This is a genomic window from Microbacterium sp. DWRC1-3 (assembly GCF_049896645.1).
GTDB classification, from domain to species: Bacteria; Actinomycetota; Actinomycetes; order Actinomycetales; family Microbacteriaceae; genus Microbacterium; species Microbacterium maritypicum.
The window spans coordinates 2313584-2427363 of the sequence record NZ_JAFCUS010000001.1; the positions used below are offsets into that span (position 1 = coordinate 2313584).

The 113780-nt window shown below is 67.2% G+C and carries 108 protein-coding genes and 3 tRNA genes (1 of these 111 cut by a window edge); 53 read left to right on the forward strand and 58 right to left on the reverse strand.

Annotation, left to right across the window (positions count from 1 at the left end):
- The 4 genes in view from ACP699_RS11240 to ACP699_RS11255 are tightly spaced (at most 11 nt apart) and all read right to left on the reverse strand, a layout consistent with a single transcriptional unit that may run on beyond the window.
- Positions 1–726: the 5' portion of an ABC transporter ATP-binding protein gene (locus ACP699_RS11240; RefSeq protein WP_127483276.1), read on the reverse strand. Its footprint begins 108 nt before the window's first position; only the first 726 of its 834 coding nucleotides appear in the window; the start codon lies at positions 724–726; its stop codon lies beyond the left edge, outside the window.
- Positions 723–1631: an ABC transporter permease gene (locus ACP699_RS11245; protein WP_055875340.1), complete on the reverse strand. Its 909-nt coding sequence runs from the start codon at positions 1629–1631 to the stop codon at positions 723–725. The genes ACP699_RS11240 and ACP699_RS11245 overlap by 4 nt, the downstream gene beginning before the upstream one ends.
- Positions 1628–2689 carry an ABC transporter permease gene (locus ACP699_RS11250; protein WP_055871404.1) on the reverse strand — a complete coding sequence of 354 codons (1062 nt, stop codon included), beginning with the start codon at positions 2687–2689 and terminating at the stop codon, positions 1628–1630. The genes ACP699_RS11245 and ACP699_RS11250 overlap by 4 nt, the downstream gene beginning before the upstream one ends.
- A gap of 11 nt (positions 2690–2700) precedes the next feature.
- Entirely contained in the window at positions 2701–4284 is a 1584-nt protein-coding gene (locus ACP699_RS11255) for an ABC transporter substrate-binding protein (protein ID WP_055875343.1), read from the reverse strand.
- A gap of 150 nt (positions 4285–4434) precedes the next feature.
- Here ACP699_RS11255 and ACP699_RS11260 point away from each other — a divergent pair, with 150 nt between their 5' ends.
- On the forward strand, positions 4435–5025 hold the full coding sequence (locus tag ACP699_RS11260) for an Lrp/AsnC family transcriptional regulator (protein WP_229778786.1): 591 nt from the start codon (positions 4435–4437) through the stop codon (positions 5023–5025).
- A 10-nt stretch (positions 5026–5035) separates the two neighbouring features.
- Here the strand turns inward: ACP699_RS11260 and ACP699_RS11265 are convergent, their stop codons facing one another.
- The 4 genes from ACP699_RS11265 to ACP699_RS11280 form a co-directional block, all read right to left on the reverse strand.
- Positions 5036–5392: a hypothetical protein gene (locus ACP699_RS11265; protein WP_229778785.1), complete on the reverse strand. Its 357-nt coding sequence runs from the start codon at positions 5390–5392 to the stop codon at positions 5036–5038.
- 23 nt (positions 5393–5415) lie between these two features.
- Positions 5416–6006: a GNAT family N-acetyltransferase gene (locus tag ACP699_RS11270; protein WP_127483278.1), complete on the reverse strand. Its 591-nt coding sequence runs from the start codon at positions 6004–6006 to the stop codon at positions 5416–5418.
- Positions 6003–7016, reverse strand: coding sequence for a hypothetical protein (locus tag ACP699_RS11275; RefSeq protein ID WP_426171168.1), 1014 nt, complete (start codon positions 7014–7016; stop codon positions 6003–6005). The genes ACP699_RS11270 and ACP699_RS11275 overlap by 4 nt, the downstream gene beginning before the upstream one ends.
- Positions 7017–7098: 82 nt before the next feature.
- A complete protein-coding gene (locus ACP699_RS11280) occupies positions 7099–7782 on the reverse strand; it encodes a Pr6Pr family membrane protein (protein WP_426171170.1) in 684 nt (227 codons plus the stop codon).
- 80 nt (positions 7783–7862) lie between these two features.
- Here ACP699_RS11280 and ACP699_RS11285 point away from each other — a divergent pair, with 80 nt between their 5' ends.
- Both ACP699_RS11285 and ACP699_RS11290 read left to right on the forward strand, forming a co-directional pair.
- Entirely contained in the window at positions 7863–8831 is a 969-nt protein-coding gene (locus ACP699_RS11285; protein ID WP_127483281.1) for a hypothetical protein, read from the forward strand.
- Between the two features lie 11 nt (positions 8832–8842).
- Positions 8843–9928 carry a hypothetical protein gene (locus ACP699_RS11290; protein WP_426171172.1) on the forward strand — a complete coding sequence of 362 codons (1086 nt, stop codon included), beginning with the start codon at positions 8843–8845 and terminating at the stop codon, positions 9926–9928.
- A gap of 245 nt (positions 9929–10173) precedes the next feature.
- On the opposite strand, the gene ACP699_RS11295 is transcribed toward ACP699_RS11290, so the two are convergent.
- A complete protein-coding gene (locus ACP699_RS11295; RefSeq protein WP_055871429.1) occupies positions 10174–10920 on the reverse strand; it encodes a 3-hydroxybutyrate dehydrogenase in 747 nt (248 codons plus the stop codon).
- A gap of 19 nt (positions 10921–10939) precedes the next feature.
- Positions 10940–12301: an MFS transporter gene (locus tag ACP699_RS11300; protein ID WP_031205827.1), complete on the reverse strand. Its 1362-nt coding sequence runs from the start codon at positions 12299–12301 to the stop codon at positions 10940–10942.
- A gap of 106 nt (positions 12302–12407) precedes the next feature.
- On the opposite strand from ACP699_RS11300, the gene ACP699_RS11305 reads away from it, so the two are divergent.
- Entirely contained in the window at positions 12408–13319 is a 912-nt protein-coding gene (locus ACP699_RS11305; protein WP_426171175.1) for a LysR family transcriptional regulator, read from the forward strand.
- A gap of 39 nt (positions 13320–13358) precedes the next feature.
- Here the strand turns inward: ACP699_RS11305 and ACP699_RS11310 are convergent, their stop codons facing one another.
- Positions 13359–13862 carry a GNAT family N-acetyltransferase gene (locus ACP699_RS11310; RefSeq protein ID WP_288968908.1) on the reverse strand — a complete coding sequence of 168 codons (504 nt, stop codon included), beginning with the start codon at positions 13860–13862 and terminating at the stop codon, positions 13359–13361.
- Positions 13855–14139 carry a DUF1778 domain-containing protein gene (locus ACP699_RS11315; RefSeq protein WP_017829871.1) on the reverse strand — a complete coding sequence of 95 codons (285 nt, stop codon included), beginning with the start codon at positions 14137–14139 and terminating at the stop codon, positions 13855–13857. The genes ACP699_RS11310 and ACP699_RS11315 overlap by 8 nt, the downstream gene beginning before the upstream one ends.
- A gap of 119 nt (positions 14140–14258) precedes the next feature.
- Between ACP699_RS11315 and ACP699_RS11320 the strand changes: the two genes are divergently transcribed.
- The 6 genes from ACP699_RS11320 to ACP699_RS11345 are packed head-to-tail and all read left to right on the forward strand — an operon-like array spanning position 14259 to position 19897.
- The gene (locus ACP699_RS11320; protein WP_288968910.1) at positions 14259–14954 is read left to right on the forward strand and encodes a DUF1684 domain-containing protein; all 696 of its coding nucleotides are present in this window, start codon (positions 14259–14261) and stop codon (positions 14952–14954) included.
- Between the two features lie 28 nt (positions 14955–14982).
- The gene (locus tag ACP699_RS11325) at positions 14983–16479 is read left to right on the forward strand and encodes an ABC transporter substrate-binding protein (protein WP_426171178.1); all 1497 of its coding nucleotides are present in this window, start codon (positions 14983–14985) and stop codon (positions 16477–16479) included.
- 52 nt (positions 16480–16531) lie between these two features.
- Positions 16532–17494, forward strand: a complete 963-nt coding sequence (locus ACP699_RS11330) for an ABC transporter permease (RefSeq protein ID WP_055871443.1) — start codon at positions 16532–16534, stop codon at positions 17492–17494.
- Positions 17491–18351: an ABC transporter permease gene (locus tag ACP699_RS11335; protein WP_055875377.1), complete on the forward strand. Its 861-nt coding sequence runs from the start codon at positions 17491–17493 to the stop codon at positions 18349–18351. Before ACP699_RS11330 ends, ACP699_RS11335 begins: the two co-directional genes overlap by 4 nt.
- Entirely contained in the window at positions 18348–19145 is a 798-nt protein-coding gene (locus tag ACP699_RS11340; RefSeq protein ID WP_127483286.1) for an ABC transporter ATP-binding protein, read from the forward strand. Before ACP699_RS11335 ends, ACP699_RS11340 begins: the two co-directional genes overlap by 4 nt.
- The gene (locus ACP699_RS11345) at positions 19142–19897 is read left to right on the forward strand and encodes an ABC transporter ATP-binding protein (RefSeq protein ID WP_426171182.1); all 756 of its coding nucleotides are present in this window, start codon (positions 19142–19144) and stop codon (positions 19895–19897) included. Before ACP699_RS11340 ends, ACP699_RS11345 begins: the two co-directional genes overlap by 4 nt.
- Positions 19898–19909: 12 nt before the next feature.
- Here the strand turns inward: ACP699_RS11345 and ACP699_RS11350 are convergent, their stop codons facing one another.
- The 4 genes from ACP699_RS11350 to ACP699_RS11365 all read right to left on the reverse strand — a co-directional run bounded on the left by ACP699_RS11350 (position 19910) and on the right by ACP699_RS11365 (position 24008).
- A complete protein-coding gene (locus tag ACP699_RS11350) occupies positions 19910–20308 on the reverse strand; it encodes a DUF779 domain-containing protein (RefSeq protein WP_426171184.1) in 399 nt (132 codons plus the stop codon).
- A gap of 66 nt (positions 20309–20374) precedes the next feature.
- Positions 20375–21925, reverse strand: a complete 1551-nt coding sequence (gene exaC, locus ACP699_RS11355) for an acetaldehyde dehydrogenase ExaC (protein ID WP_426171186.1) — start codon at positions 21923–21925, stop codon at positions 20375–20377.
- A 110-nt stretch (positions 21926–22035) separates the two neighbouring features.
- Positions 22036–23364 carry a GAF domain-containing protein gene (locus tag ACP699_RS11360; protein ID WP_055871460.1) on the reverse strand — a complete coding sequence of 443 codons (1329 nt, stop codon included), beginning with the start codon at positions 23362–23364 and terminating at the stop codon, positions 22036–22038.
- A 77-nt stretch (positions 23365–23441) separates the two neighbouring features.
- Entirely contained in the window at positions 23442–24008 is a 567-nt protein-coding gene (locus ACP699_RS11365; RefSeq protein ID WP_055871463.1) for a TetR/AcrR family transcriptional regulator, read from the reverse strand.
- Positions 24009–24078: 70 nt separating this feature from the next.
- Here ACP699_RS11365 and ACP699_RS11370 point away from each other — a divergent pair, with 70 nt between their 5' ends.
- Complete coding sequence (locus ACP699_RS11370) at positions 24079–24648, forward strand: dihydrofolate reductase family protein (RefSeq protein WP_055871466.1); 570 nt, start codon at positions 24079–24081, stop codon at positions 24646–24648.
- Positions 24649–24654: 6 nt separating this feature from the next.
- On the opposite strand, the gene ACP699_RS11375 is transcribed toward ACP699_RS11370, so the two are convergent.
- On the reverse strand, positions 24655–26082 hold the full coding sequence (locus ACP699_RS11375) for a CCA tRNA nucleotidyltransferase (RefSeq protein ID WP_055871468.1): 1428 nt from the start codon (positions 26080–26082) through the stop codon (positions 24655–24657).
- Between the two features lie 151 nt (positions 26083–26233).
- Here ACP699_RS11375 and ACP699_RS11380 point away from each other — a divergent pair, with 151 nt between their 5' ends.
- The 10 genes from ACP699_RS11380 (at position 26234) to ACP699_RS11425 (ending at position 38469) form a co-directional block, all read left to right on the forward strand.
- The gene (locus ACP699_RS11380; protein WP_426171190.1) at positions 26234–28768 is read left to right on the forward strand and encodes a fibronectin type III domain-containing protein; all 2535 of its coding nucleotides are present in this window, start codon (positions 26234–26236) and stop codon (positions 28766–28768) included.
- Positions 28769–28992: 224 nt separating this feature from the next.
- Positions 28993–30018, forward strand: coding sequence for an Lrp/AsnC family transcriptional regulator (locus ACP699_RS11385; protein WP_017829887.1), 1026 nt, complete (start codon positions 28993–28995; stop codon positions 30016–30018).
- Positions 30019–30133: 115 nt separating this feature from the next.
- The gene (locus ACP699_RS11390) at positions 30134–31624 is read left to right on the forward strand and encodes an aldehyde dehydrogenase family protein (RefSeq protein ID WP_055875401.1); all 1491 of its coding nucleotides are present in this window, start codon (positions 30134–30136) and stop codon (positions 31622–31624) included.
- Entirely contained in the window at positions 31621–32379 is a 759-nt protein-coding gene (locus ACP699_RS11395) for a gamma-glutamyl-gamma-aminobutyrate hydrolase family protein (protein WP_426171193.1), read from the forward strand. The genes ACP699_RS11390 and ACP699_RS11395 overlap by 4 nt, the downstream gene beginning before the upstream one ends.
- Complete coding sequence (locus ACP699_RS11400; RefSeq protein WP_017829890.1) at positions 32376–32846, forward strand: DUF3830 family protein; 471 nt, start codon at positions 32376–32378, stop codon at positions 32844–32846. Before ACP699_RS11395 ends, ACP699_RS11400 begins: the two co-directional genes overlap by 4 nt.
- A gap of 40 nt (positions 32847–32886) precedes the next feature.
- Complete coding sequence (locus ACP699_RS11405) at positions 32887–33966, forward strand: extracellular solute-binding protein (RefSeq protein ID WP_055871482.1); 1080 nt, start codon at positions 32887–32889, stop codon at positions 33964–33966.
- Positions 33963–34790, forward strand: coding sequence for an ABC transporter permease (locus tag ACP699_RS11410; RefSeq protein WP_055871484.1), 828 nt, complete (start codon positions 33963–33965; stop codon positions 34788–34790). The genes ACP699_RS11405 and ACP699_RS11410 overlap by 4 nt, the downstream gene beginning before the upstream one ends.
- Before the next feature lie 2 nt (positions 34791–34792).
- Complete coding sequence (locus ACP699_RS11415; protein WP_235562650.1) at positions 34793–35593, forward strand: ABC transporter permease; 801 nt, start codon at positions 34793–34795, stop codon at positions 35591–35593.
- Positions 35593–36636, forward strand: a complete 1044-nt coding sequence (locus ACP699_RS11420; protein ID WP_127483294.1) for an ABC transporter ATP-binding protein — start codon at positions 35593–35595, stop codon at positions 36634–36636. The genes ACP699_RS11415 and ACP699_RS11420 overlap by 1 nt, the downstream gene beginning before the upstream one ends.
- Positions 36637–36702: 66 nt before the next feature.
- On the forward strand, positions 36703–38469 hold the full coding sequence (locus ACP699_RS11425; RefSeq protein ID WP_055875416.1) for an alkaline phosphatase family protein: 1767 nt from the start codon (positions 36703–36705) through the stop codon (positions 38467–38469).
- 2047 nt (positions 38470–40516) lie between these two features.
- Here ACP699_RS11425 and ACP699_RS11430 read toward each other — a convergent pair.
- The 4 genes from ACP699_RS11430 to ACP699_RS11445 all read right to left on the reverse strand — a co-directional run bounded on the left by ACP699_RS11430 (position 40517) and on the right by ACP699_RS11445 (position 44327).
- Positions 40517–40945: a GNAT family acetyltransferase gene (locus ACP699_RS11430; protein WP_426171198.1), complete on the reverse strand. Its 429-nt coding sequence runs from the start codon at positions 40943–40945 to the stop codon at positions 40517–40519.
- Between the two features lie 36 nt (positions 40946–40981).
- On the reverse strand, positions 40982–41632 hold the full coding sequence (locus tag ACP699_RS11435) for a dihydrofolate reductase family protein (RefSeq protein ID WP_426171200.1): 651 nt from the start codon (positions 41630–41632) through the stop codon (positions 40982–40984).
- 99 nt (positions 41633–41731) lie between these two features.
- The gene (locus ACP699_RS11440; protein WP_426171202.1) at positions 41732–42787 is read right to left on the reverse strand and encodes an LLM class flavin-dependent oxidoreductase; all 1056 of its coding nucleotides are present in this window, start codon (positions 42785–42787) and stop codon (positions 41732–41734) included.
- Between the two features lie 28 nt (positions 42788–42815).
- Positions 42816–44327 carry a DUF7059 domain-containing protein gene (locus ACP699_RS11445; protein WP_426171204.1) on the reverse strand — a complete coding sequence of 504 codons (1512 nt, stop codon included), beginning with the start codon at positions 44325–44327 and terminating at the stop codon, positions 42816–42818.
- Positions 44328–44424: 97 nt separating this feature from the next.
- Between ACP699_RS11445 and ACP699_RS11450 the strand changes: the two genes are divergently transcribed.
- The 4 genes from ACP699_RS11450 to trxA all read left to right on the forward strand — a co-directional run bounded on the left by ACP699_RS11450 (position 44425) and on the right by trxA (position 49702).
- A complete protein-coding gene (locus tag ACP699_RS11450) occupies positions 44425–46605 on the forward strand; it encodes a DUF6049 family protein (protein ID WP_426171206.1) in 2181 nt (726 codons plus the stop codon).
- Positions 46598–48214 (forward strand): murein biosynthesis integral membrane protein MurJ, encoded by a 1617-nt coding sequence (gene murJ, locus ACP699_RS11455; protein WP_055871507.1) that lies wholly within the window; start codon positions 46598–46600, stop codon positions 48212–48214. Before ACP699_RS11450 ends, murJ begins: the two co-directional genes overlap by 8 nt.
- Before the next feature lie 119 nt (positions 48215–48333).
- A complete protein-coding gene (gene trxB / locus ACP699_RS11460; RefSeq protein ID WP_426171209.1) occupies positions 48334–49314 on the forward strand; it encodes a thioredoxin-disulfide reductase in 981 nt (326 codons plus the stop codon).
- 64 nt (positions 49315–49378) lie between these two features.
- Entirely contained in the window at positions 49379–49702 is a 324-nt protein-coding gene (gene trxA / locus ACP699_RS11465; protein ID WP_017829901.1) for a thioredoxin, read from the forward strand.
- Positions 49703–49791: 89 nt separating this feature from the next.
- On the opposite strand, the gene ACP699_RS11470 is transcribed toward trxA, so the two are convergent.
- The 11 genes from ACP699_RS11470 to rpmH form a co-directional block, all read right to left on the reverse strand.
- Complete coding sequence (locus tag ACP699_RS11470; RefSeq protein WP_426171211.1) at positions 49792–50322, reverse strand: GrpB family protein; 531 nt, start codon at positions 50320–50322, stop codon at positions 49792–49794.
- Between the two features lies 1 nt (position 50323).
- Positions 50324–50659 carry a hypothetical protein gene (locus ACP699_RS11475; protein ID WP_017829903.1) on the reverse strand — a complete coding sequence of 112 codons (336 nt, stop codon included), beginning with the start codon at positions 50657–50659 and terminating at the stop codon, positions 50324–50326.
- A gap of 9 nt (positions 50660–50668) precedes the next feature.
- Positions 50669–52117 carry a sugar porter family MFS transporter gene (locus ACP699_RS11480; RefSeq protein ID WP_200942495.1) on the reverse strand — a complete coding sequence of 483 codons (1449 nt, stop codon included), beginning with the start codon at positions 52115–52117 and terminating at the stop codon, positions 50669–50671.
- 60 nt (positions 52118–52177) lie between these two features.
- Positions 52178–53149, reverse strand: a complete 972-nt coding sequence (locus tag ACP699_RS11485; protein ID WP_082524311.1) for a ParB/RepB/Spo0J family partition protein — start codon at positions 53147–53149, stop codon at positions 52178–52180.
- Positions 53149–54024, reverse strand: a complete 876-nt coding sequence (locus ACP699_RS11490; RefSeq protein WP_229778783.1) for a ParA family protein — start codon at positions 54022–54024, stop codon at positions 53149–53151. The genes ACP699_RS11485 and ACP699_RS11490 overlap by 1 nt, the downstream gene beginning before the upstream one ends.
- Before the next feature lie 2001 nt (positions 54025–56025).
- Positions 56026–56649, reverse strand: coding sequence for a 16S rRNA (guanine(527)-N(7))-methyltransferase RsmG (gene rsmG, locus ACP699_RS11495; RefSeq protein WP_151487394.1), 624 nt, complete (start codon positions 56647–56649; stop codon positions 56026–56028).
- Between the two features lie 36 nt (positions 56650–56685).
- Entirely contained in the window at positions 56686–57177 is a 492-nt protein-coding gene (locus ACP699_RS11500; protein WP_017829909.1) for a protein jag, read from the reverse strand.
- Positions 57174–58244 carry a membrane protein insertase YidC gene (gene yidC / locus ACP699_RS11505; protein ID WP_426171216.1) on the reverse strand — a complete coding sequence of 357 codons (1071 nt, stop codon included), beginning with the start codon at positions 58242–58244 and terminating at the stop codon, positions 57174–57176. The genes ACP699_RS11500 and yidC overlap by 4 nt, the downstream gene beginning before the upstream one ends.
- Before the next feature lie 3 nt (positions 58245–58247).
- Positions 58248–58598 (reverse strand): membrane protein insertion efficiency factor YidD, encoded by a 351-nt coding sequence (gene yidD, locus ACP699_RS11510; protein ID WP_302793955.1) that lies wholly within the window; start codon positions 58596–58598, stop codon positions 58248–58250.
- Positions 58595–58951, reverse strand: a complete 357-nt coding sequence (rnpA, locus tag ACP699_RS11515; protein WP_031205843.1) for a ribonuclease P protein component — start codon at positions 58949–58951, stop codon at positions 58595–58597. The genes yidD and rnpA overlap by 4 nt, the downstream gene beginning before the upstream one ends.
- Positions 58952–58957: 6 nt before the next feature.
- Positions 58958–59095, reverse strand: coding sequence for a 50S ribosomal protein L34 (gene rpmH, locus ACP699_RS11520; RefSeq protein WP_013584598.1), 138 nt, complete (start codon positions 59093–59095; stop codon positions 58958–58960).
- Between the two features lie 439 nt (positions 59096–59534).
- Here rpmH and dnaA point away from each other — a divergent pair, with 439 nt between their 5' ends.
- The 7 genes from dnaA (at position 59535) to ACP699_RS11555 (ending at position 69540) form a co-directional block, all read left to right on the forward strand.
- A complete protein-coding gene (gene dnaA, locus ACP699_RS11525; RefSeq protein ID WP_372446043.1) occupies positions 59535–60803 on the forward strand; it encodes a chromosomal replication initiator protein DnaA in 1269 nt (422 codons plus the stop codon).
- Positions 60804–61299: 496 nt separating this feature from the next.
- Positions 61300–62442 (forward strand): DNA polymerase III subunit beta, encoded by a 1143-nt coding sequence (gene dnaN, locus ACP699_RS11530; protein WP_055871541.1) that lies wholly within the window; start codon positions 61300–61302, stop codon positions 62440–62442.
- Positions 62443–62662: 220 nt separating this feature from the next.
- Positions 62663–63856, forward strand: coding sequence for a DNA replication/repair protein RecF (recF, locus tag ACP699_RS11535; RefSeq protein WP_426171221.1), 1194 nt, complete (start codon positions 62663–62665; stop codon positions 63854–63856).
- A complete protein-coding gene (locus tag ACP699_RS11540) occupies positions 63849–64352 on the forward strand; it encodes a DUF721 domain-containing protein (protein ID WP_426171223.1) in 504 nt (167 codons plus the stop codon). Before recF ends, ACP699_RS11540 begins: the two co-directional genes overlap by 8 nt.
- A 118-nt stretch (positions 64353–64470) precedes the next feature.
- Complete coding sequence (gene gyrB, locus ACP699_RS11545) at positions 64471–66540, forward strand: DNA topoisomerase (ATP-hydrolyzing) subunit B (RefSeq protein ID WP_174799515.1); 2070 nt, start codon at positions 64471–64473, stop codon at positions 66538–66540.
- Positions 66541–66583: 43 nt separating this feature from the next.
- Positions 66584–69139 carry a DNA gyrase subunit A gene (gene gyrA / locus ACP699_RS11550; protein ID WP_055875450.1) on the forward strand — a complete coding sequence of 852 codons (2556 nt, stop codon included), beginning with the start codon at positions 66584–66586 and terminating at the stop codon, positions 69137–69139.
- Entirely contained in the window at positions 69136–69540 is a 405-nt protein-coding gene (locus tag ACP699_RS11555; RefSeq protein WP_017829919.1) for a DUF3566 domain-containing protein, read from the forward strand. The genes gyrA and ACP699_RS11555 overlap by 4 nt, the downstream gene beginning before the upstream one ends.
- 72 nt (positions 69541–69612) lie before the next feature.
- Here the strand turns inward: ACP699_RS11555 and ACP699_RS11560 are convergent, their stop codons facing one another.
- Both ACP699_RS11560 and ACP699_RS11565 read right to left on the reverse strand, forming a co-directional pair.
- On the reverse strand, positions 69613–70323 hold the full coding sequence (locus ACP699_RS11560) for a VIT1/CCC1 transporter family protein (protein ID WP_055871553.1): 711 nt from the start codon (positions 70321–70323) through the stop codon (positions 69613–69615).
- 96 nt (positions 70324–70419) lie between these two features.
- Positions 70420–71724, reverse strand: a complete 1305-nt coding sequence (locus ACP699_RS11565; protein ID WP_400647912.1) for a Fic family protein — start codon at positions 71722–71724, stop codon at positions 70420–70422.
- Positions 71725–71957: 233 nt separating this feature from the next.
- On the opposite strand from ACP699_RS11565, the gene ACP699_RS11570 reads away from it, so the two are divergent.
- From ACP699_RS11570 to ACP699_RS11590, 5 genes are all read left to right on the forward strand, one after another.
- Positions 71958–73226 (forward strand): histidine kinase, encoded by a 1269-nt coding sequence (locus tag ACP699_RS11570; RefSeq protein WP_426171227.1) that lies wholly within the window; start codon positions 71958–71960, stop codon positions 73224–73226.
- Positions 73214–73903, forward strand: a complete 690-nt coding sequence (locus ACP699_RS11575; protein ID WP_055875456.1) for a LuxR C-terminal-related transcriptional regulator — start codon at positions 73214–73216, stop codon at positions 73901–73903. Before ACP699_RS11570 ends, ACP699_RS11575 begins: the two co-directional genes overlap by 13 nt.
- Positions 73900–74826, forward strand: a complete 927-nt coding sequence (locus ACP699_RS11580; RefSeq protein ID WP_127481377.1) for a hypothetical protein — start codon at positions 73900–73902, stop codon at positions 74824–74826. Before ACP699_RS11575 ends, ACP699_RS11580 begins: the two co-directional genes overlap by 4 nt.
- 85 nt (positions 74827–74911) lie before the next feature.
- Positions 74912–74985, forward strand: a tRNA-Ile gene (locus ACP699_RS11585).
- Between the two features lie 26 nt (positions 74986–75011).
- A tRNA-Ala gene (locus ACP699_RS11590) sits at positions 75012–75084 on the forward strand.
- A 53-nt stretch (positions 75085–75137) separates the two neighbouring features.
- Here ACP699_RS11590 and ACP699_RS11595 read toward each other — a convergent pair.
- From ACP699_RS11595 to ACP699_RS11605, 3 genes are read right to left on the reverse strand one after another with little or no spacing between them, the layout of a single operon-like run.
- Positions 75138–75584 carry a GNAT family N-acetyltransferase gene (locus ACP699_RS11595; RefSeq protein ID WP_055871564.1) on the reverse strand — a complete coding sequence of 149 codons (447 nt, stop codon included), beginning with the start codon at positions 75582–75584 and terminating at the stop codon, positions 75138–75140.
- 31 nt (positions 75585–75615) lie between these two features.
- Positions 75616–75990: an HNH endonuclease gene (locus tag ACP699_RS11600; RefSeq protein WP_127481378.1), complete on the reverse strand. Its 375-nt coding sequence runs from the start codon at positions 75988–75990 to the stop codon at positions 75616–75618.
- Positions 75991–76021: 31 nt separating this feature from the next.
- Positions 76022–77032: a LacI family DNA-binding transcriptional regulator gene (locus tag ACP699_RS11605; protein ID WP_055875465.1), complete on the reverse strand. Its 1011-nt coding sequence runs from the start codon at positions 77030–77032 to the stop codon at positions 76022–76024.
- A 194-nt stretch (positions 77033–77226) separates the two neighbouring features.
- Between ACP699_RS11605 and ACP699_RS11610 the strand changes: the two genes are divergently transcribed.
- Complete coding sequence (locus ACP699_RS11610; protein ID WP_426171231.1) at positions 77227–83253, forward strand: GH92 family glycosyl hydrolase; 6027 nt, start codon at positions 77227–77229, stop codon at positions 83251–83253.
- Between the two features lie 69 nt (positions 83254–83322).
- Here the strand turns inward: ACP699_RS11610 and ACP699_RS11615 are convergent, their stop codons facing one another.
- Positions 83323–84441, reverse strand: coding sequence for a M24 family metallopeptidase (locus tag ACP699_RS11615; protein ID WP_426171233.1), 1119 nt, complete (start codon positions 84439–84441; stop codon positions 83323–83325).
- A 20-nt stretch (positions 84442–84461) separates the two neighbouring features.
- Positions 84462–84908 carry a DUF1801 domain-containing protein gene (locus ACP699_RS11620; RefSeq protein WP_055871574.1) on the reverse strand — a complete coding sequence of 149 codons (447 nt, stop codon included), beginning with the start codon at positions 84906–84908 and terminating at the stop codon, positions 84462–84464.
- A gap of 120 nt (positions 84909–85028) precedes the next feature.
- Here ACP699_RS11620 and ACP699_RS11625 point away from each other — a divergent pair, with 120 nt between their 5' ends.
- Positions 85029–86624, forward strand: coding sequence for an amidohydrolase (locus tag ACP699_RS11625; protein WP_426171235.1), 1596 nt, complete (start codon positions 85029–85031; stop codon positions 86622–86624).
- A gap of 44 nt (positions 86625–86668) precedes the next feature.
- On the forward strand, positions 86669–87091 hold the full coding sequence (locus ACP699_RS11630; RefSeq protein ID WP_055871579.1) for an NUDIX hydrolase: 423 nt from the start codon (positions 86669–86671) through the stop codon (positions 87089–87091).
- A gap of 49 nt (positions 87092–87140) precedes the next feature.
- Here ACP699_RS11630 and ACP699_RS11635 read toward each other — a convergent pair whose 3' ends face one another.
- On the reverse strand, positions 87141–87596 hold the full coding sequence (locus ACP699_RS11635) for an aminoacyl-tRNA deacylase (RefSeq protein ID WP_426171238.1): 456 nt from the start codon (positions 87594–87596) through the stop codon (positions 87141–87143).
- Between the two features lie 56 nt (positions 87597–87652).
- Entirely contained in the window at positions 87653–88153 is a 501-nt protein-coding gene (locus ACP699_RS11640) for a hypothetical protein (protein WP_055871970.1), read from the reverse strand.
- 147 nt (positions 88154–88300) lie between these two features.
- Here ACP699_RS11640 and ACP699_RS11645 point away from each other — a divergent pair, with 147 nt between their 5' ends.
- Together ACP699_RS11645 and ACP699_RS11650 are read left to right on the forward strand one after the other, a co-directional pair.
- Positions 88301–88858, forward strand: coding sequence for a peptidylprolyl isomerase (locus ACP699_RS11645; protein WP_426171240.1), 558 nt, complete (start codon positions 88301–88303; stop codon positions 88856–88858).
- A gap of 21 nt (positions 88859–88879) precedes the next feature.
- A complete protein-coding gene (locus ACP699_RS11650) occupies positions 88880–89776 on the forward strand; it encodes a rhomboid family intramembrane serine protease (RefSeq protein WP_426171242.1) in 897 nt (298 codons plus the stop codon).
- 151 nt (positions 89777–89927) lie between these two features.
- Here the strand turns inward: ACP699_RS11650 and ACP699_RS11655 are convergent, their stop codons facing one another.
- The gene (locus ACP699_RS11655; RefSeq protein WP_017829940.1) at positions 89928–90167 is read right to left on the reverse strand and encodes a cell division protein CrgA; all 240 of its coding nucleotides are present in this window, start codon (positions 90165–90167) and stop codon (positions 89928–89930) included.
- 103 nt (positions 90168–90270) lie between these two features.
- On the opposite strand from ACP699_RS11655, the gene ACP699_RS11660 reads away from it, so the two are divergent.
- The 3 genes from ACP699_RS11660 to ACP699_RS11670 are packed head-to-tail and all read left to right on the forward strand — an operon-like array spanning position 90271 to position 91878.
- The gene (locus ACP699_RS11660) at positions 90271–91065 is read left to right on the forward strand and encodes a class E sortase (protein ID WP_426171244.1); all 795 of its coding nucleotides are present in this window, start codon (positions 90271–90273) and stop codon (positions 91063–91065) included.
- 28 nt (positions 91066–91093) lie between these two features.
- The gene (locus ACP699_RS11665) at positions 91094–91249 is read left to right on the forward strand and encodes a hypothetical protein (protein WP_017829942.1); all 156 of its coding nucleotides are present in this window, start codon (positions 91094–91096) and stop codon (positions 91247–91249) included.
- On the forward strand, positions 91246–91878 hold the full coding sequence (locus tag ACP699_RS11670) for an anthranilate synthase component II (RefSeq protein ID WP_426171247.1): 633 nt from the start codon (positions 91246–91248) through the stop codon (positions 91876–91878). The genes ACP699_RS11665 and ACP699_RS11670 overlap by 4 nt, the downstream gene beginning before the upstream one ends.
- A gap of 30 nt (positions 91879–91908) precedes the next feature.
- On the opposite strand, the gene pknB is transcribed toward ACP699_RS11670, so the two are convergent.
- Genes pknB through ACP699_RS11705 form a run of 7 tightly spaced genes read right to left on the reverse strand, consistent with a single transcriptional unit; the run spans position 91909 to position 100760 of the window.
- Positions 91909–93597, reverse strand: a complete 1689-nt coding sequence (gene pknB / locus ACP699_RS11675; RefSeq protein WP_426171249.1) for a Stk1 family PASTA domain-containing Ser/Thr kinase — start codon at positions 93595–93597, stop codon at positions 91909–91911.
- A 45-nt stretch (positions 93598–93642) separates the two neighbouring features.
- Positions 93643–95376 (reverse strand): protein kinase domain-containing protein, encoded by a 1734-nt coding sequence (locus tag ACP699_RS11680; protein ID WP_235563315.1) that lies wholly within the window; start codon positions 95374–95376, stop codon positions 93643–93645.
- Positions 95373–96827: a peptidoglycan D,D-transpeptidase FtsI family protein gene (locus ACP699_RS11685; protein WP_055871591.1), complete on the reverse strand. Its 1455-nt coding sequence runs from the start codon at positions 96825–96827 to the stop codon at positions 95373–95375. The genes ACP699_RS11680 and ACP699_RS11685 overlap by 4 nt, the downstream gene beginning before the upstream one ends.
- Before the next feature lies 1 nt (position 96828).
- Positions 96829–98214 (reverse strand): FtsW/RodA/SpoVE family cell cycle protein, encoded by a 1386-nt coding sequence (locus tag ACP699_RS11690; RefSeq protein ID WP_017829947.1) that lies wholly within the window; start codon positions 98212–98214, stop codon positions 96829–96831.
- The gene (locus ACP699_RS11695) at positions 98211–99512 is read right to left on the reverse strand and encodes a PP2C family protein-serine/threonine phosphatase (protein WP_017829948.1); all 1302 of its coding nucleotides are present in this window, start codon (positions 99510–99512) and stop codon (positions 98211–98213) included. Before ACP699_RS11695 ends, ACP699_RS11690 begins: the two co-directional genes overlap by 4 nt.
- A 7-nt stretch (positions 99513–99519) precedes the next feature.
- Positions 99520–100038, reverse strand: coding sequence for an FHA domain-containing protein FhaB/FipA (locus ACP699_RS11700; RefSeq protein ID WP_055875493.1), 519 nt, complete (start codon positions 100036–100038; stop codon positions 99520–99522).
- Complete coding sequence (locus ACP699_RS11705; RefSeq protein ID WP_055875496.1) at positions 100035–100760, reverse strand: FhaA domain-containing protein; 726 nt, start codon at positions 100758–100760, stop codon at positions 100035–100037. The genes ACP699_RS11700 and ACP699_RS11705 overlap by 4 nt, the downstream gene beginning before the upstream one ends.
- A gap of 144 nt (positions 100761–100904) precedes the next feature.
- Here ACP699_RS11705 and ACP699_RS11710 point away from each other — a divergent pair.
- Positions 100905–100987 (forward strand) — tRNA-Leu (locus tag ACP699_RS11710).
- Positions 100988–101078: 91 nt separating this feature from the next.
- Here the strand turns inward: ACP699_RS11710 and ACP699_RS11715 are convergent.
- The gene (locus ACP699_RS11715; RefSeq protein ID WP_157559440.1) at positions 101079–101576 is read right to left on the reverse strand and encodes a MarR family winged helix-turn-helix transcriptional regulator; all 498 of its coding nucleotides are present in this window, start codon (positions 101574–101576) and stop codon (positions 101079–101081) included.
- 79 nt (positions 101577–101655) lie between these two features.
- Here ACP699_RS11715 and ACP699_RS11720 point away from each other — a divergent pair, with 79 nt between their 5' ends.
- The 4 genes from ACP699_RS11720 (at position 101656) to ACP699_RS11735 (ending at position 105363) form a co-directional block, all read left to right on the forward strand.
- A complete protein-coding gene (locus tag ACP699_RS11720; protein ID WP_426171254.1) occupies positions 101656–103767 on the forward strand; it encodes an MMPL family transporter in 2112 nt (703 codons plus the stop codon).
- Between the two features lie 128 nt (positions 103768–103895).
- Positions 103896–104081 (forward strand): hypothetical protein, encoded by a 186-nt coding sequence (locus tag ACP699_RS11725; protein ID WP_127481389.1) that lies wholly within the window; start codon positions 103896–103898, stop codon positions 104079–104081.
- A gap of 21 nt (positions 104082–104102) precedes the next feature.
- Entirely contained in the window at positions 104103–104579 is a 477-nt protein-coding gene (locus tag ACP699_RS11730) for a MarR family winged helix-turn-helix transcriptional regulator (protein ID WP_426171256.1), read from the forward strand.
- Positions 104572–105363, forward strand: coding sequence for a DNA alkylation repair protein (locus ACP699_RS11735; RefSeq protein WP_426171258.1), 792 nt, complete (start codon positions 104572–104574; stop codon positions 105361–105363). Before ACP699_RS11730 ends, ACP699_RS11735 begins: the two co-directional genes overlap by 8 nt.
- 81 nt (positions 105364–105444) lie before the next feature.
- Here the strand turns inward: ACP699_RS11735 and ACP699_RS11740 are convergent, their stop codons facing one another.
- Positions 105445–106638, reverse strand: a complete 1194-nt coding sequence (locus ACP699_RS11740) for an MFS transporter (RefSeq protein WP_426171260.1) — start codon at positions 106636–106638, stop codon at positions 105445–105447.
- Between the two features lie 78 nt (positions 106639–106716).
- On the opposite strand from ACP699_RS11740, the gene ACP699_RS11745 reads away from it, so the two are divergent.
- Complete coding sequence (locus ACP699_RS11745; RefSeq protein WP_055875518.1) at positions 106717–107160, forward strand: winged helix-turn-helix transcriptional regulator; 444 nt, start codon at positions 106717–106719, stop codon at positions 107158–107160.
- 24 nt (positions 107161–107184) lie between these two features.
- On the opposite strand, the gene ACP699_RS11750 is transcribed toward ACP699_RS11745, so the two are convergent.
- Positions 107185–108156, reverse strand: a complete 972-nt coding sequence (locus tag ACP699_RS11750; protein WP_055875522.1) for a GNAT family N-acetyltransferase — start codon at positions 108154–108156, stop codon at positions 107185–107187.
- A 146-nt stretch (positions 108157–108302) separates the two neighbouring features.
- Between ACP699_RS11750 and ACP699_RS11755 the strand changes: the two genes are divergently transcribed.
- On the forward strand, positions 108303–108941 hold the full coding sequence (locus ACP699_RS11755) for a hypothetical protein (protein ID WP_055875525.1): 639 nt from the start codon (positions 108303–108305) through the stop codon (positions 108939–108941).
- 30 nt (positions 108942–108971) lie between these two features.
- Here ACP699_RS11755 and ACP699_RS11760 read toward each other — a convergent pair whose 3' ends face one another.
- The 4 genes from ACP699_RS11760 to ACP699_RS11775 form a co-directional block, all read right to left on the reverse strand.
- Positions 108972–109232: a hypothetical protein gene (locus tag ACP699_RS11760; protein ID WP_055875529.1), complete on the reverse strand. Its 261-nt coding sequence runs from the start codon at positions 109230–109232 to the stop codon at positions 108972–108974.
- Between the two features lie 307 nt (positions 109233–109539).
- On the reverse strand, positions 109540–110343 hold the full coding sequence (locus ACP699_RS11765; protein WP_055875535.1) for an SDR family oxidoreductase: 804 nt from the start codon (positions 110341–110343) through the stop codon (positions 109540–109542).
- Positions 110340–110843 carry a MarR family winged helix-turn-helix transcriptional regulator gene (locus ACP699_RS11770; RefSeq protein ID WP_426171264.1) on the reverse strand — a complete coding sequence of 168 codons (504 nt, stop codon included), beginning with the start codon at positions 110841–110843 and terminating at the stop codon, positions 110340–110342. Before ACP699_RS11770 ends, ACP699_RS11765 begins: the two co-directional genes overlap by 4 nt.
- Positions 110844–110897: 54 nt before the next feature.
- Positions 110898–112049, reverse strand: a complete 1152-nt coding sequence (locus ACP699_RS11775) for a calcium:proton antiporter (RefSeq protein ID WP_426171266.1) — start codon at positions 112047–112049, stop codon at positions 110898–110900.
- Between the two features lie 256 nt (positions 112050–112305).
- On the opposite strand from ACP699_RS11775, the gene ACP699_RS11780 reads away from it, so the two are divergent.
- Entirely contained in the window at positions 112306–112440 is a 135-nt protein-coding gene (locus ACP699_RS11780; RefSeq protein ID WP_017829963.1) for a hypothetical protein, read from the forward strand.
- A gap of 57 nt (positions 112441–112497) precedes the next feature.
- Here the strand turns inward: ACP699_RS11780 and ACP699_RS11785 are convergent, their stop codons facing one another.
- Together ACP699_RS11785 and ACP699_RS11790 are read right to left on the reverse strand one after the other, a co-directional pair.
- Complete coding sequence (locus ACP699_RS11785; RefSeq protein WP_426171269.1) at positions 112498–113481, reverse strand: Clp protease N-terminal domain-containing protein; 984 nt, start codon at positions 113479–113481, stop codon at positions 112498–112500.
- On the reverse strand, positions 113478–113723 hold the full coding sequence (locus tag ACP699_RS11790) for a hypothetical protein (RefSeq protein WP_055871634.1): 246 nt from the start codon (positions 113721–113723) through the stop codon (positions 113478–113480). The genes ACP699_RS11785 and ACP699_RS11790 overlap by 4 nt, the downstream gene beginning before the upstream one ends.
- Between the last annotated feature and the right edge of the window lie 57 nt (positions 113724–113780).

A 113780-nucleotide genomic window follows, 5' to 3' on the forward strand; every position in this document is an offset into this window, starting at 1 on the left:
GCGGTCGGCGAGCTCCACGATGCGGCCGTCCTTCATGACCGCCACACGGTCGGCGATCGCACTCATCACGCCGAGGTCGTGGGTCACGAGGAGCACGGCGAGGTTGCGTTCGATCGCGAGGTCGCGCAGCAGCTTCAGGATGCCCGCCTGCACCGTGACGTCGAGAGCGGTGGTGGGCTCATCCGCCAGCAGCACCTCGGGGTCGCAGGCCAGAGCGCACGCGATCGCGATGCGCTGACGCTGCCCGCCCGAGAACTGGTGCGGGTAGCGCCCCAGGGCCGCGGCCGGGTTCGGCACCTGCACGGTCTCGAGCAGCTCGACAGCCCGCGCTCGGGCGGCGGCGCCCTTGAGACCGAGGTGCACCCGCATGTGGTCGGTGAGCTGGCGTCCCACGGGCAGCTGCGGGTGCAGCGAGGCCGACGGATCCTGGAACACCATCGCGATCCGCTTGCCGCGCACCCTGTTGAGCGCGCGCCGGTTGAGTCCCAGGAGCTCTTCGCCGCCGAGCAGGATCGATCCCCCGGTACGGGCCTGACGCGGCAGCAGTCCCAGAACGGCGAGCGAGGTGAGGGTCTTGCCGGACCCGGATTCTCCGGCCAGACCGTGGATGCGACCCGCCTCGAGTTCGAGGGAGACACCCTTGACGAGCGGACGCCCGATGTCGACGGTCAGATCGCGGATGCTGAGCGTCGCGTCCTGCTGTGCGACAGCGTTCTGGGCACTCATGCGGCCACCCCCGCCGACGCCTTGTGCTCCGCAGCCTTCTCGTGCGTGATCTCGGCTGTCGGGTCGAGCACGTCGCGCATCGCATCTCCGAGGAAGTTGAACGCCAGCACCACGGTCAGGATCGCGAGACCCGGGAAGACCCCGAGCCACCAGGCGTCGAAGTTCTGCATCGCACCCGAGATCATCGACCCCCACTCGGCCGTCGGCGGTTGCGCACCGAGACCGAGGAAGGAGAGTCCGGAGAGCAGGAGGATCGCCGCGCCGATGTCGAGCGTCGCCAGCACCAGGACGGGGCCGGCGATGTTCGGGAGGATGTCGACGAACAGCGTGCGTGCCGGCGAGTGCCCGAGCAGTCGTCCCGCGATCACGTAGTTCTGGCCGCGGAGCCCCAGCACGATGCTGCGCGTGACACGGGAGTACTGCGGCCACGACACCACGATCGCCGCGATCACCGCGTTGAACAGCGACGGGCCGAGCGAGGCCGTGACAACCATCGCGAGGATCACGGTCGGGAAGGCCATGAACAGGTCGGTGATGCGCATGAGCGTCTCGTCGACCCAGCCGCCGAAGTACCCGGCGAGCGCTCCGATGAGCGTGCCGATGATCATGGCCGCGATCACGAGCATGAGCGCGAGCGGCAGGCTCACGGTGGCGCCGGTCATCAGGCGGGAGAAGATGTCGCGTCCGTTGCCGTCGGTCCCGAGGAGCGTGTCGATCCCCGGAGGCTGCAGGCGCGGCAGCACCTGCGCGTTCGGCGGGTACGGGACCCACCACTGGGCGGTGAAGGCCACGATGATCCAGGCTCCGGCGATGACGGTGCCGATGATCCCCAGCGGCGTGCGCCAGGCGCGGGGCCAGCGGAAGCGGAAGCGCCCGGCCGGGGAGGCGGCGGCGATGCGGCTCATGCGATCCTCACTCTCGGGTCGAGCACGCCGTACAGCAGGTCGACGATGAAGTTGATGAGGAGGTAGATGACGCCGACCACGAGACCGACGCCCATGATGCCCGGCAGGTCGAGGTTCGCGGCGGAGTTGTAGGCGTAGGTGCCCAGGCCCGGCCAGGCGAACACCGACTCGACGAGCACCGTGCCCGACAGCAGAGCGCCGAACGCGACACCCACCACCGTGAGGATCGGCAGCGACGCTCCCCGCAGCACGTAGTCGAGGATCACCCGCATGGCCGGGAGCCCCTTGGCTCGGGCGGCGCGCACGTAATCGCTCCCGAGGACCTCGAGCACCGAGGTGCGGATGAAACGGGTGAGCAGACCGATGGTCACGAGCGAGAGCACCATGACGGGAAGCGCGAGGTGCGCGAGGGCGTCGAAGAAGCCGACGGCGTCGCCGCCCAGGAGGTAGTCGACCGTGTAGAGCCCCGTCACGCGCGGCGGTGGCGTGATCGACGGGGAGATGCGGCCGGATCCCGGTGCGATGCGCAGCTCGAGGAAGAAGACGTAGAAGCTGACGAGTGCCAGCCAGAAGGTCGGCACGCTGAGCCCGACCAGCGTCACGACGCGGATGACCTGGTCGGTGACGAGTCCGCGACGGTAGGCGGCGAGCGTACCGAGCACGATGCTGACCGCGAGGCTGACGATGATCGCCCCGATCGCGATCTCGATGGTCGCCGGCACCGCGGTGGCGAGGTCGCTGGTGACCGGGCGTCCGGTCACCAGCGACGTGCCGAGGTCCCCGCGCAGCAGGTTCCCCATATAGATGAAGTACTGCACGAACAGTGGCTGGTCGAGACCGTGCTCCTTGATGAACGCGTCACGCGTCGCGGGGTTCTGCGACGCACCCTCACCGAGCGCGGCCGAGACCGGGTCTCCCGGCACCAGGTTGGTGAGCGCGAACGTGACGATCGTCACGCCCACCAACAGGAGCAGGGAGGTGCCGGCCCGCCGCAGCAGGTATCCGAGCAGAGGCGATCGGCGCCGCTGCGCCTGCCTCTGCACCGCCACTGTCGTCATGAGATGTCCGTTCAGCCGGCCGGCGTGATCTCGGCGATGTCCATCTCCCAGACGGAGTTGTACACCGCACCCTTCACGCTGTCCGCGGAGGAGATGTTGCGACCGGGGACGATCAGCGGCACGAACGGGCCCTCGGCCTGCATCGCCTCGGCGAATTCGGTGAAGGCTGCCGTGCGCTGGTCGGGGTCGGTCGCGGCGGCGGCACCGGCGGCGATACCGGCGATCTCCGGGTTGGCCTCGGCTGCCCAGCCGGCGCGGAGGCCGACCTTCAGACCGGGGGCGAAGGGCAGGAAGTTCGCGGAGTCGGCGTAGTCCGGGCCCCAGAACCACAGGCCGAAGCCCTCGGTGCCGTTGACGTAGGCGTCGAGCTCGGTCGCGAAGGGCGCGGGGGCGAGGTCGACCGTGATGCCGGCGTCTTCGAGCTGTGCCTGCACGCGCTCGGCGAGCGGGGTGAACTCCACGCCGCCGACCGGGTAGTCGTTCGGGAACTGCAGCTTGAGGGTCTGGCCCGTGTAGCCGGCCTCGGCGAGCGCGGCCTTCGCCTTGTCGAGGTCCTGCTCCACGCCGCCGTCGAGGGCGCCCTCGAATCCGGGCGGGATCACGCCGGTCGCCTGCACGGAACCGGCACCGGCCAGCTCCAGCAGTGCGTCGTAGTCGAGGGCGTAGCGGATCGCCTCGGCGATCTTGACGTTCGCCAGGTCACCGGCGACGGCCTCGGACTGGTTGAGCAGCAGGAAGATGGTCTGGCCGGAGGGGACGGAGTCGACCGTGATGCCGTCGCCGAGGCCGGCGACCTGGTCGCCGTTCAGGTCCATCGCGACCATCGAGTCGCCGCCCTTGAGGTTGGCGAGCTGGGTGGCGCTCTCCGAGACGTTGCGCACGACCACGCGCTTGTAGTCGGATGCCTCGTCGCCGTTGTACTCGTCGTTCTTGGTCAGCACGACCTGCGAGCTGAGGTCGAGCGTGTCGAGCACGAAGGGGCCGGAGCCCGCGGAGGCGCCGTCGAGGAACTTCTGCGCCGAGTCGGTGCCGTCGATCGCGCCGCCGTTCTCGATGACGACGTCGGAGTTGACGATGCCGAGCGCCGGGTTCGCGAGGATCGCGGGCAGCTGCAGCAGCGGGGTCTCGGACGTGAACTCGATCGTCTTGTCGTCGACCTCGGTGATGGTGAGCCCGCCGAGCAGGAAGTTGGGCTTGGCGTCTTCCATGCCCTGGATGCGCTGCAGCGAGAACACGACGTCCTTCGCCTCGATCGGCGAGCCGTCGGAGAAGACGCGGTCGCCGTCGAGCGTGAAGGTGAACTCGGTCGCCTCGTCGTTCTGCTCCCATGATGCGAGGCCGGGGACGGGGGTGGAGACGTCGGAGCCCTCGAAGTCGACGAGGGTCTCATACAGGGCCTTCGCGATCATGTTGCCGGTCGGGTCGTAGGTGTGCCCCGGGTCGGTGGTCTCGATCGAGAACGCGGTGTCGATGACGAGGGAGTCGGATCCGGACTGCCCGCCGCCGGTCGCCGAGTTCCCTCCAGAGCAACCTGCGAGCGCGAGGAGCGCTGTGGCTCCGAGCGCGATGACCGGCGTGATACGGCGTGACGACATGAGGGCCTCCAGAGGCGAGGAGTACATTCGGGTGAGTCGCCACCGATGTGGACGACCGTGGATCAGATTCGCATCATATGCGACGATGTGTCCAGCAAGAGTGGGTCACCTCGACACGCTCTGTCCAGAACCTCGGATGTGAGGAACAATATGTCCAGCAAGAATGCGGAAGATTCGAAGCATTCTGGACGAAGTGCCGCCCCATTGGACGAGACGGCGTACAGAATCCTCGAAGTCCTGCGTGATAACGGTCGTGTCTCGATCGCGGCTCTCGCCGACAAGGTGGGGATCTCACGCGCGAACGCCTACACGCGCGTCGAGTCGCTCGTGCACGACGGCATCATCACGGGCTTCAGCGCCCGCGTGGATCAGGCGAAGGCGGGGCTCTCCATCGGCGCCCTCGTCTTCGTCACCGTGATGCCGCAGGCCTGGGCGTCGTTCCGGGAGCGGGTGCTGGAGATGCCCGATGTGGAGTGGTGCGCGATCACGACGGGCGAGCACGACGCGATGCTGCTGATCCGCGCCGTCGATGTCAGCGGCGTGCACGAGTTCTCCACCGGAGTGATCGCTCAGCTTCCCGAGGTGCGCACGGTGGTCAGCGTGGTGGTGCTCGACGAGGTGATCCGCCGCCCCTACCTGCTGCCGGGGGACCTGCCGGAACGAAGCAGCGTCACCGCACCGCTCGGGATGACACGGTGGACGCCGGCCTCGCCCGGTCGCGACGCGCTGCCGCCGCGCTGAGGCGCAGGCCTCAGGCGGTGATCTCCTCGCACACGCTCAGCTGCGGGAGTCCGTGCATCTCGTAGTGCTCGACCAGGCGGATGCCGCCCTCGTCGGTCAGCTCCAGCTCGCTCTCGCCGTCGCCGGTCACGACCGTGCCGTCGGCCTTGAGCACGTGCACGAAAGACACCCAGATCGTGTCACCCGTGCGGGTGCCGACGAACTTGCCGAAGGTGACCGTGTCACCCTCGTACCCGCCCCAGATCGCGCCGTCGCGCTCGAAATACTCGAAGATGCTCGGGGATTCCGGGTCGACCGCAGAGGTCGTGGACGACACCATCCGGAATCGGCGGCCGTCGAGGGAGGGAAGGGTTGCAGTCGCAGTCACATCCTCGATTATGGGGGATCCCGTCACGAGCCGTCCGCGCCGTCGCGCCCCCGCCATTCGTCTTCGAGGAGGGCGTAGACGAGCAACGTCGTCCATTCGCCCTTGAACCATTCGCTCTCCACCAGACGGGCCTCGCGGCGGAAGCCGAGCCTTTCCACGACCCCGGCCGATGCCGTGTTGCGCTCGTCGATGCGCGCCACGATGCGGTGCAGGCCCACGCCGTCGAAGCCCAGCGCGAGGAGCGCGTCGACGGCCTCGGTCGCATAGCCACGGCCGCCGGCGCGCGGGTCGAAGATGTACCCGACCTCGCCGGATCGGTCGCTCTCGCTGCGCCAGAACAGCACCACGTCGCCGAGGAGTGCACCGGATGAACGCTCCTCGACGGCGAGGGAGACCGCGTCGCCCTCCTTCGCGAAGCGCGTGTTCGACCAGGTGGTGGCGATGCGCTGTTCGACCTCCGCGAGCTCCAGCGGCGCGTAGGGCACGTACCGCACGGCATCAGGGTCGGACTTGTAGACGTGCATCGGTGCGGCATCGGCGGGCGCGATCGGGCGCAGGAGCAGGCGCTCCGTGATGATCGGGTACTCGGGGTCGTGCCCCGACTCCCCCGTCACTCGAGGTCCAGGGAGAGCAGGCCGGGCAGATGCGCCGTACGGGCGCGCACAGCCAGGAGGAGATCGCCGTAGTCGGGCGTGATGCCGACGCGGGAGGAGGCGAGCAGGTGCGTCGTGGTCTTGCCGGCAGCGCGGTCGAAGCGGAGTCGCTTGACCGGGTACGCGGGCGGGGTCAACCAGATGCGAGCCAGCTGCGCGTAGGGCGTGTCGACACCGTCGATGCGGATGCCCTGGGAGTCGACCGACACCTGAGCGGGGATCGATCGCACCAGGCGCCGACGCTGCACGGCGCCGATCCCGAAGCCGATGGCGGCGACCGCGGCGAACGGCGCGAGCAGGATGAGTGCCGAGAGCTCGCTGTCGACGAAACCGGGCACCGCCACGAGCAGCCCGACGCCGATCGCGATGACGAGGAACACGACGGCGGCGACCGTGATCCGCGTGGCCAGGCGCCGCTCCCCCGTGGCGTCGATCGTGAACTGCGTCGGCAGCTGGGCTCCGGCGCGCGCGGCCGCGACAGGGTCGTCGAACACCGGCAGCGCGATCGGGTTCAGCGTCGCCATGAGCTCGTTGAACAGGGGTCGCGAGTACCCGGGCAGCTCGATCGTGATCTCGCGGTCGCCGGTGTGCACGATCAGGGCGCGCGTGGTGCCGCTCGGGAGTCCGTTCGTGCGGTGCTCGGTGATCTTCGAGCGGAAGGCGGTCGTGGCGCGCAGGAACGTCTCGCGGTTGCCGGCCTTGCCGACCTCGACCGCATCGGGGCGTACGACGATCCGGATGTTGCGGAACCAGAAGAAGCCGGCGAACACCGCCACGGTCAGCGCGATCGCGACGACGAGCACCAGCACGCCGCGGGTCGAGATGTTCATCGTGCGCGGCAGGAACTTCGGGAGCACGAAGAGCGTCACCGCCGACAGCACCGCGGAGAGCACGATCGCGCCGACGGCCGAGCGGAGCGGGTTCCTGCGGAAGACCCGCTCGCCGGACACGGCTTCGGCCTGATTCAGCATTCGAACTCTCCCCCATGACAGTCGGCTCGCGTGACGCGGTTCCCACCGTAGTGCCCGCCCGGGAGCACCAAGGAAAATCGGCTCAGTCGAGGGGGGATGCGTTCTCCCTCAACGACACGCCGCGGAATCGGCTGGCCGTCCAGACCAGGACGCCGGCGAGCAGCACGGCGACGAGCAGCCCGAGCACGTGGAGCATCAGCGAGCCGAGCCCGCGTTCGGGGAGCAGGAAGCCGTAGGGCACCCAGCCGTCGGTGACTCCGCGCCACAGCACCACGCCCAGCCAGAGCAGGAGGTAGGGCACGAGCATCCAGAGTCGGGACCACGGCAGCCGGGGGCGATCGCCGATGAGCAGCCAGTCGAGCGCCACGAGCAGGGGGAAGACGACGTGCAGCAGCACGCTCACCCAGGGCGGCGCCGAACCCGTGCCGGGGACGAGCACGTTGTAGATCACGCCGACCACGAGCAGGTATGCGGTCACGATGCCGCGCAGCAACGCGAACCACGAGGGAACCGATCGGCCGGTCGTCACGAGTGCACCGCTGCCGATCAGGACGAGCGCCGCGATGAGACTGGTCTGGTTCGTGAAGTACCCGAAGTAGTCGAACGGGCTCGCGTCCCCCACGGCGATGCGCAGAGCGTAGGCGTAGAGGAGGACCGCGATGACCGAGGCGCCGACCACGATGCGGCCGATTCCCCACGCGCGGCGGGCCTGCGGCGCGACGGTCTCGGTCTCGGTCTCGGTCTCGGTCTCGGTCTCGGTCTCCACGACGTCAGCCTAGGGCGGCTCTGTGCGCACCCGGTGTCCGCCGACCGCACGAACAGCGCAGTGCCCGGTAGCGTGGTCGCATGGAGTGGACGCCCGATCCCTCGGCGGGGGCATGGCTGCGTGAGCGGCTCGACGCCGGCAACGAGACCATGCATGTGGTGGTGCCCCGCGGCTTTCCCGCGTATGCGCGCATCTTCCATCCGGCCATCGTCCGCTCATCGCCGGACCGGGCGATTCCGACGGCGGACGAGTGGGTGCGGATGCCCGAGTCCGCGCAGCACGCGCTCATGGCCGGATTCGTCGACGAGCCGGTGTCGTGGGCGCAGACGGCGGCGGCGTTCGGCACCGTCCTCCACCCGCTCGCGCAGTGGAACCGGCTCGTGCGCACCCCGTCCGACGGCGACTGGCGCACGCGGATCGCCCCCGACGGTCGCGAGTTCACCGCGCCGATGGAGGGCGAGCTGGAACCTGCCCACCTGGCGAACATCGTCACCCACCTCGTCGAGCACACGCAGACGCCGGACGCCGGTTTCGCCGCGCTCTGGGAGGGGCGAGGCGATCTGCTGGGCTTTGTCGGCATCACCCCATCGCGCTCGTTCCCGACATTCTCGGACGATCCGAACCATCAGGCGATGCTCGACCGCAGCGCGCGCGATCCGTTCAACAACGTCTTCCGCAAGCCCACCTGGCAGGAGGGCATCCTCTCGAAGGAGATCTCGGAGGGGCCGAGGTTCGAGCTGCCAGGACGGGGACACGTGCTGTTCTCCGCTGCCCCGCGTGCGTTCGCCGATCCGGAGTGGGTGCTGCACGTGCCTTGGCGCGATCTCCCCGCCGAGGAGCGCGGATTCCCGCCGGCGGCACAGAGCCCGAGCCTCCTCTGGCCGGAGGATCACGCCTGGGTGCTGGTGAGCGAGGTCGACTTCGACTCCACGATCGTGGCCGGCTCGCCCGCACTGATCGAGGCGCTGTGCGCGGACGAGCACCTGGAGGCCCTCCCGCTCCCGGAGGGCGCCGATCTCACGTGGGACGCCGATGCGGTGAACAGGTGACGTCCCCGCCGATGACCTTCGACGCCCGACCCCTCACCGATCCGGTCGACGCGAGCGCGGTGCGCGCCTTCGCCGCGGAGCTCCGTTCCCGGCCGACGGGTAGCATCGGGGCATCCACGATCATCGGCATCGTGGCGGTCGCGATCGTCGCCGTGGTGATGCTGCCTGTCCTCATCAGCGTGGTCCTGAGCCTGGCATCCTTCGGCGGCTCCCCCGCGTCCGCAGCGATCCCCCTCGTGCTGATCGCGCTTCTGCTGGCCGCCGCGGGCGTGATGATCTGGCTGGGCGTGCGCAATGCCCAGACGACGCGGTTCCGCCTGCATCGGTTCGCGCAGACGAACGGCATGACCTACGAGCCCAAGGTCGTCGACCCGCCGCTGCCCGGCATGATCTTCCACCTCGGGCGCGGACGACAGTCCACCGATCTGATCCGCGGTACCAGGCCACGCTTCGTCGAATTCGGCAACTACCAGTACACGGTGCAGTCGGGAAAGAACTCCACGACCTACCGCTGGGGCTACGTGGCCGTGAAGCTCGATGCACCGCTGCCGAACATCGTCCTCGACGCCAAGGGCAACAACGGGTTCGGCTCGAACCTGCCGGCATCGTTCCAGCGAAGCCAGCGGCTGTCGCTCGAGGGCGACTTCGACCAGCACTTCACGCTCTACTGCCCCGAGGGCTACGAACGCGACGCGCTCTATCTCTTCACGCCCGACATCATGGCGCGGTTCATCGACAACGCGGCCGAGCTCGACGTGGAGATCGTCGACGACTGGCTCTTCCTCTACACGCAGCGGAAGGTGTCGACCCTCGATCCCGACACCTGGGCGTGGCTGTTCGGCACCGTCGGCGCCCTGCTGACGAAGTTCGAGCAGTGGGCGCGGTGGCGCGATGAGCGGCTCGTCGCCGAGACGGGGGCGGGGGTATCGGCCCCGACGTCGAGTCCATCGCTGCCGTTCGCGCCGCCTGCAGGCCTGCTCACCCCGCCGCCCGGAGTCGCCCCTCAAGGGCGGCGACTCAAACGCGGCGGCACATGGATACCCATCGTCATCGCGCTCATGATCGCCGGGTTCTGGATCGTGAGCAGATTCAACTGAGCCGATGCGACCGCGCGGAGTGGCGGAGGGGCCGAGTGTGGGGGTGGGTGCCGGCTGGGGACCGAACTCCCACCCCATCCCCCCTCGGGATCGAAAAGAGATCCACTCTCCCTCCGCATGACGGCTGAGCCGCCCCGCCCACGGTCAGCTGGGGACTGACACTGCTGGGCGTATGGCGAAATGGTATACCGGGCGAGGTTGCAACCCCTTGCATCCATTCGCACGAATGCGCTTCTGCCGACCGGTCAGCGCGCCGACCATCCGCCGTCGATCGTGTAGCTCGCCCCGGTCACCATCCCCGCAGTGTCGCCCGCGAGCCACAGCGCCAGGGAGGCGACCTCGCTCGGCTCGACGAGCCGCTTGATGGCCGACTCGGTCAGCATCACGTTCGCGAGGACCTCCTCCTCGGGGATGCCGTGCACCCGGGCCTGATCGGCGATCTGCTTCTCGACGAGCGGCGTGCGCACGTACCCGGGATCGATGCAGTTGCTCGTCACCCCGCGCGGCCCACCCTCCAGCGCCGTCACCTTCGACAGCCCCTCCAGACCGTGCTTCGCCGCGACGTACGCCGACTTGTAGGCCGAGGCGCGCAGGCCGTGCACGCTCGAGACGTTGATCACCCGCCCGAAGCCCCTCTCGTACATTCCCGGGAGTGCGGCGCGGATGAGCAGGAACGGCGCTTCGAGCATGAGGCGCAGGATGAACGAGAACCGCTCCGGTGCGAAGTCCTCGATCGGACTCACGTGCTGCACTCCGGCGTTGTTGACGAGGATGTCGACGTCGATGCGGGCATCGGCGAGCGCACCGAGGTCGGATAGGTCGACGCACCACGCCTGCCCGCCGATCTCCGTGGCGAGAGCCTCCGCGGCCTCACGATCGACATCGGCGACCGTGACCCGCGCGCCCGCCGAAGCGAACTCCCGGGCACACGCGGCGCCGATCCCGCTCGCACCACCCGTGACGAGCGCCGTGCGTCCTCGCAGATCGGTCATGTCGTGCTCCTTCGATGTGTCAGGCCGCGGCCGTGCGGGCGGCATCGGCGTCGTCGATCGCCTGCAGCGAGATGCCCTTCGTCTCGCGCAGCGAGACCACGGCGACGGCCGTCACGACGCAGGCGATGACGATGTAGATCGCGATCGGCAGCCAGGAGCCGAAGTCGCGCAGCCACTGGATCGCGAGGATCGGCGCGAGCGACCCGGCGAGGATGGCCGTGACCTGGGAGCCGAGCGAGACTCCCGAGTAGCGCATGCGGGTGGGGAAGAGCTCCGCCATCACCGCCGGCTGCGGGGCGTACATGAACGCGTGGAAGCAGAGCCCGATGGTGACGGCCAGCACGATCAGCACCGGGTTGAGGGTGTCGAACATCGGGAACGCGAAGAACGCCCACGTCGCGCTGAGGATGGCCCCGGTGAGGTAGACGGGCTTGCGTCCCCACCGATCCGCGAGTCGCCCCAGCTGCGGGATGATCGCGAAGTGCACGACGTGCGCGATGAGCAGAGCGAGCAGCAGCTGGCTGGTGTCGTACTCGTGCACGGTCTTCAGGTACACGATCGTGAAGCTGACCACGATGTAGTAGACGATGTTCTCGGCGAAGCGGATGCCCATGGCCTGCAGGATGCCCTTCGGGTACCGGCGCAGCACCTCGACGACGCCGTACGACGTGGCCTTCTCGGCCTCGACCTGCGCCTTGGCCTCGAGGAAGATCGGCGCCTCCTCGACGTGGCGGCGGATGTAGAACCCGACCAGCACGATCACCGCCGACAGCCAGAAGGCGATGCGCCATCCCCATTCGAGGAAGGCGGCCGAGCTCATCACCCACGAGCTCACGAGCAGCACGAGGGTGGCGAGGAGGTTGCCCACCGGAACAGCGGCCTGAGGCCAACTCGACCAGAAGGAGCGCGAGCGGTCGGGGCTCTGCTCGGCGACCAGCAGCACCGCACCGCCCCACTCCCCTCCCACGGCGAAGCCCTGGAGGAAGCGGAGCGCCACCAGCAGCGCGGGTGCCCAGTAGCCGATGCTCTGGAAGCCGGGGAGGCACCCCATCAGGAAGGTCGCCGCGCCGACGATGATGATCGTCGCCTGGAGGGTGGGCTTGCGGCCGAACCTGTCGCCGATCTGGCCGAAGACGATGCCGCCGAGGGGCCGGGCGATGAACCCGATCGCGTAGGTGACGAAGGCCGCGATGATGCCGTCGAGGGGCGAACCGGTCGCCGGGAAGAAGTAGGTGCCGAACACCAGGCTGGCCGCGGTGGCGTAGAGGAAGAACTCGTACCACTCCACGACCGTGCCGGCCATGGAGGCCGCGACGACCCGCTTGAGCTTCGAGGTCGGGACGGAGGGGGCGGTGGGGGCCGCGCTCACTGAGGATGTCATGTCTGTCTCCTTCGGATGTCGCCGGTGACACCCGCGTCCCAGTGTCAGGCACCCGCCGCTTTGCAACAACGCCCAGTGCTGCACATGGCATGTGCATAATTGCAGAATGGATGCCGCCAAGCGCCCGCGCGCCGACGACCTGCTCGTGCTCCTCGCGGTCGCGCGCACCGGGCGCTACACGAGCGCCGCCACCCATCTGGGCCTCGACCACACGACGGTCGCCCGGCGCATCGCCGCCCTCGAAGACGCGCTCGGCGGTCGCGTGCTCGCACAGTCGGCGACGGGATGGGAGCTGACCGACCTCGGCCGATCCGCTGCGGAGACGGGGGGCCGTATCGAAGCGGCGCTGTCTCAGCTCGACGGCGGCGCCGAGACACCCGATCCGGTCTCGGGAGTCGTCCGCATGTCGGCGACCGACGGCTTCAGCGCCTACATCGCAGCCCCCGCCGTCGCCGCTCTGCGCATCGCGCATCCGAGGCTCACGGTCGAGATCGTCGCGGCGACCCGACGCGCCGCCGAGCACCGCGCCGGCCTCGATCTCGAAGTGGTGGTGGGGGCTCCGCAGACGCGTCGCGCCCATGCGGTGAAGCTCGGCACATACACGCTGGGCATGTACGCGTCGCGCGACTACCTCGCCCGGGTCGGAACGCCGAACACTGCCGCCGAGTTGGAGCAGCACCAGCTGGTCTACTTCGTCGACTCGATGCTGCAGGTCGACGCCCTCGATCTCCCCCGCCGTCTCGTCCCGCGCATGCAGGACGGACTCACCTCCACCAATGTCTTCGTGCACGTGGAGGCGACCAGAGCAGGCGCCGGCATCGGGCTCCTCCCCTGCTTCGCGGGCGACCGCCATCCCGATCTCGTGCGCCTGCTGCCCACGATCTTCGCCGAGAAGCTGCCGTACTACCTGGTCGCACGGCCCGAGTCACTGCGCCTGCCGGCCGTCTCTGCTCTCGCCGCAGCCCTGCGCGCGCAGACGCGTGCGTCGAAGGCGATGCTCGACGGCGCGAGCGGCTGAGCGCCGCCATGCGTTACTCCGAGGAGCGGGGCAGCCGGATCACCGCGCGAGGGTCGCGCGTGCATCCTGCACGAGAAGGAAGAGGGTACGACGCGCCTCGGGGAAGGCGGTGAAGCCGAATCGCTCGTAGAACGGGACGATCTCGTCGTTGATCGCGTGCACCAGGATGGCACGGACGCCGATGGCGTCTGCGGCTTCGAGCGCTCGCATCGTCGCGTGCTGCAGGAGGGAGAACCCGAGACCCCGACCGGCGTACTCCCGGTCCACAGCCAGACGCCCGAGCAGCACGATGGGAACAGACACGGGCATGCCGCCCGCCAGCTGCGGCGGCCCGTCGCCGCGGTCGATGGCACTGGAAGCCAGGCAGTAGTACCCCGCGACCCTCCCCTCCCGCGTGACCGAGACCATCGTGCGCGAAGCGCCGCTCTTCTCATTCGAGCGGGCTCGTCCCCGCAACCAGGTATCGAGGCTCTCCTCCCCGCAGCGGAAGTCCGAGAGCTTGTCGCCGGACGCGAGAGGTCGCGGGGTCAGGAACTCAGTCAACGAAGACCGAATCGCGTCTCATCAGCTCTCGCAGACCCTCGACGGTGCGGGGCGGACGCTCCATGACCTCGATGAAGGCGTCGAACCGGACGGCATCGACGCGCAACCGACGCTCGCGCTCGATGACCTCCTGCGCCCTCTCCACCAGCACGGACGCCGAGAAGTCCGTCACAGTGCGACCCTCGATCGCGGCTGCCTCCTCGATCACCTCCTTCTGGTCCGCGGTGACGCGGAACTCCAGGCGGGCGCTCTTCAGCGGAGAAGTCGAAGTGCTCATCCTCGGAGTGTACGGCAGATACCCGTACGTCGAAAGGGCTGAGGTGATGCGCCGCCATGCGTTACTCCGAGTGACGTGCGCGACCCGACCGCGTTCTCCATGCAAGAGAATTGAAAGTGATGTCTGAACGCGAAGATCACACCCATTGGCAGGCCGAGCGCCGCGCCGCCGTCACGTCGGCGACCGGCAACCTCGCCCTGATCGAGACCCGCTGGACCGGCGAGCGCCCTGACCTGGACGCTGCGCAGCGCGACGCGCCGCCCACGGTGACCGTGACCCCGATCGAGCGCACGAACATCGAGACCGGTCAGGCCGAACACGGCCTGCGTGCCTGGGACGCCGAGGCGCCCGCCATCCGCGCCTTCGACCGCATCGACACCTACGAGTACGACCCTGCGTGGGTTCTCGAAGGACACTTCACCCCGGTCTCCGGCGACCGTCGCGTGTCCTTCGAGCACATCCGCGACAACGGCGGCACGCGCGATCTGGTCGTCCCCGGCGACATCCGCCTCGAGCTCGACGGCCAGGAGTACACCCTCGCCGCCTTCGACGACGGCGGCACGCTGCTGCTCGTGTTCGGCGATGAGACCAACGGATCGGAGACCTACGGATCCGGTCGCTTCCTGTTCGTGCAGCTGCGCGACGACGAGGGCTCGGTGGTCCTCGACTTCAACCGTGCGTTCGTGCCGCCGTGCGGTTTCAGCGCCCAGTACAACTGCCCGCTGCCCCCGGCATCCAACCGCTTCCCCCTGCCTATCCGAGCAGGCGAGAAGAACGTCGTGTTCCACGACGGCTTCGACATCTACGCGGCGTGACGCCGCACACCCTCACCCTGGAGCATTCATGAGAAGAACCCGCATCCTCGGCGCGCTCGGTGCCGTCGCCACGCTCGCCCTCGTGGCCGGCTGCGCGTCCGGTACGAGCGACGACGCCACCGCGAGCGAAGACGCCACGATCTTCATCGGGTCGCTGTACGAGCCGACCAACCTGAGCAACACCCAGGGCGGCGGGCAGGGCGTGACCGAGGCTCTGACCGGCAACGTCTACGAGGGCCTGTACCGGCTCACGGATGACGGCGAGGTCGAACCTCTCCTCGCCGAAGACGCCCAGGTGTCCGACGACGGCCTCACTTACACGATCACTCTGCGCGACGACGTGACCTTCCACTCGGGCGACCCGCTCACCTCCGCCGACGTGAAGTCGAGCGTCGAAGCCGTCACCGCCGAGGACTCGGTCTCGGCCCGCAAGTCGAGCTTCAAGACGATCGCCGACATCGCCACCCCCGACGACAAGACGGTCGTGTTCACGCTGTCGCAGCGGTCGATCTCGTTCCTGTACAACCTCAGCTACGTGTGGATCGTGAACGACGAGGCCGGCGACATCACCAGCACGGAAGACGGCACCGGCCCCTACACGCTCGACGAGTGGAAGAAGGGCTCGACGCTCACCCTGCAGCGCTGGGACGACTACTGGGGCGAGCCTGCCAAGAACGGCGAGGTCGTCTACACGTACTTCACCGACGCGACGGCGGAGAACAACGCCCTCCTCACGGGTGAGATCGACGTCATCACCAGCGTGCAGAACCCGGACTCGCTGACGCAGTTCGACTCCGACGACTACGTCGTGAGCGAGGGCACCTCGACCACGAAGGAGCTGCTCGCCTTCAACGACCGCGTCGCCCCCTTCGACAACACGCTCGTGCGCAAGGCGGTCTACTCCGCGATCGACACGAAGAAGCTCCTCGAGTCGATCTGGGGCGACTACGGCACGCTGATCGGGTCGATGGTGCCGCCGACCGACCCCTGGTACGAGGACCTCACCTCCGTGAACCCGTACGACGTCGAGCTCTCGAAGGACCTGCTCGCGCAGGCCGGCTACGCCGACGGCTTCACGTTCACGCTCGACACCCCGAGCTACGACCCGCACCCCGCCGTGGCGGAGTTCCTGCAGTCGCAGCTCGCCGAGGTCGGCATCACGGTCGAGATCAACACGATCAGCGCCGACGAGTGGTACACGAAGGTGTTCAAGGAGCAGGACTTCGAGGCCACTCTGCAGGAGCACGTGAACGACCGCGACGTGGTCTGGTACGGCAACCCCGACTTCTACTGGGGCTACAACGACGCCGACGTGCAGCAGTGGGTCGCCAAGGCCGAGCAGGCCGCCACGACCGACGAGCAGACGGCCCTGCTGAAGCAGGTCAACGAGAAGATCGCCGCGGATGCCGCGAGCGTATGGTTGTACCTGTACCCGCAGATCGTGGTCGCCTCCAGTGACCTCAGCGGATACCCGGTCAACGGCCTGAACTCGCAGTTCTTCGCCTACGACATCGTCAAGTCCTGACGTGCGTGGGGGATGCCGCGCGTCGGCATCCCCCATGCCATCCTGAGAAGCCATGCTCGCCTACCTCCTGCGCCGCCTCGCGTTCCTCGCGGTATCGCTCGTCGTCGCGATGGTCGCGATCTTCGTGCTGCTGCGCCTTCTCCCCGGCGACCCGGCCAACGCGCTGCTCTCCGTGAACGCCACCCCGGAGCAGATCGCCGCCGCGCGCGCCCAGGTCGGCTCCGATCAGCCCCTGCTGCAGCAGTTCACGACGTGGGCGACGCAGCTGCTCCGTCTCGATCTCGGCGAGTCGTTCCTGAGCTCCCGTCCCGTCGGACCCGACATCGCCGATCGCCTCGCCGTGACGCTCCCGCTCACCCTCATCGCCTTCACCATCGCGCTGCTCGTCTCGCTCGTGATCGGCATCACCGCCGCCGTGAAGGCCGACCGCTGGTACGGCATCGCGCTCTCGGGCTTCGCGCAGCTCGGTGTCGCCGTGCCCGTGTTCTGGGTGGGTGTGGTGCTGGTCTGGGTGTTCGCGCTCGGGTGGGGCGTGCTGCCCTCCGGCGGCTTCCCCCGAAAGGACTGGGAGGATCCGGCGGACGCACTGCGCTCGCTCGCGCTGCCGGTGATCACGATCGTGATCGTCATGAGCGCCTCCCTCAGTCGCTACGTCCGCTCGGCGACGCTCGACGTGCTGGGCAGCGACTATCTGCGCACCGCCCGCGCCGGCGGTTCCCGCATGGGTGAGGCTCTGCTGCGCCACGGCGTGCGCAACGGCGCCGTCCCCGTCGTCGCGGTCCTCGGCATCGAACTGTCGACCACCCTCCTCGGCGCAGTGGTCGTCGAGAGCGTCTTCACGCTTCCCGGTCTCGGCAGCCTCCTGCTGTCCGCCATCGAGCAGCATGACTTCCAGGTCATCCAGGGCGTCCTCGTCGTCAGCACGCTCTTCGTGCTGCTGGTCGGATTCGCCGCCGACATCGCGCAGCGGCTGATCGACCCGCGCCTGCGCACGAGTGTCTCGGGGAACCGATGAGCCGCGTCGCCGAACAGCTGGTCACCGGATCCGCCCCCGTGCGCCGACGTCCGAAGGCGACCCTGCTGATCGGAATCGTGCTCACGGGTCTCATCGTGCTGATGGCCCTGGTCTCCCTGTTCTGGCTGCCCTACCCGCTCGCCGACACCAGCGGGGGCCGTCTCGAGGGGCCGAGCGCCCTGCACCTGCTCGGCACCGATCGGCTCGGACGCGACCTGCTCTCACAGCTGATGTGGGGCGCGCGGATCGCGCTCGTGGTCGGCACCTGCGCGGTCGCGATCGCCGCCGTCCTCGGCACGATCGTCGGGCTCCTGGCGGCGTTCGCCCGGCCGTGGGTCGACGACACGCTCTCGGCAGGACTCGACGTGGTGATCGCGTTCCCCGTGTTGCTGTTGGCGATGCTGGTCGTCGCCGTGCAGGGCGCGTCGCTGTGGTCGGCTGTGCTCGCGATCGGCCTGGCGATGTCGGCCGTCGTCGCCCGCCTCACCCGCATCCTTGCGCGGCGCGTCCTGCAGGAGCAGTTCATCACCGCGGCGCGCACCAGCGGCACCGGCGTGCTCGGCGTCGTGTTCCAGCACGTGCTGCCGAACATCGCGCCCACCCTCGCCGTGAGCCTGGCGCTGCAGTTCGGCGCCGCCGTGCTGGCCGAAGCGAGCCTGTCGTACCTCGGGTTGGGAGCACCGCCGCCCAACGCGTCGTGGGGACGGATGCTGCAGGAGGCGCAGGGCACGGTCCTCACAGCCCCTGTGGGCGCCATCGCTCCCGGCGTCGCGATCATCGCGCTGGTGCTCGGTGTGAACTTCCTCGCCGACGGTCTGCGCGACCTCGCCGACCCGACCCGCAGGAGGAGCCGATGAGCATCCTCGACGTCTCCGGCCTCACGGTCCGCTCCGGCGCGGGCGCGCTCGTGCGCGATGTCTCGTTCTCCCTCGCGCCCGGTGAGCGCCTGGGCCTGATCGGCGAGTCCGGCTCGGGCAAGTCGCTGACCTCGCTCGCGGTCACGGGCCTGCTGCCCGATGCGCTCAGCGCGTCGGGCTCGGTGCTGCTCGACGGCCGCCAGGTGATCGGAGCGCGGGACGCCGACCTCCGACCGCTGCGCGGGCCCGTCGCGCAGATCGTGTTCCAGGAGCCGCTCACCGCGCTCGATCCGCTGATGCGGGTGGGGCGTCAGGTCGCTGAGCCGCTGCGACGCCACCTCGGGCTGCGCGGGGTGGAGCTGAAGAGCGCCGTCGCCACGGCCCTCGACGAGGTCTCCCTGTCCGACACCCGCATCGCGCGGGCCTACCCGCATGAGCTCTCGGGTGGTCAGCGTCAGCGCGTGGCGATCGCCATCGCCCTCGCGGCCCGCCCGCAGCTGCTCATCGCCGACGAGCCGACGACCGCGCTCGACGTGACCGTGCAGGACGGCGTGCTCGCACTGCTGGAACGCCTGGTCGACGAACGCGGCATGGCGCTGCTGTTCATCAGCCATGACCTGGCCGTGGTCTCGCGCATGGTGGATCGCATCGTCGTGCTGCGCGACGGGCTCGTCGTCGAGGCGGGGTCGGTGGCGCAGGTGCTGCAGGAGCCGGCCGAGCCGTACACGCGGATGCTGGTCGACAGCGCCCGTGCGCTCGATGCGTTCCTCGACGCCGGGGAGGTCGGACGATGACGCTGCTCGAGCTGCGCGGGGCCGGTTTCGCCTATGGATCGCGCCGCGTTCTCGACGACGTGTCGCTGCGCATCGATGAGGGCGACTCGTTGGGCCTCGTCGGTGAATCGGGGGCGGGCAAGTCCACGATCCTGCGGCTGATGCTCGGGCTCGCCGCCCCGCGCGACGGACAGGTGCTGTTCGAGGGCGCACCGCTCGCTCTGCGCGATCGCGCACAGATGCGTCGGTTCCGCGCGAGCGTGCAGCCGGTGTTCCAGGACCCGTACTCGTCTCTCGACCCTCGCCAACGCATCGACCGGATCGTCGGCGAACCGCTCCGTTCGCTGGGTCTGGCATCCGGCACCGATGCGCAGCGCCGCATCGCGGAAGCCCTCGACTCGGTCGGGCTCCCCTCCGACACCGCGCGCCGGTACCCTCACGAGTTCTCCGGTGGGCAGCGCCAGCGCATCGCGATCGCGCGCGCCGTGGTCTCGCGCCCCCGGGTGCTGCTGGCCGACGAGCCGGTCAGCGCACTCGACGTGACGACGCGCGTGCAGGTGCTCGAGCTGCTCGACCGGCTGCGCCGCGAGAACGGCCTGTCGCTCGTGATGGTGTCGCACGACCTGACCGCGATCGCCTCGGCCTGCGACCGCACGCTCGTGCTGAAAGACGGCCGCGTCGTGGAGCAGGGCGCGACATCGGCCGTGCTGCACGCCCCGCAGGACCCCTACACGCGGGCGCTCGTCGACGCTGTTCCGCGACTGCCGCGCTGAGTACCGCTCAAGTCACGCCGGCGACGCCAGCCCGAAGTACTCAAGCTCCGCGTCGTTCAGCATCCGCGAGCGGATCAGGAATCGCATCCCTGTCGGCCCCTCGACGCTGAATCCCGCACCGCGCCCCGGCACGACGTCGATGGTCAGGTGCGTGTACTTCCAGTACTCGAACTGCGACTGCGACATGAAGACCTCGACGGACTGCGCCAGGCCCACGTCGAGCGCCCCGAGCAGCACGTCACCCGGCCCCGTGATGAACATCCCGATCGGATAGCACATGGGCGATGAGCCGTCGCAGCAGCCGCCGGACTGGTGGAACATGAGCGGCCCGTGCTGTGCGGTCAGCTCGCGTATGAGTGAGGCCGCAGCCTCCGTCACGTCCACGCGCTGGTAGGTGCCGATGCTGACCATGACTGCCGCCTTCCGGGGGGGAGCCGGGCGGACGCTGAGGGAGCAGCGCCCGCCCGGGGATCGAACTCAGAAGAAGCCCATCGGGCCCTCTGCATACGAGACGAGGAGGTTCTTCGTCTGCTGGTAGTGGTCGAGCATCATCTTGTGGTTCTCGCGACCGACGCCCGACTGCTTGTACCCGCCGAACGCGGCATGCGCCGGGTACTGGTGATACGTGTTGGTCCACACGCGTCCGGCCTCGATCGCCCGGCCCGCCCGGTAGGCGGTGTCACCGCTGCGGCTCCAGACGCCGGCGCCGAGACCGTAAAGCGTGTCGTTGGCGATCGAGATCGCGTCGTCGAATCCGTCGAACGAGGTGACAGAGAGCACGGGCCCGAAGATCTCCTCCTGGAAGATGCGCATGTCGTTCGTGCCCTCGAACACGGTCGGGGCGACGTAGAAGCCCCCGCTCAGATCTCCGCCGAGGTCGACCCGCTCACCACCGGTCAGCAGGCGCGCGCCGCCTTGCTTGCCGATGTCGATGTAGCTGAGGATCTTCTCCAGCTGGTCGTTCGATGCCTGCGCGCCGATCATCGTCGCGGGGTCGAGCGGGTTGCCCTGCACGACCTTCTTCACGCGCTCGAGTCCGTCCGCGAGGAACCCGTCGTAGATCGAGCGCTGGATGAGCGCCCGCGAGGGGCAGGTGCACACCTCGCCCTGATTCAGCGCGAACATCGTGAAGCCCTCGAGCGCCTTGTTGTAGAACGGGTCGCTGGTCGAGCGGGCGACGTCTTCGAAGAACACGTTCGGGCTCTTGCCTCCGAGCTCCAGCGTGACTGGGATCAGGTTCTGCGAGGCGTACTGCATGATCAGACGACCGGTCGTGGTCTCACCCGTGAAGGCGACCTTGCGGATGCGCTTGTGCTGCGCGAGCGGGGCGCCCGCCTCGATCCCGAACCCGTTCACGATGTTGACGACACCCGCCGGCAGCAGGTCGCCGATGATGTCGAACAGGAACAGGAGGGATGCCGGGGTCTGCTCGGCCGGCTTGATCACGACGCAGTTGCCTGCGGCGAGCGCGGGCGCCAGCTTCCAGACCGCCATCAGGATCGGGAAGTTCCAGGGGATGATCTGCCCGACCACACCGAGCGGTTCGTGGAAGTGGTACGCGACCGTGTTCTCGTCGAGCTGGCTGATGCCGCCCTCCTGCGCCCGCAGCACGCCGGCGAAGTAGCGGAAGTGGTCGACGGCGAGGGGGATGTCGGCGGCCAGCGTCTCGCGCACCGGCTTGCCGTTCTCCCATGTCTCGGCGACCGCGATCTCCTCGAGGTGCTGCTCGATCCGGTCCGCGATCCTGTTGAGGATCACCGAGCGCTCGGCCGGGCTCGTCTTGCCCCAGCCCGCGAAGGCCTGCCACGCGACCTCGACGGCCCGATCGATGTCTTCGCTGGTGCCGCGGCCGACCTCGGTGAACGCCTTGCCGTTGACGGGGCTGACGTTCTCGAAGTACTGGCCCTTGACGGGTTCGACGAACTCGCCGCCGATGTAGTGGCCGTAGCGCGGCCGGTAGTTCGCGAGGGCGCCCGGCCGGCCCGGGGCCGCGTAGGCGAGGGACACGTCTTCTTCGACGATGCTCATGGGAGTCTCCTTCGACGGGGCCGCGCATCGGTGCAGCGGCTGTCCTTCGAAGGTAGGTCGCACGAGGTTGCACCCCGGTGCGCAACGTTGCGCCGAGTTGCAAGGCTCGGTCAGGCCTCGAGACGCTCGATACGGGCGACCAGTCCCGCGCGCTTCGGCGACCGGGCGGGGAGCATCTCCAGCGCCAGTCGGAGGGTTTCGGCGTCGCCCTGACCCTCGGGGATCTCGGCGTAGGAGAGCAGCACGTCGAGACTCGCCTCGGACAGCATCGCCTCACGCAGCGCTGCCCTCACCGACTCGCGGAACTCCTCGACACCGGGCGATGTCGACTCGGGCAGCACCGGACCCCGATAGGCCGTGAGCGCCACCCGGTGCGCGCCGCGATCGAGCAGGGACAGCACGTCGTGTGCGTCGGTGTCGAGGGCGACGGGAAGGCGATACGGACGCGACTCCGGCACGAGGTCGGGGGCGGTGCGCTCGAGCACCTTGCGCAGGCGCACCATCTCCGGGCGGAGCGTGTCGGGCGAGACACCGGGGCCGTAGACGAGCTCGCACAGGCGCTCGGCCGAGAGGCCCTGGCGATGCACGGCGAGCATGAGCAGGATCGCAGCGTGGCGCGCACTGAGCTCGATCATCGACTCGTCGTGCGCGGACTCGGTCTCCAGCCGCGCCCTGTCGCGGCCCAGCACATGCAGCGTCGCCCTGGCGGTCGCCGGAGTGCGTCCCTTCGTCGCGGCGGATCGGGGTCGGGATCCCTCGCTCCGCTGACGAAGCCGGGCGACCATCAGCTCCGACTCGACAGCGCGGGCCGTCGCATCGACCAGCAGTCGCGCCTGCAGCGAGACGACCTCGGGGCCACCCGTGATGTCGATCACGCCGAGCACCCGCTGCGTCTCCGGATCGCGCACGGGGGCCGCGGTGCACGACCACGGATGCACGAGCCGGTTGTAGTGCTCCGCGCCGCGGATCTGCACCGACTGCCCGAGCGCGAGGGCGGTTCCCGGCGCGCTCGTGCCGACGGCGTCCTCCGACCAGTTCGCCCCGGCCACGAAACCCATGCCGTCGGTGAGCGAGCGCAGCTGGCTGTCGCCCTCGATCCACAGCAGGCGACCGGCCTGGTCGCCGACCGCGATGATCACTCCCGTGTCCTCTGCCTCACCCGGCAGCAGCAGCGCACGGATCATGTCCATCACCGAGGCGAGCGGATGCGCGAGACGGTAGGCGTCGAGCTCGTCGCTGACCAGGTCGAGCGGCGGAGCGCCCTCAGGGCCGACCCGCCCGCGCCAGGACCTCTCCCACGACTCACGGACGAGGGGTCGCACCTCTTGCAGACGCCGATCGTCGAGGTTTCCGGCGAGCAGTTCCTCGTGCGCACGCTCGATGAGAAGTCGCGATGTCGGGGGAAGGGACTCGCGGGATACCTGCCACGGCGCAGACACAGCGGTCTCCGATCGTCGAGAGCGTGCGTTGCCTCAGTGTACGAGGAGCACTGCCCCGGAGGGAACACCTCACCGTGTCAGCGGAGAAGCCCGGCGACCAGGTCGTCGATCACCTCGTCGGTGGAGGTGTCCGGATCGATCGGCGTCGTGAGCCTGTCGAGCAGCAACCCGTCGATCGCGTAGTGGAACAGCGCGATCTCGCGGCGTCCGCCCGGGAGCCCGGCCGCGGTGTTGAACGCCACATCGCCGTCGAAGCCGGCGCGCTGCCAGGCAGCGAGTACGGCGGCGACCTCGGGACGCCGACCGCCTTCGAGTCGCAGCTCGAACAGCGCGAGCGTCACGTCGCGGTCCTCGGTCAGTCGCCGCACGATGTCGCGGATGTAGTCGGCGAACAGGGCGGGCCCGGGCTCCGCCGTCGCACGACGCTCCAGGTCTTCGGAGGTGGGGGCGAGACGCTCTCCGATCCGCTCGACCAGACCCTCGATCAGGGCGTCCCTGCTGCGGAAGTAGTTCGAGGTGGTGCCCGTCGGAACCTGCGCGGCGGTATCGACCGCGCGGTGCGTGAGACCTCGCGATCCCTCTCGTGCGAGCACCGTGAGTCCTGCATCCGCGATGAGCCGTCGCCGGGAGTCGTTCTTCACCATGCACGGAACACTAGCGCAATCACTACGCCTGTTGTACCGTAACTGCGACAGATGTAGTGATAGGAGAATCATGCGAGAGCTCGTGTATTACGCCGCCGTCACCCTCGACGGCTACATCGCCGGCCCGAACGGCGAGTTCGACGCATTCCTCATCGAGGGCGACCACATGGAGGGCATCAACGCCCGGTTCGCCGACACCCTCCCCACCGTCGCGGCCGCAGCGCTCGGCATCCCCCAGAAGCGCGCGCTCTTCGACACCGTGCTGATGGGGTGGAACACGTATCAGGTGGGCGGTGTGCCCAGCCCCTACGCGCACCTGCGCCAGATCGTCTTCAGCCGCTCGCGCACCGCAGAGGGAGAGAACCTCGAGGTCACGTCCGAAGACCCGATCGCTGTGGTGCGCCGGCTGAAACTCGAGGAAGGCGCCGCCATCTGGCTCTGCGGCGGCGGTGCTCTGGCCGCCACACTCGCCGACGAGATCGACCGCCTCGTCCTCAAGCGGCAGCCCCTGCTGTTCGGCTCGGGCATCCCCCTGTTCGGCGAGCGCCCCTATCGCCCCGAACAGTTCGACGCGGTCGAGACCGTCACCTACGACAGCGGCGTGGTGTTCACCGAGCTCGAACGCCGACGCGAGGGGTGAGCCGGGTCAGCCGCGTGCGGCCCACCACTCCCGGAGCCGCTGCTCGGCGACCTCGGTTCCGAGCACGCCCTCGTCCAGACGCAGATCCAGCAGGAACCTGTACGCCTCGCCGACCTCGCGCCCCGGGCTGATGCCGAGCACCTGCTGGATGCGGTTGCCGTCGATCTCCGGACGGATGGAGTCGAGCTCCTCCTGCTCGCGCAGTGCGGCGATGCGCGCCTCGATGTCGTCATATGCGCTGGCCAGGCGACCTGCCTTGCGCTTGTTCCGGGTGGTCACGTCGGCGCGGGTGAGGATGTGCAGACGCTCCAGCAGGTCGCCGGCATCGCGCACGTAGCGGCGCACGGCCGCATCCGTCCACGCCCCCTCGGCGTATCCGAAGAAGCGCAGGTGCAGCTCGATGAGCGTCGCGACGGCGTCGGTGGTGTCGGTGTCGAAGCGCAGCGCCTGCAGTCGCTTGCGGGCCATGCGCGAGCCGACCACGTCGTGGTGGTGGAAGGTGACCACTCCCCCGGCCTCGAGCTTGCGGGTGCGCGGCTTGCCGATGTCATGCAGCAGAGCAGCGATGCGCAGCGGCACGTCGGGGGCGGCGCCGGGGTGCCGGGAGTGCTCGAGCTGGATCGCCTGGGCGAGCACCGTGAGCGAGTGCTCGTAGACGTCCTTGTGGTGGTGGTGCTCATCGACTTCGAGGCGCAGGTCGGTGACCTCGGGGAGGAACTCGTCGATCAGTCCGGTGTCGACCAGCACGCGGATGCCGCGCACCGGGTCGTCGGTCTGCATGAGGCGCACGAGTTCGGACTGGATGCGCTCGGGGCTCACGATCTTCAGCGTCTCGCGCAACTCGGTGATCGCCTCGGCCGTGGCGTCCTCGACACGGAAGCCGAGCTGCGCGCTGAAGCGAGCCGCCCGCAGCATCCGGAGCGGATCGTCGCCGAACGAGACCCGAGGATCGGCGGGCGTGCGCAACACTCCCGCGATGAGGTCTTCGACGCCGCCGGTCGGGTCGACGAGCTTCACGGCCGGCACCTGCAGTGCCATGGAGTTGACGGTGAAGTCACGGCGCACGAGGTCGCCGTCGATCGTGTCGCCGAACTCCACGGTGGGTTTGCGGGTCACGCCGTCATAGCTGTCGGCTCGATAGGTCGTGATCTCGACCTGCTCACGCTGCACGCGTGCGCCGATCGTGCCGAACGCACGGCCGATGTCCCACTGCGCGGTCGAGATCGGCGTGACGATGGACAGGATCTCGTCGGGCGAGGCGTTCGTCGTGAAATCGAGGTCGTGCGTCGTGCGTCCCAGCAACGCGTCGCGCACCGGGCCGCCGACGACGGCCAGATCGAACCCGGCATCCTCGAACGCCGTCGCGAGGGTGCGGACGACCGGATTCTCGGCGAGCGCACCGAGACGGGCGAGGCCGTCAGCCATGTTGAGCATGGGTTCCAGCGTACCGGGGCGGGTGCGCCCGATCCCGCGACGCCCGTTCACCTCCCGGTCGCCCGAAGGCCAACCCCCGGTCATCCGTCTTCGATGGGGTGGAGGGGCATCGTGCGACCGAGCACGGAAACCCCCACCCTGAAGGACTGACATGACCTCCCCCACCCCTGCGGTGCGGTGGCGACGTCGCGGACTGACCTCCGTCGCGCTGCTCGCCCTGCTCGCCGGCGCTGTCGTCGCCCCCGCGGCCCTCGCCGCTCCCGACCCCGAGGTGCCGACGGGATCGCTGATCACCGGCGACACGGCCTGGCATTACCTCGACGACGGCTCCGACCCGTCTCCCGCTCCGGCGGCTCTGCGCGATTGGACCCTGCCCGCCTATGACGACAGTGCATGGAAGTCGGCAGCGGGCTCGTTCGGAGCCAAGGGCGGAAAGCTCGCGCCTGTGGGCTCGCAGACGCCGAAGACGCTTCTGAACCACTACCTCGACGGTGCGGCCGCCCCCACCGTTCCCACCTACTTCTTCCGCACGACGTTCGAGCTCGAAGCCGGCGTCGCCGAGCAGGTCGCGGCTCTGCAGAGCACCATCACGTACGACGACGCGATCATCGTCTGGATCAACGGCACCGAGGTCGCCCGCTACGTCGACGGACGCATCACCGACACGGTGAACGTCGAGTATGCCGGAGACGGCAACGGCAGCCCGCTCACGAGCACGTTCAGCGCGGAAGGCGGCCTGCTGCACGACGGCACGAACACCATCGCCGTGTCGCTGTTCCAGGACCGCGAGACCAGCTCGGACATCTTCTTCGACATGTCGTCGCTGACCCTCGTCGAAGCATCCGCTCCCGGCACCCCCGTCGTCGCGCCGCCGACCCGGGTGATCCTCACACCGACCGAGCAGCCCGCCGTCTCGCAGTCGTTCTCCTGGCTCGCCGGCGACGCCTCGCACACGGTCGGACAGGTCGAGATCGCTCCGTCCGCCGGCGGCGATTCCCGCACGATCGACGCCTATGACGCGGGTGTGGTGAACGGCAACCCGAACAAGCACTTCTCGGCCACCGTGACCGGACTCACCGCCGCGACCGAGTACCGCTACCGTGTCGGCCTCCCCGGCAGCTGGAGCGACTGGTTCACCTTCCGCACCGCCGATCCTGCGGCCACGGACTTCCAGTTCATCTACTACGGCGACGCGCAGATCGGCCTCGACACCACGTGGCCGAGCGTCGTGAAGCAGGCCGAGGCCAAGGCGCCTCGCTCCATCGGCTCGGTGCACGCAGGCGATCTGATCAACTCGTCGAGCAACGAGAACGAGTGGGTCAACTGGTTCAAGGGCATGAAGGACTCGGCCGTCCGCACCAACGTGATGGCCGCCCCCGGCAACCACGAGTACTCGGGCGACAAGCTGCTGACGGCATGGAAGGCCGCGTTCGAGTACCCGCACAACAACCCGTCGACGAGCTCGGTGGGCGAGCTGGCCGAGCTCGCGAAGGGCGACTCCGCGGTCGCACAGCAGTACCGCGCGTTCTTCGACCACTGGAGCTCGTTCGCCGCGGAGACCGCGTACTACACCGACTACCAGGGCGTGCGGTTCATCACGCTGAACGCGACCCGCGACACCACCTTCCTCACCCCCGCCGGCCTCCCCTCCTGCACCGGCGCGGAGTGCCCCTCCTCGCAGATCGGCGTGCTCTGGACCCGCTTCCAGGGCGCCTGGCTCGACCTGCTGCTGCAGAACAGCCCGTCGAAGTGGAATGTCGTCACGTTCCACCAGCCGGTGTTCTCGGCATCCGAGGGTCGTGACGAGCCGGTGCTGCGCGCCGAGTGGCTGCCGGTCTTCCAGCGCAACGACATCGACCTGGTGCTCATGGGCCACGACCACACGTACGCCCGCGGCTACGTGAACACCGATGCGACCGAGACCCCGGGACTCACCACCGGCCCGGTCTACGTCGTGTCGAACTCGGGTGCGAAGCACTACGACCTGGAGACGCCCGAGAAGAACGTCTGGACCAACAACGGCGCCACCCAGGTGCTGCGCGGCCAGGGCGTCACGACCTATCAGGTGATCGACGTGTCGAAGAACCAGCTGGTCTACCGCTCGTACCTCGCCGAGAAGCAGCCGGGCGCCACGACCGACCTTCCCCTCGGCGCCGTCTACGACACGTTCACCGTGACCAAGTCGGATGCCGGTGAGAAGTGGGTCACCGAAGACGGCGTCACGCCTCCGGAGCCCGAGGTCCCGGCGAAGGTCGAGCTCGGCGCGGCATCCGTGAAGGCCGGCGGCACCGTCACGGTGTCCGGAAGCGGCTTCGCGGAGGGCGCTCAGCTGCGGTTCGAGCTGCGGTCCGACCCGGTGCAGCTGGGCACGGCGACCGCCGGCACGGACGGCTCGTTCCAGCGCACGCTGACGATCCCCGCGAACACCCCGGCCGGCGCGCACACGCTCGCTGTGATCCGCGCCGACGGCACCGAGATACCCACCTCGCTCACCGTCACCGCGGCAGCCGGTGGTGGCAACACAACCCCGGGCACGAACACCGGAGGGTCGACCGGCGGCGACCTCGCCACGACCGGCGCCGACAGCGCGCCCTACGTGATCGCCGCGGTGGTCCTGCTCGCGGCGGGCCTCGGTCTGTTCGCGATGCGCCGCCGTCGCCAGCACGCGGAGGCAGACGCCGAGTAGCAGAGGCATCCGTCCACGAGGGCGCCGTCGAGGCTTCGGTCTCGACGGCGCCCTTCGCCGCGCTCCGGCCGACGCGGCGCACCGTGACGGATGCCGTCGATGACACGCCGTCGTTTCGGCACCACGGGCGGCGTGTCGGCCGCCCTCTGCGAAGTCGCGCACCGGGAGTCGGCCCCTTACTGGGATAACCTTCCACCGAGTCCGTCCCCGGTGAAGGAGAGCAAGTGCCCGCGAACGATGTGATGGCCGACGAGACCGATCGGATCGTCGCCGCGGCCCTGCAGGTGAACGGCCGTGCGTCCTGGGGGGAGATCGCCCGCGTGGTCGATCTGCCGGAGCGCACCGTCGCCCGTCGCGGCCAGCGGCTGCTCGACCGAGGCCTGGTGCGTGTCTCCACGTACGTCGATCCTTCGCGCGTTCTCCATGCCAGGGCCGTGCTCTTCCGCATCACCACCGAGCCGCACGCCCTGTGGCACGTGGCGCGCACCCTGGCGCGGCGAGCCGATGCCTCGTCGGTATCGGTGCTCGAAGGCAGCAGCGACATCGCCGGGATGCTGCTCCCCCACGACGACGCCTCGATCCGAGAGCTGCTCTTCACCGATTTCCCCGAGCTCGAGGGCATCGACTCGATCAACGTCACGACGGTGCTGAAGTTCTTCCGCTCGGGGCATGACTGGCGCGCGGGAGTGCTCACCGACGAACAGGCGCGTCTGCTCGACGAGTCGTCCGGCTCCGAGGTCGACCCGGCCGATTCGCTGAGCGAAGACGAAGAGGCACTCATCCGGTTGCTGCTGAAGGACGGGCGCATGCCGGTCGCCCAGCTGGCGCGTTCGCTCGGCCTGAACGTCACGACCACCCGGCGGCGGATGGAGTCCCTGAATCGCCGCGGCCTGATGCATCCGCGCACCGAGGTCGTACCGAGCCTGTTCGGCCTGGGACTGGAGGCGCTCGTCTGGCTCCGCGTGCCGATGGCGCGCCTCGAGAAGGTGGGTACCGCTCTGGCGGCGGCGCCCGAGGTGAAGTTCATCGCCGCGACCACCGGCACCTCGCAGCTGCTCGCCAACGTGCTCGTGAAGGACGCCGACGAGTTCTACGAATTCCTCACCGGGCCGGCCGTGGCAGGCCACGAGGGCCTGGAGGTCGTGGAGTCGCTGGTGGTCATCACACCGGTGCTGCGCGGATCTCTGATCGTGGACGAGGCCCCCGAGGCGCTGGCGAATGACATGCCCACCGGAGCCATCCGTTTGTAGTCTGATTCTGTTACTGGCATGTAACGAAATGGCGAGATCGTTCTTTGAAGCTTGACCCAGTGGCGAAATAGAGCAAGTATCCTCTCCAGGGCCATCACCCCTGGAGAGGACGAACGTGTTCACGGCTACTGGAGACGACTGGGCGGATCGCGCGGCGACCCTGCCCCTGCACACGCGCATGTTCATCGGCGGCGCGTGGGAGGAGGGCTCGGCCGAGCCCCTGACTCCGGTGGCTCCGCGAGACGGACGTGCGCTCCCGAAGATCAGCGCCGCCTCGGTGGGCGATGTCGATCGCGCCGTCCGCTCCGCCCGCGCAGCCTTCGACTCCGGCGTGTGGTCGCGAATCGCCCCTCGTGAACGCGGCCAGTTGCTGATCGCCTTCGCCCAGAGGATCCACGACAACGCCGAAGAACTCGCGCTCACCATCTCGCTCGAGATGGGCAAGCCCGTCCGCGAGGCGCTCCAGACAGAGCTCCGCGCCGTCGTGAACTGCTTCCGCTGGTACGGCGAGGCCGCAGACAAGGTCCTCGACGAGATCCCGGTCACCGCCCCGGGCAGCCTGGCCCTCGTCACGCGAGAGCCGGCAGGCGTGGTCGCGGCCGTCGTGCCGTGGAACTTCCCGCTGACCATGACCGCCTGGAAGCTCGCCCCCGCCCTCGCCGTCGGCAACAGCGTCGTGCTCAAGCCCGCCGAGCACACCACCTTCTCCGCGCTTCGTCTGGCCGAGCTCGCACACGAGGCCGGAATCCCCGCCGGCGTCCTCAACGTCACGCCGGGCACCGGACAGGTCGCCGGCCGCGCTCTGGGCGAGCACCACGACGTCGACGTCGTCACCTTCACGGGTTCGCCCGAAGTGGGCCGCAAGTTCCTGGGCTACTCGGCCGCCTCCAACGGCAAGCGCGTCTGGCCCGAGCTCGGCGGCAAGACCGCGAGTCTGGTGCTGCCGGATGCCGACCTGGAGCGCGCCGTGCGGGCCACCGCCGACGGCTGCTTCTACAACCAGGGCCAGATGTGCACGGCATCCTCCCGCCTTCTCGTCCCGCGCGCCCAGCGCGACCGCGCGCTGGAGATCGCCGCCGACGTCGCACGCACCAGCCTGCCTGCAGACCCGTTCGAGGTCTCCACGTCGATGGGCGCGATCGTCAGTGAGAGACAGCTCGCGGGCATCACCGGCTTCGTCGAGCGCGCCCAGGCCGAGGGCGGCGAACTCGCGGCCGGCAGCGCCGAGCGATTCCACGCCGTCGACGGCGGCAGCTACTTCGCGCCCGTCGTGCTCGGCGTCACGCCCCAGCACGAGGTCGCGCAGCGCGAGGTCTTCGGCCCCGTGCTCTCGGTCATCGCCTACGACGATGTCGAGGACGCACTCACGATCGCCAACGGCACGGAGTTCGGCCTCGCTGCTGCCCTGTGGAGCACCGACCTCAACGCCGTGCACACGCTCTCACGCCGCCTGCGCGCGGGTGTCGTATGGGTCAACTGCTTCGAAGAGGGCGATATGACGATCCCCTTCGGCGGGGTCAAGGGCTCGGGCTTCGGCCGGGACAAGAGCCTGCACGCGCTCGAGAAGTTCACCGATCTGAAGACCACCTGGATCGAGCTCTCATGACCCGACCGCTCATCGGCATCACCACCTGGCGCCGTTTCATCGACACCGACCTGGGCAGCGGCCGCCCGGCGCACACCCTGGGCACGGAGTATGCCGCCCCCATCGAGGCATCCGGCGGCGCGGTCGTGCTGCTGCCCCCGACGGCAGGGGTCGACGACGTGCTCGACCGTCTCGACGGGCTGGTCCTCTCCGGCGGAGAAGACGTGCACCCGTCGCGCTACGGTGCCCAGGCGCAGGAGGGGAAGAGCTACGACCCGTCCCGCGACGGGTTCGAGATCGCGCTCGCCCTCGGTGCGCGCCGCCGGGGGATCCCCGTGCTCGCGATCTGCCGCGGACTCCAGGTGAGCAACATCGCCTTCGGCGGATCCCTCGTCGTCGACATCCCGTCCACCGAGCACCACGAACCCGTCCGCGGGGCCGACCAGCAGCTCTCGGCTCGGCATCCGATCGTCCTCAGCGAGGGCAGCCGTCTCGCCGCGCTCTACGGCACCAGGCAGCGGATCGTGAACACCATCCACCACCAGTCGATCGACGTCCCCGCCCCCGGCCTCCACGCGGTCGCGTGGGCACCGGACGGCATCGTCGAAGCCGTCGAGGCCGACGACGACTGGCCCTTCTGGGCGGTGCAGTGGCATCCCGAGAAGATGATCGCCCCCGATGAGGCCGCAGAGGAGATGCCGCTGTTCGCGGCGTTCGTCTCGGCCGCCCGTGAACGAGCAGCGGAACACCCCGCTGCGGAGAAAGGAACACGATGACCAAGCAGGTCTTCCTCGAGTACGAGAACGGCGTCCGCGCCGTCGCCACCCTGTTCGAGGACCTCGCCCCTCGCACCTGCGAAGCCATGTGGGGTGCGCTGGAGAAGCCGGTCACCATGCAGGCGATGCACGCCATGTACGCCGGCCCCGAGGTCATGGTCGGCCTCCCCGAAGAGGCGCAGAACTTCGACCCCGAGAAGGTGCCGTTCGAGAACCAGCAGGTCGTGCCGGCGCCGGGTGATCTGCAGTGGTACTGGCAGCGCCCGATGCAGATGGGCGGCCTGCCGTTCGAGTGGTACGAGATCGGGGTCTTCTACGATCGTGGTGCCCGTACTCTCGGCCCGCTCGGATGGACACCCGTCAACATCTGGGGCGGCATCACCGAAGGACTCGCGGAGTTCGCCAAGGAGAGCGCGGCGATCCGCATCGACGGAGCGAAGCAGCTCACCATCGGACGCCTGGTCTAGGCGTCTACTCAGTGCTGGACCCATCCCGAAGGAGCAGTGCATGAATACCCGAAGAATCCTCACGACCGGTGCGCTCGTCGCCACCGGCGCCCTCGTCCTCGCCGGCTGTGCTGCCGGTGATGACAGCGCTTCGTCCGGCGACAAGGAGTTCGCCGGCGAGACCATCGTCGTCACCTCGTTCGGCGGCGACTGGGAGAAGGCCTTCATCGAGGCCGTCGTCGATCCCTTCGAGGAGGAGACCGGCGCCAAGGTCGAGCTGATCACGCTCTACAGCGCCGACGCCCTCGCGCAGGTCACCGCCCAGAAGGCGAGCCCGCAGATCGATGTCGTGCACTTCTCCGGAGGGCAGGAGTTCACCGCCGCCGCGGACGGTCTCATCGCGCCGATCGCGGCCGACGAGCTGTCCGAGTCCGGCGACCTGATCGACCTGGCGACCGCCGGGCTCGAGCGCGGTGAAGGTCCGGTCATCCAGCTCGCCCCGATCGGGCTGGTCTACAACACCGAGGCGGACGCTCCGGCGCCCACCTCCTGGCTCGACCTGTTCGACGAGGCCTACGCGGGCCACGTCGCGCTCACGGACTTCTCGAACACGTACGGCGTGCTCTCGATGCTCCGTGTCGCCGACGCGCTCGGTGGGGGCATCGACGACCCGTCGCAGGCGATCACCGACCTCGGTGCCCTCGCCTCCTCGGGTGACGCGATCGTCGTCCCGACCTCGCCCGATCTGCAGACCGCCTTCGCCCAGCGCGACACCTGGCTCGCACCGTACGCGATGGACTACGCCGGCACGCTGCAGGACGCGGGCCTTCCGGTAGAGTTCATCGTCCCGGAAGAAGGCGTCACCGCCTCTCTCATCACGGCGAACGTGGTCGAGGGCCGGGACAACCCCGACCTCGCGAAGCTCTTCATCGATTTCGAACTGCGCCCCGAAGCGCAGGCCGTCTTCGCGGAGAGCATGCGGTACTCGCCGGTCAACACCAAGACCGAGCTCTCCGACGAAGCTGCGGACGCCGTGCTGACCGGTGACGAGCTCGAGACGGTCGTCGTCTACGCTCCGGGCGATGTCGCGGCCTCGCGACCGGCCTGGACCGATGAGTGGAATGCGCTGATCACCAAATGAGTGTGCGAACCCGTAGGGAGCCCTGGCTCCTGCTCCTGCCGGCGATCGTGCTGCTCGCGCTCGCCTTCATCACCCCGGTGGCTGGCATGCTCCTCATGAGCGTGCAATCGTCGGCAGGCGGGTTCACCCTCGACAACTTCACCCGGTTGTTCACGAGTGAATATCACCTCCAGGCGGCGCTGCGCTCGCTCCGCCTGGGGGTGATCCAGACGGTGATCACGCTGATCATCGCGATCCCGCTGTCCTACGTCATGGCCCGCGCCGGCTCGAAGGTGCGCTCCTTCCTGCTGATCGTCGTGATCCTCCCCCTCATGACCAGCGTCGTGGTCCGCACCTTCGGCTGGGTGGTGCTGATGGGCCCGTCGGGTCTGCTGATGAAGATCCCCGGAGCCGAGCTCCTCGTCGGCGGCACACAGGGCTTCCTCGGCACCGAGACCGGTGTCGTGATCGCGATGGTGCAGGTGCTCCTGCCTTTCGCGGTGCTGAGCATCCTCGGCGTCGTGTCGGGCATCCGGCCGCAGCTCGAAGAGGCCGCACGCACGCTCGGCGCCGGATTCTGGCGCACGCTGTGGCACGTCGTCCTCCCCCTCGCGATCCCCGGCATCGTCGCCGGAGCCTCGCTCGTCTTCGTCCTGTCGGTCAGCTCGTTCATCACGCCGCGCTTCATCGGCGGGGCGCAGATCCCGGTGTTCGCCCAGACCATCTACATCGACGCGACCACCAACCTCGACTGGTCGTTCGCGGCCGCACAGGCCGTGCTGCTGTTCGCCGGGGTCATGCTCGTGCTCGCAGCCACGTCCCGACTCGGGAAGCAGAAGGTGTGACCATGGTCCGTTCCGTTCCGATCCTCGGCAGGGTCCTCGCCATCATCCTCGGCGTCGTGGTGACGCTCTACATGCTCGTGCCGCTCATGGTCGTCGCCGGCGCATCGGTGGGCGAGAACCGCTTCCTGACATTCCCGGGTCAGGGCTTCACGCTCGACTGGTATGTCGAGGCGCTCACCTCCGACACCTACCTCGAGCCGTTCCGTCTGAGCCTGCTGGTGGGCATCACGGTCGCGATCGTCGCCGCATCCATCGGCACCGCGGCCGCACTCGCGCTCACCCGGTTCAAGGTTCCCGGTGGTGCCGCCATCCAGGGGCTGCTGATGTCGCCGCTGACGATCCCCACGATCATCCTCGCCATCGGTGCGCTGTCGATCTCGTCCCTCACGATCGGGGCGCCGAACGTCGGCGTCCTGATCGCGATCCACGTGGTGATCGCGATCCCGTACGTCATGCGCACCGTCACGGGCGTGATGACCAGGGCGGACCACTTCACCGAGGAGGCCGCGCGCACCCTCGGCGCCAGCGCCTGGAACCGCTACCGCCTGGTGGTGCTCCCGATCGCCCGCCCCGGCATCGCGGCCGGAGCGTTCTTCGCCTTCAACATCTCGTTCGACGATGCGGTCATCGCCCTCTTCCTGCGCACCCCGCAGCTCGAGACGCTCCCCATCGCCATCTACGGCCAGCTGGAGTTCAGCACGTCGCCCACCGTGGCGGCGGTCTCGACTCTCATGGTCCTGCTCACCGTCGTCCTCATGATCGTCCTCGAACGCATCATCGGCCTGGGAAGGTTGTTCGTCTGATGACAACACTCACCATCACTGCTCTCACCAAGGACTTCAAGGGGACCTCGGTGCTCAAGGGCATCGACCTCTCGATGCAGTCCGGGGAGTTCGTCTCGCTGCTCGGCCCCTCGGGCTGCGGCAAGACCACGCTCCTGCGCTGCATCGCCGGCCTCGAATCGCCCAGCGGCGGCACCATCGAGATCGCGGGACAGGATGTCACCAACCTTCCGCCCGAGAAGCGCCATCTCGGCATGATGTTCCAGAGCTACGCACTCTTCCCGCACATGAGCGTGGTCGAGAACGTGCGCTTCGGTCTGCGCATGTCGGGCGAGAAGTCCAAGTCCGAGCAGAAGGAACTCGCCGTCCGCGCGCTCGAGCGGGTGCAGATGGGCCACCTGGCCGATCGGATGCCGGCACAGCTGTCGGGCGGGCAGCAGCAGCGCGTCGCGCTGGCCCGTGCGATCGCGTTCGAGCCCCGTGTGCTCCTGCTCGACGAACCGCTGTCGAACCTCGACGCCCGCCTGCGGGAGGACATGCAGGTCGAGCTGAAGGAGCTGCACCGCACGCTCGGCCTGACCACCGTGTTCGTCACCCACGACCAGGAGGAGGCGATGAGCCTCTCCGACCGCATCGTCCTGATGAACGGCGGTGTGATCGAGCAGGAGGGCGCACCGGCCGAGCTCTACGGCGCGCCGCGCACCCCGTTCGCCGCCGACTTCATCGGCGCGGCCAACCTGCTCCCGGCCACCCGCTCCGGTGCGGTCGCCACGCTCGACGGCACCGCGATCTCAGTGCCGATGACCGGCGCAGGACCCGATGGCGCAGGAGAAGTGGTGCTCCGTCAGGAAGACCTGCGCCTCTCCCCCGTCGTCGGCCCCGACGCCCCGGTGAGCGTCGAGGTCGTCACACACGTCTACCGCGGAGCGGACATCGTCTACATCGTCGAGCTCGCGGGCAAGCGGATGCGCGTCGTGCGTCCGCGGCATGAGGAGCCGATCCCCGAGGGCACGGCCGGTCTCGGCTGGCGTGAGGGTGCCGTGCTCTGGATCGCCGCCGCCTGACGGCCGGATCCGCTCCTCGTCGGAGGTCGTCCTCCGACGAGGAGCAGTCGGTCATAGGATCGCGGCATGGCCGAAGAAGTACCCTCCTCCCCCGACGCTCCCCGCGATTCCTCCCGCCGAGGCTTCTTCAAGGTGGGCGGGGCCGCCCTCGCCGGCGCCGTGATCGGTGGAGCCGGGGGCGCGGCCATCGGAGCATCGATCGCCGGCAACGCGCGTGACGGATTCGCGGCCGAACCCGATCAGTTCGCCGCCCTCACCCCGCGCAGCGAACCGGGCTTCGACCACCTCGTCGTCGTGATGGGCGAGAACCGCTCGTTCGACAACCTCCTCGGATATCTGTACTCGAAGGAGAGCCTGCCGCAGGGGGAGAAGTTCGAGGGCCTCGCCTTCGGCTCCTACAGCAACACCGCCTCCGACGGCACGGTCGTCGACGCCCATGTGTACGAGGGCGACACCGACCGCATCATGAGCCTCCCCGATCCGGATCCGGGCGAGGAGTATCCGCACGTCAACACCCAGATCTTCGGCACGGTCGACCCTCCGACGAACGCCGACCTCTTCGTCGACGAGATGACCGCGCCCTTCAACGCCCCGACGCACGGCGAGAAGGCCACGATGTCGGGGTTCCTCGAGGACTACATCATCAACTTCCGTCGGCTGCGCAAAGGCGTCGCCCCGAAGCCCGAAGAGGCCGCGCACATCATGGGCTCCTTCTCCCCCGAGATGCTGCCGGTGCTGTCGACGCTCGCTGCGGAGTTCGCGGTGTTCGACCACTGGTACGCCGGCGTCCCGTCCCAGACCTTCTGCAACCGCTCGTTCTTCCACGCCTCCACATCTCACGGGTTCGTGACCAATCAGGCGGGCGGCGGCTACCGCAAGTGGCTGGATGCGCCGGCAGCGCCCACGGTGTTCAACCGGCTCGAAGACAAGAAGGTGAGCTGGAAGATCTACATCGACAAGCTCCAACTCGTCTCGTTCACCGGGATGCTGCATGCGGCGGTGCTGGAGAAATACTGGCGCACCGAGCACTTCGGCACGATGGAGGACTTCTACGCCGAGGCGAAGGCCGGGAAGCTCCCCGCGTACGCCTTCATCGAGCCGCGGATGGTCTACGACCACAACGACTTCCATCCCCCGTTCGGATCGCCCCGAGAGAGCGAGGTCGACGGCGAGGCTGTGTTCGACAGCGCCATCTCAGATGTGCGGGCCGGCGACCGCCTCATCCACGACATCTACGAGGCGGTGCGCACGAGCTCCTCCCCGAAGGGTTCCAACGCCGTCAACACCTTGCTGCTGATCACGTTCGACGAGCACGGTGGCTGCTACGACCATGTGCCGCCCCCTGCCGTGACCAAGCCCACACCCGAGACCGGACCGGGCGAGATGGGTTTCACGTTCGACCGACTCGGATGCCGGGTGCCGGCGATCGCCGTGTCGGCCTACACGAAGCGCGGCAGCATCATCCACGACGAGATGCACCACGGCTCGGTCACCGCCACCCTGTCGCGCCTGCACGGTCTCGAGCCGCTCAACGACCGCGATCAGTCCGCGAACACGCTGCTGAACGTCGTGAACCTCGACAAGCCGCGGCATCCGTCCGACTGGCCGGTCACCACCCCGGCCTACACGCCGCCGAATCCGGAGGACTCCGCACCGCAGCCCGGGGAGAAAGACCAGCTGAAGCCGCTCACGCCGCCCGCGCGCGGCCTGCTGGGTCTGCTCCTGGCGCGATACGGCAAGCCCGGCGAACCGGAGCCGGAGACCTTCGCCGACGCCTACAAGCTCCTGCACGAGCACGGCGAAGAGCTGTTCGGCCCGCCGACGGGCAGCTGACCCGCGCTCCAAGGGTGCACCGGGCGGAAACTCATCCGCATCGCTCTACCGCAACATGTCCGACCTCATCGGCGACCGAAAACGGTCTCGACGTTTCAAATCGCGAGCCCACAGTGAATCGGCCGTGTACGTGTGCGGAACGGCACGAAGGGATCATCCCAGCGTGGGTTGCAGGCGTAGTCTCGATCGATCCATGCCCACGGATCTCTGGGGCGCAGCCGACCCGCCATACGGGCATGCAGACCGCGTCGACCAGCTCCAAGGATCCCAGCACGCGCCGACGAAACCCAGGGCGACGCGGAGCACCCGAAGCCGGGCATCGTCTGTGCGCTCTTCATTCAGCACTCGGACCGGGGAGAGTTCTCTGAGCTGAGGTTTCATTCCCTGGAACCAGGTGGCAGCGACACCGTCACCCCCGCTTCGATCGATGAGGGCGGCGACCTGGCAGACCAGTCGCAGCTGCCGAACCGTATTCGATAACGGGAACCGCTCCCTTCCGCCGGCTCGCGCACCGCACGCGTTATGTTGACGGTCTTCGCGGTGACGAGCTCGATCGCTGGACGGAGCGGCGGAAATCTCAGTCGGTCGCCAGGGCTTTGTCTGTCGGCCAGACACCCTACAGACACGGAGCTAACGGGTCGGAGACACTGAGGCTTACGGTTCTTCAATGAGAGGAGGTCATGACGAGGAAGTTCTTGACGGCATTGTCAGGCGGGGCCACAACGGTGATAGGCCAGGGTGATCATCAGGAGCATTGAAAACCAGATCTCCCGATGATCGAGCCGCAAGTGCTACGTTCCATCTATGGTGGTGTGGATCGTGTACTTGGAAAATACTCCTGGTTTCATCGGCGTGTTCGACGCCGAAGATGACGCGTACGAATTCCAGGAGAGATACGCAGCTGACAGCGGCCTCTCCGTTCTGCTTACCCCTGTTACTGTGCCCTACCGGGCCACAGGAAAAAATGCGTCTCTCTACTCACAATAGACGCCATAAGTGCGCAACGCGCTTCATTCGGCGACTATCTTGAAGCAATTTCAACTCCACGACCGTAGGGTCGGTCTTCTTATCACGGGATCGCTGATCCTCGGGATGATGGCAGCCGGTGGCCCGGCCTACGCAGCCTCTTCGGGGAGCGATGAACTCGATCTCCCGCCGCTCACAGCGACAAGTTCGGAGAATGTCCCGGACGAATATCTCGTCTACCCAGAAAGGAACGCCACTTCCGGCTGACGCCATTTTGCCGTGGGAAATATGTGGAAACGATCCTCCGCAAAAGGGCTTCCCCACGGCGGGGTTGGCGCGAAGCCAGCTATTTCTAGTTGTTGGGGAGCGGTAACAAAGACGTTCATCAGGTCAATCGTCTTCATGCCCAATGGGTGGATTTAGGTTGCTGTAACCGCGGCCTTCGAGAGTTTTGGCACCGGGAATATGGAGCAGAAGAGTGTCCTTTACAAATGCAATGGGACTGGGCAGCACACGTTCCGCGTTGTGTCGTACTTCAAAGCCTCCGGGGCGAAGGATGTCATCGCTGCGGAGGCTCCGCATAGCCCAGGTGACTACAAGCTCCAGTGTGGCTAGAGGACTACTCGACCTCAGGATGCGCTGAGCAATCGCTGCAAAGAGCCGAATGCCACCCTCACTCCCAAAGTTCCCCGCGAACCGGCGCACTGAAGCCGCGAGCATGCGGGGGGAGTGAACGGTATGCCGGGTCGCGCTCGGTGAACGCTCCGGCTGCCGCCAGCCACGGCATCGCACGATTGCTACGATCCGGTCGCCGTCGCCGGACGTAGCGTGCAGAACGCCGAGGGTCCTCACGGGTCCTCGGCGTTCTACGTTTCCCGGTGGTTAGCTCCAACCGAGTGCCCGATACTCGCCCAAGCTTCGACTCCGCGGTTTCCAGACTCACGCCGCAGGCCATCCGTGAAGATGGGTCGGGCTTCATCGGCGTCGCCGGCGACCAGGTGCATGGTGTTGTACTCGGCACCGAGGGTCGATCTCCCGCGCGACCTCAGCCAGGTATCGGTCGATCTCTTGCGCGGCGGCCTCACGACTTCAAGTCGGGGATGAGCCTCTTGCCCAGATCGACCGTGTCATCGATCTCGTAGCCGAGCCGCCGGTAGAAGTCGACCACCTGCGCGTTGCCCGCACGCACCTGCAGATTCACCTTCGGGCAGCCCAGGTCGCGCAGACGGGTCTCGACGTGGGTCACGAGCTCCCTGCCCACCCCGAGCCCACGGGAGTCGAGCTGCGTGGCGAGGTAGTTCATCCACCCGCGATGCCCGTCGTAGCCCGCCATGACCGCGCCGAGGATGCGCCCGGTCTCGTCCTCCGCCACGACGAAGAGCTCGGGCTGCACCGTCAGCTTCCGCGCGATGTCCTTCCGAGGATCGTTCCACGGTCGTGTGAGCCCTGTGTCCGCCCACAGAGCGACGACGGCGTCGGTGTCTTCAGGCTGGAACGGTCGGATGCGCACAGGTCCAGCCTCCCAGATCCGATCCTCCCGCGAGAGTCAGCCCTCGCGGGAGAACGTGATGTGCGTGACGCCGGACTCCGCGACCTCCGAGCTGACGCGATAGCCGGACTCGAACCCGCGCAGGTCGTCCCACAGACGGATCCCGCTCCCGATGAGGATGGGGGTGATGCCGACGTGCAGCTCGTCGACGAGACCGGCACGCAGATACTCCCGCACCGTGGTCGGCCCGCCTCCGACGCGCACGTCGCGTCCATCCGCAGCAGCCACCGCCGTGCGCAGCGCCTCGTCCGGCGCGGCCGAGAGGAAGTGGAAGCTCGTGCCGTTGGCGAACTCGATCGACGGCCGCGGGGTGTGGGTCAGCACGAACACCGGAGCGTGGAACGGCGGCTCCTCTCCCCACCACCCACGCCAGTTGGGGTCGTCGGGGTTCGCGTGGAGCCCGAACATTCCGGCGCCCATGATCTCGGCGCCGATGTTCTCGAAGTAGTGCGCGGCGTACTTCTCATCGACACCGGTGGTGCCGGCGCCACTGGTGTCGTGGAAGACGCGTTCGTGGAAGGTGCGGGTGGCCGTGTATGCGGCGGTCAGTCTTCCCCAGTCCTCACCGAAGGGGTTCTCCGGGGTCTGATCGGTCGTCGTGGCGAAGCCATCGAGCGAGATGTTGAGATCGACGCGAACACGGGTCATCGCTGCCTCCGGAGCTGCGCGGGGTGACGGTGCGTCCATCGACGCGCCGTCACCCAGCGTCAGGGTTCCACGGCGCCGTGTCAAGGAGGTGGGTCGTGATCAGACCGGATCGCCCAAGACCGGCCCTTCGGTGTTCGGCTTCCAGCCCAGCGCCGGGGCCACATGCTTCGCGAACGCCTCCAGCACGTGCAGGTTGTACTCCGGTCCGAGCTGGTTGGGGATCGTCAGCATCAGGGTGTCCGCGGCCATCACCGCCTCGTCCTGTCGAAGCTGCTCGATCAGCACGTCGGGCTCGGCCGCATAGGTCTTGCCGAACGTGGAGCGGAACCCGTCGATGATGCCGATCTGATCGGCGTTCTCCTCGCTCCGAAGGCCGAAGTAGGCGCGGTCCATGTCGGAGACCAGCGGGAACACACTGCGGCTGACCGAGACGCGCGGGGTACCGGTGTGCCCGGCCTCCTTGTATGCGGACCGGAAGAGGTCGATCTGCTCACGCTGCAGTTCGTGGAACGGCTGCCCCGTGGCCTCGGTGACGAGGGTCGAGCTCATCATGTTGAGGCCCTTGCGACCCGTCTCGATCGCGGTCGGGCGCGAACCCGATCCCCACCAGATGTGATCACGGAGTGTCGGCGACTGCGGCTCGATCGCGAGATAGCGCCCAGCCCCCACCATGCGCGGGTCGCCGGGGGCGATTCCCTCCCCGTCGATCGCACGCAGGAACAGGTCGAACTTCTCCCGGGCGATGACGCTTCCGCGCTCGGTGTCCTCCTCATCGACGTAGCCGAACGTCTCGTATCCGCGCAGAGCCGTCTCGGGTGAACCACGGCTCACGCCGAGCGCGATGCGACCGTCGGCGATCAGGTCGAGAGCGGCCGCCTCCTCCGCGAACTGGAACGGGTTCTCGTAGCGCATGTCGATCACGCCCGTGCCGACCTCGATGCGCTTCGTGCGCGCCGCCATGGCCGCCAGCAGCGGCATCGGCGAGGCGGCCTGACGCGCCCAGTGGTGCACGCGCACGTAGGCGCCGTTCACACCGATCTCGTCGGCGCCCTCGGCGATCTCGATGGTCTGCTTCAGCATGTCGCCCGCCGTGCGGGTCGCTGAGCCGGGCACATCCGCGTAGTGCCCGAAGAAGAGGAATCCGAAAGCCTTCATGATCCATTCCAACGCATAGATCTGGGGACTATTCCCCCGGCACCAGAATGCCGTCGAGCACCAGGGAGCGGATGCGGGGCTCGAGCTCCGCCCACAGATCCGACAGCGGCACCTCGAAGAGGTCGGCCAGCGCCGAAGCGATCTGCACGACGGTGAGTTCGCCGTCGCAGGCGCCGACGAACCCGGCGAGCGCGGGATCGACGTTCACCGTGCGGGCGAAACCACCGCCCTGTCGCAGCTCGATGACGCTGGGGTCGTCGTTACCCGGCAGCAGGTGCCGCGCCTCGGTCACGTCCGGAGCCGTCACCAGGGTCGAGGGAATACCCTCGGCGAGCACGTCGTGGGCGGCAAGGCCCGTGCCCAGAGCGGTCCCGACGTTCGAGACCTGCTGGGCGATCCTCTCCGTGCGCCGAAGCGGATGCTCCGATGCCCCGCGGCGCATCAGCACGTAGCCGAAGCCGATCGACGTCACGCCTCGGGCGGCGAAGTCGTCGAGCCAGGCGGTCAGCAGCGGTGTGAAAGCCGGGTCGCGCGGCGTCGTCCCCCCGTCACGGATCCACAGCTCGGCATAGCCGAGCGGGGTCAGCTCCTCGCGTTCGATCACCCAGAGGTCGAGCTCGCTCGGCACCCAGGCCTCGAGACGGGCGAGGCCGGTGATGCCGGACCTGGACTCCCAGTTGCCGAGCAGCTGCGCGATGCCGTTCTGCGTCAGATACGCGGGCGCGCTCCGCACGAACTGCTCGACCAGGGCATCGCCCACCAGTCCGCCGTCTCGGTACTCGTAGGCCGGGACCCCCTCCACCCGCGGCGTGATGACGAACGGCGGGTTGGAGACGATCAGGTCGAAGGCCTCTCCCGCGACGGGCTCGAACATGCTGCCGTGCCGGAACTCGATGTTGACCACCCCGTTGAGGCGGGCGTTGAGTTCCGCGAAGGCCAGGGCGCGCTGCGAGATGTCGGTCGCGATCACCGTGCCGGCGCGACGGGCGACGAGGAGCGCCTGGATACCGCAGCCGGTGCCCAGATCGAGAGCCCGATCGACCTGGATGGGAACGATCGTCTCAGCGAGCGTGCGCGACGCTCCCCCGACCCCGAGCACATGGTCGGCAGGAAGAGGGCCATCGAGCGCCACCTCGTCCAGGTCGCTGGCGATCCACCACTCCCCGACACCATCCGCATCGACGAAAGACTGCGGACGCAGCAGCGCGGTCGGGGTCACCGTTTCGGCGTCGGACGTGCCCAGTCCGAGAGCCACGAGCCCGTCCACTCCGAGGTGCGGCAACGCGGCGGCGACGGCCGCCCGCGGCTGCGGCTTCCCGAGCACGAGCAACCGCCCGAGCGTCGCCAGCACGCCGGAGTCGCCGGCGATGGCGCGCAGGATCGGCTCGTGCATGCCGCGCGCGAGAGCGTCGTCCGCTTCCTCGCCCCATAGACGACGAAGCGGCTCGGAACGGAGGTCGGCGGCGTCGAGATCGGCAGCGAGCGCGGCGCAGCGAAGGGGGTCTGGGAGCGGTGCGGGGGTGTCGGACACGGCCGTCACTCTACGCGTCTTCAGGGTTCTCTTTCCCTGCGCCTCCTAGAATCGGGAGGTCAGTACTCACGATCAGCCCGTCTCCGGGCGTTCGAGGAAGACCTCCATGACCGCGATCACCCCCGAGCACGGCCTCCGTGCGCGCCTTCGAAGGCTCGCAAGCAGGACCGCTGTTCTCGCGATCGTGCTGGGCGCCTGCGCGGTCGTCGTACCGAGCGCGGCCAGTGCAGCCGGGGCATCGGGTGCGGACGACGATGCACGGGTGGGCTTCCACATCTCTGCGGGCCTGCGCGGCCTCGTCGCCCCCGGCTCCGCGACCACGGCGATGCTCACGGTGCAGAACGACACCGAGTCGAAGCTCTCCGGCGGTCAGGTGCAGGTGGAGCTCAGCAGGACGCCGCTGACGGATGAGGCCTCTGTCGCGAGCTGGCTCGACGACGGCACGGCCCCGGGCGAGTTCGACGCCATCGGCTCCGACACGACGGCAGCCCTCGATGCCGGAGAATCGGCCATGACCACGGTCTTCGTGCCGGCCGAGACCCTCGGGGCCCTCGCTCCGGGCGTCTACCCGCTGCGGGCGGAGCTCACCGGCGCGAAGACGCAGAACACCGACGACGATGACGCAGCGGCGACCACCGCCACCAGTGTGCTGGTCGTCGCCGATTCTCAGACCGCTCAGGTCGGGGTGCTCGTCCCCATCACGGCGACGCCCGAGGGCGGTGCTCTGCTCAGTTCGGACGAGCTCGCTGCCCTCACCGGCCCCGAGGGCGCTCTCACCGCTCAGCTCGACGGTGTGGCGGGCACCACCGCGGTCCTTGCGATCGATCCCGCCATCGTCGCGGCCATCCGCGCTCTCGGTTCCGCGGCACCCGAGAGCGCCCAGGACTGGCTCCGTCGCCTCGATGCCCTGCCCAATGCGCGGTTCGCGTTGCAGTTCGGGGATGCTGATGCCGCGGCCCAGTCGCAAGCGGGTCTGCCCGAACTCCTGCAGCCGACGACGCTGGCCCCGTTCCTCGACGCGGCGAACTTCTCGCAGACCCCGGCCACGCCTGCGCCGACCGGCACCCCGACCACGACACCCGAGCCGACGCCCGGCCCGACCGGAACACCACAGCTGCCCGACGACGAGGAACTCACCGCGATCGACGGCGCGCTCGCTCAGATCCTGTGGCCGGACGACGAGCTCAGCGAGGATGACCTGGCCGCTTTCACGAGGTATTTCGGTGAGGGCACGACCACGATCGTCTCCTCCACCGCCGTCGGCGGACAGAGCGCGGCGCACGCCACTGCCGGCGGAAACGACCTGCTGGTCACGGACACCGCTCTGTCCGAGTCCCTGTCGGAGGTTGCGGCCGAGTCCGATCAGGTGGATCGCCAGCGTCTGCTCGCCGAGGCATCCGCCCTGCTCCTGCTGGCAGCGGATCGCGTGGCCGGTGCTCCGCTGCTGATCGGTCTCGACCGTGATGAGAACCGTGACGCCGATGCGCTGCGCGACGCGATCTCCTCCGCCGACTCGATCGGTTTCGAGCTGTCGGCGCTGCGTGCGACTCCGGCGACCCCCGCCTCCGTCACAGCCCAAGCCGACCCGGCACGAGCCACAGCGGTGACCGACCTCCTCGCCGACGAAGCAGCACTCACCGCCTTCTCATCGATGCTCAGTGATCCGCAGGTCCTGCTGAGCCCCGAGCGCATCCGCATCCTGCGCACGCTGGCCGTCGGGACACCGGCGAGCGCCTTCGCCAAGAACGTCGAGAAGCACCAGAAGCGCACCACGCAGACGCTGAGCGCCGTGAGCACACCGCCGTCCAGCACCATCCAGCTGCTGACCGCCAACGCCGACCTGCCCATCGCCGTGCGCAACGACCTTCCGTGGCCGGTGACGGTTCAGCTCTTCGTCTCGCCGACCGACCCTCGTCTTGATGTCACACCGATGACGGAGACGGTGGTCGAGGCCAACTCCACCAAGCGGGTCAAGGTCCCCGTGTCGGCACGCGTCGGCAGTGGCGAAGTCGACCTGCGGCTCAGCCTGTACAGCCCCACCGGCGTGCAGATCCAAGGCCAGGAGGAGATCCGGGTCGCCGTCCGTGCCGAGTGGGAGACCATCGGCCTGATCGTCTTCGGAGGGCTCGCCGTCGTCCTGATCGCGCTCGGCGTGATCCGCACCGTGCGCCGCAAGCGCCACGAAGCAGCCGAAGAGGCCGCCGTCGAAGCCGAGATCGAGACGCTCGAAGAGGGTGCCGTGCACACACGACCGGATGCCACCGCGACCGAAGACAAGAATGAGTAGCCTCGGCCGCGCGAGCGCCATCATCGGCGCGGGCACCCTCGTCTCCCGCCTGACCGGTCTGCTGCGCAGCATCGTGCTCGTCGCGGTGATCGGCTCTCTCGGGTCGCAGGCGGCTGATGCGTTCACCTACGCGAATCAGCTGCCCAACAGCGTCTTCTCCCTGATCTCCGTCGGAATCCTCACGGCGGTCATCGTCCCCCAGATCGTCAAGGCGACGGCGGATGCCGACGGCGGCAATGCCTTCATCTCGAAGCTGTTCACCCTGGGCACCGTCGTCCTGGTCGTGGTGACGGGAATCGCAACGGCGGCGGCACCGTGGCTGGTGCACCTGGTCGCCGGTAGAGCGACCGAGGCCACCCTCGCCCTCGCCACGGCACTCGCCTACTGGTGCCTGCCTCAGATCCTCCTCTACGGTCTCTACGCGATGCTGGGCGAAGCCCTCAACGCGCGGAAGATCTTCGGCCCCTTCACCTGGGCGCCTGTCGTCAACAACATCGTCTCGATCGTCGGCTTCCTCGCGCTCGGCGCGCTGTTCGGTCCCGTCTCCACGAAGGCCACCGACTGGACGCCGGAGATGATCACCCTGCTCGGCGGCACGGCCACGCTGGGCATCGCACTGCAGGCCGTCGTCCTGCTCATCTTCTGGCGTCGCACGGGCCTCGCTCTCAAGCCCGACTTCCGTTGGCGCGGTGTCGGTCTCGGCAACGTCGGCCGCCTAGCCGGCTGGACCTTCCTCATGGCTTTCGCGAGCCTGTCTGCCGGAGTTCTCCAGGGCTACATCGTCAGTGAGGTCGCCGGTCTCGGTGCCTCCGCCACCGTGACCGCGAACGCGTGGCTGATCTTCATGCTCCCGTATTCCGTCATCGTGCTCTCGATCGGAACCCCCTACTTCACCCAGATCAGCGCGCACGCGGCTGCCGGTCGCGACGACGACGTCCGCGCCGACATCGCGCAGAGCATCCGCACGCTGCTGTTCTTCATCGTCGCGGCTACCGCGGCCGTCGCCGCCGCGGCCATCCCGGCGTCTCGAGTGTTCACCGAGTCCGCCGAAGACGCCCAAGCGGCCGCAATGGTGTTGCTCGCCTACCTCGTCGGGCTCATTCCTCTCACGATCCTCTTCATCGTGCAGCGCACCTTCTACGCCTACGACGACACGAAGACCCCGTTCTGGTTCACGATCTTCCAGTGCGTCCTCATCGTGGTCACCGCCCTGGCCGCGCTCGGTCTGCGCGAAGCCGGGATCATCCCTCTCACCTCTCTCGCCGCGGCGATCGCCCTCGGCCAGTCGATCGCGAGCATCCTGCAGACGATCGTCGCCACCTGGCTGCTGCACAAGAAGATCGGCGGTCTGAGGATTCGTTCGTGGATCACGGCCATCGGTCGCTTCACGATCGCCGCAATCCCGGCAGGATCCGCCGGATGGGGAACGTTCCAGCTTCTCGGCGGCACCACGGGTTGGGCCACCTCCGGCGTCATCCCCGCCACCCTCGCGACCGCGATGGTCGGCCTCGCCGTCGTGATCGTCTACATCGCGATCCTCGCCATCATGCGTGCCCCCGAGCTCACGGCCGGCCGCGCGCTGGTCCGTCGCTTCCTCCCCGGTCGCTGATCGGCGCCCAGAGCCTTCTCCCAGTCCGGCGGCACACAGTGTGCGGGGAATGCCTCGCGGTTACCATGGGTTGAAGCACTCGAAGGTCATTCGACTGCAGTTTCAAAGACGGAGAGCACATGCGTCAGGTCATCATCATCGGCTCCGGCCCCGCCGGATTCACGGCTGCCATCTACGCCGCCAGGGCGAACCTCAAGCCGCTGCTCATCGCGAGCTCGGTCGAGGTCGGCGGCGAGCTGATGAACACCACCGAGGTGGAGAACTACCCGGGCTTCCCCGAGGGCATCCAGGGACCGGAGCTCATGGCCAAGTTCCAGGAGCAGGCGGAGAAGTTCGGCACCGAGGTCGTCTACGACGACGTCACCGAGCTGCAGCTCGACGGCCCCGTCAAGAAGGTCATCCTCGGCAGCGGTGCGGAGCACGAGACCCAGTCGCTGATCTACGCGACGGGCTCGGCCTACCGCAAGCTCAACATCGACGGTGAGGAGCGCCTCTCCGGCTACGGCGTCTCCTGGTGCGCCACGTGCGACGGCTTCTTCTTCCGCGAGAAGACGATCGCCGTCGTCGGCGGCGGCGACTCCGCGATGGAAGAGGCCACGTTCCTCACGCGCTTCGCCGACAAGGTCTACGTCATCCACCGCAAGGACACCCTGCGGGCCTCGAAGATCATGCAGGAGCGCGCCTTCGCGAACGAGAAGATCGAGTTCGTGTGGAACAGCGAGGTCGCCGAGGTCCTCGGTGTCGACTCCGTGACGGGCGTGCAGCTGCGCTCCACGGTCGACGGCACGCTCCGTGACCTCCCGCTCGACGGGCTCTTCATCGCGATCGGCAACGACCCGCGCACGCACCTCGTGCACGACAAGCTGGAGCTGACGCCCGAGGGCACCATCTGGGTCGACGGACGCTCGTCGAAGACCTCGGTTCCGGGTGTCTTCGCTGCGGGTGACGTCATCGACCCCACCTACCGTCAGGCCATCACGGCTGCCGGCAGCGGCACGGTCGCCGCGCTCGATGCGGAGCACTTCCTCGCAGACCTGGAGGACGCGTCTGTGGAGGTCCCGGCCGCCGAGGCCGCCGAGATCCTCACCGCCAGGGCATAGGCCGGGAACACTTTTCCCTCGTCGGCTGTTGTAGCAGACGAACCTCGAATCAAGGAGAACTCTGATGAGTGCAAAGGCTACGAGCCAGGCGACCTGGGAGCAGGACGTTCTGCAGGCCGAAGGTCCCGTGCTGGTGGACTTCTGGGCCGAGTGGTGCGGTCCGTGTCGCATGGTCGCGCCGGTTCTGGACGAGATCCAGGCCGACAACCCCGACAAGATCACGATCCTCAAGCTCAACGTCGACGAGAACCCCGAGCTGGCGATGAAGTACCAGATCACGTCGATCCCGGCGATGAAGGTGTTCCACGGTGGTGAGGTCAAGACGACCATCATCGGCGCCAAGCCCAAGTTCGCTCTCGAGAAGGACCTCGCCGCTTTCATCGGCTGATCCTGCGATTCGAAAGGGCCGTACCTCCCGGGGAGGTACGGCCCTTTCTTCGTCTCCGTGCCCCGTGTCGTGCGCGATGCGCCTCTCCGTCAGTCTTTGTCGTACACCGAGACGGGTAATAGTCCACGGGCAGCACGGGCTCGATCGACGAGGAGCTGGATCACTGCGGTCTTGCCCGCGTTGTATGACTCCTCGCCCATTCGCGAGGCATCGACAGCAGCGTGCTTCGCGCGTTCGTAGAGCTCGGCATCTTCCGGTTTCTGCAGCAGCCAGTCCCGAAGGATCCTCTGGTTCACCTCATCCCACCCGGACGCCTCGAAGAAGTGGGCGATTCGAGTGCGCACGCCGTCCTCCTCGAAGACCATGACCTGGTGGCTTCGCACTCCGCTCCCGAGCCGCCACCCGACGGTCTCGAGGGCAGGCAGATGCCGGTCGAGGTCCTCCTCGTCGGCGATCCGCACCGCGACATCGATGATCGGCTTGGCACTCATCCCCGGGATGCTGGTAGAGCCGATGTGCTCGACGATCCAGTTCGGGTTCCCCTGCGTCCGCAGCTCTGCCGCGACCCTCCGGAAGGTGTCCGGCCAGGCCGGATCGTACGGATCGAGGACTGCCTCCACGTCAGGAGGCGTCGGCGACGGACGGATCCCAGCGGCGGTGGCGCTGCTTCTCGTCCAAAAGGCCCCAGACGGCGGAGGTCAGCTCCGGGTACTCCAGTGCGATCTGTCGCAGCACACGATAGTGTCGGGCCGCGTTGGGACGCACGCCGTCATTCGCATTGATATTGTCTGCGCGAAGAAGGTAGACGACGAGCTCGTCGACGCTCGGGAGCTCCTCCATGAACTCCCACGGATCCTCGCCTCCGAGCAGGCGCTCCTGGATGAGGACCGCGAGTTCGTCGGCCGCTTCGGCCCGCAGCACTTCCAGGCTGGCGCGACGCTGTACGGACTCGGTCATGCTTCAAGCCTACGTCGGCTGGGGACCCCTCCGGCGCTGCACCTTCATGTTCTCTGTCATCTCCTCGAGCTCTTTCCCCTTGGTCTCCGGCACCTTGAAGAAGACGAAGAAGAACGACAGAAGCGCGAAGAACGCGTAGAAGCCGTAGGCGAAGGTGAGTCCGATCTCCGCGAAGGCCGGGAACGTCGTGGAGATGAAGAAGTTCGCGACCCACTGCGCCGCAGCGGCCACCGCGAGGGCGCCGGCTCTGATCGAGTTCGGGAAGATCTCGCCGAGCAGAACCCACACGAGCGGGCCCCAGCTCGCGCCGAAGAACACGACGAATCCGTTCGCGCAGACCAGCGCGATGGTGGCCCAGGGGTCGGGGAGTGTCGCCGTCCCCTGCGCGTCCAGCGTGCCGAACGAGAAAGCCACAGCCATGAGGCCGAGGGTCACGGTCATCCCCACCGAGCCCACCAGCAGCATGATCCGTCGACCGATCTTGTCGACCAGCAGGATCGCCACGATCGTCACGACGATGTTCGTGACAGAGGTGATGACGGAGGTGAGCAATGCGCTGGACTCGTCGAAACCCACCGACTGCCAGAGCGTGGTCGAGTAGTAGAAGATGACGTTGATGCCCACGAACTGCTGGAAGACCGACAGCAGGATGCCGATCCAGACGATCGGCTTCAGTCCCAGACGGTTGCCGCGCAGGTCGCGCAGAGACTCGGAGCGTTCGGTGTCGATGGTTCCGGTGATCTCGTCGATCTTCCCCTGGACGTCGACGGTACCGGTGACGGTTTCGAGAACCTCAGCCGCCCTTTTCAGCTCTCCCTTGCGCACCAGGTACCGCGGAGACTCCGGGAGCCGAAGAGACATGAGCCCGTAGACCAACGCGGGGATAGCCGCGACCATGAACATCCACCGCCAGGCCGTGAGACCCCACAACGGCTGATCCGCTGCACCGGCGAGACCGGCGAGCAGCGCGTCTGAGAGCAGCGCAGCGAAGATACCGGTCACGATGGCGAGCTGCTGCAGGGATCCGAGGCGACCCCGCACGGCTGCCGGCGACACCTCAGCGATGTATGCCGGCGCGATGACCGAGGCCGCGCCGACACCGAGTCCACCGATGACTCGCCAGATGATGAGGTCGACGACACTGAAGGCGAGACCAGAGCCGATAGCGGAGATGAAGAACATCGCCGCTGCGACGACCATCACGGGAATGCGTCCGTACTTGTTGGAGACCGGTCCTGCGAACCAGGCACCCACCGCGCAACCGATGAGAGCGGAGGAGACGGCAAAGCCCTTCAGGGCCGTGCCGAGATCGAACCCGGAGACGTCACCGGCAAGGGCATCCACGGCGCCGTTGATCACGGCCGTGTCGAATCCGAAGAGGAAACCACCCAACGCGGCCGCGATGCTCACCGCGATCACACGGCGCTTGATGGCTACTGGACCGGCTGTACTCGACATGACATCCCCCTCGTCGTCACGATGACGCGAGTCTAGGCTAGCGCTGCCGTGGCCGGGGCCTCACTTCGACGAGCCGTAACCGCTCTCTCCGATCTCCTCCAGGATGCGATTGAGATCCTGGATGGAAGCGAAATCGATCGTGACCTGGCCTTTCCGTGCGCCGAGAGCGATCTTCACGCGGGTGTTGAGTCGGTCACCGAGCTTGCCGGCCACCTCGTCGAGGTATGCGCGGCGCGCACCGGGGGTCGGCTTGACGGACTTGCCGGCGCTGGGCTGCGACTTGGCGGCCTCTTCGGTGGCGCGCACCGAGAGGTCCTCGTTCACGACCTTGTCCGCGAGACGCTGCATAGACTCCGGAGTCTCGAGACTGAGGATGGCTCGCGCGTGCCCCGCGGTCAGCACCCCGGCCGCGACCCGCTGCTGCACGGGTACAGGGAGCTTCAGGAGCCGGATCGTGTTGCTGATCTGCGGACGTGAGCGACCGATGCGTGTGGCCAGCTCCTCCTGCGTGATTCCGAAGTCCTCGAGGAGCTGCTGGTAGGCCGAGGCCTCTTCCAGCGGGTTCAGCTCTGAACGGTGGAGGTTCTCCAGCAGGGCGTCACGGAGGAGATCCTCGTCGGCGGTCTCGCGGACGATCGCGGGGATCACTTCGAGCCCGGCCTCACGAGCAGCACGGGTACGTCGCTCCCCCATGATGAGCTCGTACTGGCCCTCGCTGTTCTTGCGGACGACGACGGGCTGGAGCACACCGAACTCACGAACGCTGTGAACGAGCTCGGCGAGATCTTCGGGGTTGAAGTGCGTTCGCGGCTGACGGGGGTTGGCGACGATCGTGTTCGGATCGACCTGGATCAGGTGGATGCCGGGGACGACCTCGAGTTCGGCGGCGTCGGCTTCGACCTCGGGGACAGCCTCCGCATTCGCCTGTCGCAGGCTCGCGCCAGGGAAGAACACGTCGACAGGACGCTCCGACTGATCGGTCGTGGGGATGAGGGCGCCGATACCCCGGCCCAGCCCAGTGCGCTTCGCCATCATTTCTCCTTGCTCTGCGTCGCTGTGCGCGATGCGATCTCAACGGCGGCCTCACGGTAGGCGATCGCGCCAGCGGATTGACCGTCGTACGCGATCACGGTCTGCCCGAAGCTCGGGGCCTCCGATACCCGGACCGAACGCGGGATGACCGTCTCCAGCACCTGTTCCGGGAAGTGTGTGCGGACCTCTTCCGCGACCTGCTGCGCGAGGCGTGTGCGACCGTCGAACATGGTCAGCAGGATCGTGGAGAGATGAAGGACGGGATTCAGGTGCTTCTGGATCATCTGGATGCTCCCGAGCAGCTGACTCAGTCCCTCGAGTGCGTAGTACTCGCACTGGATGGGGATGAAGACCTCTGTCGCCGCCGTGAAGGCGTTGATGGTGAGCAGCCCCAGTGATGGAGGGCAGTCGATGATGACGAAGTCCATCGGGTGGTCGGCGAGATACACCTCAAGGGCACGACGTAGGCGATGCTCTCGAGCAACCTGTGCAACCAGCTCGATCTCTGCACCCGCGAGGTGGATGGTACTCGGCGCACAGAAGAGGTTCGAGTCCTCCGGGGACTCCTGGATGATGTCCGCGAGCGGGAACTCATCGATCAACACGTCGTAGACGCTGGGGACCTCGGCGCTATGCGGCACACCCAATGCTGTGGAGGCGTTGCCCTGCGGATCCAGATCGATGACCAGGACCTTCGCGCCCATTCCTGCCAGGGCGGAGGCGATGTTCACGGCGGTGGTGGTCTTCCCCACACCGCCCTTCTGATTCGACACGGTCAGCACGCGGGTTTCCCCGGTGAACTCGACGGTGGCGGCCTCGAGTGCGCGCCTACGGGCGGAGAGGTCAGCGAGTTCCCGCGCAAGCGGTGTATCCATCCCGAACGATCCGTTCGATGACGTCTTCTCGGATTGTTTCACGTGAAACATCCACTCCTTTCGGGGCCGCGTTCCACTCTAATCGCTGGGAGTGACGTTCGATGACGGAGGGGCGCACGGTGCGCGTCCTCCTGGATGCCTGGGGTAGGGAACGCCACCGGAACTCGCGTCCGGTTGACGGTCGCTTTGAGCAGGAACGTCGATGTTTCACGTGAAACGGTCGCGTCCGGGGGCTGTCTACCCCCGTAGGTACGCCGCGTCCATGCGACAAGCGGTGCGTGAGACGCCCGTTCACGTCGGACCTCCCATGACGCTGGGCCCGCGGCGTGACCCGAGCGCTTGCGCTCCTCTGGTCCTGATCCCTCCTCCCCCACATCACCCTTTGCGGACTGCACACACGGATCGCCACACACGTCTGCCGATCGGGCCGCCACACACTCGCACGGAAGTGCGCGTTTCATGCCGGCTGACAACCGAAGGGATACTGGCGCAGTGAGAACACGTAGGAACACCCATGGCACCATCGACGCCGTTTCACGTGAAACATGTGTTGGGTGGCCGTACACGCCCGAGGGGATCCCCGCGGCCACCGACATGACTCCTGGATGGTATCCACCTCGCGCCGTTCAACAAGCTCTCAAGAGATCCGAGCCGGCCCCGTCGCTCTGGCGTTGCAACCTGACGACGCGTCACCCTCTCCAAGCCGACCGCGCTGCACAAGATCCGTGATCAGGAGTCGCCTGAACGTAGGAGCAGCGCACGCAAGAGAGGCGCACCCAGGAGGCGGCTGTCGCCGCAGCCGCTGGCCTCTACCGCTCATGGGATAGGGACAGCCACCCCTCCCCCACCTTCCCGCCATGTCTGCATCACTCTCCACGCTACTTTTTGCGGCGGCCTTGCGTAGAGGGGTCATTCACACCAAGAGACGGCGATCGGATGGGTACGTTTCACGTGAAACATGCATCCCTTGATGCTCGAAAACAGTGGAGGCGAGCGGGGTAGCCCGCACACCAGGGTTCTCCAGCCGCAGAAATCTCTGAGACGCCCATGGCACCAGATCGCACCGCACACCAGGCAGACCACGTCGGGCACGTCGGGCACGTCAGGTACGTCAGGTACGTCAGGTACGTCAGGTACGTCAGGTACGTCAGGTACGTCAGGTACGTCAGGTACGTCAGGTACGTCAGGTACGTCAGGTACGTCAGGTACGTCAGGTACGTCAGGTACGTCAGAGGTACGTCAGGTACGTCAGGTACGTCAGGTACGTCAGGTACGTCAGGTACGTCAGGTACGTCAGGTACGTCAGGTACGTCAGGTACGTCAGGTACGTCAGGTACGTCAGGTACGTCAGCGTTTCACGTGAAACCGAACATGATACGCCTCCGATCTCGCAGTGACCTCCCTCCACAGAGCCCGCTAACGCGCACCAATCCGACGAACCCTGTCCGTACGATCAGCAGCGTCCGCCGCAACAGCAGCGTCTGGAGCGGCAGCAACGCATCAGCAGTGCCAGCACCAGTGCCAGCACCCGCACCGCAGACCCGCATCCCTTCTACACTCGTTCCTGACGGAATCCCACCCTGCCGATGTCATCGCCCTCACGCGCGTTTCGATCGACCGGCGATGCACCTCCACACACCCAGGTTCACGGCTGGAAGCAACATGGTGCCCATGTTTCACGTGAAACATGCCAAACGACCTCAACATCCGAATGGGGCAGTGCCGACGAACCAACCTGCCATGAAGGACGTCTAAGCGCGCCCAGAGCAGGAGAGCGCCTGATCCGGCGCCGATCGCGATGGCGATGGCGATGGCGATCAACTCTGCAGGGTGAGGTCTCATCGGCCCGGGCGAACGAAGCTAGACGAAGGATCCAGCATCCGACGAACAATCAGGTCGAAAACTCGTCATCAGCGCCGTGCGACGCCCTGACACCCATCCCCTAGACACGGAAAGCGGGGTGTTTCACGTGAAACACCCCGCCTACCTGTAATAACGAAGCTAGCGAACGCGGGCGCGAACCACCCGAGTGGTCTCGGGGAGGACACCCTCCCCCAACACTTCGACCCTCACATCTGACAGCCGGAACTTCTTGATCTGCTTCTGAGCCGCATCGATCTCGTTCGGTGCGTTCATCCCCTTGAGGAGCGCGAGCTCGCCGCCGTCTCGTACCAGCGGAGCAGTCAACGGGATCAGGGTACGCAGCGCGCTGACGGCTCGAGCAGTCACGACATCGAAGCCATCCCCGGGCTGCACGTCCTCCGCACGAGAACGAAGAACAGTGACGTTGGCGAGTTCCAGAGCATCGACCTGCTCGTTGAGCCAGGTGATCCGCCGCTCCATCGGTTCGACCAGCGTCCACTGCACATCCGGGCGGGCGATCGCGAGCACCAGCCCAGGAAGTCCAGCACCGGAGCCGATATCAGCGACGGAGCCGTGGAAGAGAGGAGCAGCGATCACACTGTTGAGGATGTGTCGCGTCCAGAGCCGTGGCAGCTCGAGCGGCCCGATGAGTCCTCGCTCCTCGCCCTCGCGAGCGAGAGCTGCAGTGAACGATCGCGCCACATCGATGCGGTCTCCGAAGAGATCTGCGGCGACAGAAGGTTCAGGCTCCAGCTCACTCATGCGTGGCTCCGATCGAGCGATGTTTCACGTGAAACATCAACGACGGCGAAGAACCGTGTGACGGTCAGCACCCTCACCGTAGGACTCGGAGACCAGACCGCGCTCCGCAGCGATATCGTGCACCAGCTTGCGCTCGTAGCTGGACATCGAAGGCAGGGATGCCTGGGACGAGCCCTCATCGAGCTTCGCGGCAGCGGCGTCGACCAGGGTTTCCAGCTGACGGCGACGAGTGTCGCGGGAGCCGGCGATGTCGAGGATCAGTCGCGAGAACGAGCCGGTCTTGCTCTGCACGGCGAGGCGCGTCAGCTCCTGCAGCGCCTGGACCGTCTCCGGAGCGGAGAGCACTGACAGCGCATCGCCTTCGGCCTCGACCGAGACATAGGCACGTCCCTGACGAACATCCAGGTTGAGGTCACCGTCGATATCGGCGATGTCGAGGAGCTCCTCGAGGTAGTCCGCGGCGACGTCGCCTTCGTTCTCGAGCTGAGCCACGGTGGGCTCGGCGTTGTCGGTCATGGTTTCGCTCATGAACCGCTCCCCTTCTTCTTCGCGCGCTTCTTACCTACCGGCTGCTGGCGCTTCGGTGCTTCTGCCTTCGCCTTCTCAGCCTCTTCGAGCAGACGCTGCTGCTCTGCCTCGTAGGCGGCCATCGGGACGACCTTTCCCGAGGAGTCGAGCGCCTTGCCCTTGCGTGCCAGACGCTCTTCACGAGCCTTGGCGGCTTCCGAACCGGGAGTCGGCATCTCGCGGATGACGAGGAACTGCTGGCCCATGGTCCAGAGGTTCGAGATGAACCAGTACACGACGACACCGAGCGGGAAGAAAATGCCCGAGAAGATGAAGCCGAGCGGCAGCACGTAGAGCATGATCTTCTGCATCTGGTACGCCTGGCCGGTCTTAGCTTCCGGAGACAGGTTCTTCGAGATGATCTGCAGCTGAGTGAAGAACTGCGAGCCGATCATCAGAACGACGAGGGTGACCAGGATGATGATCGCCGTGGTGTTCTGCGCATCGACCGCGTCGCCCAGTGTCTCGTGCAACGACGCCACACCGAAGAGCTTCGCGTCGTAGAACTCCTTTGTCAGCTCAGCGCTCAGCAAACCGACTCCACCGACACCATCGACGGCGTGTTTCTTCACATCGCTCAGCACACTGAAGAGTGAGAAGAAGATCGGCATCTGGACCAGCAGCGGAAGACAGCTCGACATCGGCGTCGTGCCGTGCTTCTTGTAGAGGCCCATGGTCTCGCGGCTCATGGCCTCACGAGAGAGCTGATCCTTCTTTCCGCGGTACTTCTCCTGGACTTTCCGCAGTTCAGGAGCGATTTCCATCATCTTGCGCTGGCTCTTGATCTGCTTCACGAAGAGCGGGATCAGAGCGGCACGGACGACTATGACGACACCGACGATCGAGAGTACCCAGGTCAGACCGGATGCCGCGGGCAGACCGACAGCGGTGAGAAGCCAGTGCCAGGCGACGAGGATCATCTCGACGACCCACTTGAGCGGCCACAGGATCGTGCCGATCAGGTCGAAGCCACCCGCCGCGGGCGCATCGCTGGGGGTGGTGCTGGCGAGCAGAAGGTCAAGACCCACCGTTCAGTCCTTTCGGGAAGGGACGACGAAACCGTGTGCGGTCAGGTCGTAGCGGAAGTGGTCGTGCGGACGGACGTCATCGACGCCGCCGGTGGTCCAGGGGTTGCAGCGGAGGATGCGCCATGCCGAGAGCGCCGCTCCCTTCACTGCGCCGTGCTGCTGCACCGCACCTACAGCGTAGGCGGAACAGCTGGGGTAGTACGCACAGACATCTCCATACATCGGGGAGATCACCTTGCGATACGCGGTCAGAAACCCCAGCACCAGATTGCGGGGGATCACGGGGATGCTGCGCACCAGGTCCTGCGAGCGAAGATGCGCAGTCCCGACCGACGAAGCCGGAAGGGCGCTCATGCCGACACCGCGTCGGACGCCGGCGTCAGCCTGCTCAGACAGCGATCGACATCGGCACGAAGCTCGGCAAACGATGCGGTGGCAGACGCAGGAAGGGCACGGATGACGACATCCGTGCCCTCGGGAACTCGCGGGAGCGCCTCCGCGCACACGGCCTTGAGCCGACGACGCACGGTGTTGCGCACCACAGCGGTGCCCACCTGCTTGCTGATGATGAATCCGAACCTCGCAGCTCTGCTCTCGCCCGTCGTCAACATCGAGGTGATGACGCGCGCCCCGCCACAACGGGAACCGCGACGAACGACCAGACGATAGTCGCTCCCGCGGGTCAGCCGATACGGGCGGGCGAGCACAGCAGACTACGCAGAGAGCTCGGTGCGGCCCTTCGCGCGGCGGGCAGCGAGGATGCCGCGGCCTGCACGCGTACGCATGCGGGCACGGAAGCCGTGCTTCTTGGCGCGACGACGGTTGTTGGGCTGGAAGGTGCGCTTGCTCATGGAATCACTCCGGGAATGCTGCCACCGGGTTCACTGCGACCGGAGACATGGGGTACTGCCAAAAATGGCATAAGTCAACCAAGTAAGGGTACGTCTTACCGACGCACAGAGCAAATCTGCGCGCTCACGTGGTGGTCTCCCGGTACGAACCGCACAGCCATTATCCACAACCGGACCACGCCCGGCAGGTGCAACACGCGCGCGTATTTTCAAGGGCAGGTTGCCGTTCACAGCCGGGATGACTACCGTGGCATCCTAAGTTATCCACAGGGGGAACAGCACGTCGACCCCGCCTCGATCACTCGTCCGGAGCGTCATGTCATCACCTGCCCAGCCCGACGTCCCCATCTGGACCACGGTGCAGGAGCTTCTGGTCGACGACGATCGAGTCACCCCGCAACTGCAGGGCTTCCTGAGCCTGGCCGTCCCGGCCGGTGTCATGTCGGCCACCCTCTACCTCGAGGTGCCGAACGACCTCACAGCCGCGCAGATCAACAAGAGACTGCGCCTGCCAATCATGGAGGCCCTCTCCCACATCGGTGAAGAGGTCACCTCCTACCGCGTCGTCGTGAATCACGAACTGGCCGAGCAGCAGACGGCACCGATCGCCGTCGGCGACTTCGGCCGGCACGAGCAGGTGCGCGTCGAGTCCCCGATGGAGCAGCCGACGCAGCTGCGCCATGAGTCCCGCCTGAACCCGAAGTACACCTTCGACAACTTCGTCATCGGGCAGTCCAACCGCTTCGCTCATGCCGCGGCGGTCGCTGTCGCCGAAGCGCCGGCCAAGGCGTACAACCCTCTGTTCATCTACGGCGACTCGGGCCTCGGCAAGACGCACCTCCTCCACGCGATCGGCGACTACGCACAGTCCCTCTATGCAGGAGTGAAGGTGCGGTACGTCTCGAGCGAGGAGTTCACGAACGACTTCATCAACTCGATCGCGAACAACCGCGGTGCCGCGTTCCAGGCGCGATACCGCGACGTCGACATCCTCCTGATCGACGACATCCAGTTCCTCCAGGGACGAGCCGAGACCCAGGAAGCCTTCTTCCACACCTTCAACACGCTGCACGACCACAACAAGCAGGTCGTCATCACCAGCGATGTCGCCCCGAAGCACCTGACCGGGTTCGAAGACCGGATGCGCAGCCGCTTCGAGTGGGGTCTCATCACCGATGTGCAGGCGCCCGACCTCGAGACGCGTATCGCGATCCTCCGGAAGAAGGCACAGAGTGAGGCGCTCCACATCCCCGACGAGGTCCTCGAGTACATCGCGACCGTGGTGTCGTCGAACATCCGCGAGCTCGAGGGCGCACTCATCCGTGTGTCGGCATTCGCCAGCCTGAACCGCTCCGCGCTCGACATCTCCCTCGCGCAGACCGTGCTCCGAGACATCATCGACACGGCCGAGGACAACATCATCTCGCCGACCGACATCATCACCGCCACCGCGCAGTACTTCAAGCTCACCGTCGACGACCTGTACGGCTCCAGCCGTTCGCAGCAGATCGCCACCGCCCGACAGATCGCGATGTACCTGTGCCGTGAGCGCACCAGCCTCTCGCTGCCCAAGATCGGACAGCTCTTCGGCAACCGCGACCACACGACCGTCATGTACGCCTACAAGAAGATCAGCGAGCTCATGAAAGAGCGACGCTCCATCTACAACCAGGTCACAGAGATCACCACGCAGCTCGGCCGACGCTGACACGCCGCGTCTCCGAGAAATGGGGAGGACAGCACCTGATCGGGTGCCGTCCTCCCCATTTTTGTGACACGGACAGGGGTTCTGATCCTCGGATAGATGCCTCTATGCACATGTGGATAACTTGTGGATGAAAGTGGATTCGGTCGGGACGAATGTGGGTTGATCACCCAAACCTGTGGATAACTCTGGGAGGGCGGTCCTCGGCCCACAACCCCCCAGCCCCCGGATTCCTCAGGGTTTCCACAACTGACAACTGTGTAGTTCCCTACTCGCTCTTGCTATCCACCGACTTATCCACAGTATCCACAGCTGTTAACACCGTTAAGGAGTTAAGTCATTCAAGGCGCGATCCGATCACCAGACGGTGGGGAGAACCGCCGGACGAACGACAAGAACCTCGGCGTAGGGATACGCCGGAGTGTGGGGCTAGCATGGGAAGCCCTGCACCGGCAGGGCAGACGACAACGCGTCACAGTTCGACGACAAGGGAGCACCCGTGAGGTTTCAGGTCAACCGCGATGTCTTCAGCGAGGCTGTCTCGTTCGTCGTCAAGCTTCTGCCGCAGCGCAACCCCCAGCCGATCCTGGCCGGAGTCCTGATCGAAGCCGATGGTTCCGGTCTGACACTCTCCGCCTTCGACTACGAAGCATCCGCGCGGACGACCATCGAAGCCACGGTGGAGACACCCGGCACGATTCTGGTCCACGGCCGGCTGCTCTCCGACATCGCGAGCCGCCTCCCGAACGCTCCGATCGAGATCGCGGTCGAGGAAGACGGCGGCATCGCCGTCACCTGCGGCTCCGCACGGTTCACACTCGCTGCCATGCCGGTCGAGGAATACCCGTCGATCCCCGAGGTGACGGGTTCTTCCGGTGTGGTTCCCGCCGACGACTTCGGCACCGCCATCTCCCAGGTCGGATTCGCCGCGTCGCGTGACGACGTGACCCCCGTGCTCACCGGTGTGCAGCTCGAAGTCTCCGGACACAACCTCAGCCTCGTCGCGACCGACCGCTACCGCGTCTCGCTGCGGGATGTGCCGTGGGACGGCGAAGCCGTCGAGGCCACCGCACTGGTTCCCGCACGCACGCTCCTCGAAGTGGGGAAGACCTTCGGTCACGCCGGCACGATCCAGGTGGCCTTCTCCGGAGCAGGCGACCGAGAGATCATCGCCTTCACCGCGGGAAACAAGACCGTCACTTCTCTCCTGATCAAGGGCAATTTCCCGCCCGTTCGCCGACTCTTCCCGGAGCAGACGGATCACTACGCGGTCGTCAACACGGCCGACCTGGTCGAGGCCGTCCGCCGAGTTTCTCTCGTTCTCGATCGCGCTGCCCCGCTGCGCTTCACTTTCTCCAGCGACAGCGTCACCATGGATGCTTCCGGGGGAGACCACGCACGCGCCTCCGAGTCCGTCGATGCGATCCTCTCCGGCGGCGACGAGGTCACGCTCGGCCTGAACCCGCAGTACCTCATCGAGGCCCTCGGCGCGGTGAAGAGCGAGTTCGTCCGCGTGACGTTCACCTCGAGCGACAACGCCAACAAGCTCAGCCCGGTGCTGATCACGAGTCAGACCTCCGTGGACCAGGCCGGCCTCGACTCGTTCAAGTACCTGCTTCAGCCCAACCTGCTCCTGCGCTGATCCTCTCCGCTACCTCCCTACCCGAAACGTTCCCGGATCGGCCGGCGCCTTGGCGCTCACGTAGATCCTTCGGGAGATGTGGTGATCCCGGAATGAGCATCGGGAGGGGCCCGCGAAGCGGGAGGGAACCCGCTTCGCGAGCGAAGGGCGCGTCGTCACCTGCGCCCCACATGAAAACCAGAGAAGAACCTGTGTCAGACCCCGAAGGTAGGCTGACTCCGTGATTGTGGAGCACCTGAGTCTGGTCGATTTCCGCAATTACGCGACCGCCGAACTCACCCTGCATCGCGGACCGAACGTCCTCGTCGGTCGCAACGGTCAGGGAAAGACGAATCTCGCCGAGGCCATCGTGTTCCTGGCGACGCTCGGATCGCACCGTGTCTCCTCGGATGCGCCGATGGTCCGTGACGGGCAGGAGTTCGCGGTGATCCGCGCGCGACTCTCGCATAGCGAGCGTCGTGTGCTCGCCGAGGTCCAGGTGAACAGGCAGGGATCGAACAAGGCTCGCATCAACGGATCGCCCTCGAAGCCGAACGAACTCCCCCGCTACGCACATGTGGTGCTGTTCGCTCCGGAAGATCTGCAGATCGTGCGCGGCGACCCCTCGGCTCGCCGCCGCTTCACCGATCAGCTCCTCATCCAACGCACTCCGAGGCTCGCGGCCGTCCTCGCCGACTACGACCGTGTGCTCAAACAGCGCAATGCGCTGCTGAAGTCTGCCCGAGCTCGCGGTGTCCGCGGCGAAGGATTGAGCACGCTGGATGTGTGGGACGACAAGCTCGTCTCGCTCGGGTCGGAGATCATCACGGCACGTCAGCGTCTCGCGGCGGATCTGCAGCAGCCGGTCGCCGATGCCTACGAGGCGATCGCCGGTGCCGATCATCGTCCGGAACTCGAGTGGGCGCTCTCCGTCGGCGGCGGCGACCCCGAAGAAGGAGAAGACGGTGGTGAAGGAGTCGAGGGCGGATCGGCCATCGACCGACTCGGCGATCCGCACCGCATCGCCGATCTCTTCCGCGCGTCGCTCGCAGCGAAGCGGTCGAACGAGCTCGATCGCGGGCTGACCCTCACCGGGCCGCACCGGGACGACCTGGTTCTGCGTGTTCGCGATCTCCCCGTGAAAGGCTATGCCTCTCACGGCGAGTCCTGGTCGGTCGCCCTCGCCCTCCGGCTGGCCTCGGCCGAGCTGCTGCGCAGCGAATCCCCCGCAGGCGACCCGGTGCTCATCCTCGACGACGTCTTCGCCGAGCTCGACGCCGATCGGCGTCAGCGACTCGCGGCCCTCACGGCCGGCTACGAGCAGGTGGTGGTGACGGCGGCGGTGGAGGAGGATATCCCCGAGGTGCTGCATGCCCACGTGGTGCGCATCAGCGCCGGAACGATCAGCGACGAACGGGAGGCGGCGGATGACTGACGCGGCTTCGACTCCCGCGGCCGAAGTTCCCGAGACGATCGGCACGTACCTGCGCCTTCGCGGCCTGCAGCCGAGCTCCAAGAGTTGGAAGCGCAAACGGCGCATCGCCAACGACGATGACAACGCTCCCTTCACTCCTGGGCGCGATCCTGGTGCTCTCGGCGCGGTGCTCGACAAGCTGAGCCGTGACTCCGGCTGGCAGATCGCCCTCGCTCGGGAAGATCTCGTCCGTCAGTGGGCCGATCTCGCCGGCGCCGACACAGCGAAGCACTCCGAACCCGTCTCCCTGGAGCGCGGCCTGCTCACCGTGAAGTGCGACTCGACCGCGTGGGCGAAGAACCTGCAGTTCATGCGGGCCACGATTCTCACGGAGATCGGCCGACGGTATCCCGACGCGGGGGTCGAGAATCTTCGCTTCATCGGACCGGACGTTCCCTCGTGGAAATGGGGTCCCAGAGCCGTTCCAGGACGGGGCCCGCGCGATACCTACGGGTAGGGCACCACGCAAGGGGGTCGAAACGCTCACAGGCCCACACACGGCCGTTGAGCGGCATTTCTCGACGAAACTCCGCTAGAATGGGAGTTCGTGATATCGATGTGGAGAATGCCCTCTGATGACGCCTGAATCCCCTGCTGACGAGACGGAATCGAACACCGGGGGAACCCCCGCAACCGAGGGCACCATTGCACCCAAGGCGAAGCAGCCTGGTGAGTACGGTGCGGATTCGATCCAGATCCTCGAAGGCCTCGAGGCTGTGCGCAAGCGCCCCGGTATGTACATCGGGTCCACCGGGCCTCGAGGACTCCACCACCTGGTCTACGAGATCGTCGACAACTCGGTCGATGAGGCTCTGGCAGGCTACGCCGACACGATCTTCGTCACGATGCTCGCCGACGGCGGCGTGCGCGTCGTCGACAACGGTCGAGGCATCCCGGTCGATCCGCACTCCTCCGACCCGAACAAGTCGACGGTCGAGGTCGTGCTCACGATCCTGCACGCCGGCGGAAAGTTCGGTGGCGGCGCCTACGCCGTCTCCGGTGGTCTGCACGGTGTCGGATCCTCCGTCGTGAACGCGCTGTCGACGCGCTTCGACGTCGAGGTGAAGCAGAAGGGATTCGTCTGGCGGCACAGTTTCGCCGACGGCGGCATCCCGCAGCAGAAGCTCGAGAAGGGCGAGGCGACGGACGAGACCGGGACGAGCATCACGTTCTGGCCGGACTCCTCGATCTTCACCGAGACCATCGAGTTCGACTACGACACGTTGCGCACGCGGTTCCAGCAGATGGCCTTCCTCAACAAGGGCCTCCGCATCGAGTTGCGAGATGAGCGCGAGTCCTCCGCCTACGAGGTCGAGGAAGACGGCTCGACCGTCACCAAGCAGCCGGGAGACGTGTTCTTCTACGAGCGCGGCCTGGTCGACTACGTCGAGTACCTCAACAAGGTGCGTCACGCCGAAGTCGTCAACGACGAGATCATCGCTTTCGAGTCGGAAGACACCGAGCGCAAGATCTCGCTCGAGGTCGCGATGCAGTGGACCACGTCGTATACCGAGAACGTGTTCACCTACGCCAACACGATCAACACCCACGAGGGTGGAACCCACGAAGAGGGCTTCCGCGCGGCACTGACCACCCTGGTCAACAAGTACGCCCGCGCGAACAACCTCCTCAAGGAGAAGGACGACAACCTCTCCGGCGACGACGTGCGCGAGGGACTGACCGCGGTCATCTCGATCAAGCTCGGAGAACCGCAGTTCGAGGGCCAGACGAAGACCAAGCTCGGCAACACCGAAGCCAAGGCCTTCGTGCAGAAGGTCGTCGGCGATCAGCTCGGCGACTGGTTCGAGCGAAACCCGAACCAGGCGAAGAACGTCATCCGCAAGGCGATCGACGCCGCGACCGCCCGCCTCGCGGCGCGGAAGGCGCGAGAGACCGCCCGTCGCAAGAGCGTGTTCGAGTCGGCGGCGATGCCCGACAAGCTCAAGGACTGCACGAGCAAGGACCCGTCGATCAGCGAGATCTTCCTGGTGGAGGGTGACTCGGCCGGTGGTTCCGCGGTGCAGGGTCGCGACCCGCACACGCAGGCGATCCTGGCGCTGCGAGGGAAGATCCTCAACGTCGAGCGCGCGCGTCTGGACAAGGCCCTGGGCAACAAGGAAGTCCAGGCGATGATCCAGGCCTTCGGCACGGGCATCGGTGAAGAGTTCGACATCGAGAAGGCGCGGTATCACAAGATCGTGCTGATGGCCGATGCCGACGTCGACGGCCAGCACATCACCACGCTGCTGCTCACGCTGCTCTTCCGCTACATGCGCGGACTCATCGAGGCCGGTTTCGTGTACCTCGCGATGCCGCCGCTGTACCGCCTGAAGTGGTCGAACTCCGCGCACGAGTACGTGTTCAGCGACGCCGAGCGCGACGCCCTGCTCAAGCATGGCATCGAGAACGGAAAGCGCATCCCGAAGGATGCCGGCATCCAGCGCTACAAGGGTCTCGGCGAGATGAACCCGAAGGAGCTGTGGGAGACGACGATGGATCACACCACGCGCACCCTGCAGCAGATCACCATCGAGGACGCCGCCGCGGCCGACGAGATCTTCAGCGTGCTGATGGGCGAGGACGTCGAGTCCCGACGCAGCTTCATCCAGCGCAACGCCAAGGACGTCCGCTTCCTCGACATCTGATGCCCGCGGGCTCAGACCAGATGTGTGACAGAGAGATTGATTCATGACTGACGAAGAACGCACCGAACCGGAACACGATCACGGCAAGATCGATCAGGTCGACCTGCAGTCGGAGATGCAGCGCAGCTACCTCGACTACGCGATGGCCGTCATCGTGGGGCGCGCGCTCCCCGATGTGCGCGATGGGCTCAAGCCCGTGCACCGCCGTGTGATCTACGGCATGTACGACGGCGGGTTCCGCCCCGACAAGTCGTTCTCGAAGTGCGCCCGTGTGGTGGGCGAGGTCATGGGCCAGTACCACCCGCACGGCGACTCGGCGATCTACGACGCCCTCGTGCGACTGGTGCAGCCGTGGTCGCTGCGGTATCCGCTCGCCCTCGGCCAGGGCAACTTCGGCTCGCCTGGCAACATGGGTGCCGCGGCCCCGCGGTACACCGAGACCAAGATGGCCCCGCTCGCGCTCGAGATGGTGCGCGACATCGAAGAAGACACCGTCGACTTCACCGACAACTACGACGGCCAGACGCAGGAGCCGACGGTCCTGCCGGCCCGGTTCCCGAACCTGCTCGTCAACGGCTCGGTCGGCATCGCGGTCGGCATGGCCACCAACATCCCGCCGCACAACCTGCGCGAGGTGGCCGACGCCGCCCTCTGGGCCCTCGACAACCCCGGCATCTCCCGTGAGGAGCTGCTCGAAGGTCTGATCCAGCGTGTTCCCGGACCGGACTTCCCGACCGGCGCGCAGATTCTCGGGAACAAGGGCATCCACGAGGCGTACCGCACCGGTCGCGGCTCGATCACGATGCGCGCGGTCGTCAACGTGGAGGAGATCCAGGGTCGTACCTGCCTCGTCATCACCGAGCTGCCCTACCAGGTGAACCCCGACAACGTGGCCGTGAAGATCGGCGACCTCGCCCGCGACGGCAAGATCACCGGTATCGCCGACATCCGCGACGAGTCCTCCGACCGCACCGGACAGCGTCTGGTCGTCGTGCTCAAGCGCGACGCCGTCGCGAAGGTCGTGCTGAACAACCTGTACAAGCACACCCAGCTGCAGGAGAACTTCGGCGCGAACATGCTCGCGATCGTCGACGGTGTGCCGCGCACCCTCGCGATCGACGGCTTCATCACGCACTGGATCTCGCACCAGATCGATGTGATCGTCCGGCGCACGGAGTTCCGTCTGCGCGAGGCCGAGAAGCGCATGCACATCCTGCGCGGATACCTCAAGGCGCTCGACGCGCTCGACGAGGTCATCGCGCTGATCCGTCGTTCGCAGACCACCGCGGATGCGAACGAGGGACTCCAGAAGCTCCTCGACATCGACGACATCCAGGCCGACGCGATCCTGCAGATGCAGCTGCGCCGCCTCGCCGCTCTCGAGCGTCAGCGGATCATCGACCAGGCCAACGAGCTCGAGGCCCAGATCACCGACTACAAGTCGATCCTGGCCGATGAGGGTCGTCAGCGCACGATCATCCGCGAAGAGCTGACCGGTATCGTCGACCGCTTCGGAGACGAGCGTCGCACGCACATCCTGCACGGCTTCGACGGTGATGTCTCGATGGAAGACCTCATCGCTGAGGAGGAGATGGTCGTCACCGTCACCCGCGAGGGCTACATCAAGCGCACGCGCAGCGACAACTACCGTTCGCAGCACCGCGGCGGCAAGGGCGTCAAGGGTGCGCAGCTGCGCGCGAACGACATCGTCGAGCACTTCTTCGTGACGACCACGCACCACTGGCTGCTGTTCTTCACCGACAAGGGTCGCGTCTACCGTGCGAAGACCTACGAGGTGCCCGAGGCCGGGCGCGATGCGAAGGGCATGCACGTCGCGAACCTGCTCGCCCTGCAGCCGGACGAGAACATCGCGCAGGTGCTCGACATCCGCGACTACCAGGTGGCGGACTACCTGGTGCTGGCGACGCGCGAGGGTCTGGTCAAGAAGACGCGACTCGAGGCGTACGACACCAACCGCCAGGGCGGCGTCATCGCGATCCGCCTGAACGAGGAGGACGAACTCGTCAGCGCGCTCCTGGTGAACGCCGAGGACGACATCCTCCTCATCAGCCGTCGCGGCATGTCGGTGCGCTTCGAGGCGACCGACGAGGCACTGCGTCCGATGGGTCGTGCCACGGCCGGTGTCCGGGGCATGAAGTTCAAGATCGACGAGGACTGCCTGCTCTCGGCATCCGTCGCAGCGCCCGGCAAGTTCGTCTTCGTCGTCACCGACGGCGGGTATGCCAAGCGCACCGCGGTGGAGGAATACCGCGTGCAGGGACGCGGTGGAACAGGCATCAAGGTCGCCAAGCTCAACGACGATCGGGGCACTCTCGCGGGTGGTCTGATCGTCTCCGAGGACGACGAGGTCTTGGTGGTTCTCTCCAGCGGCAAGGTGGTACGCTCTGCCGTGGCCGAGGTCCCCGCCAAGGGTAGAGACACCATGGGAGTGGTGTTCGCCCGTACGACGGAGGCCGACCGCATCCTCGCCATCGCCCGTAACGGCGAGCGTGGCCTCGCCGAAGACGAGGCGGAAGCGGAGGATGCCGAGACCCAGGCCCCCGAGACGACACAGACCCCCGAGGATACAGACGCATGAGCACAGTGGCCGACAAGCTGGCGAAGAAGTCGACCCGCAAGACCAGTGGCAAGCAGGTACGCCTCCGACTGGTCTACGTGGACTTCTGGTCGGCCGTGAAGCTCTCGTTCCTCGGAGCGGTCGCCCTCGCGGTCGTCACGATGGTGTCGTTCTTCCTCATCTTCCTGGTGTTCCAAGCGACGGGGATCATGACGACGGCGGAGAGCTTCCTGCTCGGCATCACCGACAACACCTTTGTTCTCTCCGAGGTCGTCGGTCTTCCCCAGGTGATGGCCTTCGCGGCTGTGGTCGCCATCCTGAACCTGATCGTCTTCACGGTGCTCGGCGCCGTGGTGGCCGGAATCTACAACCTCGCGGTGAAGGTGACGGGCGGACTGCTCGTCGGCTTCATGTCGAACTGATCCTCGGAACGGATCAGACGAAGGGCGGATGCTGCGGCATCCGCCCTTCGTCGTTCCTCGTCGCGGTGGTCGCTAGACGACGCCCGTGGTGCCGAGAAGGGTGCCGATGAGCCAGGTCGCGGCCAGGGCGAGCCCGCCGCCGATGACCAGTCGGATCGATGCGCGCACCGGCGCCGAACCTCCGATCTTCGCGGACAGCGTGCCCGTCACGGCCAGAGCCAGGAGGACGGCCACGAACGTGACCGGGACCCGCCACTCCGGGGGCGGAAGCAGGATGGCCAGCAAGGGCAGCAGCGCGCCGAGAGTGAAGGCGATCGCCGACGACATCGCCGCGTGCCACGGATTCACCAGGTCGTCCTGGTCGATGCCGAGCTCGACCTCCAGGTGCGCAGCCAGGGCGTCGTGCGCCGTGAGCTCCTCCGCGACCTGACGCGCCGTCTCATCGGAGAGTCCACGGTCGCGGTAGAGCTGAGTGAGCTCGTCGAGCTCCGCTGCGGGCATCGTGCGCAGCTCTTCGCTCTCCTTCGCGATGAGGGCACGCTCACTGTCGCGCTGGCTGCTCACCGAGACGTACTCGCCGAGCGCCATCGAGATGGCTCCACCCACGAGGCCGGCGATTCCCGCGGTGAGGAGTGCAGCGTTGTCGGTCGTCGCGCCGGCGACTCCGACCACGAGCGAGGCGACCGAGACGATGCCGTCGTTCGCGCCCAGCACCCCCGCGCGCAACCAGTTCAGTCGCTGACCGAGCCCGGCGCCGTGCGGCTCCCCTTCGTGTGTCGTCATGCCCCCAGTGAAGCAGATCGGCGATGGGGATGTGACGAGGGTGCCCAGTTCGACTCCGAAGCGACAAGAAAGCCAAAGAAGAACATGCGTTTGGCTTTATGAGCTCTCCTGATCTCCCAGCTGAGCAAGCCGTGACGATAGATCGTTCGTCGGGTGCCAAACGATCGGGTGTTTGGCCACCCCGCGGGTGAGTAGTCCGAACGACTCTAGGTATGAGAGATCGTTCCTAGCCGTTTGGGTGGAAACTCGATAGCGGTTGGCGATCTCGATCGCAGTGATTCCTGAAGGAGATTCTCGCGTGAGCCATTCGAGGATTTGAGTCTGACGCATATTGAAGTCCCGGACAGCGCTGCGAAGCGCGGACTGCACCCGCTGCGATTCACGCTGGCGGCCTTCGATGTAGAGGTCGAGCTCGTCGAGAGCCCGTGCGATCACGTGGAGCTGGTGGAGGATGAAGTACGTGAGGTCATTGCCGTCATCTTCGGTGTATTGGTAGCTGTCGCCATACTTTCCGGGAGCGGCACGGAGGATCTTTGATATCGCAAGGTACTCGGCCAGCCAGTACCCGTTGTGAAGCATCGACCAGTAGAAGGACGTTCGGGCGATCCTGCCATTTCCATCAGCAAAGTAGTGGTCATACCCGAACATGAAGTGGGTGATGATCGCGCGGACAATGGGAGGGATGTAGGGCGATTCGGACGACGAGCCGTTCGCGAAGGCGCTGAGCTCTCCTAGGCGATCGGGAAGCTCCTCTGCCGGAGGTGGTATGTGAACTTGGACCTCCTCTGCCCAAACGCTTACTCGCTCGTGCTCAGGAGTTTCGATGCGTCCGGCATCTGCGGGGTCGCTCAGGGTTCCTTCGGTAAGGATTCGGTGCAGTTCAAGAATCCACCCGGGCGTGAGCGGGTCACTCGAGAGCTCGGTGACCTGGCGCATAGCGCGGTAGTTGTTGAGGATCATTCGTTCGGACTTAGTCCGCGGGTCTCGTCCAGTGCTCAGGAGCTCCACGGCGACCCGCCGGGTCGTAGAAGCGCCTTCAAGTTGACTCGATGTGATCGCTTCTTCAACGAGAGATCGAACAATGAACTGATCGCGGCCGCCCGGGGTCATGGCAGTGCCGCCCCCGGCTACGCTGCCTCCGGCTCTGCGTCCGATCTCCTCGGTGAGTTGCAGAACTTCGTCGGTCATCGCGAAGGTGAAGGACGATCCGTCCTTTGCTCGCAACGGCACCGTTCGCATCTGGGCACTGCGCTGGAGCTTGAGCCGAAACCACCACTCATCATGAGTGAGGCCGTCTGGCGGAGTCCGGCGGATCAACTGCTCCCAGTGGAGGTAGCGCGAGTCGTCCAGTGGAGGGGTGAACAGGAGCCCACGCACACTATCGGCGTCCTTGTTGAGCACACGTGACTGAAGTTCAACAAGATCTGGAGCCGGATGACGTAGCGGCATGAGTCGATGTCCTCCTGTTCAAAGCATGACAAAACAAAAGACTTGTCCTCTTTTGTTATCTAACTGTACTGCTGAAGAGTGTCAACGAAGCAGGAAGAGACGAGCGGGCATGTTACGGAAAACCCGAATCGGAGTGTCCGGTTGACTCGGTGTCGTGCTCACCCGGCCCGCCGTACCTTGGAATCATGACCACTCAGACTGCGACCCCGGCTCCCGCAACGGCGGTGAAGCCGCCGTTGCGCATCTTCCTCACGATCCTGCACCTGGCAGGCGTCGGCATCCTCGGCGGTGCCATCTTCAGCATGCTCGGCGGGCTCCTCGGCACCGGCCTCGGCCTCCTCTTCGCCGCGGGCATCGGCCTCGTCCTGCTGGTGGGACTGGTCTACGCGTTGTACGGACTCGGCTGGTTCGAGGTCGCGCGCGTCGGCACGCTGTACCGCACGCCGATCGCTCCGCTGCGCCTGCAGCCGCGCGACCGCCCCGGGTTCGTCGGCTGGTTGCGTGCGCTCGGACGTCAGGCGATCGACGGGCGCATGTGGCGTGCGATCGCCAACTTCGCCATCTCCGCACTGCTCGGCTGGGTCGTCCTCCGTCTGTTCTGGGGCCTGGTGTGGTCGATCATCATCTCGTTCGCTCCCCTCACCGCGGCAGACTCCGTCATGGGGCCGTTCGGCGGCGGAGGCATCCCCGTCGCCTGGGCTCCCCTGGTCGGCATCCTCGGCATCGCGGCGTGCGTCGTCGGCATGATCGGGCTGGCCATGCTGCATCGCACCCTGTCGCTCGCGATCGTGATCCGCAGCAAGGAGACCGAGCTCACCGAACGCGTGCGTACCTCCACGGCGCAGCGGGAAGGCGCCGTGCGGGCCGCCGACGTGGAGCGCACCCGCATCGAGCGCGACCTGCATGACGGCGTTCAGCCCCGACTGGTCTCGGTCGGCATGACCCTCGGACTCGCGCAGCAGAAGATCGATAGCGATCCCGACGCCGCGAAGGAACTGATCAACGAGGCCCACACCTCCACCAAGGCAGCCATCACCGAGCTGCGTCAGCTGGCCCGCGGCATCCACGCTTCGGTGCTTGACGACCGCGGTCTCGACGCTGCTCTGTCGGCACTCGCCGGACGCTCGCACATCCCCGTGCACCTCGATGTGCGCATGGAGGGTCGCTGCAGTCGCGAGGCCGAGGCCGCCGTGTATTTCTCCATCGCCGAATCCCTGACCAATGCGGCGAAGCACTCGCGGGCCAGTGAAGCGCGGGTGATCGTGCGGCTCCGCGAGGGCAACACCCTCTGGGCGCGCGTGGAGGACAACGGCATCGGTGGCGCGCAGGTGCAGCCGGGAGGCGGACTCGACGGGATCGCCAACCGCATCCTCGCCGCGGGAGGAACCTTCCGCCTCGACAGTCCGCAGGGCGGACCGACCAGTCTGGAGGTGAACGTCCCATGCGCATCCTGATCTGCGAGGACTCGGTCCTGCTTCGAGAAGGTCTGGTCCGTCTTCTCGAAGACGCCGGCCACGACGTGGTCTCGGCCCTCCCCGACATCGAAGGTCTCGACCAGGCCGTCGCCACCACGACGCCCGACCTGTGCATCCTGGACGTACGCCTTCCGCCGACATTCACCGACGAGGGCATCCGTGCCGCGCTCGGTCTGCGCTCGACGCATCCGACGCTCGCGATCCTCGTGCTCTCGCAGTACGTCGAGGAGCGGTACGCCTCGGATCTGATCGCAGCGCAGGGGGGTCCGCTGGGCTACTTGCTCAAGGACCGCGTCGCCGATGTCTCCGAGTTCCTCGCCTCCGTGCAGCGGATCTCCGAGGGGGCCACCGTGCTCGACCCCGAGGTCGTCGCGCAGCTGCTGACCCGTCGCAACCGGGACGACCGGATGCTGCGGCTCACCGAGCGCGAACGCACCGTGCTCGCTCTGATCGCGGAGGGGAAGTCGAACCAGGCGATCGCCGGGATCCTGTTCCTCTCGGAGGCCAGTGTCGAGAAGCACATCACCTCCATCTTTCAGAAGCTGGGCTTCGAGCAGGACGAGTCGGGAAACCGCCGCGTGCTCGCCGCCCTCGCCCACATCGAGAACACCGGTGGCCCGACGCCGCCGACCGGCCAGACAGGAGTGGCACGATGACCACCGACAACAACGGCACCCAGGGCGAGCACACCCCGCTCACCCCTCCGCCCGCATCCCCTCCCCAGGCGCCGGCATCGCCGTCCGCTCCGACGCCTCCTCCTCCTTCCGGCGGTGGACGATCGTCGGGGGCCACCGCGGTCATGGTCGTGACCGCGGTCGTCGGCGGGCTCGCCCTGCTCGGGGCCGGGGGAACGGCAGCAGCCGCGGCGGCCGGGACCATCGTCTCCTCGAGCCGTCCTGATTCCGTGCAGAGCGTGGAGGTCGACGGACTCGAGAGCGTCGACGTGTCCGCCGACGCGAGCAGCATGCGGGTCGAGTTCGGCGATGTCGACGAGGCGACGCTCGCCATCACGAACGGCCGCGGTACGCCGTGGACGTTCGAACGCGACGGCGATGAGCTGGTCGTGCGGAGCCCCCAGGGGGTGTTCGGCTGGTGGATCGGCGGCTGGTTCGGCGACGAGGAGATCGCGGTGCTCACCCTCCCCGAGAGCCTGCGTGACGCGCGACTCGATGCCGACCTGAACCTCGATGCCGGCAGCCTCGACGTGGTCGGCGACTTCGGAGTGCTCGATGTGAGCGTGAGCGCCGGTGCGCTCGATGTCGAGGGAGCCGCGAAGGAACTCGACGTGCAGATGAGTGCGGGTCGCGCCGACATCCTCCTGGACGGCGTCATCATGGCCGATCTGGGTGTCTCCGCGGGTGATCTCACGGTGGAGCTGACGGGGACCCCTCCGACGCAGACGGCAGTCGACGTGAGCGCAGGGACCCTGGATCTGACGGTTCCCGACGTCGAGTACGCGATCACTCAGGACATCAGTGCCGGCACGTTGAACGCCGAGATCGAGGAGGCATCGAGCTCGCGCAGGAGCATCGACGTCTCGCTCTCGGCGGGTACCGCGACCATCAGACCGGGCCGCTGAACACGGTCGAGGGGGAAGACACTCCCGGGTGCTCCCCCTCGATTCGGATTTTCCGTGTTTCTCCGGTAAAGTCTTGGAGGTTGACGGGGCTATAGCTCAGGCGGTTAGAGCGCTTCACTGATAATGAAGAGGTCCCAGGTTCAAGTCCTGGTAGCCCCACTCCTTAACTCAAGAAAATCCCTTACGGGGCCTTAGCTCAGTTGGTAGAGCGCCTGCTTTGCAAGCAGGATGTCAGGAGTTCGAATCTCCTAGGCTCCACAGGATCGAGAAGCCCCCGGCACCTGCCGGGGGCTTCTTCTTTTCCTGCGCTGTCAGTCGAGATCGATCTCGTAGTGGATCATCCCCGACCGGGAGGCGACGCGATCGTAGAGGCCGCGGGCGGTGGTGTTTGATTCCGCCGTGAGCCAGTAGAGCTTCGCTGAGCCGTGCTGCTCGGCCCAGGCACGTACGTGAGCGATCAGTGCCCGGCCGACTCCGCCGCCACGAACCCCGGGAGCGACGAAGAGGTCCTCGAGGTAGCAGTAGTCCGTCATCGTCCACGTTCCCTGGTGTGTCAGCCAGTGCACGATGCCGACCGCGGCGCCGCGGTCGTCGCGCGCGATCGCTCCGCGGATGCCAGACCCGGGGTCGACGAGCCTTCGGAAGGTCGCCGCGGTGGTCGCGTCATCCAGGTCGGTCTCGTAGAAGGCCAGGTATCCCCTCCACAGGGCGTCCCATTCGGCGCGGTCGTCGGCAGTGATCGGCGCGATCGTCGTCATGAGTCGAGAGTAGCGAGTGTGGGCGGAGACGTCATTCGACAGGACGCAGTGCCTGCAGGATCGTGGCGTGCCGCACGAGGAAGGTGCGCTCATCGAGCTTCTTGCGACGCAGCCAGGCGGTGACCTCGTCGTTGTGCTTGCTCGCATTGCAGGAGGCGCACGCCGGGACCACGTTCTGGAGCGTGTAGCGGCCGCCGCGCGACACGGGCTGGATGCAGTCGCGCTGCAGAGCGGCGCCTTCGCCGCCGCAGTAGGCGCATCCGCCCCAGGCCTCCATGAGGTCGTACCACTGCTCGTCGGTGAGGTCGTTGTCGACGCGCGCGAGCCGATTCTGTCGGCGCTTGGCATAGCGTGCACGGGTCGCCGGCGACACATTGGCGGAAGAGACCTTGCGGCGGCGGCGCATGGCCCGATGTTATCGCGGTAGGGAGCGGCGGTCAGCGCGGGTCGGTGGACCGTCGAGGGATCAGACGCATGGGCACGACCACGCTCTCGGGCTCGCGTGTGCGATCGGCGAGGCGCGTGACGGCGAGGCGGGCGGCGATCCGGCCGAGCTCGTCGACCTCGCCGGACACGACGCTGATGCCGAGCACTCGAGCCCATTCCGGATCGTCGAAGCCGATCACGGCAGGTGGTGCGTCACTCTCAGCGATCTCCTCCATGACGCCGAGCAGCACCCGGTTGTTGCCCGCGACGATCGCGGTGGGCGGGTTGTCGAGAGAGCGCAGCTCGCGCACGCTCGCGCGGGATGAGGCGACGTCGTGCGCGTCGGTTCGGAGGAACTCGCGCCACTGGACGTCGGAGTCGTCGAGGACATCGCCCATACCCGCGAGGCGCTGACGGTAGGTGGGGAGCCAGGCGTAGTCGCCGATGAACGCGATGCGCCGGTGGCCGCGCTCGATGAGGTGCCGTGCGACCAGCCGACCGCCTTCGCGATTGTCGAAGACGACGGAGTCGGCGGCGACGTTCTCAGCCGGACGGTCGACGAAGACGACCGGGATGCCGCGAGCCTGCAACTGCGCGTAGTCGCTGTGGTCGACCATCGACGACACGGTGATGACGGCCTTCGTCTGACGATCGGCGAGGTCGAGCGCCACGCGCTTCTCCTGCTCCGGGGATTCGCGCGAGTTCGCCACGGACAGGTGCATGCCCCGTGGTCGGATCTCGTCTTCGACGGCTTGTGCGAGTGCCGAGTAGAAAGGGTTCGTGAAGTCGCCGGTGATGAGACCGATAGAGTCGGCGAGGCGTCCACTGGCCAGGAGGCTGGCGGCGGCGTTGCGCTGGTAATCGAGATCTGCGGCCGCTGCGAGCACGCTGTTGAGGGTCTTCTCACTCACATACGACTCCCCGCCGAGCGCACGCGAAGCCGTCTTCAGACTCACCCCGGCACGGGCGGCGACCTGCGCGAGCGTGGGGCGAGGGGCAACGCCGTCGTCTTCTGGTCTCATCGTCTTCCTTGCCGCGCTTCGAGCGATCTGCTCATTATGACGCGTGCGGAGACAGGAGATGCACCTTCCCCACGCCGCGACCGCTGTGATAGGTTCCTCATCATATGACAGCGATGTCATACCGCCCCGCGCAGGCTCACCCGGCATCTGCGACAGGCGAACGACACACAGTGGTGGAGTTTGAGGAGCACATCATGACGGTTGCCCGTCCGAGAAGAGAACGACCCCTGAGCCGCGGCTGGATCGCTGCATGCGCAGCCCTGACGGTGACCCTCGCGATGCTGACGCCCATGCCGGCGGCAGCCGCCGCAGGAGGCGCTTTCTCATCGTCATTCGAGTCTGCCGATGCCGTCCCCGTGCTCACGGGAACAGGTCAGCCCGTCAATGTGACCGGCAGTCGGTTCGTGCCGGGCAGCATGCTGCCGAGCATCGCGCCGAACGGTGTGACCGCGTCGGCCGAGAATCCTCCCAACGAGCCCGCGACGTTCGCCGCCGACGCGAACGCGTCGACCAAGTGGCTCGCCTTTGCACGCACGGGCTGGATCCGGTACCAGCTCACGGCTGCGCAACCCCTGCTCCGTTACACGCTCACGTCGGGCGCTGATGCCTCCGAGCGCGACCCCAAGAACTTCCGGGTGCAGGGATCCGACAATGGCACCGACTGGACCACCGTCGACGAGCGCACGGACGAGATGTTCACCGGTCGCGGCCAGACCCGCACTTTCGACCTCGCCGCTCCGAGCGCCGCATATCAGTACTACCGGCTCGAGGTCCTCGAGACCCGCGTCGCCACGACGGGACTCGTTCAGCTCGCCGACTTCGAGCCCCTCACGGCGACCGACGGCGTTCCTGTCGCGCAGGATCTGCGCCTCGCCATCGGCAACGGCCCCACGGCATCCGACACCGCGAAGACCGGCGTCGGTTTCACCGGTACCAAGGCCGTGCAGTACTCCGGCCGCCATCTGGCCGACGGGCCCGCCTCGTCGACCAGCACCCTGTACAGCGACGTCGACATCGACGTGGCTGCGGACAGCGAGCTCTCCTACCTCGTGTTCCCTGTGCTCGACGGTGAGCAGACCTATGCTGCGACGTTCGTCGCTGTCGACCTCGCGTTCGACGACGGTACGACGCTCTCGGCGAGTGGTGCCGTCGACACCTATGGATACGGCACGGATGCGCGCCAGCAGGGACTCTCGAACGCGCTCTGGCCGAACCAGTGGAACAAGGTGACCGTCGACCTCGGCTCGTTCGAGGGGCGCACGATCGACGACATCCTGTTCACCTACGACCACCCGGGATCCGACGTGAAGGGCATCGAGGTGCCCACCGGAGCGACCTCCTTCACGGGCTGGCTCGACGACATCGAGATCGGTGTCGCCGCCGCACGGGACACCTCGGACGGCTTCGTCTCCTATGTGGACACCCGTCGGGGCACGAACTCGACCGGCGGCTTCTCGCGCGGGAACAACCTGCCTGCCACCGCCTGGCCCAACGGATTCAACTTCATCACACCGATGACCAACGCCGACAACGTCGGGACGATCTACCAGTACCAGCGCGCGAACAATGCGCAGAACAGGACCGGTCTCAACGGCATCGGCTTCTCCCACCAGCCCAGCATCTGGATGGGAGATCGCAACCAGATCGCCGTTCTTCCCGCCGCGAACGCCAATCCCACCTCGAATCTGAACGACCGCAGGCTCACGTTCTCGCACGAGAACGAGATCGCGCGCCCCGACATCTACGACGTCACGTTCGACAACGGCATCCGCACTGCGGTGACAGCCACCGATCATGGCGCGATCTATCGGTTCGAGTTCGCAGGTGATGCGAGCTCGATCCTGATCGACCAGCTCGTCGACTCGTCGAAGCTGACGATCTCGGGCGACACGGTCAGCGGCTGGGTCGACGGCGGATCCGGGTGGCCGGGGCGCACGCGTATGTTCGTCTACGGCACGTTCGACCGCGCCCCGTCCGCGGCGGGACCCACCACGGTGGGTAACCGCAACGCCACCGCGCGCTATGCGGCATTCGATACGACCAGCGACCGCACGGTCGAGCTGCGGCTGTCGTCGTCGTTCATCTCGCAGGAACAGGCCGAGAAGAACCACGGCTTCGAGGTCGAAGGCGTCTCCTTCGATGAGGCGCATGCCGCCGTCAAGGATGCGTGGAACGAGCGACTCTCCGTCGTGCATGACGTCAAGGGGGCCAGCGACACCCAGCTCGTCACCCTCTACTCGAGTCTCTACCGACTGAATCTGTACCCGAACTCGCAGTTCGAGAACACGGGTACCGAGACAGACCCCGTCTTCAAGTACGCGAGCCCTGTGTCGGCGACGACCGGGCAGGCCAGCGACACCCAGACCAACGCCAAGATCGTCGACGGCAAGGTCTATGTGAACAACGGCTTCTGGGATACCTATCGAACCGCGTGGCCGCTGTACTCGTTGCTCTACCCCGAGGTGACAGAGGAGCTCGTCGACGGCTTCGTGCAGCAGTATCGCGACGGCGGCTGGGTCGCCCGATGGTCCTCCCCCGGCTATGCGGATCTCATGACCGGCACGAGCTCCGACGTCGCCTTCGCGGAAGCGTATCTCGCCGGCGCCCTCAGCACCGATACGGCACTCGAGGCGTACGACGCCGCGGTCAAGAACGCCACGGTGCTCCCGGCATCCAACGCCGTCGGCCGCAAGGGCCTCGGCCAGTCGATCTTCCTCGGGTACACCGAGGAGACGACGCACGAGAGCGCATCGTGGGGTCTCGAGGGCTACATCAACGACTTCGGGATCTCGGAGATGGCGAAGGCCCTCTCCGAGGACCCGAACACCCCGGCCGATCGCGTGGCGCAGCTCGAGGAGGAAGCCACGTACTTCGAGGCGCGCGCCGAGCACTACGTCGAGATGTACAACCCCGAGGCGGGCACGTTCACCTCCCGCAATGCCGACGGCACCTGGACCTCGGGCGCCGACTTCGACAAGAAGGCCTGGGGCGGTGCCTTCACGGAGGCGAGCGCCTGGACCTTCGGGTTCCATGCTCCGCACGACGTGGACGGCCTGGCCGCCCTCTACGGCGGGCGCCAGGGACTCGTCGACGTGATGCACGACTTCCTCACCACGCGAGAGAAGGCCGACTACTCCGGCATCCACGAGGCGAGGGAAGCGCGCGACGTGCGACTCGGGATGCTCGGCATGTCGAACCAGATCGCACATCACATCCCCTACGTGCTCGCCGAAGCCGGTGACCCGTCGGGGGCGCAGGAGCTGATCCGCGACATCCAGGACCGTCTCTTCGTGGGTTCCGACATCGGCCAGGGGTATCCGGGCGACGAGGACAACGGCGAGTTCTCGGCCTGGTACGTGTTCTCGGCGCTGGGCTTCTACCCGCTCGAGGTCGGCTCCGGCGACTACACCATCGGCTCACCGCTCTTCGACAGTGCGACGCTCTCGATCGGTGACAAGGAACTGGTGATCAACGCTCCCGGAGCATCCGCGGGCGACAAGTACGTCGCAGGCGCCAGCATCAATGGCACGGCGATCACCGAGACGACGTTCGACGGCGACCTGGTGCGCGACGGCGGCACGCTCGACTTCACCATGAGCGCGACGCCTTCGACCTGGGGCGCCAAGGACCTCGACGAGAAGCTCGACGTGCCCACCACGCTGGTGGATGCGACGAAGGTCGGCCGCGGAGTTCTGGCGGCGACTGACGGCACCCCCGTCGGTGCTCTGGCCGACGACAGCATGAACTCGAAGGTCTCGTTCTCGGGCGACACCGCCGAGCTCGTCTGGACCTCGCAGTCCGGACCCGTCTCCATCGGTCAGTACACGCTCACCAGCGCGGCGAAGACGAATGCCCCGTCCAGCTGGAAGCTGGAGGGTTCGCTCGACGGCAGCACGTGGACCGAGCTGGACAGTCGCTCCGGTGAGTCGTTCACGTGGGACTCGCAGACGCGCCCCTTCACGGCCGCGAACCAGGATGGCTACACGAGCGTGAGAGTGACGTTGAAGACGGATGCGGCGACGCTGGCACTGTCGGAGATCGAGCTCTTCGCCTCCGCCTCGGCGGCAGACGGATTGTCGATCGCGCCCGGTGCGCCGCAGCGTGTGGCGGTCGACCGCGAGTTCTCCGGCCCGCTCGCGACCGTGGTCGGGACGGAGACCGAGGCCTCCGGCTACACCGTCACCGTCGACTACGGTGATGGCGCTCCGGTGGATGAGGTGAAGCTGATGCGCGACGACCTCGGCGGATGGAAGGTGAGTGCGCCGCACACCTTCACGGTGCCGGGCACTTACTCGGCCGCCGTCACGGTGCGGGACTCGGCAGGTGCGGTGGCTCAGACCACCGCGACGGTCACCGTGTTCCGAGACGAGACGCTGAACGGCGCCTTCAACAACGTCTGCATCGGCGACCTCGGTGTCACGGCTGCGAACTGCGATTCACAGGGCCACGGCTACTTCCGCGACAAGATCAACGCCGACGGGTTCGTGCAGGGTCAGACCCTCACGGTCCCCGGGACGACGCTGACCTACGACCTCCCGGCGATCCCGGCGGGGGCTCCCGACAACATCACAGGTGAAGGACAGACGGTCAAGGTGTCGTTCGGTAGCGGCGCGAAGCAGATCGCGTTCATCGGAACGGCCACCGAGAGCAATCGCGACTCCATCGCGACGCTGCACTTCACCGACGGCTCGACGCAACAGGTGACGATCAGCCTCGGCGACTGGGTCGGTGCATCAGGGAATCCGTACAAGAGCAATACCGTGCTCGCCGTCTCGGAGGGACGCCTCTCGGGAACCGGTGCTGAGGGGTCGGTCAAGAACACCGCCATCTATGCCACGGCTCCGATCGATCTCGCGGTGGACGAGGACGGTGTCGCCAAGGTCGTCGAGTCGCTCACGATGCCGAAGGAGGCCGGCTCGCTCAACGATGGACGCGTGCACATCTTCGCGATCGCCTCCGATGGCGAGCGTGCGGCCATGGAGCCGTTGAGCGTCACGGCTGGCGCTGTGGGAGAGCAGATCGCGGGCGAGGAGTTCGAGGCGTCCCTCGCCGTCATCGCGGGCGGACAGGGTGAGACCTCGGCGGTCGTGAACTGGGGAGACGGCTCACCCGTCGCGCCGGTGTCGATCGTGGACGGCGCCGTCACCGGCACCCACACCTACTCCGTCGCCGGCGCCTATGCGGTGACGGTGACGGCGGACGACGGGGTGCGGTCGGCTGGGGCGCAACTCGAGATCGCGGTCGTCGATCCCGAGCCCGAGTACACACCCGAGATCCAGGTGACTCCCACGGCGACGCCGGGCGACACCGTGACGATCACCGGAACGGGCTTCGCGCCGAAGGAGAACGTCTCTATCCGCATCGACGATGAGACTCCGGTACAGACATCGGCCGACGAGAGCGGTCGTCTCGATGCCGACCTGATGGTGCCGGTCGATGCGATCGATGGTTCCCACCCGGTGATCGCGCTCGGCGAGGTCTCTCAGGTCGAGGCTCGTGCCTCTGTTCTGGTCGCTGCCGATCCGCAGGCCCCGCGCAAGACCTCGGTGGCGCTCGCGGCCGGGGCCGACGATCCGGTTGCCGGCGAGTCGATCCCCCTGGTGGCGACGGTGAAGCCTGCGGGTGCCGCCGGCAAGGTCGACTTCTTCGAGGGGGACGATGTCGTGGGCTCGGCCGAGGTCACCGGCGGTACGGCCACTGCCGATGTCACCATTGCGACCTCGGGCGTGCACACCTACGTGGCGCGCTTCATCCCGTCCGACGAGACGGCCTACCGTGGCTCGGAGTCGTCACCGCTCACGATCGACGCGCGCGACACCCCGGTGCTGCAGGCGGAGCTCGTGATCGGAGCGAGCACGGTGGCGCAAGGCGGCACCGTGCAGGTGACGGGGCGGGGATTCGGCTCCGGAGAGACCATCTCGCTCACGCTCCACTCCGAGCCCCTCCACCTGGCTGAGGTCGTCGCCGACGCGAACGGTGCGTTCCGCGTGGAGGTGACGATCCCGGCAAAGGCGGAGGTCGGTGACCACACGCTGATCGCCGTGGGAGCACGCACAGGACTGACAGCACAAGGAGACCTCACTGTCACGGCCGCGACTGGCGCAGGTGGCGGTCTCGCCGGCACCGGTGGTGCGGTTCCGGCCGCGGTGATCGCGATCCTGTTCCTGCTCGTGGTGACCGGGGGTGTGCTCGTGACCCGTCGGCGCCGCATGGAGTCCTGACCCCTTGCGAGAAGAGGCCGCCCTCCCCGTGATCGGGGAGGGCGGCCTCTCAGGCTGATCGAGCGAGGCTCAGATCACCGAGGTGAGCTCGTGCGGCGCGATGTTCAACCGCTCTCCCCCGTCGGCTGTGACCACGACGATGTCCTCGATGCGGGCACCCCATTCGCCGGCGAAGTAGATGCCGGGCTCGATGCTGAACGCCATGCCCTCGCGCAGCACCAGATCGTTGCCCGGGGCGATGTAGGGCTCCTCATGCACCGAGACGCCGATGCCGTGCCCCGTGCGGTGCAGGAAGGCCTCACCCAGTCCCGCCTCGGCGAGCACGCTTCGCGCTGCGCCATCGACCTCGGCTGCGGTGATTCCTGGACGCACGGCATCCACGGCCGCCTGCTGCGCCCGCACGAGAACCGCGATGCGCTCAGCCGCTACGGGGTCGGGGGCGCCGACGGCGTAGATCCTGGTGCTGTCGGAGTTGTAGCCGCTCGGCACCGCGCCGCCGATGTCGACCACGACCACATCGCCGTTCTCGATCACCCGGTCCGAGACCTCATGATGCGGGTCGGCGCCGTTCGGACCCGACCCGACGATCACGAACTCGACCGTGCGGTGGCCCTCGGCGACGATGGCTTCGGCGATGTCGGCGGCCACCTGGCGCTCGGTGCGTCCTGCCCGCAGCCACTCGTGCACGCGGCGGTGCACCGCGTCGATGGCGTCGCCTGCTCGACGCAGTTCCGTGATCTCCTCGGCGTCCTTGATCATCCGCCCCTCCCGCAGCGCCGGAGTCGCGAGCTCGAGGCGCACGCCCAGTCGTTCGCCGATCGGGATGACGTGCAGGGCGGGAAGGGCATCGGAGACACCCACCCGCGATGCGGTGCCCACGGCTGCGGTGACCAGTGCATACGGGTCTTCACCATCGACCCAGTCGGCGATGGCGAGTCCGAGCTCGCCCACCGCGGTGGTGCGCACCTTCGCCAGCTCCATCCTCGGCACCACGACCGTCGGGGTGACGCCGGGTCCGAGCACCAGAGCTGTGAGTCGCTCGATCGTGTCGCCCTCGACGCCGACCAGATACTGCAGATCGGGGCCCGGTCCCACGATGATGGCGTCGAGCCCGGCCTCGGCGGCGAGGGAGGCGGCACGGGCGAGGCGGGCGGCGTAGACGGCGGCGGGGAAGGGCAGTGTGCTCACGCGCTCCACGCTACTGCGCGTCAGCTGATCGCGACACGGATGCGCTCGGCCAGGAAAGCGAGGTCTGCCTCCGTGAGATCGGTCACCGCATACGCGGTAGGCCAGACGGTGCCGTCGTCGAGGTTCGAGATCGGCTCGAAGCCGAAGGTGCCGTAGCGCACCTTGAACTTGCTCGCCGGCTGGAAGAAGCAGAGCACCTTCCCGTCGCGACCCCACGCCGGCATCCCGTAGTACGTGCGAGGGACGAGCTCGGGGGCGACCTCGGAGACGAGAGCGTGCAGCTTGTTCGACAGAGCCTGGTCTTCGGGAGTGAGCTTCTCGATGGCCTCCTTGAGGTCGGCCTCCCCCGCTGCCCGCAGCTCTTCCGGTGACTTCTTCGCCCGGGAACGCCGTGTGCGGGCCTCCTTCGCGGCAGCCTGCATAGCCTCGCGTTCCTCGGCGCTGAAGTTCTTCTCGTTCTCGGCCATGATCGGTCCTCTCGATGTGCTGCCGGTGTGGTGCTCACACTACGGAGGAAGGACACGGATGCGCTTCTCGATTCCTGATCGATCCCTCGCCGCGCCGCACCCGAGTGCCAGACTGACGCCATGACGACAGTCTTCACCGGCCGCATCCGCCCGTTCGCGCCGAGCACAGACATCGAAGTCGAAGCCATGGCGGTCGACGACGCCACGATCGTGGCCGTGGGTTCGGCGGAGGAGATTCGCCGCACCTACCCCGACGCCGAGATGGTCGCACTCGACGGATGGGTCATGCCGGGGCTGATCGAGCCGCACGGGCATCCCGGGTTCGCCGCGATCCTTCTGTCCGATCTGGTCATCGACCTCCGCCCCGTGGTCGTGCCCCAGGCCGAGGATGTCCTCGCAGCTCTGCGCACGGCGGTCGCGGAGGCCGACGGGGAACCTGTCTTCGCGAACGGATGGGACTCGCTGCTGCAGCGCGGACTCCCCGACCCCGACATCCGCTTCCTCGACGACCTCGCCGGCCGTGTTCCTCTCGTCGTGATCCACAACTCCGGGCACTCGGTCTACTTCAACACCGCCGCCGCGCTCGCTGCGGGCATCGACCGCACCACACCCGATCCGGTCGGCGCCTCGTTCGGTCGTGATGCCGAGGGGGAGCTCACCGGCGTCGCGCTCGAGGCGGCTGCGGTCGAGATGGTCGTCGCCCCGATGCTCGCCACGGCGCAGGAGCATCTCCCCCGCATCCTTCCTGCGCACCTGCGCGATCTGGCCGCGCGCGGCATCACCACCGTGTCCGACCTGTCGTGGAATCGAGGACTCGATCCGCTCATCGACGCCCTGCGCGCGAAGGGTGCGATGCCGGTGCGCCTGCGGTGGTACGAGATGTCCCGTCCGGGTGGGATGCCCTCCTCACGAGGCGGCGGCGATGCGTTCTTCCGCCAGACGGGCGTGAAGACGTGGTCGGACGGCTCTCCGTGGGTCGGCAACATCGCCACGTCCTTCCCCTATCTCGACACCCCGGCGACCCGTGCGCTCGGACTCGAGCCCCACCACATCGGGCGGGCGAACTACACCTCGGACGAGCTCTCGGCCATCGCCGAGCCCTATGCCGCCGCGGGCTGGCAGCTGGCCTGTCACGCGCACGGGGACCGCGCGATCGATGCGACCCTCGACGTCTACGCGCAGATCATCGCGCGGCACGGACTCACCGATCATCGGTTCCGGCTGGAGCACTGCGGCGCCATGACGCCAGCGCAGTTCGAGCGCGCGGCGTCTCTGGGAGTCACGGTCAGCCTGTTCGTCGACCACATCACGTACTGGGGCGAGGTGCTCGTCGATGACCTCTTCGGTCCGGAACACGGGGGCGCATGGGCGGATGCCGGCGCCGCGTTCGCGGCCGGCCACCGCGTGACGTTCCACAACGACGGGTGGGTCACCCCCGACGAGCCCTTCCGCAACATGGCAGTCGCCGAGACCCGCACCACCCGCAACGGATATCGCATGCCCGGCGGCACACCGGTCACCAGGGATCAGGCGCTCCTCGCGCACACGGTGAACGCGGCCTGGCAGCTCTTCAGCGAGCACGAGGTGGGTGCCCTCGCCCCCGGCCTCTTCGCGGACTTCATCGTGGTGGATCGCGACCCGGTCACGGTGTCCTCCGAAGAGCTCGCCGCGACGCAGGTGAAGTCCACGTACGTGGCCGGTGTGCGAGTGGTCTGACGCGCTGTCATCGCCCATCGTCGTCGACGGATAGTGTGTGATCCATGGACCTGCGTGTCGCGGCGTACGCGGTCGTCACCGATGACGACGGGCGGTTGCTGCTCGCGCGCTGGACCGAGGGCCGCCGCGTGGCGTGGACGATGCCGGGCGGCGGGCTGGAGGCCGGTGAGTCGCCGGAGGACGCGGTGCGTCGCGAGCTTCGCGAGGAGACCGGCTACACGGTCAAGGTCGGCGAACTGCTCGGCATCCATTCCCGGGTGATCCCCGCCGGTCGTCGCGTGCAGAAGGCCGCGGATCCGCTGCATACCCTGCGCATCGTGTACCGCGCCGAGGTGACGGGTGGCAAGCTCCGGTTCGAGACCGGCGGTTCGACCGACATGGCCGAGTGGTTCCCCCTGAAGACGGTCGCGGAGCTGCAGCGCGTCAAACTGGTCGACATCGCGCTGAGGATGGCCGGCATCCTCTGACCGGCCCTGTCGACGTGCTGCGCTCGTGCCGCGAACGCGGCGATGAGGATCAGCGCTCTTCGGGCACCGAGATGTCGGCGACGATGGCGCCGTACGCGGCGATCAGGTCGTCCGCCTCGACGAACAGGCTGTACCCATGGGCACCCGCGCCCATGGCGATCCGCTCACCGACGATCGACTCGTCGGCGTAGATCGGCCAATCCGTGGTGCTGCCGATCGGGACGATGGTTCCCCGTTCGTAGCCGGTCGCCGCGAGCGCCAACTCGGGCTCGGGCAGGCGCAGCTTGTTCACACCGACCAGAGCACGCAGCTTGGGCCAGGAGATCGATCGACCACCCGGCACGAGCGCGAACAGGAACGTGTCATCCGACCGCTTCACGACGAGGGTCTTCACGATGCCCGACGCCGGGATGCCGAGCAGTTCTGCTGCCTCGAAGAGGCTGCCGGCGGCGGGTCGTTCGCGGATCTCGATCTCGAGTCCCCGGGCCCCGGCCGCCTCCCTCACCCGGGCATGCTGATCGCCTCCGTCACCAGAGGCGACGGAGGCGGGGTCAGACGGCTTCACGCGTCGGGTGCGGCGAGCGGGTCGTCCGCGACCCAGAGCTCATCGTCCGCGCGCAGCGTCTGCCATGCGGCGTAGAGCACACCGACCGCCGCGGCAGCACCGAGGATGATCGCGATGATGGAGCCCAGGCCGGGGCCCGACTTCTGCGGCGCGGTCGCCTTGCGCACCTTCACGGCGACGCCGTGGCGCTTGGCGTTGGCGACGTCCCACGCGGTGAGAGCAGTTCCGACCACTCCGCCCACGATCGGCACGAACTTGTCGTCGACGACGTGCTTGCCGATCTTCACGCCGCGGTCGACGACCGGGGCGACACGGCGGTTGTACGTGTCCTGGATGACCGGCACGACCTGCTCACGATTGAGGTTGCCGAGCTGACGGCCGGCCTCACGGGCGACATCGGCGGCGTGACCGACGAGCACCTGCTGGTTCTCCCAGAGCTGGTTCGCGTCGTTCTGAAGACGACGCAGTTCCTTCTTCCGCTTGCGGCTGAGGCTCACGATGCTCTCCTGTCCATTGGAGTACGGGTTCCCCATCTTGCCACGAGAGGCTGGAAGCCGGGCGGGAATCGCCCGCCCCTTGCTTCTTCGACCGAACAGGGGTAGTCACCACGGCCAACTCACCGGAAGCTCTGCGAGAATGTTGACATGGCTCACGCTTCTCATGTCGCAACCCTGCACACCAACCACGGTGACATCGTCATCAACCTCTTCGGTGACCACGCCCCGAAGACGGTCAAGAACTTCGTCGGCCTGGCCGACGGCACCCAGGAGTGGACCGATCCCGCCACCGGCAAGCCCGGCGAGGGACCTCTCTACAAGGACGTCATCTTCCACCGCATCATCCCGAACTTCATGATCCAGGGCGGCGACCCGCTCGGACAGGGCGTCGGCGGCCCCGGCTACAACTTCGACGACGAGATCAACATGGAGCTCAAGTTCAACGAGCCCTACATCCTCGCGATGGCCAACGCGGGCCTGCGTCGCAACGCCATCACGGGCAAGCCCGAGGGCACCAACGGGTCGCAGTTCTTCATCACGACCGACCCGACCCCGTGGCTGCAGGGCAAGCACACGATCTTCGGCGAGGTCGCCGATGACGCCTCCAAGGCCGTCGTCGACGCGATCGGCGCTGTGCAGACCGGTGCGGGCGACCGCCCCGTCGAGCCGGTCGTGCTGCAGTCGATCGACATCGTCGCGGCCTGACGACAGCTGCGGCCGATCCGGATGACCACGCCTGAGTTCACGAGCAATCGAGACAACTTCTGCTACCGGCATCCGGATCGGCAGAGCTTCGTGCTCTGCCAGCGGTGCATGCGCACCATCTGCCCCGAGTGCCAGACACAGGCGCCCGTGGGCGTCATCTGCCCGGAGTGCATGAGCGCCGATCGCAAGAACCGCACTCCCGCGCAGAAGAAGGCGGCACGACGCTGGCGCGGCGGCGGCGCCACCATGGCGATGACCCGCGGCGGCAAGCCGGTCGTGACCTACGCGCTGCTCGCGGTCACCTCGTTCATCGGCCTGCTGCAGCTGATCCCCGGTATCGGCGAACAGATCACCGGTCAGCTGCTCTTCGCGTCGCCGTATCTGTATCCGAACCTCTCGCCTCTGCCCTTCGAGCCGTGGCGACTGCTGACCGCCGTCTTCGCCCACGGCGGCTTCATCCACCTCGCCCTCAACATGCTCGCGTTGTGGATGCTCGGGCAGAGCCTCGAGCCCATGCTCGGCAGGGTCCGATTCCTCGCCCTCTACCTCATCAGCGGGCTCGGCGGCTCGGTCATGGTCGCGGTGCTCGCGCCGCTGACCTCGACCGTCGGCGCCTCCGGCGCGATCTTCGGCCTGATGGCCGCCCTCCTCATCGTCGGGCGGCACCTCGGCGCCAACGTCACGGGACTTCTCGTGATCCTCGGCATCAACTTCGTCTACGGCCTGGTCTTCGGCGGTGGACGGATCTCCTGGCAGGCGCATCTCGGCGGCGTGCTCATCGGCGCCCTGGTGGCTTTCATCTACGTCAAGACGAAGCGCCGAGAACAGCGCACCCTGCAGATCGTGCTGCTGTCCGCGGTGGTCGTCCTGTTGATCGTCGTCGTGGCGTTCGTGCCGCCGCTCATCCTTTTGTCCTGATCCCGAGTTGTTAACAGGGTTGTTAACCCCTGTGAATAACACCGGTGTAATTCTCCCCAGGCTGTGGATGGACCTGTGGATAACTTTCGCTCCAGATATGAGAAAGGCCCTCTCGCATCGCGAGAGGGCCTTTCTGGAAGAAGGGGGAGGGTCAGCGCCAGCGGGTGGTCATGAGGAAGCCGATCAGCGCGATGCCGAGGCCGATGGCCAGGTTCCAGTTCGACAGACCCGGGATCGGGTACTGCATGCCCGAGATGTAGAAGACCAGGATCCACACGAGGCCCAGCAGCATGAAGCCGATCATCACCGGCTTGAACCACACGGCGTTGGGAGCGGCCTCGCCTTCGGCGCGCTCGACGGCGGGTTCTTCAGTCTTGCGGTCACGTGCCATTCCGTCATTGTACCCATCAGAGCTGTCCTCCGCCGAGGCACATATGCCCGCACAGACGGGGAGGCCTCGGCGTCCGCCCAGCGTTCCCGGATATGATCACCGCATGACTGCATCCGTCGTGCCTGGGGGGCGACGTCCGCGGCGGCAGCGACCACGCTCTCGCGCGACGTTCGCGAGTATACTCGGCGAGCTCCTCCTCACCGCCGGCGTGGTGGTCCTCCTCTTCGTGGCCTGGCAGATGTGGATCGGCGACATCATCATCAGCGCCCAGAAGAACGATGAGGGGGCCGCTGTCTCGCAGGCCCTCGCACAGGCCGAGGCACCAGAGCTCCCGCCCGTCGTCGAGGGTGAAGACGGTGTCACCACATACGTCCCGCCGGTGCCCGCAGCTCCGGCCGATGCCCAGTGGTTCGGACAGATGCACATCCCGCGATTCGGCGCGGACTACAACTTCGGGATCTTCGGGGGCACGAGCCGCGCACGCACCCTGGATCAGCAGGGCATCGGCGTCTACACGAACTCGAAGATGCCCGGCGAGGTCGGCAACTTCTCTCTCGCCGGACACCGCACCACCTGGGGCAAGCCGTTCAACCAGCTCGACAAGCTGCAGCTCGGCGACGCCATCGTCGTGGAGACGCCCGACGGCTGGTACACCTACCGCTTCCGCACCCTCGAATACGTGAAGCCCACGCAGACGGACGTGCTCGCTGATGTGCCGCAGATGCCGGAGCAGCAGACCGGAGAGCAGTACATCACCCTCACCGCCTGCTCCCCGCTCTACTCCCTCGCCGAGCGCATCGTCGCCTACGGGGTCTTCGAGAGCTTCCAGCCGCGCGCTGAGGGCCCGCCGACCGCTCTGACCGACCCGCCGCCCCCGCCGGCCGCACCATCGGTGTGATCGTGGACGTCGACAAGGGAGAAGACTGATGTACGCCGCAATCTGGCGCCTGCTGCCCGGTCCGTGGTGGCTGCGTGTGCTCATCCTCGTGGTCGTCATCGCCGCCGTGCTCTACGGACTGTTCTGGTACGTCTTCCCCTGGGTGAGCCCGATCATCGCTCCGGGCGAGGTCGACGTCGAATGACGCGAGTGCTCGTGGTCGACAACCACGACAGCTTCGTGCACACCCTGGTTGGATACCTGAGCGAGCTCGGCGCCGAGACCGTGATGATCGAGTCCGACGCCACCGACGCCGCACAGCTCGAGCACATGCTCCCCGCATACGACGCGGTGATGCTCTCACCCGGGCCGGGCACCCCGGCCGACGCCGGCGCCTCGCTCGACGCGGTGCGCATCGCCACGCGGCTGCGCATACCGACCCTCGGTGTGTGCCTCGGGCATCAGACGATCGGTGAGGCCTTCGGGGCACCGGTGATCGCCGCGCCGGAGCTCATGCACGGCATGGTGTCGGCGGTCACGCACGACAGTTCCCCGCTGTTCGACGGCATCCCCTCTCCGTTCGACGCGGGTCGCTATCACTCGCTGGCGCTCGCGGCGTCCGACCTGCCCTCCGATGTCATCGTGACCGCCTGGACCGAGAACGGCACGGTGATGGCACTGGCGCATCGTTACCTGCCGCTGTGGGGTGTGCAGTTCCATCCGGAGAGCGTGCTCACCGAGGGAGGCTACCGGCTTCTGGCGAACTGGCTGGAGCTGTGCGGGGACGAGAATGCCGTGGCGCGCGCAGAGGACCTGCACCCGCTGTCGAGGTGACGGCGGGGTCGGCTCCCCGACCTGCGACCGCTATCCGGTGCAGAAGAAGATCTGCACCGACGAGCCGACGGGAACGTCACCCGGAGCCACCGACATCGAGTGGACGGTCGCCGGCTGTGTGGCCGGGCACTCCGCCGTCTCGGCCGGCACGGCGACCAGACCGAGATCGCCGAGGTTGGTCGTGGCGGCATCGACGGTCCAGCCGACGAGGTCGGTCAGCGTCACCTTGCCGCTGGCCACGACCAGGTTGATGACGGTTCCCGGATCCAGTTCGGTCTCGGCCTTCTCACTGGCGGAGATGACGGTGTTCGCCGCCAGGGCCTTGTCGTTGCGTTGGATGACCGTGCCGAGCTCGAGCCCCGCCGCCTTCAGCGCGTTCGTGGCGTCGCCGAGCGCCATGCCCTCGATCTTGGGCATGACCACGGTCTCTTCGCCCGCGGAGACGTACAACGTGACCGTGGATCCCTCCTCCACCGAGACGCCCGCTTCGGGGTCGGTGCGGATCACGTTGCCTTCGGAGACCTCGGAGCTCGTCTCGATCACGATCTTCGACGAGAGGTCGAGCCCTGCGAGGTCGTCCTGCGCGCGTTCCGAGGAGACGTTGACGAGGTTCGGGATGATCCGTGAGCTGCTCGACACCTCAGGGGGCCGCATGCTGATCGTGACGACCCAGAACAGCACGGAGGCCAGCAGCACGGCGAGCAGAGCCACGCCCGCCCAGATCCACGCGACCGGCGGACCGGACTGGGTTCTGGTCATGGTCGTGTCGGTGCTGAGCTGACGCAGCGACCGCGCGGTCTCCTGCGCCTGCCGCGGGCTCGCGCCGTAGAGCTCGCTGGTCAGCGCTCCGAGTTCCTTGCGGGTCGGAGCGTTTCCCGTCATGGCGGAATCCAAGGCCGCGCGGAAGTGCGCGGCATCCGGGTATCGCTGGTACGGGTCCTTCGCGAGCGCGCGGAGCACGATCGGGTCGAGGGTGCGGGGAGCTTCCTCGTTCACCTCGGTCGGAGGAACGGGGGTCTCGCTGACGTGCTGGTAGGCGACGGCCACCGGTGACTCGCCCCGGAAGGGCTGGCGGCCCGTCAGTAACTCGTACAGGACGACACCGGTGGAGTAGAGGTCGGCTCGAGCGTCGACGGGCTCGCCCTTCGCCTGCTCCGGCGAGAAGTAGGCGGCGGTCCCGATGATCTGGGTGGTCTCCGCCACGGTCGACGACGAGTCGGAGACGGCTCGGGCGATCCCGAAGTCCATCACCTTGACCTGACCCTTGTCGGTCACCATCACGTTGCCCGGCTTGATGTCGCGGTGCACGACACCGGCGCGATGCGAGTAGTCGAGCGCCTCGAGGATGCCGTCGACGTAACGCACCGCGTCGGCCACCGGCACGGGGCCGGCGGAGATGATGTCCTTGAGCAGGGTGCCCTTGACGAGCTCCATGACGATGTACGGCGGCTCGTCGGAGCCGATCTCACTCGTCGACGGGTCGCCGGCGTCGAAGACGCGGACGATCGACGGATGCGACATACGCGAGGCCGCCTGCGCCTCGAGCCGGAATCGGTTGCGGAAGGCGGTGTCACGCGCCAGTTCGGGGTCGAGGACTTTGATCGCGACCTCGCGCCCGAGCGTCAGGTCGTACCCGCGGTACACCTTCGCCATTCCGCCATGCCCGATGAGCTCGTCGACGCGGTACCGGCCCGCGATGACTCGTGGCTCTGTGGACACGGATGACCCCCCTGGAAACTACTCTTGCTGAAACTGAACTACAGGTTACCCGTCGGTGCCGGTGTCCCCATCGCCGGGATTCGCTGCCGCGGTGATCGTGACCGAGAGCGGCGGAGAGGCGGCCGAGGTGCGCTGGTCGCCACCGGAGCACATGCCCTGGTAGGTGACGATGAGCTGCTGGCCCTCGGCGTCGGCGATCTTCACCTGCGTGTTGCGCTGGGTCGGCTGGAAGTTCGGTCCGCCCGAAACGAACGAGCCGTTCTGCACCGAGACGACGTAGCCGGAGAGGGTCGTGCCGCTGGGGCAGGTGAAGCCGGTACCCCAGGAGATCGTCACCGTGGAGCCGGCGACGGGGTCACCGGTGATGGTCGGGGCATCGCTCGGCGTCGGCAGACCGGCGCGAGCGGCGTAGACCGTCAGGGTGATCGGCTGGGTGGTCTCGACGTTGCCGGAAGGCGCGACGCGGTACACCGTGCCGACCTCGGCATCGGTGGGCGCCGGGTCGCCGTCGACGCAGGTGATCTCGCTGTTGAAGCCGGCTTCGGTCAGCGTGGCGGTGGCCGCCCCGCAGTCCTTGCCGTTCAGGTTCAGCGCGGTCACATCGACGCGGGTCACCTCGGGTGTCGGAGTCGGCGTCGGCGTCGGGGTGCGGGATGCCGACGCGCTGGGCGAGGCCGAGGGCTTGTCGTCGCCGTTGCCCTGGTTCGCCAGCATCGCCCACACCGTTCCGCCGAGCACGATGACCAGCAACGCGATCAGGGCGATCAGCGGCCAGGTCCACGGGCTGCGCTTCTTCTTCTTCTCCTCTTCCGCAGCGTCCTCGGTGGGCAGCTGAGCGGTGGTGGGGAGGATGCGCGTGGTGCCGTCGTCGCCAGAAGCGTTCAGAAGCCTGGTCGCGTCGTCGCCGCCGGCGATGCCGCCGGTCGCGATGGCGGGAACGGCGATGGCCGCCGAGTTCAGATCTCCGCGACGCAGGGCCTGGGCCGCGCGTGCCACCGTCGCCGATGACGACGGACGGTCACTGGGCTTCTTGGCGATCATGGCCATGACCAGGTTCTGCACCGGGATCGGAACGGTGGGAGGCAGGGGCGGCGGCTGCTCGTTGATCTGCGCCATCGCGATCGCCACCTGCGACTCGCCGGTGAACGGACGCTTGCCTGCCAGGCACTCGTACGCGACGATGCCCAGCGAGTAGGTGTCGGTCGCGGGCGATGCCGGGTGTCCTGATGCCTGTTCGGGCGAGAGGTACTGCACGGTGCCCATGACCTGACCGGTCGCGGTGAGCGGCACCTGGTCGGCGATGCGGGCGATACCGAAGTCGGTGATCTTGACGCGGCCGTCGGGCGTGATCAGCAGGTTGCCCGGCTTGATGTCGCGGTGCACGAGGCCGGCGGCGTGAGCCGCCTGCAGAGCGGAAGCCGTCTGGGCCACGATGTCGAGCGTCTTGTCGGCGCTCAGCGCGCCGTCGCGCTCGAGCACGGTCGAGAGCGCCTCGCCGGGCACCAGCTCCATCACGAGGTAGGCGCTGCCGTTCTCCTCGCCGTAGTCGAACACGCTGGCGATGCCCTCATGGTTGACGAGAGCGGCGTGACGGGCCTCGGCCCGGAAACGCTCGAGGAACCCGGGGTCCCCCATGTACTCGTCCTTGAGGATCTTGATGGCGACGGTACGTCCGATGACGTGATCCGTCGCTTCCCACACCTCGCCCATGCCACCGATCGCGATACGCGACTGCAGCTCGTAACGACCACCGAACGACACACCCTGCGTCGGCCTCATCTGCCCAGCACCGCCTCTATGACCTTCTTCGCAATCGGAGCGGCGATGGTGTCGCCGCTACCTGATTGTCCCTGTCCGCCGCCGTCTTCGACGACGACCGCTACTGCGACCGCGGGGTCGTTCGCCGGCGCGAAGCCGGTGAACCACAACGTATGCGGCCTGTTTCCGTTCTCTGCGGTGCCCGTCTTACCGGCCACGTCGATCCCGTCTATTCTTGCACCCTGGGCCGCGCCCGTAGCGACGCTCGCGACCATGGCCGCGGTCACGTTGTTCGCCACGTCGGCCTCCATCGCCCGTCCGAACTCGCTGTCCTGGAACGCCTTGATGACGGAGAGGTCGTTCCCGATCACGGCGTCGACCATGCGCGGGTTCATCACGACGCCGTCGTTCGCGAGTCCGGCAGAGACCATGGCCATCTGCAACGGGGTCGCGGTGACCTTGCCCTGGCCGAATCCGGTCAGCGCGGTCTGGGCGTCATCGAGGGCGCGCGGGTAGCTCGAGGCCGTCGAGGTCAACGGCGTGTCGAACGTCTGGTTGAACCCGAGCTTGTCCGCCATCTCGCGGATGGTGTCGTCGCCGAGCTCCACGGCGAGCTCGGCCATCGGGATGTTGCAGCTGAGCCTGATCGCCTCGGCGATGGTGACCGTCTCGCCGGGGCCGCAGGTGCCGCCCCAGGCGTTGGAGACGCGGTTCGTCGAGCCGGGCAGGGTGTAGGAGATCGGGTTCGGCAGCGTCGAGTCGGGAGTCCAGTTGCCTGTCGCGTAGGCAGCGGCCGCGACGACGACCTTGAACGTCGAACCGGGAGGGTTCAGATCGCCCGCGATCGCCCGGTTGGACAGCGGCTTGTTCGCATCGGCGACCAGCTGGTCGTACGTCGCGTTCGCCGCATCCGCGTCGTGCGTCGCCATCAGATTGGCGTCGAAACCCGGGGTCGAGACCATCGCCAGGATGCGTCCCGTCTTCGGGTCCATCGCGACGACCGCGCCCTTGAGCCCGTCGAGGGCCTCGTAGGCAGCCCGCTGCGCCGCGGTGTTCAGGGAGAGTTCCACGCTGTAGCCGCGCTGCGGCTGGCCGGAGAGGATGCGCTCGACCTCGCCGAGGAACGCGTTCGAGCCGGTGCCGGAGAGCTCGGCGTTCATGGCCCTCTCGATGCCGGTGCTCGAGCCCAGAGCCGGGTTGAAGTACCCGGTCACCGGCTCCCACATCGGGGCATCGGTGTAGACGCGCTGGAACTGGTACCGGTCGTCGCTGGGCACCGAGCTGGCGATCGCGACACCGTCGACGATGATCGACCCGCGCTGGATCTCGTAGCTGTCGAGCCGGGTGCGCTTGTTGTTGCTGTTCTGGGCCAGCGCGTCCGCCTCGACGACCTGGATCCAGCTGGTCGCGGCGAAGAGGGCGATGAACATGAACAGCATGATGATGCTGAGACGGCGGAGTTCCTTGGTCATGTCAGCCGATCACCACCCGGGGCTGACGGCGCACCCCGTCGGAGATGCGCAGCAGCAGCGCCACGATGAGCCAGTTGGCCACGAGGGAGGAGCCGCCCGCCGCGAGGAACGGTGTGGTCAGACCGGTCAGCGGGATGAGGCGCGTGACACCGCCGACCATGATGAACACCTGCAGCGCGATCGTGAACGAGAGCCCGGTGGCCAGCAGCTTGCCGAAGTCGTCCTGTCCCGCGAGGCCGATGCGCATGCCGCGGCTGACGAACACCATGTACAGGCAGAGGATCGCGAACAGTCCGATCAGTCCGAGCTCTTCGCCGAGGCTGGTGATGATGTAGTCGCTGTGCGCCAGAGGCGTGACCTCCGGGCGGCCCTGGCCCCAGCCGGTGCCCATGAGTCCACCGCGTGCAAGCCCGAAGAGCCCCTGCATGGGCTGGTACCCGGCGCCGTCGGGGTCGACCTGATCGGCATCGAACAGGAACAGCCAGTTGATGAAGCGGCCCTGCACATAGCTGAGGATCTGCGTCGCGAGGGCGACACCGGCGACCACGAGGGCGAGGCCGATGAGCACCCAGCTGGTCTTGCCCGTCGCGACGTAGAGCATCGCGACGAACATGCCGAAGATCAGCGTTCCCGTGCCGAGGTCGCGCTGGAACACGATGATCCCCAGCGAGATGAGCCAGACGACGAGCACGGGGCCGAGCTCGCGCATGCGGGGCCAGGTGATGCCCATCACGCGCTTGCCGACGGAGGTCAGGCTCTCGCGGGTGCGCACCAGATAGCCGGCGAAGAAGATGGCCAGGCAGATCTTTGCGAGCTCACCCGGCTGGAAGGCGAACGCACCGCCGAGCGACACCCAGACCGCCGCGTTCGCGTCCGGGATGCGCAGGCCGGGCACGAACGGCAGCAGCAGGAGCAGGATTCCGGCGAGGCCGAAGATGTAGGTGTACCGGAACAGGATGCGGTAGTTGCGCAGCAGGATGACCACCGCGATCGCACCCGCGAGCGAGATCGCGGTCCACGCGAGCTGCTTGGTCGAGTAGGCGTTCCAGCCGGTGTTCTTGAAGGCGATGTCGATCCGATAGATCATCGCGATGCCGAGGCCGGTGAGCAGGGTCGCGATGGGCACGACGAACGGGTCGGCGTCGGACGCGACGAAGCGCAGCACGATGTGCAGGGCGAAGGCGAGAGCGGCGAGGCCGCCACCGATCGCCAGGATCATCGGGTCGATCACGCCGAGTGCGCCCAGCTGCACGAGCGTCAGGGCGGCGCCGCTGATCGCGCACGCGAACAGCAGTAGCCAGAACTCGCGGTTGCGCTGGTTCTGCGGCATCCGGATGCGTTTGAGGGCCTTGATGACACTGGTGTCGGCCGCGACGTCGGTGCTCATCCCTCACCGCCTTCGGGGGTGTCGACAGGTGTCGGCATGGGCGTGGGCAGCGGGGTCTCGATCGTGTTCGCGTCGGCACCCGCTTTGAGCCGGTCCACGATCGCCATCGCGTCGGAGAGTGAGCGCGCGGTGATGGTGCGCTCGACCGATGCCCGCTGGTACGGCGGCAGGTTCGCGAGGAGGATGTCGGTGTCCTGGATCGGGGTCGACAGCGTGATCGGTCCGATGTTCTGCTGCACGCCCTGGAAGATCACCACGCTGTCCTCGTCGGCGCCGATGAAGTAGCGCGTCTGGGTCCAGCTGTACGCGGCGAAGGCGGTCACTCCCAGCATCGCGATCACCACGAGAGCACCGGCGATCCAACCGAGTCGACGGCGCTTGGCACGACGACGATCCTCTTCGATGAGCTCCTCGAGGTACTCGGGGGCCGGCTCGAAGTGGCTCGGCTCGTTCGCGGCCTGGCGCACCGGGTGCAGCCAGTTGCCGCGGGGAGGGCGCACCGGGGGTACGTACACGCCGTCGGGGTTCGAGGCCGAGCCCACGATCGTGGGCGTGCCCGAGTGGATCGGGTGCTGACCGCCGACGTCGACCAGGACGATCGTGACGTTGTCGGGCGCTCCGCCGTCGAGCGCCTGCTTGAGGAGGTTGTCGGCGGTGCGTCCCGGAGCGAGGCCGAGCTGCATGGCCTTGAGGATGTGGGGTTCATCGACCACGCCGGAGAGTCCGTCGGAGCAGAGCAGCCAGCGGTCGCCGGGTTGCGTGTGCATGACGAACATGTCGAGCTCGGGGTCGGAGTCCATGTCGCTGAGCACGCGCATGAGCACGGAGCGGCGGGGGTGGTAGCGCGCCTCTTCCGGGGTGATGCGGCCCGAGTCGACCAGGCGCTGCACGAAGGTGTGGTCGGCGGTGATCTGCGTCAGGGCGTCGTCGCGGTAGAGGTAGATGCGCGAGTCGCCGATGTGGCCGATGACCGCGTACTCGTCGACCATGATGATCGCGCTGACGGTGGTTCCGAGACCGGCGAGCTCCGGTCGATCCTTCGCGGCACGAATGAGGTCGCCCGCTGCCGTGGTGGCCGCGGCCTGCAGTGAGGCTTGCGCGTCTTCCGTCGACGCATACGGCTGGTCGAGGGGCTCCAGACGCTGGATCGCGATGCTCGAGGCGACGTCACCACCGGCGTGGCCGCCCATGCCGTCGGCGACGACGAAGAGGTTCGCTCCGGAGTAACCGGAATCCTGGTTGTTGGAGCGGACCTTCCCGGTGTGGGAGATCGCGACGCTCGAGCCTTCGAAGACCATGCCGGCGTCAGGCTCGCAGCTCGAAGGTCGTGGCGCCCACCTTGATGGGCGTGCCGAGCGAGAGGGCGACGGGCGAGCCGGAGACGCGCTGGCCCGCGACGAAGGTGCCGTTGGTGGAGTCGAGGTCCTGGATCGCCCAGCTGTCGCCGCGCAGCATCAGGCGCGCGTGGTGACTGGACGTGTAGTCGTCACGGATCACGAGAGCGGACTCACTGGAGCGGCCGATCGTGAGGGAGTCGGCGCTGAGCGGCAGCTCGAGGCCCGCCTTGGGGCCTGAGGTGATCACGAGGCGCTTGGCGGTCGCGACCGTCGCCGGTCCGGTCGACGGGCGGGCGGATGCCGGCTTCGAAACGGGGGCCGCGGGCGCACCCGCCGCCGCAGGTGCCCCTGCCGTCGCCTCGACGGGGAGCTTGCGCACTCGCACACCGAAGAGGTCGGCGCGCAGCGAGTACACGACACCGAACACGAAGAACCACATCAGGAGGAGGAACCCGATGCGCAGGAGAAGAAGGATCAGTTCACTCAACCGAGGGCTCCGAACGCTCGGGTGGCGTCGTCGCCTCTGGTCGCAGGACGCGAGGGTGCGGCCACGGGGACGATGCGGAACACCAGGTCGGTGCGTCCGATCGTGATCGTCGTGTCTGTCGGGAGGGCGGCTTCGCGCAGCTTCTGCCCGTTGACCTTCGTGCCGTTGGTGGAACCGAGGTCGCGCATCATGGCGCGCTCGCCGTCCCACAGGATCTCGACGTGCTTGCGGCTCGACCCCGCGTCAGCGATCGTGATGTCGGCATCCGAGCCTCGACCGATCACGGTGCGGGCGCGGGAGATGGAGTGGCGACGACCGTCGACGTCGACCACGGCCTGCCAGCTGACGCGGCCCTCGACGGTGCCCGAGCTCACGCGCACCGTGCCGGTGGCGACCTTCTCGTCGGCTTCGAGGCTGATCGAGAGCGGGCCCGCGAAGCTGTAGCCCTGCGACGTGGCGTGCGTGGTGAGAAGAGCGTGCAGCTCGTCCGTAAGGGCGCCGCCGAGCCCGCGCATCCGCTCCGCATCGTCGGCGCTCAGACGCACCACGAAGCTGTTGGGCGCGATGATGCGATCGCGGCTCACGACCGCGGCCTTCGTGTCGGCTTCACGCCGCAGCGCCGAAGCGATCTCCACAGGCTGGATGCCGCTACGGAAGGTCTTGGCGAACGCGCTGTTAACTGCGCGTTCGAGACCCTTCTCAAAGCTGTCAAGTAGTCCCACTGGGCTCCTCTGGCATGCCGACTGGTAGACACATCGTAGCCAGGTGTCCTGGGGGAACGCCGCCGATGGCCCTCCAGGCATGTGCAACGAGGCCGAAAACGCATGATATCTTTGGGAAGTTGAGTTCTTCGGAACGAGACACTCGCGCGAGTGGCGGAATGGTAGACGCGCTGGCTTCAGGTGCCAGTGTCCGTAAGGACGTGGGGGTTCAAGTCCCCCCTCGCGCACAGCGAGATGAAGGGCCCGGTCCATGGATCGGGCCCTTCGCTTTTCCGGAAACGCCGATCGATCGGGGCCACCCTGCGGCTTCGGCGCCCTTCATTCGGAGTCCGATGATCCCGAACGGGCGTGCCGCCGCAGAGACTCGCTGACCTGCCGCAGGTAGCGGGTGATCACGTCTTGTTCGGCCGGCGTGAAGGCGTCCAGTTCGGCGTCGATCCCCATGATCATGGGGATCAGGCGACCCATCGCCTTGTCACGCGACGCGCGCCGCGGAGCTACGAGGATTCCTCGGCGGTCGTTCGGGTGGGGTTCTCGGGAGACGTGATCGAGCGCGACGAGGCGGTCGACGGACGTGGTGGTCGCGCCCGCAGAGAGCCCCACTCTCCGCGCGAGCTCGGTCGGCGCCAGAGGACCGCTCATGAGCAGGTGCTCCATCACCTGCAGATCGGTGGGGTTGACCCCGAGTTCATCCGCGAGGGAGGACTCGAAGAGTTCGCTGAGTTCGATGAAGTCCCGAAGCAGGGCCGTCGCCGGACGGGCAGGGATGAAGTCCGCCCCGTCGGCGTCGAAAGGTGGCACCCCGCTCGATTGCATGACCTCCACGATATCGCTACTATCTTTCGATAGTCATATAGTTTGATGATCGAACTACTATCCAAGGTTGGGACTTTTCATGGGCGTACTCACACGGTTCCTGACGTCGGCGAAGACATCGTGGATCATTCTCGTGATCACGGCGCTCGCCGCAACCGCGCTGTTCGCCCTCGCCGGCAGCGAGGAGTCCGAGACAGCCCCGTCGGTCGGTCTGCCCTCTTCCGCCGAATCCGTCAAGGTCGATCAGTTGCTCGAAGAGTTCCCCAGCCCCGACGCGACCTCGGCGCTGCTGGTCTTCGCCTCCGAAGACGGCGTGCTCGACGAGAAAACGCTCTCCCTCATCGATCAGAAGGCATTCGGCGATCTTGCCGCGCTCGCCCTCGACGGCGCCGTACCGCCCGCTCAGGTCTCCGACGACGGAACGGTCGCCCTCGTGGTGGTGCCTCTCGAGCCGGAGCCCGACGTCGCGGAGCAGACTGCGCGCGCGCAGGAGATCCGCGACATCGCCGCGGCGGATCTGGAGGGAGTTCGCGTCTATCTCACGGGCGCTGAAGGCTTCGAGGTCGACATCGCCGCCGTGTTCGACGGGGCGGACTTCACCCTTCTCCTCACCACCGTCATCGTCGTCGCCGTTCTGCTGCTCATTACCTACCGCAGTCCATGGCTGTGGATCGTCCCCCTCGTCGTCATCGGCCTGGCCGACGCACTCGCGGGGATCGTCGCACGACAGGTTGCCAGCGCCGTCGGCATCCAGCTCGATGCGTCGATCACGGGCATTCTCTCTGTGCTCGTCTTCGGCGCAGGGACGAACTATGCGCTCCTCCTGATCGCCCGCTACCGTGACGAACTGCGTCTGCATGAGAGTCGCAGAGAGGCTATGCAGCGGGCCCTTCGCGGAGCCGGTCCCGCCATCATCGCCAGCGGCTCGACGGTCGCACTGGCACTGCTCACCTTGCTCCTCGCCGAGATCGCGGGCAACCGTGCGCTGGGGCTGGCCTGCGCCGTCGGCATCGTCGTCGCGATGTTCTTCGCGCTCTTCGTGCTGCCCGCTGCTCTCGTGCTCTTCGGCCGCGGCCTGTTCTGGCCCTACATCCCGCGGTTCCAGTCGCCCGACGCGATCTCCCGCAGCGTCTGGGGGAAGCTCGGTCGCGGAGTGTCGAAGCGTCCGGTCGTGGTGGCGACGGTCGGGTTCGTCGTTCTCGGCGCGATGGCCAGCGGGTTGCTGTTCGTGCAGACCGGACTCTCCCAGAATGACCGCTTCCTGCAGAAGCCCGAAGCGGTGCAGGGCCAGGAGGTCCTCGCCGAGGCGTTCTCCGCTGGAACCACCTCCCCCGCCATCGTCGTCGTTCCTGTCGAGGACGCCGAGGCGGCGACCACCGCTCTCGCGGATCTCGACGGTGTCGACGCGGCGAGGCCGGGAGAGGCGACGGATGAGTTCGCGCGGATCGATGTCACCCTCGACGCCAGCGCCGAGACCGACGCGGCTTTCGCCACCGTCGAACGCATGCGCGAAGCGCTCGACGACGTCGGATCGGGCGAAGGGCTCGTCGGAGGGCTCGACTCGCAGGCGCTCGATGTCGCCGAAGCCCAGGCCCGGGATCAGGCTCTCCTCATCCCCCTCATCCTCGCGTTGGTCTTCGTCGTGCTCGTGCTCCTTCTTCGGGCCTTCGTCGCGCCGCTGCTACTCCTGATCGCCGTCGTCGCCAGCTTCTTCTCGGCGATCGGGGTGAGCTGGTGGTTGTTCCAGTCGCCACTCTTCGGATTCCCCGCCATCGATACGAACGTGCTGCTGTTCAGCTTTCTGTTCCTCGTCGCGCTCGGTGTCGACTACAGCATCTTCCTCGTCACCCGTGCGAAAGAGGAGGCCGCCCGACTCGGCACCAGCCAGGGCATGATTCGTGCTCTCGCCGCGACGGGCGCCGTGATCACCAGCGCCGGCATCCTCCTCGCCGCGGTGTTCGCCGTCCTGGGCGTTCTCCCCCTCATCACGCTGACGCAGATCGGCGTCATCGTCTGCATCGGCGTGCTCATCGACACACTCCTCGTGCGAACGGTCATCGTTCCTGCACTCGCGTTCATCACTCGGGACAGGTTCTGGTGGCCCCGCCGACCCGCTCTGACCGATGCCGAGGCCGCCCGACAGGGCGCCGACGCACTCGCGCCTGAACAGCCCCACGCGCTCTCCCGTTGACGGGGGACGCCCATGCGCGGTGGTGGAACATCCGCCTGCGGTACGACGACGCCCCTCCCTCAGACCGATGCGTCGAGCAGTCGGCCCGGCGACGATGGGAGGGTCCCCTCCCCTAGAGAAGGCGTCCCGTGACCTCACGCACCCCAGCCCTCGATTCGCTCGCGCTCGCCGCCGTCGGTCTCAGCACCTCGGCGCTCGCGCTCGCCGCCTGTGCTTCCCCCGCCCCTTCCGAAACCTCCCCTGCGGGTGTCGGATCGTTCGATGCCGAGACGGTCGGGAACTCGCCGGAAGAGGCGCGGTCCGGGATTTCGTAAGCCGCCTAGTAATATGGGGGGATGACGGATGCAGTGGGGACCAAGCAAGCGCTCCTGCTGTCGCGACTCGGCGACGACGAGTCTGCGCGCTTGGTGATGACGGTGCTCACGACCGCGCGACGGATCGACGCGGCCTGCGCGGAGCTGCTCGCTCGACACGATCTGTCGGAGGGGCGGATGGCGGCCCTCCTCGCGGTCTCCGCTGAGGAGGGGATCACGCCACGGCTGCTGGCGACCCGGCTCGCCGTGACCTCGGCGACCGTCACGGGACTTCTGGATCGACTCGACCGCGACGGGTTGATCGAGCGACACCCGCACCCGACAGACGCGCGCACGCACACGCTCGTGACGACCCTCGCCGGGGAGCGGCTCATCGCCGAGCTGGTCCCGGTCTACGCCGAATGGCTCCGTCAGCTCGGGGCCGGGATCAGTGCCGCCGATCGCGACCACGCTGCCCTCGTCTTGGCGGCGATGCAGCGGAATCTCGGCGATGAGTAGAACAGCGGGAGGACGGGCGGCCCGCACATCGCCCGGGGCCGACGCGGAGCGCCTGAGCGCACTCGACGCGGGCCTGGCAGCGTCGAGGACGCTGTCCGACGCGCTCGCGATAGATCACACGACTCTGTTCCGCAACGTCTTCCCCGATGCCGACGCTGCCCTGCGCGCCGAAGTCGCCGAGGCGCAGCAGCTGGGCATCCTCAAGCGGATGACCCGCATCGGTGCCGCCCTCGCGATCCGGTGTGATTCCGCCGAGGTCGACGACATGGCCGCGCACCCGTCCGACACCGTGCGCGGGTGGGCGTGCTTCCTCATCGCTGCGCAGCCGTCCGCCACCCCGGTCGTGTTGCTCGATCGACTCCGACGGTTCGCCGACGATGAGCACTTCGCGGTCCGCGAGTGGGTGTGGATGGCAGCGCGCCCGGTGCTCGTCACCGACCTCGACGCCAGCATCGACATGCTCGCCGCGTGGACCGGCGACCCTTCCGAGCGCGTTCGCCGATTCGCCAGCGAAGCGCTGCGGCCGCGAGGCGTGTGGGCCGCCCACATCGCTGCGCTCAAGAAGCAGCCGGAGCGTGGAGAGCCGATCCTGCATCCTCTGCGCGACGATCCTTCCCGCTACGTCCAGGATTCCGTCGCCAACTGGATCAACGACGCGGCGAAGACCCGTCCGGACTGGGCCGTCGAACTCTGCGACCGCTGGGGCGCCGCCAGTGACGATGCCGCTACCGCTCGCATCATCACGCGCGCACTGCGCTCTCTCGATCGTTCTTCCGCGGGGTGAACGGCGAGGGGACCTCTTCGAATCCGACCGATTCGTTGCGTGCCGCTCCCCGCTGTGGCCGGAGTCGTGCACGAAACGCGATCAGCGCGATGCCCGAGCCGGCTCGGACTCACCCCGTCGAGTGTCGCGCACAGAGAGGGTGCCGAGAGCCCAGGCGGCGAGGCCTGCGGCCGCGAAGGCCGCGCCGAGAACCACGGAACCCGTCCACCCCGATGTGCTGAAGGCCAAGGTGGTCGTGGCGGCGCCGACGGCTGATCCCAGGGAGTAGAAGACCATGTACCCGCCGATGGCCGTCGAAACGCGGTCAGGGTGCAGCGCGGTCAAGATGTGTTGGTTGCTCACATGGGCGGCCTGCACGGCGAAATCGAGCACGACGATGCCGACGATCACCATGGTCAACGACCAGGGGAGCTGCCCGATCAGCGCCCAGGATGCGACCAGGGCGAGGAGTGCGAGACCGGTGACCCTGTTGGCCTTGCCGGCGTCTGCCCAGTGGCCCGCGCGCACGGCACCCAGGGCGCCCGTCAGGCCGGCGAGGCCGAAGAGTCCGATCTGGGTCTCGGTGAGATGCCAGGGCGCAGATGTCAACGGAAGCGCCATCCCGCTCCACAGTGTTCCGAACGACGCGAAGAGGAAGAACGCGATCGCGCCGCGACTGACGAAGACAGGGTCGCTGAGGAGGCGACCGAGACCGCTGACGAGCTCTGTGTACGGACGGGCGGGCCGGCGCGCATCACTCGGAAGGGCGAGGAGGGCCATGGTTCCCAGAATCACGGCCAGCAGCGCCAGAGAGATGTAGACGCTGCGCCATCCCCAGATGTCGGTCAGTGCCCCGGCGATCAGTCGCGAGCCGAGAATGCCGACCACGACCCCCGATGTCACGAATCCCAGGTTGCGCCCTCGTTCCGCGGGGTCGGAGACCGCCGCAGCATAGGCCACGGTCGTCTGGACCACGACCGCGAAGAGTCCGGAGAACGCCAGCCCGGCGTAGGCCGCCCATGCCATCGGGGCGGCGGCGACCACGATCATGCCGATCCCCACCAGGCCGAGATGGAATGCGATCAGTCGTCGTCGGTCGAGTCGGTCGCCGAGTGGGACGAGCACGACGAGTCCGACGAGGTAACCCAGCTGTCCGACGGAGACGAGCCAGCCCAGCGCGTCGGGCGCAACGCCGAGATCGCGCCCGATCTCGGTGAGGATGGGCTGCGCGGCGTACACGGTCGCGACGGCGACGGCACAGATCGCGGCCAGCAGAATCTTGGTCTTGAGGTACACAGGTGTCCTTTGGTTGCATATTGCTACCGAATGAACCGTAGGGGATAATGGTTTCAAATCGCAACTCTTGGAGATGTCATGGGTGAATCCACCGGAATTCCGCAGTGGACCGATCCGAACTGCCCGGTCGCTCGGGCGACCGACCTGGTCGGCGACCGCTGGAGCATGCTGATCATCCGGGATGCGATGGACGGAGCCCGCACGTTCACCGACTTCCAGCAGCGCACGGGTATCGCGCGCAACATGCTCGCCGATCGCCTCCGCAGACTCGCCGGGTACGGGATCATGACTCGCGTCGAGGCCCCGGCCGGCAAGCGGAAGCACTACGAGCTGACCGCTGCCGGAGAGGAGCTTTTCCCTGTCATCCTCGCCCTGCGACACTGGGGAGAGGAGCATGCTTTCGCCGAAGGAGAGGCGCATTCGGTCCTGGTCGATGCCGCCGGTGCGACCGTGGCTGCGACCGAGCCGGTCGGTACAGACGGCAACCCGCTGACGAGCCGGAACACCCGCGTCGTGAGGTGAGTGCGTCCTGAACCGGGGAGATCGTCAGCCCAGCGGGCCCTCGAGGATGGTGAGCACATCGACCTCTTCGAATCCGACCGATCTGTTGAGGGCGAGCATCGGCGCGTTCGTCAGGGCCGTGTAGGTCTGCAGAAACCGCGAGTCCGAGCTCTCCGGGAGGCTCATGAGACGACGGAGGTTGGCGACCTTCAACGCGCGGCCGATCCCACGACCACGAACCCGTTGCGCGACGAAGGTGTCGTCCTGAAGGACGATCTTCGGATCCGGCCGCGACAGCAGGATCTCGGTGTACCCCACGGCCTCCCCGTCCGCGCGCGCCACGCTCCGCACCAGGGCATACCCCTGTTCGGACATGCGCTCCTCGTTCCGGCGAACGGCCGCGACGTCGGCGGGCGCGGGGGTCCGTGTCAGGTCGCCCATCGGCACGTCCTCCGACATGTGAGCGCGAAGCCTCGCCCAGTCATCGAGCAGCTCATCCGGACACGCGCCCACCCAGGAGACGATGTCGACGTCTGCGAGTGCAGTCGGGAGCCGGTCGAGTGTCTTCGTGGAGACCGGGAGATCGACCACCTGGCGACTCTCGCGGACGCCCACCTGGAGCCCTTCGGAGCGTGCGAACGAGACCCCGGCATCGGAGTACGTCTCGGTGCGCATCATCGTGGCGGTGCCGCGCAGCGCGTTGCGGATTGCGTGGAGCAGTGCACGGGCGACGCCGCGGTGGCGGAAGGCGTCGAGAACCGCGATCTCGACGTCGGCAGGTTCGCCAGGATGCACGTGCGCTTCGGCCGCCCCGACCGGCACCTCGTCGATCTCCGCGAGCAGCAGCACTGAGCGGCGAGTCGGATGCGGGCTCTGGAACTGCAGGCGCGTCGCCTCGTCGCTGCGGGACCACACCTTCTGCCGCCCGGCCGAGTAGCCGTCTCGGAGGATGCCGTTCCACCTCAGAAGCTCAGCGACGTCGCGAGGATCGACATCCCTGATCCGGATGTTGCTCAAAGGTCACGACGCTCTCGGTGTTCGCAGACGGACAGGTGCACGATCCAGGTTGCCATACCGCCGAGTCGTTCTCCCCTCTCGTGCGGCCGCGGGGTATCTGAGATGGTGGATGCGGGATGTGCCCCTGAGTGACGAAAGGGTGAGCGATGAGCGGACCTGATCTCCCGGTGATCGGGGTCGAGGACGCGTCATCACGGTGGTCGACGTGGTGGCTGGCATCCGGAGCGCTGTTCATCACGTCGGCCCTGTTGGCCGCGTTCCGCAGTCTTCCCGGGACGCTCGACGTCGATGCCCTCGCGATCATCTCGACCGCATCGACCTTGGCCTTCAGTCTCGCGCTGGTCGCCGCTGGTATCGGTGCTGCGCGCCGCGATGGCACTCTTCGACTTTCCAGAGGGGGGATCGTCGCCTTGTTCCTCCTCGCCGTCTGGCTCCCTGTGGGGCCGCCACTTCTGATGGTTTCGTTCGACTTCACCTCGGCGGTGCCGGTCTACGTGAACGCCCTCGTGAAGTTGGGGCTGTGCGGTGCGATCGTCGCCGGGGTGCTCCGCAGTTCGCTGGCGAAGCCGTGGCGGTTCATCCCTGCGATCGCGCTCGCCGCCGTGGTGCTGGGGTCGTTGATGGAGGTCGCGATGATGTCGGGCAGTGTCTCCGACCAGAACGCGATGATCCTCGTCTCCAATGTGCTGATCCTGACGTGCATCCTCGCCACCGGGGCGCTGGGTGCCGTTGCGCTCAGGGCTGCTCGCGCACGGGCGGGCTCGGTGGCCGTGTTCGGAGGATGACCGTCCTCACGGCACCCGCTCGTAACCCGCTCAGGGCGAGGTGCGCACACCCAGCTCGCTGGTGTCGCGGAGCCCGTGCGCGTCGAGGTAGGCACGGATCGTCTCGTGGACGATGCGGATCTGTGCTTCGTTCCCCATCGCGGCCCGCATGGCGTCCATCGTGGGTGCCGGCTTGCCGTTCACCCGGTCCAGCGCCTCCCAGACGATGTCTTCGCGGGAGCCGCGGCCCATCGAATGCGGCATCGAGCTGAACACCGGGTTGGGCTTCCAGTCGTTTCGGTTCTCCTCCATCAGTGATTCCTCTCCTGTCTTCGGGTGCCCCTGAATGCGGGCGCACTCGGTCCTGTGCGCGGGCACGCCGAACACACGCGGGGTGGCGATGCTGCCCCCGGTGGACGACGCGCTGTCCGGCGGCCAGGCCCTTCCCCAGTGAGGCCGGATGCCGGTGGGAAGAAGGGGATGTGGTCGTCCGGTTCTCTTCGAGAGTACACCTTATTTTGAGTCGCTAAAAATAAGGAGATGACGGGACAAGAGGAGGATGCTGAAAAAGGCCCGGTCCGCAGCGGGATCGGGCCTTTTCGTCGCGTGGCGTGGCGGGTCAGTCGCGCGGGGCGTCGTTCCAGGACCAGATGTCGTCACCGCGCAGCACCGCGTCGGCGCCGCCGTCGCAGTAGATGGTCTGGCCGGCCATGTGGGTGTTGGCCGGGCTCGTCAGCCACACCAGCAACTCGGCGATCGAGGATGCCGGCTGGTGGTAGTTCAGCGGCATCGGCACGGCGGCGTCGACCTGCGCCAGACCCTCCGGGCTGGCCAGCAATCCGGCGGTCATCGCCGTGGTGACGGTGCCGGGGGCGACGGCGTTGAGGGGGATCCCGGCGCCGGCCCAGGCTTCGGAGACGGATTCGCGGCGGACCCAGCGCGACAGGGCGCGCTTGCTGGAGGAGTAGTTGAGGAACCCGCCCTCGGCCGTGACGGCGAGCTGGTCGCCGATCTCGAGGGCTCGTCTCTCGTCGCCGTCCAGGGCCGCGTCGACGAGGTCCGCCGACACCGGCTGCAGCGATGCCATCGATGAGACCACGGCGGCGCGCGGCTGGTCCGCCAGACTCAGTTTCGGCAGCAGCGCGGTGAGGAACTCTGTCACGCCGAAGTAGTTGATGGCCATGGTCTTGGCGATCGGTGCGGCGATTCCGGCGCAGGCGATGATCGCATCGATGCCGCCGTCGGCGGCGGCGAGAACGGCGTCCGCCGCAGCGATCCGGCCGGCGGGTGTCGAAAGATCACCCGTGACCTCCACTCCGCCCAGGTCGACCCCGATCACGGTGTGTCCCTGGGCGCGAAGCAGTTCGGCGGTCGCGGCACCGATGCCGGATGCGGCGCCGGTGACGACGTAGGTGCGGGTCATGTTTCCTCCTGGGGTGATGAGACGTGGTCGGATGACGACGGGGATGCGGTGGCCCTGGATGTCGATTCGGGAAGGGCGGCGACGAAGCGGCTGAGATGGGCCTGGAACTGGGTGATCTCGTGCGCGGACCAGCCGGTGAGCGCGCCGCCGACCATCTGCTGCCCGGAGGCGACGAGGCGGGCGTAAGCGTCTCGGCCCGCATCCGTCAAGCGCACCTCGACCGTCCGCCCCGTTCGTACGCGATCGAAGAGCCCCCACGCCGACATGCGCGACACCAGCTTCGACGTCGTCGGGCGTGACATCGCCGCTCGGTCGGCCAGTCGACTGAACCCGAGGGAGCCGCCGTGCATGCCGACCACGTACAGGGCTCGTACCTCGATGGCCTCGAGGGAACCTCCGACGCTCGCGGCCACCTGTGTCTGCAACTCGCCCTGCGTCCACTCCGCGATCACGCGAACCAGCGCCTCGCGGATGTCTTCGATCTCGTCATCGACCGCCATGACATTAAGGATATCAGTTCAGTTGCGTGCGGCAACTGTCCGGATGGGCCGCGCTCAGCTGAAGAGGACCACCAGGTAGACCGCGAATGTCACGAGGTGTGCAGCGCCGTGCATCGCGGTCACGCGCTTCGCGGCGAAGGTCGTCACAGACAGCAGCAGCGTGACGCCGAGCATCAGCAGGTTCGCCGGCGATTCCGCGAGCACGACGGTCTGGCCGGTGAACATGCCGATGATCAGCACCGCCGGGATGGTCAGGCCCACGGTCGACACCAGCGCGCCATGACAGAGGTTGCTCACGCGCTGGGCCTCACCGCCGAGCGCGGCGCGCACCGCAGTGATCGACTCCGGAAGGAACACGATGCCCGCGATGAGCACACCGGCGAGGGCGACCGGGGCGCCGAGGCGGCCCAGCCCGTCGTCGAGCAGCGCCGCCATGTCGTGCGACAGCAGCACGATGGGGATCACGGTGACCACCAGTAGCGCGAGGCGCACGACGACCTCCGTGCGGTGCGCGGACAGCACCTGGCGGATCCCGCCGCTGGCCTCGCCCTTCTCCTGGTCCTCCACGGTCTGGAGAAGACGCGGATCGACCTCGGTGAAGTCGCTCGCCTGCGCGCCCATCTGCCGGTAGAGGAAGAAGGCGTACAGCACGAGGGTGAGCACGATGATCGGGATCTCCTGCGCCGTCGTGTACGAGCCGTCCGTTCCGATCAGAGCGGGGAGGCCGAACGCGAGCGCGACCAGCACCACCAGCATCGACAGATACGCCGACGTGCCGGTGCGGTTGTGCGCCATGCCGCGGTGGCGGAGTCCGCCGAGGAGGAGTGCGAGCCCGATGACGAGATTGAGGATGATCATCGCGACGGCCATGACCGAGTCGCGGGCGATGGTCGCGTGCTCACCAGGACCGAGCATGACCGCGGAGATGAGGATGACCTCGATCAGCACGATAGACAGGGTCAGCACGAGCGAGCCGTACGGGTCGCCGAGCCTGTGGGCGAGAGCCTCGGCCTGTTTGACGACACCGAACGCGCAGACGAGGATCACGACGATGATCGCCCCGAGCGCGATCATGAGTACCGGCACGGGCACAGGGGGTTCCAGAACCGGGTGGAAGAGGAGGAGGGCAGCGAAAGCGCCCCACCCCAATGCGACGCGGACGATATCGGTGACGCCGATCAACTGCTTAAGCTCCGTGCGTGACATCGCCGGACTCCTTCGAGGTGGGGCCGTCCCCGATCTGCCTCACCGTCGGAGGTCGTCCTCCGTCGTCGTTTCCCGCCCCACGGTAGCAAACCGCGTCGGCGCTGTGGTGTTGTGGCGAGAACATTCCGAAAACGGCATGAAAGCCACGAGCACTGAGCGGTGTGTGTTTTTTCCCGGTCAAACGGAAATTTGACTTCCCCTGGTTCCGGGCTATGGTCGGAGGTTACGCCAGCCACCGAAGGGGAAGCGAGTAACCATGTCCGGAAAGTCCATCCAGGGTCGCGACAGCAAGAAGGCGCCGCAGCTCTCGCTCAAGGAGAAGCGAGCTGCGAAGCGGGAGAAGAACGCCCCGGCCGAGTTCATCAAGCCTCGCAAGGGCGCGAAGGGCTGATCGGATTCGGTCCGGCGGGCGCATCCGCGTGGTGCGCCCGCCATGGGGGGCGCAGGGTCAACGGAAGACGCGGGTGATCCCACTCTCCATCTGCGTGAGCTGGATGTAGACGAGGAGACGAAGGGTCGGGCCCAGTACAGCGCGGAGAACCTGACGCACGACACGATGGCGACGCCGGGTGCCCTCCCAAGTAAGGGTCATATGAAGTTGCATTCCACCCGCGGCATGTTCGAGTGCGAAGGTGACGACCCTTGCTGTGTCGTTGCTAGAGTCCGGATAAGTGAAGCGCCAGGTCACGTACGCGCTGTCTTCGAACCGATCAAGGTAAATCTGCTGACGACGGCTGGAATCCCTGACTGCTACCGGTTTTCCGTTGCGACTGGTGGCCGTCGCCGCCTCCCAAGGGCCGACACCCTTGGCGCTTGCATGCACCTCGTCGACCACGTGGTCCCACTCGGGGATGCGCGTCGCGGACGACAGCAGCTCCCATACGTCATCGACGGGGGCGGGAACGAAGATCGATCGCTTGCCGGAGAAGCTGTTCTTCTCGAACATCGCAGGCCGCGAGAGGCCGAGGTTCAGTGCATCATCCAGGCGGGACTTCAGTGCGTCGGGGTCGAGGCCGAGTCGTCGTAGGATCTCATCGATAAGACCGCTTGGTTCGTCGACGAGTGCACGCAGCACTGCGGCGGAGTTACCGCGACGGCCTCCGCTCGATGCCTCGGTCCACACAGCGAGCGCCCGTTCCGTCCACTCATATCCCGAGGTCTCGTGGAAGACGATGCGACCGAGACCGTCGGTGTCTGAGGCGATGCCCACGAGCTCGAGTTGAGCTGCGTGCTGTGCCGCGACCGCCGCGCGGGCCGTATCGAGACCGGCGCCCATGCCGCGCAGGATCTGCCCTCCCGTGTCGGGGTCGATGGTCAGGGCGAGGAGCAGGTGATCGATGTCGGCGTCGCGCACTCCGAAGCGTGAGGCCTCCTCCATGGCGGCCAGCGACAGGGTGTGCATCGTGGCGGCGGCGTGGGTGAATCTGCTCATGAGCTCCTCCGGGGAACGGCGATGGTCGGATCGATCCGCTTCGCGTGCTTCTTGTGCACTGCCTGGCGGGTGACGCCCAGGGCATCGGCGATCGCCTGCCAGCTCATGCCGGACCGCAGTGCGGCTTCGACCTGGCGCAATTCGAGTGCGTCCGCGAGCGTGCGCAGCGATGCCACCGCACGCAGGCCTGCACGCGGGTCGGTCGTGTCCGCGGCGATCTGTGCGACATCGAGGGATTCCATGTCGTCAACCTACGTTGCTAACGAGGCTCTGTCAACTTACGTTGCTACGCGTGCGTC

Bases quoted from the DNA above. Each gene is read 5' to 3' on its own strand.
- ACP699_RS11415 (WP_235562650.1), top strand. From the start codon at position 34,793: ATGGTCCGTTCCGTTCCGATCCTCGGCAGGGTCCTCGCCATCATCCTC.
- ACP699_RS11660 (WP_426171244.1), top strand. From the start codon at position 90,271: ATGACTGCATCCGTCGTGCCTGGGGGGCGACGTCCGCGGCGGCAGCGA.
- ACP699_RS11745 (WP_055875518.1), top strand. From the start codon at position 106,717: ATGGGTGAATCCACCGGAATTCCGCAGTGGACCGATCCGAACTGCCCG.
- ACP699_RS11400 (WP_017829890.1), top strand. From the start codon at position 32,376: ATGACCAAGCAGGTCTTCCTCGAGTACGAGAACGGCGTCCGCGCCGTC.
- ACP699_RS11665 (WP_017829942.1), top strand. From the start codon at position 91,094: ATGTACGCCGCAATCTGGCGCCTGCTGCCCGGTCCGTGGTGGCTGCGT.
- ACP699_RS11440 (WP_426171202.1), bottom strand. From the start codon at position 42,787: ATGAAGGCTTTCGGATTCCTCTTCTTCGGGCACTACGCGGATGTGCCC.
- ACP699_RS11250 (WP_055871404.1), bottom strand. From the start codon at position 2,689: ATGACGACAGTGGCGGTGCAGAGGCAGGCGCAGCGGCGCCGATCGCCT.
- ACP699_RS11475 (WP_017829903.1), bottom strand. From the start codon at position 50,659: ATGACCGAGTCCGTACAGCGTCGCGCCAGCCTGGAAGTGCTGCGGGCC.
- ACP699_RS11715 (WP_157559440.1), bottom strand. From the start codon at position 101,576: ATGCAATCGAGCGGGGTGCCACCTTTCGACGCCGACGGGGCGGACTTC.
- ACP699_RS11735 (WP_426171258.1), top strand. From the start codon at position 104,572: ATGAGTAGAACAGCGGGAGGACGGGCGGCCCGCACATCGCCCGGGGCC.
- ACP699_RS11340 (WP_127483286.1), top strand. From the start codon at position 18,348: ATGAGCATCCTCGACGTCTCCGGCCTCACGGTCCGCTCCGGCGCGGGC.
- ACP699_RS11260 (WP_229778786.1), top strand. From the start codon at position 4,435: ATGTCCAGCAAGAATGCGGAAGATTCGAAGCATTCTGGACGAAGTGCC.
- ACP699_RS11330 (WP_055871443.1), top strand. From the start codon at position 16,532: ATGCTCGCCTACCTCCTGCGCCGCCTCGCGTTCCTCGCGGTATCGCTC.
- ACP699_RS11650 (WP_426171242.1), top strand. From the start codon at position 88,880: ATGACCACGCCTGAGTTCACGAGCAATCGAGACAACTTCTGCTACCGG.
- ACP699_RS11785 (WP_426171269.1), bottom strand. From the start codon at position 113,481: ATGAGCAGATTCACCCACGCCGCCGCCACGATGCACACCCTGTCGCTG.
- ACP699_RS11755 (WP_055875525.1), top strand. From the start codon at position 108,303: ATGAGCGGACCTGATCTCCCGGTGATCGGGGTCGAGGACGCGTCATCA.
- ACP699_RS11480 (WP_200942495.1), bottom strand. From the start codon at position 52,117: ATGTCGAGTACAGCCGGTCCAGTAGCCATCAAGCGCCGTGTGATCGCG.
- yidD (WP_302793955.1), bottom strand. From the start codon at position 58,598: ATGAGCGCCCTTCCGGCTTCGTCGGTCGGGACTGCGCATCTTCGCTCG.
- ACP699_RS11375 (WP_055871468.1), bottom strand. From the start codon at position 26,082: ATGCTCAACATGGCTGACGGCCTCGCCCGTCTCGGTGCGCTCGCCGAG.
- ACP699_RS11570 (WP_426171227.1), top strand. From the start codon at position 71,958: ATGACCACTCAGACTGCGACCCCGGCTCCCGCAACGGCGGTGAAGCCG.
- ACP699_RS11595 (WP_055871564.1), bottom strand. From the start codon at position 75,584: ATGACGACGATCGCGCCGATCACTGCCGACGACCGCGCCGAATGGGAC.
- ACP699_RS11770 (WP_426171264.1), bottom strand. From the start codon at position 110,843: ATGGCGGTCGATGACGAGATCGAAGACATCCGCGAGGCGCTGGTTCGC.
- ACP699_RS11730 (WP_426171256.1), top strand. From the start codon at position 104,103: ATGACGGATGCAGTGGGGACCAAGCAAGCGCTCCTGCTGTCGCGACTC.
- ACP699_RS11760 (WP_055875529.1), bottom strand. From the start codon at position 109,232: ATGGAGGAGAACCGAAACGACTGGAAGCCCAACCCGGTGTTCAGCTCG.
- ACP699_RS11695 (WP_017829948.1), bottom strand. From the start codon at position 99,512: ATGGTCTTCGAAGGCTCGAGCGTCGCGATCTCCCACACCGGGAAGGTC.
- ACP699_RS11285 (WP_127483281.1), top strand. From the start codon at position 7,863: ATGGAGTGGACGCCCGATCCCTCGGCGGGGGCATGGCTGCGTGAGCGG.
- ACP699_RS11315 (WP_017829871.1), bottom strand. From the start codon at position 14,139: ATGAGCACTTCGACTTCTCCGCTGAAGAGCGCCCGCCTGGAGTTCCGC.
- ACP699_RS11335 (WP_055875377.1), top strand. From the start codon at position 17,491: ATGAGCCGCGTCGCCGAACAGCTGGTCACCGGATCCGCCCCCGTGCGC.
- dnaA (WP_372446043.1), top strand. From the start codon at position 59,535: ATGTCGGCCACCCTCTACCTCGAGGTGCCGAACGACCTCACAGCCGCG.
- ACP699_RS11345 (WP_426171182.1), top strand. From the start codon at position 19,142: ATGACGCTGCTCGAGCTGCGCGGGGCCGGTTTCGCCTATGGATCGCGC.
- ACP699_RS11780 (WP_017829963.1), top strand. From the start codon at position 112,306: ATGTCCGGAAAGTCCATCCAGGGTCGCGACAGCAAGAAGGCGCCGCAG.
- ACP699_RS11580 (WP_127481377.1), top strand. From the start codon at position 73,900: ATGACCACCGACAACAACGGCACCCAGGGCGAGCACACCCCGCTCACC.
- rpmH (WP_013584598.1), bottom strand. From the start codon at position 59,095: ATGAGCAAGCGCACCTTCCAGCCCAACAACCGTCGTCGCGCCAAGAAG.
- gyrA (WP_055875450.1), top strand. From the start codon at position 66,584: ATGACTGACGAAGAACGCACCGAACCGGAACACGATCACGGCAAGATC.
- gyrB (WP_174799515.1), top strand. From the start codon at position 64,471: ATGACGCCTGAATCCCCTGCTGACGAGACGGAATCGAACACCGGGGGA.
- ACP699_RS11540 (WP_426171223.1), top strand. From the start codon at position 63,849: ATGACTGACGCGGCTTCGACTCCCGCGGCCGAAGTTCCCGAGACGATC.
- ACP699_RS11425 (WP_055875416.1), top strand. From the start codon at position 36,703: ATGGCCGAAGAAGTACCCTCCTCCCCCGACGCTCCCCGCGATTCCTCC.
- ACP699_RS11290 (WP_426171172.1), top strand. From the start codon at position 8,843: ATGACCTTCGACGCCCGACCCCTCACCGATCCGGTCGACGCGAGCGCG.
- ACP699_RS11395 (WP_426171193.1), top strand. From the start codon at position 31,621: ATGACCCGACCGCTCATCGGCATCACCACCTGGCGCCGTTTCATCGAC.
- ACP699_RS11435 (WP_426171200.1), bottom strand. From the start codon at position 41,632: ATGACCCGTGTTCGCGTCGATCTCAACATCTCGCTCGATGGCTTCGCC.
- ACP699_RS11405 (WP_055871482.1), top strand. From the start codon at position 32,887: ATGAATACCCGAAGAATCCTCACGACCGGTGCGCTCGTCGCCACCGGC.
- ACP699_RS11370 (WP_055871466.1), top strand. From the start codon at position 24,079: ATGCGAGAGCTCGTGTATTACGCCGCCGTCACCCTCGACGGCTACATC.
- ACP699_RS11500 (WP_017829909.1), bottom strand. From the start codon at position 57,177: ATGAGCGAAACCATGACCGACAACGCCGAGCCCACCGTGGCTCAGCTC.
- ACP699_RS11325 (WP_426171178.1), top strand. From the start codon at position 14,983: ATGAGAAGAACCCGCATCCTCGGCGCGCTCGGTGCCGTCGCCACGCTC.
- ACP699_RS11765 (WP_055875535.1), bottom strand. From the start codon at position 110,343: ATGACCCGCACCTACGTCGTCACCGGCGCCGCATCCGGCATCGGTGCC.
- ACP699_RS11670 (WP_426171247.1), top strand. From the start codon at position 91,246: ATGACGCGAGTGCTCGTGGTCGACAACCACGACAGCTTCGTGCACACC.
- ACP699_RS11620 (WP_055871574.1), bottom strand. From the start codon at position 84,908: ATGGCCGAGAACGAGAAGAACTTCAGCGCCGAGGAACGCGAGGCTATG.
- ACP699_RS11365 (WP_055871463.1), bottom strand. From the start codon at position 24,008: ATGGTGAAGAACGACTCCCGGCGACGGCTCATCGCGGATGCAGGACTC.
- ACP699_RS11685 (WP_055871591.1), bottom strand. From the start codon at position 96,827: ATGACCAAGGAACTCCGCCGTCTCAGCATCATCATGCTGTTCATGTTC.
- ACP699_RS11275 (WP_426171168.1), bottom strand. From the start codon at position 7,016: ATGCTGAATCAGGCCGAAGCCGTGTCCGGCGAGCGGGTCTTCCGCAGG.
- ACP699_RS11380 (WP_426171190.1), top strand. From the start codon at position 26,234: ATGACCTCCCCCACCCCTGCGGTGCGGTGGCGACGTCGCGGACTGACC.
- ACP699_RS11630 (WP_055871579.1), top strand. From the start codon at position 86,669: ATGGACCTGCGTGTCGCGGCGTACGCGGTCGTCACCGATGACGACGGG.
- ACP699_RS11605 (WP_055875465.1), bottom strand. From the start codon at position 77,032: ATGAGACCAGAAGACGACGGCGTTGCCCCTCGCCCCACGCTCGCGCAG.
- ACP699_RS11245 (WP_055875340.1), bottom strand. From the start codon at position 1,631: ATGAGCCGCATCGCCGCCGCCTCCCCGGCCGGGCGCTTCCGCTTCCGC.
- exaC (WP_426171186.1), bottom strand. From the start codon at position 21,925: ATGAGCATCGTCGAAGAAGACGTGTCCCTCGCCTACGCGGCCCCGGGC.
- ACP699_RS11610 (WP_426171231.1), top strand. From the start codon at position 77,227: ATGACGGTTGCCCGTCCGAGAAGAGAACGACCCCTGAGCCGCGGCTGG.
- ACP699_RS11655 (WP_017829940.1), bottom strand. From the start codon at position 90,167: ATGGCACGTGACCGCAAGACTGAAGAACCCGCCGTCGAGCGCGCCGAA.
- ACP699_RS11645 (WP_426171240.1), top strand. From the start codon at position 88,301: ATGGCTCACGCTTCTCATGTCGCAACCCTGCACACCAACCACGGTGAC.
- ACP699_RS11560 (WP_055871553.1), bottom strand. From the start codon at position 70,323: ATGACGACACACGAAGGGGAGCCGCACGGCGCCGGGCTCGGTCAGCGA.
- ACP699_RS11300 (WP_031205827.1), bottom strand. From the start codon at position 12,301: ATGACATCCTCAGTGAGCGCGGCCCCCACCGCCCCCTCCGTCCCGACC.
- ACP699_RS11255 (WP_055875343.1), bottom strand. From the start codon at position 4,284: ATGTCGTCACGCCGTATCACGCCGGTCATCGCGCTCGGAGCCACAGCG.
- ACP699_RS11775 (WP_426171266.1), bottom strand. From the start codon at position 112,049: ATGTCACGCACGGAGCTTAAGCAGTTGATCGGCGTCACCGATATCGTC.
- ACP699_RS11680 (WP_235563315.1), bottom strand. From the start codon at position 95,376: ATGAGGCCGACGCAGGGTGTGTCGTTCGGTGGTCGTTACGAGCTGCAG.
- ACP699_RS11305 (WP_426171175.1), top strand. From the start codon at position 12,408: ATGGATGCCGCCAAGCGCCCGCGCGCCGACGACCTGCTCGTGCTCCTC.
- ACP699_RS11490 (WP_229778783.1), bottom strand. From the start codon at position 54,024: ATGGATACACCGCTTGCGCGGGAACTCGCTGACCTCTCCGCCCGTAGG.
- ACP699_RS11295 (WP_055871429.1), bottom strand. From the start codon at position 10,920: ATGACCGATCTGCGAGGACGCACGGCGCTCGTCACGGGTGGTGCGAGC.
- trxB (WP_426171209.1), top strand. From the start codon at position 48,334: ATGCGTCAGGTCATCATCATCGGCTCCGGCCCCGCCGGATTCACGGCT.
- ACP699_RS11420 (WP_127483294.1), top strand. From the start codon at position 35,593: ATGACAACACTCACCATCACTGCTCTCACCAAGGACTTCAAGGGGACC.
- ACP699_RS11790 (WP_055871634.1), bottom strand. From the start codon at position 113,723: ATGGAATCCCTCGATGTCGCACAGATCGCCGCGGACACGACCGACCCG.
- ACP699_RS11575 (WP_055875456.1), top strand. From the start codon at position 73,214: ATGCGCATCCTGATCTGCGAGGACTCGGTCCTGCTTCGAGAAGGTCTG.
- ACP699_RS11320 (WP_288968910.1), top strand. From the start codon at position 14,259: ATGTCTGAACGCGAAGATCACACCCATTGGCAGGCCGAGCGCCGCGCC.
- ACP699_RS11485 (WP_082524311.1), bottom strand. From the start codon at position 53,149: ATGGCGAAGCGCACTGGGCTGGGCCGGGGTATCGGCGCCCTCATCCCC.
- rsmG (WP_151487394.1), bottom strand. From the start codon at position 56,649: ATGAGTGAGCTGGAGCCTGAACCTTCTGTCGCCGCAGATCTCTTCGGA.
- ACP699_RS11600 (WP_127481378.1), bottom strand. From the start codon at position 75,990: ATGCGCCGCCGCCGCAAGGTCTCTTCCGCCAATGTGTCGCCGGCGACC.
- ACP699_RS11450 (WP_426171206.1), top strand. From the start codon at position 44,425: ATGACCGCGATCACCCCCGAGCACGGCCTCCGTGCGCGCCTTCGAAGG.
- ACP699_RS11410 (WP_055871484.1), top strand. From the start codon at position 33,963: ATGAGTGTGCGAACCCGTAGGGAGCCCTGGCTCCTGCTCCTGCCGGCG.
- ACP699_RS11555 (WP_017829919.1), top strand. From the start codon at position 69,136: ATGAGCACAGTGGCCGACAAGCTGGCGAAGAAGTCGACCCGCAAGACC.
- ACP699_RS11625 (WP_426171235.1), top strand. From the start codon at position 85,029: ATGACGACAGTCTTCACCGGCCGCATCCGCCCGTTCGCGCCGAGCACA.
- ACP699_RS11720 (WP_426171254.1), top strand. From the start codon at position 101,656: ATGGGCGTACTCACACGGTTCCTGACGTCGGCGAAGACATCGTGGATC.
- murJ (WP_055871507.1), top strand. From the start codon at position 46,598: ATGAGTAGCCTCGGCCGCGCGAGCGCCATCATCGGCGCGGGCACCCTC.
- trxA (WP_017829901.1), top strand. From the start codon at position 49,379: ATGAGTGCAAAGGCTACGAGCCAGGCGACCTGGGAGCAGGACGTTCTG.
- ACP699_RS11350 (WP_426171184.1), bottom strand. From the start codon at position 20,308: ATGGTCAGCATCGGCACCTACCAGCGCGTGGACGTGACGGAGGCTGCG.
- ACP699_RS11690 (WP_017829947.1), bottom strand. From the start codon at position 98,214: ATGAGCACCGACGTCGCGGCCGACACCAGTGTCATCAAGGCCCTCAAA.